Annotated in this window: 101 protein-coding genes (2 of these 101 cut by a window edge); 50 read left to right on the forward strand and 51 right to left on the reverse strand. The window is 69.0% G+C overall.

Going from position 1 to position 114,056, the window contains the following annotated elements; all coding sequences use genetic code 11:
- Positions 1-824, forward strand: the 3' portion of a protein-coding gene (locus N5K27_RS04070; protein WP_087840101.1) for a lytic murein transglycosylase. The gene continues 514 nt to the left of window position 1, outside the view; only the last 824 of its 1,338 coding nucleotides appear in the window; its start codon lies off the left edge, out of view; the stop codon is at positions 822-824.
- Entirely contained in the window at positions 821-1,546 is a 726-nt protein-coding gene (locus tag N5K27_RS04075; RefSeq protein ID WP_087840102.1) for an ROK family protein, read from the forward strand. The genes N5K27_RS04070 and N5K27_RS04075 overlap by 4 nt, the downstream gene beginning before the upstream one ends.
- Positions 1,547-1,558: 12 nt before the next feature.
- Here N5K27_RS04075 and N5K27_RS04080 read toward each other — a convergent pair whose 3' ends face one another.
- Entirely contained in the window at positions 1,559-1,894 is a 336-nt protein-coding gene (locus N5K27_RS04080) for a thioredoxin family protein (RefSeq protein ID WP_087840277.1), read from the reverse strand.
- An 83-nt stretch (positions 1,895-1,977) separates the two neighbouring features.
- Here N5K27_RS04080 and N5K27_RS04085 point away from each other — a divergent pair, with 83 nt between their 5' ends.
- From N5K27_RS04085 to N5K27_RS04095, 3 genes are all read left to right on the forward strand, one after another.
- Entirely contained in the window at positions 1,978-2,601 is a 624-nt protein-coding gene (locus N5K27_RS04085) for a DNA-3-methyladenine glycosylase I (protein ID WP_087840103.1), read from the forward strand.
- 179 nt (positions 2,602-2,780) lie between these two features.
- On the forward strand, positions 2,781-4,472 hold the full coding sequence (aspT, locus tag N5K27_RS04090) for an aspartate-alanine antiporter (protein ID WP_087840104.1): 1,692 nt from the start codon (positions 2,781-2,783) through the stop codon (positions 4,470-4,472).
- Between the two features lie 32 nt (positions 4,473-4,504).
- Positions 4,505-6,157 carry a bifunctional aspartate transaminase/aspartate 4-decarboxylase gene (locus tag N5K27_RS04095; protein WP_087840105.1) on the forward strand — a complete coding sequence of 551 codons (1,653 nt, stop codon included), beginning with the start codon at positions 4,505-4,507 and terminating at the stop codon, positions 6,155-6,157.
- Positions 6,158-6,164: 7 nt separating this feature from the next.
- On the opposite strand, the gene N5K27_RS04100 is transcribed toward N5K27_RS04095, so the two are convergent.
- Genes N5K27_RS04100 through N5K27_RS04120 form a run of 5 tightly spaced genes read right to left on the reverse strand, consistent with a single transcriptional unit; the run spans position 6,165 to position 11,204 of the window.
- Positions 6,165-7,586, reverse strand: a complete 1,422-nt coding sequence (locus tag N5K27_RS04100; protein ID WP_087840106.1) for an efflux transporter outer membrane subunit — start codon at positions 7,584-7,586, stop codon at positions 6,165-6,167.
- Positions 7,583-8,485, reverse strand: coding sequence for an HlyD family secretion protein (locus tag N5K27_RS04105; RefSeq protein ID WP_243724364.1), 903 nt, complete (start codon positions 8,483-8,485; stop codon positions 7,583-7,585). Before N5K27_RS04105 ends, N5K27_RS04100 begins: the two co-directional genes overlap by 4 nt.
- Before the next feature lie 4 nt (positions 8,486-8,489).
- Positions 8,490-8,696, reverse strand: coding sequence for a DUF1656 domain-containing protein (locus tag N5K27_RS04110; RefSeq protein WP_087840107.1), 207 nt, complete (start codon positions 8,694-8,696; stop codon positions 8,490-8,492).
- Entirely contained in the window at positions 8,686-10,737 is a 2,052-nt protein-coding gene (locus N5K27_RS04115) for an FUSC family protein (RefSeq protein ID WP_279814840.1), read from the reverse strand. Before N5K27_RS04115 ends, N5K27_RS04110 begins: the two co-directional genes overlap by 11 nt.
- Positions 10,734-11,204, reverse strand: coding sequence for a MarR family winged helix-turn-helix transcriptional regulator (locus N5K27_RS04120; RefSeq protein WP_087840109.1), 471 nt, complete (start codon positions 11,202-11,204; stop codon positions 10,734-10,736). Before N5K27_RS04120 ends, N5K27_RS04115 begins: the two co-directional genes overlap by 4 nt.
- 130 nt (positions 11,205-11,334) lie before the next feature.
- Here N5K27_RS04120 and N5K27_RS04125 point away from each other — a divergent pair, with 130 nt between their 5' ends.
- On the forward strand, positions 11,335-13,065 hold the full coding sequence (locus tag N5K27_RS04125; RefSeq protein ID WP_279814843.1) for a phosphoethanolamine--lipid A transferase: 1,731 nt from the start codon (positions 11,335-11,337) through the stop codon (positions 13,063-13,065).
- Between the two features lie 42 nt (positions 13,066-13,107).
- Here the strand turns inward: N5K27_RS04125 and N5K27_RS04130 are convergent, their stop codons facing one another.
- Entirely contained in the window at positions 13,108-14,124 is a 1,017-nt protein-coding gene (locus tag N5K27_RS04130; protein ID WP_087840110.1) for a LysR family transcriptional regulator, read from the reverse strand.
- A 140-nt stretch (positions 14,125-14,264) separates the two neighbouring features.
- Here N5K27_RS04130 and N5K27_RS04135 point away from each other — a divergent pair, with 140 nt between their 5' ends.
- The 9 genes from N5K27_RS04135 (at position 14,265) to N5K27_RS04175 (ending at position 27,224) form a co-directional block, all read left to right on the forward strand.
- Positions 14,265-15,506, forward strand: coding sequence for an efflux RND transporter periplasmic adaptor subunit (locus tag N5K27_RS04135; protein WP_279814845.1), 1,242 nt, complete (start codon positions 14,265-14,267; stop codon positions 15,504-15,506).
- 18 nt (positions 15,507-15,524) lie between these two features.
- Entirely contained in the window at positions 15,525-18,716 is a 3,192-nt protein-coding gene (locus N5K27_RS04140; protein ID WP_279814847.1) for a multidrug efflux RND transporter permease subunit, read from the forward strand.
- Positions 18,717-18,732: 16 nt separating this feature from the next.
- Positions 18,733-20,208, forward strand: a complete 1,476-nt coding sequence (locus tag N5K27_RS04145; RefSeq protein WP_087840113.1) for an efflux transporter outer membrane subunit — start codon at positions 18,733-18,735, stop codon at positions 20,206-20,208.
- 165 nt (positions 20,209-20,373) lie between these two features.
- Positions 20,374-20,829 (forward strand): hypothetical protein, encoded by a 456-nt coding sequence (locus tag N5K27_RS04150; RefSeq protein WP_132978846.1) that lies wholly within the window; start codon positions 20,374-20,376, stop codon positions 20,827-20,829.
- Between the two features lie 123 nt (positions 20,830-20,952).
- Positions 20,953-21,675 (forward strand): response regulator transcription factor, encoded by a 723-nt coding sequence (locus N5K27_RS04155; protein ID WP_087840115.1) that lies wholly within the window; start codon positions 20,953-20,955, stop codon positions 21,673-21,675.
- Positions 21,672-23,348: a FecR domain-containing protein gene (locus N5K27_RS04160; RefSeq protein WP_132978847.1), complete on the forward strand. Its 1,677-nt coding sequence runs from the start codon at positions 21,672-21,674 to the stop codon at positions 23,346-23,348. Before N5K27_RS04155 ends, N5K27_RS04160 begins: the two co-directional genes overlap by 4 nt.
- A gap of 15 nt (positions 23,349-23,363) precedes the next feature.
- Positions 23,364-25,718, forward strand: a complete 2,355-nt coding sequence (locus N5K27_RS04165; protein ID WP_279814851.1) for a CHASE2 domain-containing protein — start codon at positions 23,364-23,366, stop codon at positions 25,716-25,718.
- 32 nt (positions 25,719-25,750) lie between these two features.
- Positions 25,751-25,930 carry a hypothetical protein gene (locus tag N5K27_RS04170; protein ID WP_140416884.1) on the forward strand — a complete coding sequence of 60 codons (180 nt, stop codon included), beginning with the start codon at positions 25,751-25,753 and terminating at the stop codon, positions 25,928-25,930.
- A gap of 85 nt (positions 25,931-26,015) precedes the next feature.
- A complete protein-coding gene (locus N5K27_RS04175) occupies positions 26,016-27,224 on the forward strand; it encodes an MFS transporter (protein WP_243724342.1) in 1,209 nt (402 codons plus the stop codon).
- Between the two features lie 22 nt (positions 27,225-27,246).
- Here N5K27_RS04175 and N5K27_RS04180 read toward each other — a convergent pair whose 3' ends face one another.
- Positions 27,247-29,127: a choice-of-anchor I family protein gene (locus N5K27_RS04180; RefSeq protein WP_087840281.1), complete on the reverse strand. Its 1,881-nt coding sequence runs from the start codon at positions 29,125-29,127 to the stop codon at positions 27,247-27,249.
- Between the two features lie 166 nt (positions 29,128-29,293).
- On the opposite strand from N5K27_RS04180, the gene tadA reads away from it, so the two are divergent.
- The gene (gene tadA, locus N5K27_RS04185; RefSeq protein WP_279814855.1) at positions 29,294-29,794 is read left to right on the forward strand and encodes a tRNA adenosine(34) deaminase TadA; all 501 of its coding nucleotides are present in this window, start codon (positions 29,294-29,296) and stop codon (positions 29,792-29,794) included.
- Positions 29,791-30,819, forward strand: coding sequence for an LD-carboxypeptidase (locus tag N5K27_RS04190; RefSeq protein WP_279814857.1), 1,029 nt, complete (start codon positions 29,791-29,793; stop codon positions 30,817-30,819). The genes tadA and N5K27_RS04190 overlap by 4 nt, the downstream gene beginning before the upstream one ends.
- A gap of 67 nt (positions 30,820-30,886) precedes the next feature.
- Here the strand turns inward: N5K27_RS04190 and mnhG are convergent, their stop codons facing one another.
- From mnhG to N5K27_RS04220, 6 genes are read right to left on the reverse strand one after another with little or no spacing between them, the layout of a single operon-like run.
- Positions 30,887-31,321 (reverse strand): monovalent cation/H(+) antiporter subunit G, encoded by a 435-nt coding sequence (gene mnhG / locus N5K27_RS04195; RefSeq protein WP_087840120.1) that lies wholly within the window; start codon positions 31,319-31,321, stop codon positions 30,887-30,889.
- On the reverse strand, positions 31,318-31,596 hold the full coding sequence (locus N5K27_RS04200) for a K+/H+ antiporter subunit F (protein WP_087840121.1): 279 nt from the start codon (positions 31,594-31,596) through the stop codon (positions 31,318-31,320). The genes mnhG and N5K27_RS04200 overlap by 4 nt, the downstream gene beginning before the upstream one ends.
- Positions 31,593-32,084, reverse strand: a complete 492-nt coding sequence (locus tag N5K27_RS04205) for a Na+/H+ antiporter subunit E (RefSeq protein ID WP_176400792.1) — start codon at positions 32,082-32,084, stop codon at positions 31,593-31,595. Before N5K27_RS04205 ends, N5K27_RS04200 begins: the two co-directional genes overlap by 4 nt.
- Positions 32,081-33,727, reverse strand: a complete 1,647-nt coding sequence (locus tag N5K27_RS04210) for a monovalent cation/H+ antiporter subunit D (protein ID WP_279814861.1) — start codon at positions 33,725-33,727, stop codon at positions 32,081-32,083. Before N5K27_RS04210 ends, N5K27_RS04205 begins: the two co-directional genes overlap by 4 nt.
- Complete coding sequence (locus N5K27_RS04215; RefSeq protein ID WP_124689566.1) at positions 33,724-34,065, reverse strand: Na+/H+ antiporter subunit C; 342 nt, start codon at positions 34,063-34,065, stop codon at positions 33,724-33,726. Before N5K27_RS04215 ends, N5K27_RS04210 begins: the two co-directional genes overlap by 4 nt.
- A complete protein-coding gene (locus N5K27_RS04220; RefSeq protein ID WP_087840123.1) occupies positions 34,056-36,971 on the reverse strand; it encodes a monovalent cation/H+ antiporter subunit A in 2,916 nt (971 codons plus the stop codon). The genes N5K27_RS04215 and N5K27_RS04220 overlap by 10 nt, the downstream gene beginning before the upstream one ends.
- A gap of 416 nt (positions 36,972-37,387) precedes the next feature.
- Between N5K27_RS04220 and N5K27_RS04225 the strand changes: the two genes are divergently transcribed.
- Together N5K27_RS04225 and N5K27_RS04230 are read left to right on the forward strand one after the other, a co-directional pair.
- Positions 37,388-38,989 carry an ABC-F family ATPase gene (locus tag N5K27_RS04225; protein WP_165962989.1) on the forward strand — a complete coding sequence of 534 codons (1,602 nt, stop codon included), beginning with the start codon at positions 37,388-37,390 and terminating at the stop codon, positions 38,987-38,989.
- 144 nt (positions 38,990-39,133) lie between these two features.
- On the forward strand, positions 39,134-40,063 hold the full coding sequence (locus N5K27_RS04230) for a BMP family ABC transporter substrate-binding protein (RefSeq protein WP_087840125.1): 930 nt from the start codon (positions 39,134-39,136) through the stop codon (positions 40,061-40,063).
- Here the strand turns inward: N5K27_RS04230 and purT are convergent.
- From purT to ilvD, 11 genes are all read right to left on the reverse strand, one after another.
- Positions 40,050-41,273, reverse strand: coding sequence for a formate-dependent phosphoribosylglycinamide formyltransferase (gene purT / locus N5K27_RS04235; protein ID WP_087840126.1), 1,224 nt, complete (start codon positions 41,271-41,273; stop codon positions 40,050-40,052). The genes N5K27_RS04230 and purT overlap by 14 nt on opposite strands.
- A gap of 78 nt (positions 41,274-41,351) precedes the next feature.
- The gene (locus N5K27_RS04240) at positions 41,352-41,852 is read right to left on the reverse strand and encodes a MarR family transcriptional regulator (protein WP_165962990.1); all 501 of its coding nucleotides are present in this window, start codon (positions 41,850-41,852) and stop codon (positions 41,352-41,354) included.
- Positions 41,839-43,581, reverse strand: coding sequence for an acyl-CoA dehydrogenase (locus N5K27_RS04245; protein WP_279814870.1), 1,743 nt, complete (start codon positions 43,579-43,581; stop codon positions 41,839-41,841). Before N5K27_RS04245 ends, N5K27_RS04240 begins: the two co-directional genes overlap by 14 nt.
- Before the next feature lie 11 nt (positions 43,582-43,592).
- Positions 43,593-44,330 carry an ABC transporter ATP-binding protein gene (locus tag N5K27_RS04250; RefSeq protein ID WP_279814872.1) on the reverse strand — a complete coding sequence of 246 codons (738 nt, stop codon included), beginning with the start codon at positions 44,328-44,330 and terminating at the stop codon, positions 43,593-43,595.
- A gap of 17 nt (positions 44,331-44,347) precedes the next feature.
- Positions 44,348-46,135, reverse strand: a complete 1,788-nt coding sequence (locus N5K27_RS04255) for a branched-chain amino acid ABC transporter ATP-binding protein/permease (RefSeq protein ID WP_279815085.1) — start codon at positions 46,133-46,135, stop codon at positions 44,348-44,350.
- A 41-nt stretch (positions 46,136-46,176) separates the two neighbouring features.
- Positions 46,177-47,223: a branched-chain amino acid ABC transporter permease gene (locus N5K27_RS04260; RefSeq protein WP_087840131.1), complete on the reverse strand. Its 1,047-nt coding sequence runs from the start codon at positions 47,221-47,223 to the stop codon at positions 46,177-46,179.
- A gap of 58 nt (positions 47,224-47,281) precedes the next feature.
- Positions 47,282-48,418 carry an ABC transporter substrate-binding protein gene (locus N5K27_RS04265; RefSeq protein ID WP_087840132.1) on the reverse strand — a complete coding sequence of 379 codons (1,137 nt, stop codon included), beginning with the start codon at positions 48,416-48,418 and terminating at the stop codon, positions 47,282-47,284.
- An 85-nt stretch (positions 48,419-48,503) separates the two neighbouring features.
- Positions 48,504-49,265, reverse strand: a complete 762-nt coding sequence (locus N5K27_RS04270; RefSeq protein ID WP_087840133.1) for an SDR family NAD(P)-dependent oxidoreductase — start codon at positions 49,263-49,265, stop codon at positions 48,504-48,506.
- A complete protein-coding gene (locus N5K27_RS04275; protein ID WP_087840134.1) occupies positions 49,262-51,133 on the reverse strand; it encodes a feruloyl-CoA synthase in 1,872 nt (623 codons plus the stop codon). Before N5K27_RS04275 ends, N5K27_RS04270 begins: the two co-directional genes overlap by 4 nt.
- Positions 51,130-51,891 (reverse strand): crotonase/enoyl-CoA hydratase family protein, encoded by a 762-nt coding sequence (locus N5K27_RS04280; protein WP_087840135.1) that lies wholly within the window; start codon positions 51,889-51,891, stop codon positions 51,130-51,132. The genes N5K27_RS04275 and N5K27_RS04280 overlap by 4 nt, the downstream gene beginning before the upstream one ends.
- A 221-nt stretch (positions 51,892-52,112) precedes the next feature.
- On the reverse strand, positions 52,113-53,837 hold the full coding sequence (ilvD, locus tag N5K27_RS04285; RefSeq protein ID WP_279814876.1) for a dihydroxy-acid dehydratase: 1,725 nt from the start codon (positions 53,835-53,837) through the stop codon (positions 52,113-52,115).
- A gap of 200 nt (positions 53,838-54,037) precedes the next feature.
- Between ilvD and N5K27_RS04290 the strand changes: the two genes are divergently transcribed.
- From N5K27_RS04290 to N5K27_RS04320, 7 genes are all read left to right on the forward strand, one after another.
- Positions 54,038-55,051 (forward strand): tripartite tricarboxylate transporter substrate binding protein, encoded by a 1,014-nt coding sequence (locus N5K27_RS04290; RefSeq protein ID WP_279814878.1) that lies wholly within the window; start codon positions 54,038-54,040, stop codon positions 55,049-55,051.
- 29 nt (positions 55,052-55,080) lie between these two features.
- Positions 55,081-56,349, forward strand: a complete 1,269-nt coding sequence (locus tag N5K27_RS04295) for an FAD-dependent oxidoreductase (RefSeq protein ID WP_279814880.1) — start codon at positions 55,081-55,083, stop codon at positions 56,347-56,349.
- Between the two features lie 49 nt (positions 56,350-56,398).
- Entirely contained in the window at positions 56,399-57,370 is a 972-nt protein-coding gene (locus N5K27_RS04300; protein ID WP_279814882.1) for a tripartite tricarboxylate transporter substrate binding protein, read from the forward strand.
- Positions 57,371-57,446: 76 nt separating this feature from the next.
- Complete coding sequence (locus N5K27_RS04305; RefSeq protein WP_087840140.1) at positions 57,447-58,310, forward strand: IclR family transcriptional regulator; 864 nt, start codon at positions 57,447-57,449, stop codon at positions 58,308-58,310.
- A 43-nt stretch (positions 58,311-58,353) separates the two neighbouring features.
- A complete protein-coding gene (locus N5K27_RS04310; RefSeq protein WP_279814885.1) occupies positions 58,354-59,637 on the forward strand; it encodes an aconitase X catalytic domain-containing protein in 1,284 nt (427 codons plus the stop codon).
- Positions 59,634-60,086, forward strand: coding sequence for a DUF126 domain-containing protein (locus N5K27_RS04315; RefSeq protein ID WP_279814887.1), 453 nt, complete (start codon positions 59,634-59,636; stop codon positions 60,084-60,086). Before N5K27_RS04310 ends, N5K27_RS04315 begins: the two co-directional genes overlap by 4 nt.
- A gap of 92 nt (positions 60,087-60,178) precedes the next feature.
- Complete coding sequence (locus N5K27_RS04320; RefSeq protein ID WP_087840143.1) at positions 60,179-60,451, forward strand: PsiF family protein; 273 nt, start codon at positions 60,179-60,181, stop codon at positions 60,449-60,451.
- A 200-nt stretch (positions 60,452-60,651) separates the two neighbouring features.
- On the opposite strand, the gene N5K27_RS04325 is transcribed toward N5K27_RS04320, so the two are convergent.
- From N5K27_RS04325 to N5K27_RS04335, 3 genes are all read right to left on the reverse strand, one after another.
- Positions 60,652-61,911, reverse strand: coding sequence for an alanine--glyoxylate aminotransferase family protein (locus tag N5K27_RS04325; RefSeq protein ID WP_132978849.1), 1,260 nt, complete (start codon positions 61,909-61,911; stop codon positions 60,652-60,654).
- A 152-nt stretch (positions 61,912-62,063) separates the two neighbouring features.
- On the reverse strand, positions 62,064-62,924 hold the full coding sequence (gene asd / locus N5K27_RS04330) for an archaetidylserine decarboxylase (protein ID WP_279814891.1): 861 nt from the start codon (positions 62,922-62,924) through the stop codon (positions 62,064-62,066).
- 47 nt (positions 62,925-62,971) lie between these two features.
- Entirely contained in the window at positions 62,972-64,018 is a 1,047-nt protein-coding gene (locus tag N5K27_RS04335) for a LacI family DNA-binding transcriptional regulator (protein WP_243724344.1), read from the reverse strand.
- 127 nt (positions 64,019-64,145) lie between these two features.
- Here N5K27_RS04335 and N5K27_RS04340 point away from each other — a divergent pair, with 127 nt between their 5' ends.
- The 6 genes from N5K27_RS04340 to N5K27_RS04365 are packed head-to-tail and all read left to right on the forward strand — an operon-like array spanning position 64,146 to position 69,073.
- The gene (locus tag N5K27_RS04340) at positions 64,146-64,967 is read left to right on the forward strand and encodes a dioxygenase (RefSeq protein ID WP_243724345.1); all 822 of its coding nucleotides are present in this window, start codon (positions 64,146-64,148) and stop codon (positions 64,965-64,967) included.
- A gap of 30 nt (positions 64,968-64,997) precedes the next feature.
- Positions 64,998-65,765 (forward strand): SDR family oxidoreductase, encoded by a 768-nt coding sequence (locus tag N5K27_RS04345; protein ID WP_087840147.1) that lies wholly within the window; start codon positions 64,998-65,000, stop codon positions 65,763-65,765.
- Positions 65,762-66,643, forward strand: a complete 882-nt coding sequence (locus N5K27_RS04350; protein WP_279814894.1) for a 3-keto-5-aminohexanoate cleavage protein — start codon at positions 65,762-65,764, stop codon at positions 66,641-66,643. Before N5K27_RS04345 ends, N5K27_RS04350 begins: the two co-directional genes overlap by 4 nt.
- Before the next feature lie 17 nt (positions 66,644-66,660).
- Positions 66,661-67,683 (forward strand): zinc-binding alcohol dehydrogenase family protein, encoded by a 1,023-nt coding sequence (locus N5K27_RS04355; protein ID WP_279814896.1) that lies wholly within the window; start codon positions 66,661-66,663, stop codon positions 67,681-67,683.
- Positions 67,680-68,042 carry a cupin domain-containing protein gene (locus tag N5K27_RS04360; protein ID WP_087840149.1) on the forward strand — a complete coding sequence of 121 codons (363 nt, stop codon included), beginning with the start codon at positions 67,680-67,682 and terminating at the stop codon, positions 68,040-68,042. Before N5K27_RS04355 ends, N5K27_RS04360 begins: the two co-directional genes overlap by 4 nt.
- A 38-nt stretch (positions 68,043-68,080) precedes the next feature.
- Positions 68,081-69,073 (forward strand): tripartite tricarboxylate transporter substrate binding protein, encoded by a 993-nt coding sequence (locus tag N5K27_RS04365; RefSeq protein WP_279814898.1) that lies wholly within the window; start codon positions 68,081-68,083, stop codon positions 69,071-69,073.
- Between the two features lie 88 nt (positions 69,074-69,161).
- On the opposite strand, the gene N5K27_RS04370 is transcribed toward N5K27_RS04365, so the two are convergent.
- A complete protein-coding gene (locus N5K27_RS04370) occupies positions 69,162-70,127 on the reverse strand; it encodes a tripartite tricarboxylate transporter substrate binding protein (RefSeq protein ID WP_087840151.1) in 966 nt (321 codons plus the stop codon).
- A gap of 159 nt (positions 70,128-70,286) precedes the next feature.
- Here N5K27_RS04370 and N5K27_RS04375 point away from each other — a divergent pair, with 159 nt between their 5' ends.
- From N5K27_RS04375 to N5K27_RS04405, 7 genes are all read left to right on the forward strand, one after another.
- Positions 70,287-70,901 (forward strand): ATP-binding cassette domain-containing protein, encoded by a 615-nt coding sequence (locus tag N5K27_RS04375; protein WP_279814901.1) that lies wholly within the window; start codon positions 70,287-70,289, stop codon positions 70,899-70,901.
- Positions 70,898-71,704, forward strand: coding sequence for an ABC transporter permease (locus tag N5K27_RS04380; protein ID WP_087840153.1), 807 nt, complete (start codon positions 70,898-70,900; stop codon positions 71,702-71,704). The genes N5K27_RS04375 and N5K27_RS04380 overlap by 4 nt, the downstream gene beginning before the upstream one ends.
- Positions 71,705-71,835: 131 nt before the next feature.
- Positions 71,836-72,324 (forward strand): anti-virulence regulator CigR family protein, encoded by a 489-nt coding sequence (locus N5K27_RS04385; protein WP_132978917.1) that lies wholly within the window; start codon positions 71,836-71,838, stop codon positions 72,322-72,324.
- A gap of 79 nt (positions 72,325-72,403) precedes the next feature.
- A complete protein-coding gene (locus N5K27_RS04390) occupies positions 72,404-72,985 on the forward strand; it encodes a LemA family protein (protein WP_087840287.1) in 582 nt (193 codons plus the stop codon).
- Positions 72,982-73,893 carry a TPM domain-containing protein gene (locus N5K27_RS04395; RefSeq protein ID WP_132978853.1) on the forward strand — a complete coding sequence of 304 codons (912 nt, stop codon included), beginning with the start codon at positions 72,982-72,984 and terminating at the stop codon, positions 73,891-73,893. Before N5K27_RS04390 ends, N5K27_RS04395 begins: the two co-directional genes overlap by 4 nt.
- A gap of 2 nt (positions 73,894-73,895) precedes the next feature.
- On the forward strand, positions 73,896-74,390 hold the full coding sequence (locus N5K27_RS04400; RefSeq protein ID WP_087840155.1) for a TPM domain-containing protein: 495 nt from the start codon (positions 73,896-73,898) through the stop codon (positions 74,388-74,390).
- A 158-nt stretch (positions 74,391-74,548) separates the two neighbouring features.
- Positions 74,549-76,519, forward strand: a complete 1,971-nt coding sequence (locus tag N5K27_RS04405; protein WP_132978855.1) for an alkaline phosphatase PhoX — start codon at positions 74,549-74,551, stop codon at positions 76,517-76,519.
- Here the strand turns inward: N5K27_RS04405 and N5K27_RS04410 are convergent.
- The 4 genes from N5K27_RS04410 to N5K27_RS04425 all read right to left on the reverse strand — a co-directional run bounded on the left by N5K27_RS04410 (position 76,509) and on the right by N5K27_RS04425 (position 79,765).
- Positions 76,509-76,997, reverse strand: coding sequence for a universal stress protein (locus N5K27_RS04410; protein WP_279814906.1), 489 nt, complete (start codon positions 76,995-76,997; stop codon positions 76,509-76,511). The genes N5K27_RS04405 and N5K27_RS04410 overlap by 11 nt on opposite strands.
- Positions 76,998-77,030: 33 nt before the next feature.
- The gene (locus tag N5K27_RS04415; RefSeq protein ID WP_279814908.1) at positions 77,031-77,435 is read right to left on the reverse strand and encodes a carboxypeptidase-like regulatory domain-containing protein; all 405 of its coding nucleotides are present in this window, start codon (positions 77,433-77,435) and stop codon (positions 77,031-77,033) included.
- 43 nt (positions 77,436-77,478) lie between these two features.
- Complete coding sequence (locus N5K27_RS04420) at positions 77,479-78,318, reverse strand: universal stress protein (protein ID WP_132978856.1); 840 nt, start codon at positions 78,316-78,318, stop codon at positions 77,479-77,481.
- A gap of 181 nt (positions 78,319-78,499) precedes the next feature.
- The gene (locus N5K27_RS04425) at positions 78,500-79,765 is read right to left on the reverse strand and encodes an MFS transporter (protein WP_279814910.1); all 1,266 of its coding nucleotides are present in this window, start codon (positions 79,763-79,765) and stop codon (positions 78,500-78,502) included.
- Between the two features lie 94 nt (positions 79,766-79,859).
- On the opposite strand from N5K27_RS04425, the gene N5K27_RS04430 reads away from it, so the two are divergent.
- Positions 79,860-80,768 (forward strand): LysR family transcriptional regulator, encoded by a 909-nt coding sequence (locus tag N5K27_RS04430; protein ID WP_279814911.1) that lies wholly within the window; start codon positions 79,860-79,862, stop codon positions 80,766-80,768.
- Positions 80,769-80,814: 46 nt separating this feature from the next.
- A complete protein-coding gene (locus N5K27_RS04435; protein WP_279814912.1) occupies positions 80,815-81,384 on the forward strand; it encodes a FecR domain-containing protein in 570 nt (189 codons plus the stop codon).
- On the opposite strand, the gene N5K27_RS04440 is transcribed toward N5K27_RS04435, so the two are convergent.
- Positions 81,381-82,808 carry an MFS transporter gene (locus tag N5K27_RS04440; RefSeq protein ID WP_279814914.1) on the reverse strand — a complete coding sequence of 476 codons (1,428 nt, stop codon included), beginning with the start codon at positions 82,806-82,808 and terminating at the stop codon, positions 81,381-81,383. The two genes, N5K27_RS04435 and N5K27_RS04440, sit on opposite strands and share 4 nt — an antisense overlap.
- Positions 82,805-84,334 carry a TerC family protein gene (locus N5K27_RS04445; protein WP_279814916.1) on the reverse strand — a complete coding sequence of 510 codons (1,530 nt, stop codon included), beginning with the start codon at positions 84,332-84,334 and terminating at the stop codon, positions 82,805-82,807. Before N5K27_RS04445 ends, N5K27_RS04440 begins: the two co-directional genes overlap by 4 nt.
- 219 nt (positions 84,335-84,553) lie before the next feature.
- Between N5K27_RS04445 and N5K27_RS04450 the strand changes: the two genes are divergently transcribed.
- Both N5K27_RS04450 and N5K27_RS04455 read left to right on the forward strand, forming a co-directional pair.
- The gene (locus N5K27_RS04450) at positions 84,554-85,867 is read left to right on the forward strand and encodes a serine hydrolase (RefSeq protein WP_254914640.1); all 1,314 of its coding nucleotides are present in this window, start codon (positions 84,554-84,556) and stop codon (positions 85,865-85,867) included.
- Positions 85,868-85,953: 86 nt separating this feature from the next.
- Entirely contained in the window at positions 85,954-86,394 is a 441-nt protein-coding gene (locus N5K27_RS04455) for a GNAT family N-acetyltransferase (protein WP_087840164.1), read from the forward strand.
- Positions 86,395-86,635: 241 nt separating this feature from the next.
- On the opposite strand, the gene N5K27_RS04460 is transcribed toward N5K27_RS04455, so the two are convergent.
- Positions 86,636-87,535 carry a LysR family transcriptional regulator gene (locus N5K27_RS04460; protein ID WP_165962992.1) on the reverse strand — a complete coding sequence of 300 codons (900 nt, stop codon included), beginning with the start codon at positions 87,533-87,535 and terminating at the stop codon, positions 86,636-86,638.
- A gap of 135 nt (positions 87,536-87,670) precedes the next feature.
- Between N5K27_RS04460 and N5K27_RS04465 the strand changes: the two genes are divergently transcribed.
- The 3 genes from N5K27_RS04465 (at position 87,671) to N5K27_RS04475 (ending at position 91,901) form a co-directional block, all read left to right on the forward strand.
- On the forward strand, positions 87,671-89,398 hold the full coding sequence (locus N5K27_RS04465) for a thiamine pyrophosphate-requiring protein (RefSeq protein ID WP_279814919.1): 1,728 nt from the start codon (positions 87,671-87,673) through the stop codon (positions 89,396-89,398).
- Positions 89,395-90,861, forward strand: coding sequence for a benzaldehyde dehydrogenase (locus N5K27_RS04470; protein WP_279814921.1), 1,467 nt, complete (start codon positions 89,395-89,397; stop codon positions 90,859-90,861). The genes N5K27_RS04465 and N5K27_RS04470 overlap by 4 nt, the downstream gene beginning before the upstream one ends.
- A 74-nt stretch (positions 90,862-90,935) precedes the next feature.
- Positions 90,936-91,901 (forward strand): tripartite tricarboxylate transporter substrate binding protein, encoded by a 966-nt coding sequence (locus N5K27_RS04475; RefSeq protein WP_132978862.1) that lies wholly within the window; start codon positions 90,936-90,938, stop codon positions 91,899-91,901.
- Positions 91,902-91,914: 13 nt separating this feature from the next.
- On the opposite strand, the gene recD is transcribed toward N5K27_RS04475, so the two are convergent.
- The 5 genes from recD to N5K27_RS04500 form a co-directional block, all read right to left on the reverse strand.
- The gene (recD, locus tag N5K27_RS04480) at positions 91,915-93,996 is read right to left on the reverse strand and encodes an exodeoxyribonuclease V subunit alpha (protein WP_279814924.1); all 2,082 of its coding nucleotides are present in this window, start codon (positions 93,994-93,996) and stop codon (positions 91,915-91,917) included.
- A complete protein-coding gene (gene recB / locus N5K27_RS04485; protein ID WP_279814925.1) occupies positions 93,993-97,685 on the reverse strand; it encodes an exodeoxyribonuclease V subunit beta in 3,693 nt (1,230 codons plus the stop codon). The genes recD and recB overlap by 4 nt, the downstream gene beginning before the upstream one ends.
- A complete protein-coding gene (recC, locus tag N5K27_RS04490; protein ID WP_279814927.1) occupies positions 97,682-101,164 on the reverse strand; it encodes an exodeoxyribonuclease V subunit gamma in 3,483 nt (1,160 codons plus the stop codon). The genes recB and recC overlap by 4 nt, the downstream gene beginning before the upstream one ends.
- Before the next feature lie 56 nt (positions 101,165-101,220).
- The gene (locus N5K27_RS04495) at positions 101,221-102,246 is read right to left on the reverse strand and encodes an extracellular solute-binding protein (protein WP_132978919.1); all 1,026 of its coding nucleotides are present in this window, start codon (positions 102,244-102,246) and stop codon (positions 101,221-101,223) included.
- A gap of 77 nt (positions 102,247-102,323) precedes the next feature.
- The gene (locus N5K27_RS04500; RefSeq protein ID WP_279814930.1) at positions 102,324-103,949 is read right to left on the reverse strand and encodes an iron ABC transporter permease; all 1,626 of its coding nucleotides are present in this window, start codon (positions 103,947-103,949) and stop codon (positions 102,324-102,326) included.
- An 83-nt stretch (positions 103,950-104,032) separates the two neighbouring features.
- Between N5K27_RS04500 and N5K27_RS04505 the strand changes: the two genes are divergently transcribed.
- A complete protein-coding gene (locus tag N5K27_RS04505; protein ID WP_279814931.1) occupies positions 104,033-105,112 on the forward strand; it encodes an ABC transporter ATP-binding protein in 1,080 nt (359 codons plus the stop codon).
- Here the strand turns inward: N5K27_RS04505 and N5K27_RS04510 are convergent.
- From N5K27_RS04510 to mltG, 5 genes are all read right to left on the reverse strand, one after another.
- Positions 105,109-105,795 (reverse strand): ankyrin repeat domain-containing protein, encoded by a 687-nt coding sequence (locus N5K27_RS04510; RefSeq protein ID WP_176400793.1) that lies wholly within the window; start codon positions 105,793-105,795, stop codon positions 105,109-105,111. The two genes, N5K27_RS04505 and N5K27_RS04510, sit on opposite strands and share 4 nt — an antisense overlap.
- Positions 105,796-105,890: 95 nt before the next feature.
- A complete protein-coding gene (locus N5K27_RS04515) occupies positions 105,891-106,661 on the reverse strand; it encodes a TatD family hydrolase (RefSeq protein WP_279814933.1) in 771 nt (256 codons plus the stop codon).
- A gap of 55 nt (positions 106,662-106,716) precedes the next feature.
- The gene (holB, locus tag N5K27_RS04520) at positions 106,717-107,799 is read right to left on the reverse strand and encodes a DNA polymerase III subunit delta' (RefSeq protein ID WP_279814935.1); all 1,083 of its coding nucleotides are present in this window, start codon (positions 107,797-107,799) and stop codon (positions 106,717-106,719) included.
- Positions 107,796-108,449, reverse strand: a complete 654-nt coding sequence (gene tmk / locus N5K27_RS04525; protein WP_087840177.1) for a dTMP kinase — start codon at positions 108,447-108,449, stop codon at positions 107,796-107,798. Before tmk ends, holB begins: the two co-directional genes overlap by 4 nt.
- Positions 108,446-109,510, reverse strand: a complete 1,065-nt coding sequence (mltG, locus tag N5K27_RS04530; protein ID WP_132978868.1) for an endolytic transglycosylase MltG — start codon at positions 109,508-109,510, stop codon at positions 108,446-108,448. Before mltG ends, tmk begins: the two co-directional genes overlap by 4 nt.
- Between mltG and N5K27_RS04535 the strand changes: the two genes are divergently transcribed.
- From N5K27_RS04535 to N5K27_RS04545, 3 genes are read left to right on the forward strand one after another with little or no spacing between them, the layout of a single operon-like run.
- On the forward strand, positions 109,509-110,579 hold the full coding sequence (locus N5K27_RS04535; protein ID WP_279814938.1) for a folate-binding protein: 1,071 nt from the start codon (positions 109,509-109,511) through the stop codon (positions 110,577-110,579). The genes mltG and N5K27_RS04535 overlap by 2 nt on opposite strands.
- A 20-nt stretch (positions 110,580-110,599) precedes the next feature.
- The gene (locus tag N5K27_RS04540) at positions 110,600-110,908 is read left to right on the forward strand and encodes a DUF4936 family protein (RefSeq protein WP_165962994.1); all 309 of its coding nucleotides are present in this window, start codon (positions 110,600-110,602) and stop codon (positions 110,906-110,908) included.
- 4 nt (positions 110,909-110,912) lie between these two features.
- Complete coding sequence (locus N5K27_RS04545; RefSeq protein ID WP_087840180.1) at positions 110,913-111,728, forward strand: NRDE family protein; 816 nt, start codon at positions 110,913-110,915, stop codon at positions 111,726-111,728.
- Here N5K27_RS04545 and N5K27_RS04550 read toward each other — a convergent pair.
- From N5K27_RS04550 to N5K27_RS04570, 5 genes are all read right to left on the reverse strand, one after another.
- The gene (locus tag N5K27_RS04550; protein ID WP_087840181.1) at positions 111,689-112,660 is read right to left on the reverse strand and encodes an alpha/beta hydrolase; all 972 of its coding nucleotides are present in this window, start codon (positions 112,658-112,660) and stop codon (positions 111,689-111,691) included. The two genes, N5K27_RS04545 and N5K27_RS04550, sit on opposite strands and share 40 nt — an antisense overlap.
- On the reverse strand, positions 112,653-113,081 hold the full coding sequence (locus N5K27_RS04555) for a PaaI family thioesterase (protein ID WP_087840182.1): 429 nt from the start codon (positions 113,079-113,081) through the stop codon (positions 112,653-112,655). The genes N5K27_RS04550 and N5K27_RS04555 overlap by 8 nt, the downstream gene beginning before the upstream one ends.
- A gap of 6 nt (positions 113,082-113,087) precedes the next feature.
- Complete coding sequence (locus tag N5K27_RS04560) at positions 113,088-113,402, reverse strand: Dabb family protein (protein ID WP_279814941.1); 315 nt, start codon at positions 113,400-113,402, stop codon at positions 113,088-113,090.
- A gap of 36 nt (positions 113,403-113,438) precedes the next feature.
- The gene (locus N5K27_RS04565; protein WP_243724351.1) at positions 113,439-113,825 is read right to left on the reverse strand and encodes a DoxX family protein; all 387 of its coding nucleotides are present in this window, start codon (positions 113,823-113,825) and stop codon (positions 113,439-113,441) included.
- Positions 113,826-113,988: 163 nt separating this feature from the next.
- A protein-coding gene (locus tag N5K27_RS04570) for an inorganic phosphate transporter (RefSeq protein ID WP_087840185.1) crosses the window boundary here: on the reverse strand, positions 113,989-114,056 show its 3' portion. The gene runs 940 nt beyond the window's last position; the window shows 68 of its 1,008 coding nt (coding positions 941-1,008); the start codon falls outside the window, past its right edge; it ends in the stop codon at positions 113,989-113,991.

Here is a 114,056-nt window from a genome sequence, read left to right on the forward strand (position 1 = left end):
ACGTCTATGCCTCGATACGGATGCTGCGCGACGGACTGGTGCAGCCGGATACCTTCGTCGGCTCGTGGAGCGGCGCCTTCGGCATGACCCAGTTCATTCCGACCTCCTACTACGAGCTCGCGGCCGACGGCGACGGCGACGGAAGGATAGACCTGTACGGATCGCTGCCCGACGCGCTGGCGTCCACGGCCAGCCATCTGCGCAAGCGGCGGGCGCGGTGGACGCGGGGGCTCTTGCCGGTCATCGAGGTCAAGCTGCCGGCCGGCGTGGCGGCAGGCGTGCCCGCGGGCCAGGAGTTCGCGGGCTCGGAGCGCCGCACGCTGGCCGAATGGACCGCCCGCGGCGTCACGCGGGTGGACGGCGGCAGGCCGGATCGGCTGCGCGGCGGCGAGCCGGCACCCGATTCGCCCGCCTATCTGTTCGCGCCAACCGGCGCGGAGGGCCCGGTATTCCTGGCCACGCGCAATTTCGACGCCATCCTGAGCTACAACGGCTCGCACAAGTACGCGCTGGCCGTCAGCCTGCTGATCGACCGGCTGCGCGGTGAGCCGCCCATCGCCACTCCCTGGCCGACCGACGATCCCGGCCTGTCGCGCGCCGAGATCCGTGAGTTGCAGGCGTTGCTGCTGGCGCGAGGCCATGACGTCGGCACGCCGGACGGCATTCCGGGCACCCGCACGCGCGATGCCGTGGCCGCCGAACAGCAGCGGGCCGGCCTGGCCGTCGATGGGCGGGTGGGCCAGCGCATCCTGCGGACGCTGCGGCAGGATCCACTGCCGCGTACCGCGCCGGCACCGGAGCCGCAGCCGGGGGGCGGCGCATGAAGGCAGCGCCCGGACCGGGCATCCTGGCGGTCGACATCGGCGGCACGGGCTTGAAGGCCGCCGTCATCGACGATGCGGGCCGGCTGCTGGGCCGGCACCTGCGGGTATCCACGCCCAGGCCATGCCCGCCGGACCGGCTGCTGGACGAGGTCGCCGGCATGGCCGCCATGCTGGAAGGCTACGATCGGATCTCCATCGGTTTTCCGGGCGTCATCCGCCGGCAGCGCGTGCTGACCGCGGTCAACCTCGGTTCCCCCGCGTGGGTGGGGTTTCCGCTGGCGCAGGCGCTGGGCGACCGGCTGGGCTGCCCCGCGCGGATGGTCAACGATGCCGACATGCAGGGCTATGGCCTTGCGCTGGGAGACGGCCTGGAGTTCGTCATGACGCTGGGCACGGGTGTGGGCACGGCGCTGTTCCGCGATGGCGAGCTGATGCCGCACCTGGAACTGGCGCACCATCCCATGGAGGATGGCAAGACCTACGAGGAATGCCTGGGGGACGCGGCGCTGCGGGCCGAGGGCAGGCCGTGCTGGAACCGGCGCCTGGGGCGCGCGCTGGCATTGGTCGACGTCCTGCTCAAGCCGGACCGCATCCACCTGGGTGGCGGCAACGCGCGCGAGGTGGAGGCGGGCTTGCCGCCTCATGTCAGCGTGGGCTCGAACGATGCCGGGCTGGCCGGCGGGGCGGCGCTGTGGCGACGCTGGAATCCCGCCCACGCCTGACGGGCGCGATCCCTACGGCAGCTCGGCCGGATAGCTGTCCAGCGCCAGCGAGACCTGGCGCCTGATGTCCCAATCGGCCAGGGTCGCCTGCACCGCGCCGTAGTAGACGCCGTTCTTGACCACGAACATCGAGGGCAGGTGGAACACCTCGTAGCGTTCGACCAGCCCGCGGTTGCGGCCCGCATCGATCCAGCAGATGCGCGCCACCGGCAGGCTCATGTCGGGAAGCTGGGCGCGCGCCAGCCGGCAGTTGGGGCAGGTGTCGCTGGTGAATACCAGCAGCGAGGTGCCGGGGGCATCCAGCAGGAAGCGGTCGGCGGTGCCGTCGTCGATGTCGATCTGTTCCATGGGAAAAAAAGCGGGCGCCGGTGGGTTCCGCGCGGAGTTCATGGGCGAGAATATATCGGATTTCCTTTTTTCGTCCCCCAGCCATGCACGCCAATGAACCGAACCAGCCGCCGCGCCGCTGCGCGTGGGCCGGCAACGATGCCCTGTACGTGTCCTACCATGACGAGGAGTGGGGCCGCCCCCTGGACGGCGAGGCGGCGCTGTTCGAGCGCATCAGCCTGGAGGGCTTCCAGGCCGGCCTGAGCTGGCTCACCATCCTGCGCAAGCGGCCGGCCTTCCGGCAGGCTTTCGCAGGATTCGACGTCGACGAGGTCGCTGCCTTCGGCATCCGGGACGTCGAACGCCTGCTGGCCGACACGGGCATCGTGCGGCACCGGGGCAAGATCGAGGCGGTGATCAACAACGCGCGCCGGGCGCGCGAACTGCGTGCCGAGGAAGGCTCGCTCGCGGCCTTCCTGTGGCGCTACGAACCCGCCGGTACCTACGACGGGCCGCCGCGCGCCGAGTCGCCGGAATCCCGGGCCCTGTCCAAGGAGCTCAAGCGGCGCGGCTGGCGCTTCGTGGGGCCGACCACGATGTATTCGTTGATGCAGGCCGTCGGCATGGTCAACGACCACGGACCGGACTGCGTCTGCAGGAAGGAGGTGGAGGCGCTGCGCGCCGCCTTCCCGCGGCCGGGCGCGTTGGGCCGGCGCAAGCGGCCCTGAAAGCGGACGCCCCTTATGAAGCGGCGTGCACAGGTAGCACGTTGCGATGACTTCGGATAGAGTATCCGGGCTGGATGCAGTGCCTTGTCGCGTTACCGGTTGGTTTCCCTGTCCGATCCCCGGTGTCACGAGTGGTGTGCCGCGGGCGAAGGACCGCAGCATTCACACGGGGGCAGATCATGACGTGGGTACTCGAGGCCATCAGGCAGTCGCCGGAAATCCTGCTGTTTCTCTCGCTGGCGATCGGCTTCTGGATAGGCAAGTTCCAGTTCGGCAGGTTCCAGCTCGGCGGCGTGGCGGGTTCGCTGCTCGTGGCGGTGCTGTTCAGCCAACTCGGCGTCTCCATCGACAACGGCGTCAAGGCGGTGCTCTTCGCGCTGTTCATCTATGCCGTCGGTTTCGAGAGCGGCCCCCAGTTCTTCAAGTCCCTCGGGCGCCAATCCCTGAAGGAAATCGCCATGGCCGCGGTGCTGGCCATCACCGGCCTGGTGACCGTGGTGGTGCTGGCGCGCATGTTCGGCCTGGACAAGGGCCTGGCCGCCGGGGTGGCGGCGGGGGGGCTGACGCAGTCGGCCATCATCGGCACCGCCGGCTCGGCACTGGCCAAGCTGGGCCTGCCGCCCGACGAGCTCCAGCGCCTGCAGGCCAACGTGGCCATCGGCTATGCCGTGACCTACATCTTCGGCTCGTTCGGGGCCATCATCATCTGCGTCAACGTACTGCCGAAGTTCATGGGCCGCGACATCCGCGAGGATGCGGTGAAGGCCGAGACTTCGATGAACGCGGGCATGATCGTGCCCGGCGCGGGTGAACAGCTCGCCGCGCCCGAGGTGGTGGGACGGCTTTACCGGGCCGGGCCGGCTGCGGGCACCACCGTGGGCGAAATCGAGGCGCTGGCGCCCGACGGCATGGCGGTGACGGTCGAACGCATCAAGCGCGACGGCCAGATCATTCCCGCGCAGGCCGACCTGAAGCTGCACGCCAGCGACATCGTGCTGCTGGCCGGCAGGCGGGCGGCGGTGATGGCCGCGCGCCAGGCGCTGGGAGACGAGGTGCTGTCGTCCAGCGGCATGGACATGGTCATGCTGACGCGCGACGTGCTGATCACCGGCCCCGCCTACCTGGGCAAGACCGTCGCGCAGATACGGGCGGGCATCGCCGCCGACATTCGCCACGGCATCGTGGTGCTGGGCCTCAAACGCGACGGCCGGCCGCTGCCGATGGAGCCGGACACGGTCATCCGGGCCGGCGACGTCGCGGTGCTGTTCGGCACGGGCAACGACATCCAGCGCGCGGCCCACAGCGTCGGCACGGTCATCGTGCCCAGCGACAAGACGGATTGGGTCTATCACGGCCTGGGGCTGGCCCTGGGCCTGGTCATCGGGCTGGCCGTGCTGCGCATCGGGTCCATTCCCCTGACGTTGGGCAGCGGAGGCGGGGCGCTGTTGTCCGGGCTGCTGTTCGGCTGGTACCGCACGCGCAGGATGAGCGTGGGCAACATGCCCACCGGCGCCTCGACGCTGCTGCGGGACCTGGGCCTGGCGGGGTTCGTCGCGGTGGTCGGGCTGCAATCCGGGCTGCAGGCCGTCGACACCATACGCACCAGCGGCCTGTCGCTGTTCCTGATCGGCGTGGCGGTCACCATCGTGCCGCTGCTCATCACCATGCTGTTCGGCCGCTACGTGCTGCGCTACGACAACGCGGCCGTGTTCGCCGGCGCGCTGTCCGGGTCCCGCAGCGCCAACCCGGCCTTCGGCGAGGTGCTGGACAAGGCGGGCAATTCGGTTCCCACGGTGCCTTTCGCCGTGACCTATGCCCTGGCCAATGTCTTCCTGACCCTGCTCGGACCGCTGGTCGTCGCCTTTGCCTAGGGTCCCATCGCAAGCCATCCACGGAGGCCGTCATGTCGACAGCGGATTACAGTCGGTACGCCAAACTGAGTCCTTTCGAACTGAAGGACGCGCTCATCGAACTGGCATCGAGCAAGCAGAACCGGCTCATGCTCAACGCCGGACGGGGCAATCCCAACTTCCTGGCCATCGTGCCGCGGCGCGCATTCTTCCGGCTGGGGCTGTTCGCCGCGCTGGAATCCGAGCTGTCCTTTTCCTACATGCCGCACGGCATAGGGGGGCTGCCCCGGATCGAGGGCATCGAGAATCGCTTCAACGCCTACATCGCCGAGAACCGGGACCAGGAAGGCGTGGTGTTCCTGGGGCGCGCCCTGAGCTACGTGCGCGACCAGATGGGGCTGTCCGCGTCCGAGTTCCTGCACGAGATGGTGGAGGGCGTACTGGGCGACAACTATCCGGTGCCGCCGCGCATGCTGCGGATCACCGAGGAAATCGTCCGAACCTACCTGGTCAAGGAGATGATAGGCGGGTTCCTGAGCAACCAGCACATCGACGTGTTCGCCACCGAGGGCGGTACCGCCGCGATGACCTACGTCTTCGACACGATGAAGGAAAACGGGTTGATCAAGGCCGGGGACAAGGTGGCGATAGGCATGCCGGCCTTCACCCCTTACATGGAGATCCCGCGCCTGAACGGCTATCAGCTGGAGTCGGTCTACGTCAATGCCGATCCGGACCAGGGCTGGCAATATCCGGACGCCGAGATCGACAAGCTGCTCGATCCGGCGGTGAAAGTCTTCTTCTGCATCAACCCCAGCAATCCGCCGTCCTACAAGATCAACGCCCATGGGCTGGAGCGCATCCGGAACATCATCGAGACCCGGCGGCGCGACCTGATCGTGCTGACCGACGATGTCTACGGGACCTTCGCCGACGATTTCCAGTCGCTGTTCGCCACGTGCCCGCGCAACACCATCCTGGTCTATTCGTACTCGAAGTACTTCGGCGCGACCGGCTGGCGGCTGGGGGCCATCGCCGTGCACCAGGACAACGTCATGGACGAGATCCTGCGCGGCCTGCCGTCGTCGATGAAGAAGGCCCTGAACGAGCGCTATGCCTCGCTCACGCCGGACGTGCCGGGACTGAAATTCATCGATCGGCTGGTGGCCGACAGCCGATCCGTGGCGTTGAACCACACGGCGGGACTGTCCACGCCGCAGCAGGTGCAGATGGCCCTGTTCTCGCTGTTCGCGCTGATGGACGAGCACGACGGCTACAAGGCCGAACTCAAGAAGTTGATCCGCCGGCGCCAGGCGGCGCTGTACCGCGAACTCGGCATCGCCAGGAGCCAGGACGAGAATGCGGTGGACTACTACACGCTGCTCGACCTGGGCGCCATCGCAAGGGACCTGCACGGCCCGGAATTCGCGGCCTGGGTGCAGAAGAACGTGGCGCCCACCGATCTCCTGTTCCGCATCGCGGACGAGACCGGCATCGTGATGCTGCCGGGCAGCGGCTTCGGCACGCTGCGGCCGGCCGGGCGCGTATCGCTGGCCAACCTGAACGAATACGAATATGCCGCGATCGGCCGGGCCTTGCGGCAGATGGCCGAACAGTTCTACGACGATTACCGCAAGGGCCGGCCCGGACCCGCCGGCAAGCGCGCCGCCGGCAAGGACAAGGCGAAGAAGGGCGGCAAGAAGTAGCCGGAAGTTATTCCCAGCCGCCGCCCAACGCCAGGAACAAGGCCGCCTGGTCGGTGGCCAGTTGTCCCTGGGCGGCGGCCAGCGCGCTTTCCGAACCGGCCAGGGTGCGGTCGGCGTCCAGCGCCGTCAGGAAGTCGGTACGCCCCAGGCGGTACAGCGTGCGCGCCTGTTCGGCGGCCTCGCGGTTACGGTCGCGGGCGGCGCGCAGCGCGTCGGCCCGGTCCAGGTCCCGGGCATATACGGTCAGCGCGCTGGAGGTCTCGCGCAGCGCGTTCAGCACCGCTGCGTCGAAGCGGGCCAGGGCGGCCGCGCTGCCGGCCTCGGCCTGTTCGATATGGCTGCGGGCCAGGCCGGTGTTGGGCAGGCTCCAGGAGATGAGCGGGCCCAGGCTCCAGCGGAAGCTGTTGTCGGCGCCGAAGCGCGACAGCGTGCCGGTGCTGCCGGCCGACAGGCCCAGCGAGATGCTGGGATACAGTTCGGACGTGGCCACGCCTATGCGGGCGGTGGCGGCCGCCAGCGAGCGCTCGGCCTGGCGGATGTCGGGCCGCCGGCGCAGCAGCGCCGCGCCGTCGCCCACCGGGACGGGATCGCGCAACGTGGGCGGGACATGGCAGGCGGCCAGGGACGCGGGCAGCGTACCCGGTGCCTTGCCCACCAGGACGGCCAGCCGGTAGAGCGCGGTGGTGCGTTGCGCCTCCAGCGGCGGCACGGCCGCCCGCAGCTGCTCGAGCTGCCCCTGGGCGCGGCTGATGTCCAGTGAGGTGCCGCGGCCCATGTCGGCACGCCTGCGAGTGAGCTGGGCGAACCGTTCCTGCAGCGCGATGGAGTGCCGGACCGTCTCCAGCTGCTGGCCGGCGGCGCAGACGTCGGCGTAGGCTCGCACCGTGCCCGCCGCGACGTTGACTCGAGCCAGGTCGTAGGCGGCCTGGGCCGCCTCCGCGTCGGCGTTCGCCGCCTCGAGCCCGCGCGATATCTTGCCGAACAGGTCGACCTGGTAGGACACGGCCGCGCCCGCGTCGTAGGTGCCGACGTCGGGCAGCGCGTAGGGCACGCCCTTGGCGGCGCCGGAGGCGCGCCCATAGGCGGGAGCGGCGCTGACCGAGACGTTCGGTCGCCGGCCGGCGCCAGCCTCGTCCACGATCGCGGCGGCGCGTCGCAGGTTGGCGGCGGCCACGCGCAGGTCGGTATTGGCGGCGAAGGCCTGGCCCACCAGGTCGTCCAGCACCGGATCGTCGTACAGGCGCCACCAATGGGCGGGCAGCGGCGCAGCCCGGGCGGACGAGGCCTCCAGTCCGGCCAATGGTCCGTTGGCGGCGTCGAGGTTGACGGCGGCCTGCTCCGGCACGTGGTAGTCGGGGCCCACGGTAGAACACGCAGCCATCGCGCCCAGCAGCGCGGCGGCCAGGCAGCGCAAGACGAGGGGTTTCATGAGGCCGCTCCTTGGGGATCGCGGGCCTTGGCCTGTTCGCGGACTTCGACCGTGGCCGTCTGGCCCGCCACCAGCCTGACCGAGTCCGGAACGCGGTCGATGGCCACGCGCACGGGAATGCGCTGGGCCAGCCGCACCCAGTTGAAGGTCGGGTTGACGTTGGGTAGCAGGTTGGCGGCGGTACTGCGGTCGCGGTCGGCGATGCCTTCGGAGAAGCTCTCGACGTGGCCTTCAAGCGGTTCGCCCGCGCCCATCAGCAGCACCGACGCCTGGTCGCCGACATGGATGCGCGGCAGCTTGTTTTCCTCGAAATAGCCTTCGACATAGAACGAGTCCCGGTCGACCAGCGCCATGACGGCATGCCCGGCGGTGACGTAGGCGCCGCCTTGCAGATCCAGGTTGGTGACGTAGCCGTTGACGGGGGACACCACCGTGCTGCGGGTCAGGTTCAACCGGGCCAGGTCGAGATTGGCCTGCGCCTGCGCCAGCGCGGCGCGCAGTTGCTCGGCGCGCGACTGGGCCTGTTCGCGGCTTTCCTGGGCGACCAGTTCGCCCAGTTCGCCGTTGCGGCGGATCTCGCGCGTGGCCTGGGCCAGGGCGGCGCGCTGCGATTGCACGGCGGCCTGGGCCTGGCGCACGGCCAGTTCGTAGCGGGCCTTGTCGATCTCGAACAGCACCTGCCCGGCGCGGACGGCCTGGTTGTCGCGCACCAGCACCCTGGTGACGGGGCCGGTGACATCGGGGGCGACCTGGACGACATAGGCCTTCACGCGGCCGTCGCGCGTCCAGGGACGGACCTCGTAGCGCTGCCAAAGGGTCCAGCCGGCGCCGATGGCGATGGCCAGGACCAGCAGGGTCAATGCGAACCGACCCAGCGCCGGCAATGAAATCTTGGGTATCACGTCAGAACTCGCGGGTAAAGAAAAACGACAGGCAGGCCAGGACTATGACGAACAGGCAGGCGTCGAACAGCGGGGGATGCCAGACCAGGCGGTAGAGGCCGAGGCGGGCCAGTCCGTGCCCAAGCAGCCTGGACACGACGATGGCCGCGAAGGCCAGCAACAACAGGGCTGGCACGTACAGGCCATAGACGTTGATTTCAGCGAACATGGTCGGACTCCGGCAGGGAAGGCGCCGGCTGGTAGTCGTCGGCATCGGGGTACAGGTCGCGGCGTATGCCGCACAGCGCGGCCACCGCGTCGGGCTGCGCGTTCGATGCCGGCAGCGCGCACACCGCGCGCAGCAGGTCGTCGATCCGCGCGAGCAAGTCGGGGGCGGGGCGCTGGGTGGGCACGCGCCGGCTGGCGAAGAACGAGGACAGCGCGGCCAGCAGCGGCCGCACGCGCACGTGGCTGCGGTCCAGCTCGGGCTGCAGGCGCAGCAATTGCGTCATGTTCAGGCCCACGCGCAGGTCCGCCAGTACGTCGGCGCCTTGCAGGTCGGCGTTGGCGCGGGCAGCCGCCATGCGGGGCGCAAGCAGCGCGAGGCGGTCCAGCATGCGGGCCGAGATCTCGGTTACGACGATGTTGCGGGCCGAGTCGGCGCGTCCCAGTTCGGCCAGTTCCCGCCAGTTCGCGCGCAACAGCCTGAGCGCGCTGTAGTCGGCGCTGATGGTGCGGAACAGCCGCGTGCAGACGGCGGCGGCCACGATGCCCGCCACCTGCGCCAGCATGCTGTTGGCGAAGGAGACGAGATCGGCGGTCTGGGTGTCGTGCATGGCCAGCGCCGAGGTCACGCCGAACAGGAAGGCCATCGCCCGGCCGGTGGTGGGCGGCCGGGCGATAAGTACACCCAGCAGGAGGAACAGCGGCGCGGTGGTCAGCACCAGCATCTCGAAACTGTGCACGGCCGGCAGCACGACCAGCAGGTAGAAGGCCGAGCACGGGATGGACAGCAGCGTGAACTTCAGGAACACCCGTATGGCCGGCACGGGGTTGTCCATGGTGGCGAACAGGCAGCAGAAGATGGCCGCCATCAGCGCCGCGCCCGAACCGGCCTGCCACGCGGTGGCGATCCAGAACAGGCAGCAGGCCAGGATGGCGACCGTGGCCGCGAAGGCCGACAGCAGGGCCAGCCCGCGGTCGGTGTGCAGCACGCGCGGTGAACTGGGCTGCTCGCGGACGGACTCGGAACGGGCGTCGTGCAGGCCCGCCTCGATGTGCGTGCGCAGCGCGCTGGAGTCGGCGTAGGCATGGATCAGTGCCTTCAGGCGCGAGCCCAGGCTGAGCTCGACCATCTCGCGCCACCCCATGTCCCGCGAGACCGCGGGATGGCTGGCGTCGATGGCCCGCACCAGCCCGGCCAGCCGGGCAGGGTCACGCGGTCCGGGATCGCCGGTCCATGCGGCCACATCGCGCATCACAGCTTCCCAGCGGCGGGCCAGGCCGGCGGGCATCGACCGCAGCACCGCCAGGCGGTCCTCGATGGCGGACAGCAACGGCATCATCAGCGAGATGCGGTCCTGCACGGCGTGGATGGCGTTGGTGGTCCAGCGCAGGTGCGAGGTATCGAAGGGCAGGTGGGTCGCCATCAGCCGCAGGTCGGTGACGTCGGCGGCGAGCTTGCGCCGATCCAGCTGGCCGACGTCGGACTTGCCGCCCAGCGTGTCGGCGATCCAGCGCTGGGCATCGTCGTAGGCCCGCTGCACGCGCGCGACGAGAACCGGGCCGATGCCCTGCGGCATCACCAGGCTGTGGATCAGCGTGGCGCAGGTGATGCCCAGCAGGATCTCTTCGACGCGCGCCAGCGAGGTGTCGAAGATCTGCTCGGGCTGTGTGACGGCGGGAAAGCCGATCAGCGCGGCGGTGTAGCCCGCCAGCATGAAGAGATAGGACCGGGGCGTGCGATCCAGCAGCGAGATGTACAGGCACAGCCCTACCCACAACGCGAAGGCGAGCGAAAGCAGCTCCGGCGCGTTGGCCAGGAGCGGCACGGCGGCCAGGGCCATGGCCGACCCCAGCGTGGTGCCGGTGACGCGGTAGACCGCCTTCGAGCGAACCGCGCCGGCCAGCGGGCTGCTGACCACGTAGGCGGTGGTCATGGCCCAGAACGGACGCGGCAGGCCCATGCGCATCGCAAGATAGAGGGCGAGCACCGCGGCTGCATAGCTCTTGAGCGAGAACAGCGCCTCGGAAAGGGTGGGGGGCTTCATGAGGACGACGCGGGCCCGGATTCCCGGGCGAGTTGTTCGATCGCGGCCTGCAGGCCTTCGAGCGTGCGCAGGCAGGCTTCGATGTCGTCCTGGCTGCTGCCTGCGAACAGGGCGCGGCGAAAGGGGATGAGGGCGGCTTCGACCCGGTCGGCGCATTGCCGGCCGGAGGCCGTGAGATACAGGGACTTGGCGCGGCGGTCGGAGGCGTCTTCGCGGCGTTCGACCAGGCCCAGCTCGATCACGCGGTCGATGACGCGCACCACCGACGAGGGCTCGATGCCCAGCGCGTCGGCGACAGCCCCGGGGCGGGCGCCGTCGCCCAGGCGGCCGATCATGACCACCGGCCAGGCGGTGGCCTGGGACAGGCCGAAATCGGCGGTCAACGTGTCGGCCGCCGATTTGTAGGCGCGAGCCGTGCGGCCCAGGGCCATGGTCAGGGTGGCGAGTTGCTTGTCAATTTTGTCCATGCAAAATATTAGCATGCAAACTATTTGTTTGTGAAGTATTTGCCGATTCGACAAAAATTCGACAAGGCTTCGACGTTTCTTCGATGGCGCGCCCGATAACGTGGCGGCATTGCTTCATGGGAGCGCCAGTTTGTCTTCCGCACTACACGGGCATCGCTCGGGGACGTTCATTTGGGGCCTGGTCGCGGCCGGGCAGAACCGCGGCTGGGGGCTCCGGGGCAGTACGCGGCTGGCGCTCGCCATCGCCGCCGGGTTGGTGCTTTTCTACAACATCGCGGTCTGGCGCGAGATCGTGCGCATCGTTCCCTGGAACGGGGCGGGCTCGGTCGTCTTCTATCTATCGTTCGCCATCCTGATGTGGTCGGCGTTCGGGCTGCTGCTGACGCTGTGTTCGTTCAAGACGGTGTTCAAGCCGCTGTTGACGCTGCTGCTGCCGGTGTCTGCCCTGGCGGCGTACTTCATGGGCACCTACGGTGTCGCAATCGACAACGTGATGGTGCAGAACCTGGCCGAGACCGACGTACGCGAGGCCGGCGCATTGCTGAGCCCGGGGCTGCTGGGCTACCTGCTGGTGCTGGGGGTGCTGCCCGTGGCGGGCCTGTGGCGCCTGCGGGTGGAGTACGCGGCTGGCGTGCGGGGCGTGATGGCTCGCCTGCTGGTGGCCTCGGCCTGCCTGGTGACCGGCCTGGCGATGCTGGGCGGTTTCTATTCCGTGTACGCGCCGTTGTTCCGCGAACACCGGCAGGTGACGCAGAAGATCAATCCGACGAGCTACCTGTACGCGCTGGGCAAGTATGCGCGGCAGCGCTGGGGGGCCAAGGAGGCCGCCCTGGTCGTGGCGCCCATCGGCCTGGATGCCGTCCGCTCGGCCGCGGCCGCGGCGCGGCCCCGCAAGTCCCTGGTGGTATTCGTGGTGGGCGAGACGGCGCGCGCGGACCACTTCGGGCTGAACGGCTATGCGCGCGATACGACGCCGGAACTGTCGCGCCTGGGGGTGCTCAATTTCTCCAACGTCGCCTCGTGCGGCACGTCCACGGCGGTATCGGTCCCGTGCATGTTCTCGGACCTGGGCCGGGCGGATTATTCGGACCGCGCCGCCAAGACGCGCGAGGGCTTGCTGGACGTGCTCCAGCGGGCGGGCGTGGCGGTCTACTGGCGCGAGAACAACAGCGATTGCAAGGGCACCTGCCTGCGCGTGCCCAACGACAGCATCATGGGCAACCCGCGCCTTCCCCACTGCGACGCCGAGGGGTGCCGCGACGAGGCGCTGCTGGAAGGCCTGTCCGCCTACATGGACGAGCATCCGGGCGACGCCTTCATCGTGCTGCACACCATGGGCAGCCACGGCCCCGCCTACTACCGGCGCTACCCGCCGGAATTCGAGCGATTCAAGCCCGTCTGCCGCACCAACCAACTGGGCGACTGCCCGCACGAGGCGCTGGTCAACGGCTACGACAATTCCATTCTCTACACCGACTACTTCCTGGCGCAGGTCGTCGGCCTGCTGCAGAAGCAGGCCGCCACGCGGGATACGGCCATGGTCTACGTATCCGACCATGGCGAGTCGCTGGGCGAGAACGGTCTCTACCTGCACGCCGCGCCGTATGCGATCGCGCCGCGGGCCCAGACCCACGTGCCCATGGTGATGTGGATGTCGCCCGGCGCGGCGCGCGACTGGGGCGTGGACACCGCCTGCCTGGCCGCCCGTCGCGACGCGCCCTACAGCCACGACAACCTGTTCCATTCCGTCCTGGGAATGTTCGAGGTAAGGACGAGCGTGTACAGGCAGCAGCTGGACATGCTCGCGCCGTGCCGTGCGGCGCTCGAGGCCCGGGCGGGAAAGGGCCGCGCCCGGGGCTAGCGCCTGTCCACGCTAAAAAGAGGCTCGCCAGGCCCTGGGGCCTCAGAAGACGCTTTCGGCCAGGTTGTGCTGTTCGATGACCGACCGGACCGTGTGGCCGCTGGGCTGGCAGGCGAACTCGCATTCCTGCGGCATGTCGTTCGCGTGGCATTCGCCGCCCAGCAGCGGACACCGGCCGAACAGTTCGCTTACCCAGTCCACGAATGCCCGCACCTTGGGCGACAGGTGCCGGTTGTGCAGGTAGACCACCGAGATCGGCATGGGCGAAGGCTTCCAGTCGGTCAGCACCTCGCGCAGCAGGCCGGACTCCAGATGGGGGCGCACCATGTACCGGGCCGGCTGGATCAGGCCGAAGCCTTGCAGGCCGCAGGCCACGTATGCGTCCGAGTCGTTGACCGAGACGATGCCCTTGACCTTGACCTCGGTAGCCACGCCGTCCACGACGAAGTCCCAGTCGATGGTGCGGCCGGTGCGGGCGGAGAAATAATGGACGGCGTGATGGCGCTCGAGGTCCTTGAGCGTGCGTGGCTCGCCATAGGCCTCCAGGTAGGAGGGCGCCGCGCAGGTCAGGCTTTCGAAGGTGCCGATGCGCCGGGCCACCATGGAAGAGTCCTGCAATTCGCCGACGCGGATGGCGCAGTCCACGGCTTCCTGGACCAGGTCGACCGGACGGTCGCTCATGCCTATCACCAGCTCGATGTCCGGATAGCGCTCATGGAATTCGCACAGCGACGGAATCAGGATGGAACGGCCGATCGAGGCCGGCGTGTCGATGCGCAGCCGGCCGCGCGGCCGGCGCGCGACGTCGCGGAAGGAAGTCTCGGCTTCCTCCAGGTCCGCCAGCAGCCGCACGCAGCGCTCGTAGTAAGAGGCGCCGTCGGGCGTGAGACTGATCTTGCGGGTGGTACGGTTCAGCAGCCGGACCTGCAACGCACGTTCGAGATTACGGATGGTGGTGCTGACGGTGGCGCGCGGCAGTCCGAGGTTGTCGGCCGCCAGGGTGAAGCTGTTGGCTTCCACCACGCGTGTGAACACCTGCATGGCCTGGAATTTGTCCACGAGAGGCTCCTGCCGCCTGATGGGCGGCAATTGTTCGTTCTGGATGAATAGTGTTTGTAAAAACGCAGGATTTATCGGAAACACGATAACACTCAGAATCGGGCATCGCTGTATTCACCCATACGAGCCCGAGGTTTTTCATGTTTCGTTTTCGCAAACGCGCGCTGGCGGTCACGCTGGGCGTTGCCGTGCTTGGCGTTGCCGGGGGCATCGCCGTGCAGAGGATGCCGGCCCTGGCCGGCCAGGAAGAAGCCCCCGCCGCGCCGGCCCCGGCGGCTGCCGTGGACGTGGCCGAGGTCGTCAGCCGCACCATCACGGACTGGCGCGGCTATTCAGGCCGGCTGGAGGCGGTCGACCGCGTCGAGATCCGGCCCCTGGTGTCCGGAACGCTGACCGCGGTGCACTTCCAGGACGGCGCCCTGGTCAGGAAAGGCGACGTGCTGTTCACCATCGATCCGCGTCCCTATGCGGCCGAGGTCGCCCGGGTCCAGGGCCAGCTTGCCGCGGCCGAGGCCCGCGACGCCTACGCGGCCTCCGAACTGGCGCGCGGCCAGCGGTTGTTGTCGGACAACGCGATCGCCAAACGCGATTTCGAGGAGAAGCAGAACGCCGCGCGCGAGGCGGCCGCGAACCTGCAGGCCGCCCGGGCCGCCCTGGAGGCGGCTCGCCTGAACCTGGAATACACGCGCATCACGGCGCCGGTCACCGGCCGCATCTCGCGCGCGCAGGTGACGGTGGGCAACGTGGTCGCCGCCGGCGCGGCGTCGGCTCCGCTGACCACGCTGGTTTCGACGGCGCGCATGTACGCGGCCTTCGACGTGGACGAGCCTACCTACCTGAAGATGGCGCAGGCCAGCCGCGCCGGCTCGGGCGCCATCCCGGTCTACCTGGGCCTGGCCAACGAGGAGGGCCATCCCCGCAAGGGCACGGTCAGCTTCATCGACAACCGCCTGGACGTGGCTTCGGGCACCATCCGCGTGCGCGCGGTGTTCGACAACCCGGACGGACAACTGATCCCGGGGCTGTATGCGCGCGTGCAACTGGGGGGCGGCAAGCCGCGCGACGCGCTGCTGATCGACGAGCGCGCAGTGGGCACCGACCAGGACAAGCGTTTCGTGCTGGTGCTGGACGAGGGCAATCGCGCCCGCTATCGCGAGGTGCGGCTGGGTAGCGCCAGCGGCGGCCTGCGAGTGGTCGACGCCGGACTGAAGGCGGGCGAGCGCATCGTGGTGAACGGTTTGCAGCGCGTGCGGCCGGGCGAGCCCGTGACGCCGCGCGAAGTGCCCATGGCGGGGCAGTCGGGCCGGTTCGCGGGCGATGGTCCGCCGGCCGACGGCGGACCATCCGGCACGCCTGCCGCGCGCCAGCCCAGGCAGGTTTGAGGCGGCCCGGACACGATCATGAATATTTCCAAGTTCTTCATCGACCGGCCCATCTTCGCGGGCGTGCTGTCGGTCCTGATCCTGCTGGCGGGTGCGCTGGCGATGTTCCAGTTGCCCATCTCGGAGTATCCGGAGGTCGTCCCGCCCTCGGTCGTGGTGCGCGCGCAGTATCCCGGCGCCAATCCGAAGGTGATCGCCGAGACGGTGGCTTCGCCGCTGGAGGAGTCCATCAACGGCGTCGAGGACATGCTGTACATGCAGTCCCAGGCCAACAGCGACGGCAACCTGGCCGTCACGGTCACCTTCCGCCTGGGCATGGACCCGGACAAGGCGCAGCAACTGGTGCAGAACCGGGTGTCGCAAGCCTTGCCGCGCCTGCCCGAGGACGTGCAGCGGCTGGGCGTCACGACCATCAAGAGTTCGCCCACGCTGACGATGGTGACCCACCTGATCTCGCCGGATGACCGCTACGACATCACCTACCTGCGCAACTACGCGCTGATCAACGTCAAGGACCGCCTGGCGCGCATACCGGGCGTGGGCGAGGTGCAGCTGTGGGGCGCCGGCAACTACTCGATGCGCGTCTGGCTGGATCCGCAGAAGGTCGCGCAGCGCGGGCTGACGGCCTCGGACGTGGTGGCGGCGATACGCGAGCAGAACGTGCAGGTCGCGGCCGGCGTGATCGGCGCCTCGCCCAGCGCGTCCGACGTGTCGCTGCAATTGTCGGTGAACACGCAAGGCCGCCTGCAGACCGAATCGGATTTCGCCAACATCGTGCTCAAGACCTCGCCCGACGGCGGCGTGACGCGCCTGTCGGACGTGGCGCGCATCGAACTGGCGGCGGCCGAGTACGGCCTGCGTTCGCTGCTGGACAACAAGCCGGCGGTGGCGCTGGCCATCATGCAGTCGCCGGGCGCCAACGCGCTGGCGGTGTCGGACCAGGTGAGGGCGGCCATGAAGGACATGGCCAAGGACTTCCCGCCCTCGGTGGACTATCGCATCGTCTACGACCCGACGCAGTTCGTGCGCGCCAGCATCAAGGCGGTGGTGGTCACGCTGCTGGAGGCGGTGGCGCTGGTCGTGCTGGTGGTGATCGTGTTCCTGCAGACCTGGCGGGCCTCCATCATTCCGCTGCTGGCGGTGCCGGTCTCCATCATCGGGACGTTCTCGCTGATGCTGGGCTTCGGCTATTCGATCAACGCGCTGTCGCTGTTCGGCATGGTGCTGGCGATAGGCATCGTGGTGGACGACGCCATCGTGGTGGTGGAGAACGTCGAGCGCAACATCGCGGCCGGGCTGACGCCGCGCGAGGCCACGTACCGCGCCATGCGAGAGGTCAGCGGTCCCATCATCGCCATCGCGCTGACGCTGGTCGCGGTATTCGTGCCGCTGGCTTTCATGACCGGGCTGAGCGGGCAGTTCTACAAGCAGTTCGCGATGACCATCGCCATCTCGACGGTGATCTCGGCCTTCAACTCGCTTACGCTGTCGCCGGCGCTGGCGGCCCTGCTGCTGAAGTCGCACGACGCCCGGCCCGATGGCCTGACGCGCGTGATGAACCGCCTGTTCGGCGGCTTCTTTCGCCGCTTCAACGACATGTTCGGCCGGGCGTCCGATCGCTACGGCGCCGGGGTCACGGGCGTCATCTCGCGCAAGGCCATGGTCATGGGCGTGTACGGCGTGCTGCTGGCGCTGACGCTGGGCGTCTCGTCCATCGTGCCGGGGGGCTTCGTGCCCGCGCAGGACAAGCAATATCTGGTGGCCTTTGCGCAGTTGCCCAACGGCGCCTCGCTAGACCGCACCGAGGAAGTGATCCGGCGCATGTCCGACATCGCGCTCAAGCAACCCGGCGTGGAAAGCGCCATTGCGTTTCCCGGGCTGTCGATCAATGGCTTCACCAACAGCTCGAGCGCCGGCATCGTCTTCGTGTCCCTGAAGGACTTCCATGAGCGCAAGGGCAAGGACGTCTCGGCCGAGGCGATCTCGAACGCACTGAACCAGCAGTTCTCGGCCATCAAGGAGTCGTTCATCGCGGTGTTCCCGCCGCCGCCCGTCATGGGACTGGGCACGCTGGGAGGATTCAAGCTGCAGATCGAGGACCGGGGCGCGCTGGGCTACGCCGAGCTGGACGCGGCGGCGCAGGCCTTCGTGGCGGCGGCGCAGAAGGCGCCGGAGCTCGGGCCGACGTTCAGCAGCTACCAGATCAACGTGCCGCAACTGGACGTGCAACTGGACCGGGTCAAGGCCAAGCAGCTGGGTGTCGCGGTCACGGATGTGTTCGACACCATGCAGATCTACCTGGGTTCGCTGTACGTGAACGACTTCAACCGTTTCGGGCGGGTGTACCAGGTTCGCGCGCAGGCCGATGCGCCGTTCCGTGCGCATCCGGACGACATCCTGGCGCTGAAGACCCGCAACGCCGCCGGCGAGATGGTGCCGCTGTCGTCGCTGGTGGACGTGCGTCCGACCTTCGGACCGGAAATGGTGGTGCGCTACAACGGCTATACCGCCGCCGACATCAACGGCGGGCCGGCCCCGGGCTATTCCTCGGACCAGGCCCAGGCCGCCGCCGAACGCATCGCCGAGCAGGTCCTGCCGCGCGGCATGAAGCTGGCGTGGACGGACCTGACCTACCAGCAGATCCTGGCGGGCAACGCCGGCATCTGGGTGTTCCCGATCAGCGTGCTGCTGGTGTTCCTGGTGCTGGCGGCCCTGTACGAGAGCCTGACGCTGCCGCTGGCGGTGATCCTGATCGTGCCGATGAGCATCCTGGCCGCGCTCACGGGCGTCTGGCTGACACGGGGCGACAACAACATCTTCACCCAGATCGGCCTGATGGTGCTGGTCGGCCTGGCCTCGAAGAACGCCATCCTGATCGTCGAGTTCGCGCGCGAACTGGAACTGCAGGGCAGGTCGGTGGTCGAGGCGGCCATCGAGGCCAGCCGCCTGCGGCTGCGCCCCATCCTGATGACGTCCATCGCGTTCATCATGGGCGTGGTGCCGCTGGTGACCTCCACCGGCGCCGGTTCCGAGATGCGGCATGCCATGGGCGTGGCGGTGTTCTTCGGCATGCTGGGCGTGACCCTGTTCGGTTTGTTCCTGACGCCGGTCTTCTATGTACTGCTGAGGCTGGCCAGCGGTGCGCGCAAGCTGCACTCGGCCGCGCAGCACGAGGCGCCCATCGTGGCGGCTCATCACGCGGGGCATTGATGTGAAAGAGAATCTGATGAAAAGCGGTTTGCGAAGCGCGGCATTGACGGCCTTGCTCGTGCTGGCGGGTTGCGCGGTGGCGCCGGCCTACGATCCCCCGCGGCCCGAGGTGCCGGCATCGTTCAAGGAAGCGGCCGGCGGGAACTGGAAGGCCGCCCAGCCGGCCGAGGCTGCCCATCGCGGACGCTGGTGGGCGGTGTTCGGCGACCCGGTACTGGACCGGTTGCAGGAGCGAGCGGCGGACGCGAACCAGGATCTCAAGGCCGCCGTGGCGCGCCTGGCGCAGGCCAGGGCGCGGCTGGGCGAGGCCCGGGCCGACCTGTACCCCCGCGTCGACGCGGGCGCGGGCCCCACGAGGCAGCGGCCGTCGCCGGCTTCAAGGGGCCTGCCCGCCGAGGCGAACACGTCGCCGTCGACGCTGTGGCGAGCCCAGGCTTCCGTGGCCTACGAAGTGGATCTGTTCGGCCGGGTGGCGGCCGGGGTCGAGGCGGCGTCGGCCCAGGCCGAACAGGGCGAGGCCCTGCTGCGTTCGGTGCAACTGGCCGTGCAGGCCGACGTCGCGCAGGCCTATTTCCTGGTGCGGGAACTGGATGCGGGCCAGGAACTGTACGGCGGCACCGTGGCGCTGCGCGAGCGTACGCTGGCGCTGATCCAGCGCCGCTACGACGAAGGGGACATCAGCGAACTGGACCTGGCGCGGGCCCGCACGGAACTCGCATCGGCGCGGTCCGAGGCCCTGGATATCGCCCGCCAGCGGGCGACGGCCGAACATGCGCTGGCGATCCTGCTGGGCGAGGCGCCGGCTTCCTTCAGCCTTCCCCCGAGTCCGCTGGCGAGGCTGGCCGTGTCCGTGCCGCCGGGCCTGCCATCCGATCTGCTGGAACGCCGGCCCGACATCGCCGCCGCCGAACGCGCCATGGCGGCCGCCAATGCCCGCGTCGGCGTCGCGCGCACGGCATTCTTCCCCAGGCTGGAGCTGACCGGCGCGCTAGGCTACGAGTCCGCGCAACTGGGCGACCTGTTCAACTGGTCCAGCCGCACGTTCCTGCTCGGCCCCCTGGTGGGCACGATGCTGACGCTGCCCATCTTCGACGGCGGGCGGCGCGAGGCGGGGCTGCAGGCGGCGCGGGCGGCCTACGAGGAAGAGGCCGCCCGTTACCGCCAGACGGTGCTGGCGGCCTTCAAAGAGGTGGAGGACAACCTGGCCAACCTGCGCATCCTGGCCGACCAGTACCGGGCGCAGGACGAAGCGGTGGCATCCGCCGCGCGCGCGGCCCGGCTGTCGCAGATCCAGTACCGCGAAGGATCGGTGAGCTACCTGGACGTGATCGATGCCGATCGCAGCGTGCTCCAGCAGCGCCGTGTGGCCACCCGGCTGGACGGGGAACTGGCTCGCTCCACGGTCAACCTGATCCGCGCGCTGGGCGGCGGCTGGGAAGGGCAGGCGCCGGCGCCCGCGGCGGCGCTGTTGCTTCCACGCCAGCCTTCGTAACAAGCTGTGGCCGTGGCCCCGCAGTCTTGGGGGCTGCGGTCTTTGCTGTACGGAACGCTTACATAGTCAGGCGCCGCGCCCGTTGCGGACAGACATGCCGAGCCTACACTGGATCGACGCGCAGGTCCCGCGCGCCGGGGCCTTTCCGCGCGAAAGGAGTCAGGCATGAATACGAAATCCAAGCGTGGCGCCCTGGGACTGGCTGCGGTCGCCCTGGGCACCGTTCTGTTCACCTCGGCGCACGCCGCTTCCGCCGCCGACACCACCTACCAGGAGGAACTGGCTCGTTGCAACAGCGGCCAGTCGGGCCAGGACCGCGCGACATGCAGGCGGGAGGCCGGCGCTGCCTTGCAGGAAGCGCGGCGCGGCAATCTGCGCGGCGCCAGCGATTCGGCCTACGAGCAGAACCGCACCCAGCGCTGCAACGCCTTGCCGGAAGCCGACCGCGCGGCCTGCATGGCGCGGGTGGACGGAAGAGGGACGGTCAGCGGGAGCGTGGAAGGCGGAGGCGTGCTGCGGGAGTACCGGGAAGTGGTGACACCCGCGCCCGGCTCCCCGGCCATGCCCTCGGGCTCGCCCGGCCCGGCGATGCCAAGGCCCGACGGCCCGGGCATGCGCTGACACCCTCCCGAAGCATTTCCCCTTGATCCGCCGCGGAATTCCCCGGAAAGTGGCGCTTTCCGGGCGTCGCGGCGCGCCCCGTTATAAAATGCGCTGGCTTTACATCGATCTTTCGGGGGCCAGGTGCGCATCGCCATACTGGAAGACGATCCGGCACATGCCCGGATCATAGAAAAGACGCTGCTGCAGGCGGGGCACGACTGCCATCTGTTCGAGGACGGCAGGGCGATGTTGCGCGACCTCCATCGCCAGAGCTACGACATGTTCGTGCTGGATTGGCACGTGCCGCACATCGAAGGCCCCGAGATCCTGGGGTGGATCCGTCGCAACCTGCCGCCGCAGCTGCCGGTGCTGTTCGTCACCAGCCGCGACGAAGAGCAGGACGTGGTCGACGGGCTTCAGGCGGGTGCCGACGACTACATGGCCAAGCCCATCCGGCCCATCGAACTGCAGGCCCGGGTGGCCGCGCTGCTGCGCCGGGCCTATCCCGAGGCTTCGCGCCCGAGCCAGCCGGGCTTCGGAGTCTATACCTTCGACCTGCACCGCCGGGAAGCGCGGATCAAGGGCGAGCCGGTCGAACTCAAGCCCAAGGAATACGAGCTGGCGCTGTACCTGTTCCGCAACCTGGGGCGGCTGCTGACGCACGAGCACCTGCTCGAGGAACTGTGGGGCACGAGCGCCATCGACACGCGCACCGTCACCACGCACATGTCGCAACTGCGACGCAAGCTCGACCTGCGGCCGCACAACGGCGTGCGGCTGGTGCCGGTCTACGGGCTGGGCTACCGCTTCGAGATACTGGCCGACCCGCCGGCAACGAACGAATCCAACGACGACCCTCTATGAAGAACCTACCCAGCATGGACGCCGGCATCCGGCTGTCCGCGTGGGCCATCGCCGCCGCTTGCGTGTTCGGCACGGCGCCGGCCCATGCCCAGCAGGCTGAGCCGGTGCGTCACCTGGTGCGCGACGGCGACACCTTGTATGACCTCGCCCAGGCCTACCTGGAAGACCCCGGCCAATGGCAGGCCCTGGCCCGCGAGAACGGCAATCCCAATCCGCTCAGGCTCAAGCCGGGTTCGGTCATCGTCGTGCCCGACGCGCTGCTGCGCAAGAAGCCCGGCGGCGCGCGCGTGGTCCACGTCTCGGGAGGCGTGCGCTATACGACGCGCAGCGGCTCGACCGGCGCGCTGGAACGCGACATGCGGCTGATCGACGGCGATCGCCTGAGCACCGATGCCGGCGGCTTTGCCACGCTGGAGATGGCGGACGGCTCGGTGGTGCGCGTGGCGGGCGACTCCGAACTGCGCCTGGAACGCCTGAAGTACAGCCTGACGAAGAAGCGCGCCGACACCTCGCTGGTGCTGGACAAGGGCCGTGTCGAATCGCGCGTCTCGCCGCAGCGGCCCACGGGCAGCCGTTTCCAGGTCGACACGCCGCTGATGGCCGCCGGCGTGCGAGGTACCGAGTTCGGCGTCTCGATGCGCGAGGGCAGCTCGGCCACCAGCGACGTGCTGGAGGGGGAAGTCGAACTGCGCGTGGCGCGTTCGGGCTCGACCGCGCGGGTCGCTGCGGGCCTGGGGGGCGCGGTCGCCACCGATGCGCCGACCGCCACGCTGTCGCCGTTGCTGGCGGCGCCGGACCTGTCCGGCGTCCAGGCATTGCAGCAGCGACCCATCATCGATCTGGCGTTTCCCGCGCTGGCCGGCGCGGCCTCGTACCGCGCCTTCATCTGGCCCGCCCATGCCGCCGAACAGGTGGTCAGCAACCTCGTGACCGCCACGCCGCGCGTGCGCTTCGCCGGCCTCGACGACGGCGACTACGTGGTGCGGATCAATGGCGTCGACGCGCAGGGCATCGAGGGCCGCCCGGTCACCTGGCCGATCAAGCTCAAGGCCCGGCCCGAGCCGCCGGTCACCATCGCGCCGCCCGACGGTGGCGTGGTCGAGCAGACCGAGGCCGTGCTCCGCTGGACGGGCGCGGACGGCACCATCGGCTACCGCCTGCAGGTGTCGCGCGACCAGGCCTTCGCCAACCCCTTCGTCGACGAAAGCATGCTGTCCACGGATTCCCACGCCGTGCGCGGGCTGGCCTCGGGCAACTACTTCTGGCGCGTGGGCAGTGTCGTCCAGGGCAAGGACGGCAGACCCGATGCCGGACCCTACAGCGATCCGCGCCGCTTCATGGTGCGCCTGCCCGTGGGCGGCAAGCTCGGCATGAGCCAGCAGGGCGACGAAGTCGTGCTGACCTGGGACGGCGAGGAAGGGCAGAACTACCTCGTCCAGGTCGCGCGCGACGCCGGCTTTGCCGGCATCGCCGCCGAGCGCCGCATCACGGAGCGCAAATGGGCGCTCGAGTCCTTGCCCGCCGGCGAGTATTTCGTCCGCATCCAGGCGACGGACAGCGACGGCTATGTGCGCGATTTCACGCGTCCGCAGCGCTTCCGCGTCAATCGCACGGTCCGCAGCGGGGACGGTGCGTTGCGATCGGGTGACGGCCAGGAAATCCAGCTTCCCTAGGGCCTGTTCACGCGCATGGACCGCCAGGCCGCATCCGCCACGCTGCGCCCGGGGCCCGGGCGGCCCCGGGCCGCGGTCCGCGGCATCTCGGTCGTCGCGGGCTTGCTGCTGGCTGCCTTGCTGGCCTGGCAGAACGGCCTGGGCCGTCTGGACGCGGCCCTGTACGACTTCCTCAGCCGGCTGGATCCCGCCGTGCCGAGCCAGGACATCGTGGTGGTGGCCATCGACGAGGCCAGCCTGGCGAAGGTGGGCCGCTGGCCGTGGAGCCGCGACCAGCAGATCGACCTGATCGAGCGCATCGCCCAACAGTCGCCGGCCGCGCTGGGCCTGGACCTGCTGCTGTCCGAGCCGTCGGCCGATCCGTCGGTGGACCTGCGCATGGCCGAAGCCATCCGCCGCAGCGGCAACGTCGTGCTTCCGGTCTTCACCGCCGACACGGGCGGCAGGGTGCAGGCCATGCTGCCGGTGCCGCCGCTTGCCGCCGCGGCCCGGTCACTGGGGCATGTCTCGGTCGAACCGGACGCCGACGGCGTGGTGCGCAGCGTCTTCCTGCGCGAAGGCACCCGGGACCGCCAGTGGAACCACTTCGCGCTGGCGCTGCTGCAGATCGCCGGCAGGGCCGTCGCCCGGCCGCTGCCGGGGAACCGGGCGCCGGCTGGCCCGGAGACGGCACCGGAGGCATGGTGGCGGGATTTCTGGATACATATCGACTATGCCGGGCCCGCCGGAACCTATCGCACTGTTTCCGCCGCCCAGGTGCTGGCGGGCGAGCTGCCCGACGGCGCGCTGGACGGACGCATCGTGCTGGTCGGATCCACCGCGGCGGGCCTGGGGGACGTCTATCCCACGCCCTTGTCGGCGCGCCACAGCTTCACCCCGGGGGTGGAGATTTCCGCCAACGTGATCGACAACCTGATGTCGGGAACGGCGCGCCGCGTCATCGCCCCGTGGGCGGGGGCGCTGCTGACGGTACTGCTGGTGGCGGCGATGCTGCCGGCGCTTTGGCTGTTCGCGCCGGGCTGGGCGCTGGCGGCATCGGTGGCGGGGATAGGCGTGGCGGCGGCAGCGAGCGGCGCCATGCTGCTGGCCGAGGGCGTCTGGTGGCCGCCCGGCGCGGCGGTGCTGGCCATCGCGGCTTTCTACCTGGGATGGAACTGGCGGCGCCTGGAACGCGCGGCCGGTTATCTGGTGGACGAACTGGGCCGGTTGAAGCGCCATGGCGCGGTGCTGCCGCAGGATGCGGCCGCGCCGGCCGGCGACCTCATCGACCGGCGGATCCACGACCTGGCCCGCGCCACGGGGCGCTTGCTGGACGTGCAGGCCTTCATGTCGTCCGTGATAGAAAGCCTGCCCGAGGCGGCGCTGGCGGTGGGCGAGGACGGCCGCGTCCTGCTTGCCAATCGCGAAGCCGTGCGGCAGTTCGGCGCGGCCGCCGCCAAGGGCGAGGAGATGGCCCGCCTGCTGGCGGATTTCACGCTGGTGGGCGGCGGCCCGCTCAGCTGGCCCGCGGCGGTGGCGCCGGGACATTTCGCCGAATGCCGCGATGCCGCCGGGCGGGCCTTCCTGTTCGAGTATGCGCGGTGCGCGGGAGAAGAGGGCGGCGAGACCGCCTGGATCGCCACGCTGGTCGACATCAATCCGCTGCGCGAGGCAGAGCGCAAGCGCGACCAGGCCCTGCGCTTCCTGTCGCACGACATCCGGTCGCCGCAGGGGGCCATCCTGGCCCTGCTGGACCTGCATCGCAGCGACCCCGGCGAACTTCCGCAGGACGAACTCCTGGACCGCATCCGGCGCTACGTGCTGCGCACGCAGGCCCTGGCGGAATCGTTCGTCGAGCTGGCACGGCTGGCGACGGCGCCGGTCCGCGACGACGTATTCGAGGGTACGGACGTGGTCCTGGACGCCGCCGACGAATGCTGGAGCCTGGCCCAGGCCAAGCACATCGAACTCGATGCCGACGTGCCGGACGACGGCGCGCCGCTGCGCGGCGACCGTGCGCAACTGACGCGCGCCCTGATCAACCTGATCGGCAACGCGATCAAGTACAGCCCGCCGCATACGCGGGTGGATTGCCGCATGGTGCGCCGGGAAGACCTGTGGTGCATCGCGGTGCGGGACCAGGGACGAGGCATCGCCGCCGAGGACCAGGCCCGCCTGTTCCAGGAGTTCTCGCGCGTGGGTGGCGCGGCGGACGGCGACGAACCGGGTTTCGGGCTGGGCCTGGCCTTCGTCAAGGCCGTAGTCGAGCGGCATGGCGGAAAGATAGAGTGCCAGAGCGCGCCGGGGCAGGGCAGCGAATTCCGGCTGTTCCTGCCTGCCACGGTAAACAACACTGAACCCCGGGCGAGTGGCCGCGGCGGACACGCGTAGACTGCAGGCTGTCTACGAAGTCAGTGGTACGAATGGCTGAACGATTATTGGTGATACTCATCCTGTGCGCGGCGATGGCTGCGCCGTTCGGCCTGATCTGGCTGAATGCGCGGCAGATCTGGACCGATCTGGTCGTCGTCTATCCGCCGCAGGCGGCGATATGCAAAGGGGCGCCCGGGTCGGAATGGTATGATGCCGTCCTGTCTTCCTGACCGCAGTCGTAAGCGTTAACGTCATCCAACGCGCTGAACGTCGCGCCAGCCCGCCGGGCCCGTGTGCGCCGCTTATCGACGTCCGATGATGAACAACGCCTCTCCTTCCGTCTCCTCTCCTTCCTCCCACGAATCCGCGCTGCGCCTGCTGCCGCTGGTCGCCATCGTCTTTTCCGGCTTCCTGGCCGTCGGCCTGCCGCTTCCAGCGCTGCCGCTCTACGTGAACGGCGTGCTCGACTTCAGCCCGCTGGTCGTGGGCTGGATCATCGGCCTGCAGCCGTTGACCACGATCCTGACCCGCAAGTTCGCCGGTACCTACGTCGACAGGCACGGGCCGCGCCAGTCGGTGATGATGGGATTGCCCATGGCCGCCATGGCGGGGCTGCTCTACGTGGCCTCGGCGCTGATTCCCCATCCGTCGCTTGCGCTTGCGGTGCTGGTCGTCGGCCGCGTGTTGATGGGGCCGGCCGAAAGCCTGTTCCTGACCGGCACCATGACCTGGGGCATCGGCCGGGTGGGGCCGCAGCGCACCGGCATCGTGATGTCCTGGCAGGGTATTGCGATGTTCGCGGCGCTCGGCCTGGGCGCGCCGCTGGGCGTCTGGGTCATGCAGCAGGTCGACTTCCTGGCCGTCGGGCTGGCCACCGTCGCCTTCCCGCTGCTGGGCCTGGCGATCGCCTGGCGCGTGCCGCCGGTGCCCGTGGTCGGCGGGGCCAGGAAGCAGGTGCCGTTCCTGCGCGTGATCGGCATGATCTGGCGGCAGGGCGGCGCGCTGTCGCTCGCCTCGGCGCCCTTCGCGGTGCTGACCGCCTTCGTGGTGCTGTACTTCGCAAGCCGTGGCTGGGATGGCGCCGGCCTGGCCCTGACGGGATTCGCCGCGGGCTACATCCTGGTCCGGCTGTTCTTCGGCAGGCTGCCCGACCAGCTGGGCGGACGCAAGGTCGCGGCCATCTCGCTGGTGATCGAGGCCCTGGGCCAGTTCCTGTTGTGGATGGCGCCCAGCCCCGGTTTCGCGCTGGCAGGCGCCACCTTGACGGGCGTGGGATTTTCGCTGGTGTTCCCGGCCATGGGCGTGGAGGCCATGCGCCGCGTGCCGCCCGAGAGCCGGGGCGTGGCCGTGGGCGGATTCCTGGCCTTCGTGGACATCACCTCGGGCGTGACCGGGCCGCTGGCGGGCCTGCTGATCGGTGCCTACGGCTATCGCGCGGCCTTCCTGGCCGGCCTGGCCGCCTGCGCCATCTCCTTCGCCGTCATCGTGTTCGGCATGGGCAGGGAACCGCAGCGGGGCGCCTGAGCCTGGCGCCCCGGCATGCCGGTCACTCCAGCACGCGCGATACTTCGTAGATGGCTGTCGTTCCGCTGACCTCGTTGCCGACGATCAGCAGCGGCTGGCCCGTGGGCGACTTCGCCGCGGGTACGAACTTCAGGCCTTCGGGACCGAGGTCGCCCATCTTGGCAAGGTTCTCGTTCGAAGGCTCGTCCGTCCAATTGGCGCGGGTGTTGAAGTAATCCATGAACACCGGCGCCTTGGGATCGGTGATGTCGTAGACCATCACGCCGCCCATGCGCTCCAGGCCGATGAAGGCGAAGGTCTTGTCGCCCATGACGCCGATTTCCACGCCTTCGGGTTCGGGGCCCTTGGCGTCGCTGCGGCTGTCGAAAGTGGCTTTCTCGTCATGGCCGGTGTTGAAGTAGGTGGCGCAGGGTACGTCGCGGTCGGGGCCGAGCTTGCACGAGTCGCTGGCCAGCATGCGCTCGAACTGCGCGCCCGAATCCCACACCAGCTTGCCGTCCTGGTCCCAGATGGAGAACGAACGGCCGCCGTAGGCGTACAGGTGGTCGTACATGATGCGATCGCCGGTCGGGTCCTCGATGCCCTGGGCGTTGAACTTGACCGGCTTGCCACTGGCGTCCTGGCGATAACCCATGGTCCACGAGATCTGCAGGCGGCCCAGGACGTCGTCGTCGCGGCAGGCCCCCGGCTTGCCGGCCGTGGCGCCGCAGTAGGCGAAGGTCTCGGGGTTCAGCAGGGCGCCGGCGGCCAGCGCGTCCAGCTGCGGGGGCAGGTCATCGCCACGGCGGCGGGCGAAGCCGCTGGCATGGACCAGATGCTTGACGCGGAATTCCTCGACGAAGCCCTTGCCGGCGTCGCCAGCCCAGTAAGCATCATCGTCCTCGCCCCAGGCCCGGGCGTCGCCTTCGTTGGCCGTCACGAGATAGGTCTTGCCGCCCGCGGTGTAGGAGGCGATGGCGTCGGGCAGGTACATGCCGCGCACGCCGGGAAAGGTGCGGATGTCCAGCTTGGCGGGCTCGTCGCTGGCGTCCAGCGCGTTGGCTTCCAGGCCATGGTCCTTGTAGCCCAGCGGCAGGATGTCGGTCACGGTGGCCGTGGCGATGTCGATGCGCGCCAGGGCGTTGTTCTCCTGCAGCGTGGCCCATGCCGTCTTGCCGTCGGCGGACACGGCGATGTATTCGGGTTCGAAATCCTGGGAGGCGCTGGCCTTGGGCCCGAAGATGCGCACGCCCTTGGCGCGCAGTTCGGCTTCCTTGCCGTTCCAGGCGGTGAAGCCGGCCACCCTGGCCGACGGCGCGGCGGGGTTGGAGACGTCGATGACGCTGATCGAACCCGCCGGGTCGACGTGGTAGTCGTCGCTGGGCTCGCCCTCGTTGGCGACCAGCAGGGTCTTGCCGTCGGGGGTGAAGGCCAGCATGTCGGGCAGGGCGCCCACGCCCACCTTGCCCAGCAGGGCCAGCGTGTCGGCCTTGTACAGCGCGGCGAAGCCCGGATCCGTCTTCTTCGCGGCCTGGATGGCGACGGCGACGATGCCGTCGTGGACGGCGACGCTGTTGATCTCGGCGCCGGTCGAGATGGTCGAGGCATCGATGGTGCCGATGTGCTTGGGGCTGGCGGGCGTGCTCAGATCCAGCACGTCGACCACGCCGTTGCGGGCGTTGACGACGAAGCCGCGCTTGCTGGCCGCGTCGAAGGCGGGGATTTCGGCGGCGCTGACGCCGAACTGGCCGGCGGAATAGCGACCCAGCATCTTCAGGCTGATGCTCTTGGGCGTCGGCTCGGCGGCGGGAGGCGGGGTCACGGGCGGCGTGGTGGGCGCCGCGTCGTCGCCGCCATCGCCCAGGCAGGCTGCCAAGGGGATGGCGACCGCCAGGGCGCACAAGCTGCGGGCAAGGATCGTCATGCGCGAGGGCTGGGTGGCGAATGTCATCGTTCGGTGGGGTGGGTTGGACAAGCGCCGCATCATGACGGAGTAACATGACAGTCATATGTAAGGATCCCCGGCCGAGCCCGGAACCGGTCGGAGCCGCCGCGCGCGGTAGAATGCGGCGGTTCATTCCTTCCCTCCCATGTCCGACTCTCCCGATGTCATCCTGATGCGGCGCGCGCTGGCGCTGGCCGAGCAAGCCTGGCGCGACGGCGAGGTGCCGGTCGGTGCCGTGGTCTGCGACGCCTCGGGCCGCATCCTGGGCGAGGGCGCCAACCGGCCGGTCGGCAGCCACGACCCCACCGCCCACGCCGAGATCCAGGCGCTGCGCGCGGCCTGCCTGGCGGCCGGCAACTACCGCCTGCCCGGCGCCACGCTATACGTCACCCTCGAACCCTGCGCCATGTGCATGGGCGCCATGCTGCACGCGCGGCTGGCGCGCGTGGTGTACGGCGCGCCCGACCCCAAGACCGGAGCCTGCGGCGGCGTGCTGGACCTGCCGTCCATCGCCGTGCTGAACCACCAGACCCGGGTCGAGGGCGGCGTGCTCGCCACCGAATGCGGCGAGCTGCTCCGCGCTTTCTTCCGCCAGAAACGCGAGGCCGCCCGCGGCGGCCCGCCACTTACTTCCGAGTCCGCATGAACCGACGCCGTTCTTCTCCCGCCGACGCCCACCACGACCACGACGCGCATCATGGCCACCCGCATGACGAGGCCGGCGGCCACCATCATGGCCATGACCACGCCCATGGGCCCGGTCGGGGCTTCCCGTCCCTGGGAAGCCGGCCCGGCATCTACCTCGTCTCGCCCTCGGGCGCGGTGCCCGATCCCGAGGTCATCGCGCGCGCGCGGGAGCACCTGAAGGCGCAGGGCTTCCATCCGGTGGCGGACCGGGGCGCCCTGGTCCGCCACGAGCGCTTCGCCGGCACGGACGACCAGCGGCTGGCCGCGCTGACCCGGGCAATCACCCAGAAGCATCCCATCGTGATGGCGACCCGGGGCGGCTACGGCCTGTCGCGCCTGCTGCCGCGCATCGACTGGAAGGCCATGGCCGACAGCGGCAAGCGCTTCGTCGGACATAGCGACTTCACCTTCTTCCAGCTTGCGCTGCTGGCCAGCACGAGCGCGGTCAGCTATGCCGGCCCGATGGCGGCCTTCGACTTCGGCGGCAAACGCGTGGACGACCTGACCGCGGCGATGTTCGGCGAGACCCTGCGCGGCGAACTGGAAATCCTGAGCTTCGAGTCGGAAGGCTCCGACCCGGTCGACTGCCGAGGCATCCTGTGGGGCGGCAACCTGGCGGTGCTGGTCTCGCTGCTGGGCACCCCGTATTTCCCGCGCACCCGGGGCATCCTGTTCCTGGAAGACGTCAACGAACACCCGTACCGGGTCGAACGCATGCTGGTGCAACTGGCCCAGGCCGGCGTGCTGGCCCGCCAGAAGGCCATCGTGCTGGGCAGCTTCACCGACTACAAGCTGACCCCGCACGACGCCGGCTACGACCTGGGCTCGGTCGTGCGGTGGCTGCGCCGCGAAGTGAGGATTCCGGTCGTGACGGGTCTGCCGTTCGGCCACGTGAAGACCAAGGCCACGCTCCCGGTGGGAGCGAAGATCGGCCTGGCGACCGAAGCCGGCATGGCCTACCTGGTCTTTCCGCACGGACATTGAAGTTTGCCAGGGCGCCGCGGATCCGGCTTGGCCGGTCCGCCAGTGCCGCCCTCTCGAGGGGCGTCCGTCAGGGCGTAGGGGGAGGGCCTTTTTTCTCGTCCACGGAGTAATAGCGCTCGTCATCCAGCGTATCGGTACGGAACCGCGCAGCGGTCGCGTCCCCGTCCGGCAACGGCACGTCCTTTCCCGCACGCCTATGCCGATACAGCGCCGCCCGCGCCAGCATCAGCGTCGTCGCCGGCACCGTCATCGTCAGGAACACCGCGATCAGCACCTCATGCAACGCCGGCCCTTCGTCCGTCATCGTGAAGTACAGCATCGAGGCCAGCACGATGAACACCATCCCCATCGTCGCTCCCAGCGTGGGCCCGTGCATGCGCTGATAGAAGCTGTGGAAGCGCCACAGCCCCAGGCAACCGACCAGCGTCAGCAGGCCGCCCGCCACCAGCAGCAGCGAAGTCAGGATCTCCGCCCACAGCGGCAAGGTCATCCCGTCCGTCATTCGATCACCTCGCCGCGCAGCAGGAACTTGGCCAGCGCCACCGAGCTGACGAAGCCCAGCAGCGCGATGGTGACGGCGGCCTCGAAATACTCGGTGCTGCCGGTCCGTATGCCCAGCACCAGCAGCATCAGCATCGCGCAGATGTACATGGTGTCCAGCGCCAGCACCCGGTCCTGCGCGGCCGGGCCCTTCAGCAGCCGCAGCGTGGCCAGCAGCATGGCGATGGCGATGCACAGCAGCGAGCACAGGCTGGCCCATTCGAGCATGCCATTCATTCGAAGATCTCCATCAGCGGTTGTTCGTAGCGGCTATGGATCGTATCGATCCAGTACTGCTCGTCGTTCAGGTCCAGCACGTGGATCAGCAGCCAGCTCTTGTCGTCGGCGAGCTCGATGCAGACGGTGCCCGGGATCGCGGTCAGGATCAGCGCCAGGGTGGTCAGGCCGTGCGGGTCCCGCAGGACCAGCGGCATCCGGATGAACCCGGAATTGTCGCGCCTGGACTTCGAGCCCAGGATGACCCGCGCGACGTCGAAATTGGACTTGATGCTGTCCAGGATGACGACGCCCAGCAGCTTCAGGGCCACGCCGGGCCGGCGCAAGGTGGCTCTGACGGGCCGCAGCGGCGCGGTCCACAGCGGCACGGCAATGGCCAGCAGGGTGCCCAGCAGGATGTGGCCGAGCGAGAGCGTCTGGTTGAGCAGCAGCCACATCGCCAGCAGGAACAGCGAGGTGAGCGGCCAGGGAACGATGCGTCTGATCATGGGTTGGCGCCTCCGGGGCCGGCCTGCCGGGCCGACATGATGCCGCGCACGTAGTCGCCGGGATGGTGCAGGGCACGGGCGGTGTCGGTGAAATAGCGCATCGCGGGCTGGGCCTGGACCATCAGCACGATGCCCAGCACCAGCATGGCGGCGATGGGAAAGACCTCGATCACGCGCAGCCGGGGCTGGGCGCGGCCGGAGGGGACCCAGAAGGCGCGTATGCCGATGCGGGTCAGCGACACCACGGTCGTCAGGCCCGAGACCACCAGCAGGCCCAGCAGCACCCAGGCCAGCACCGGTTCGGGATTGCCGACCTCGGGGGTGAGGCCGTCGGGGTTCAGGATGGTGGTCAGCAGCGCGAACTTGGCGACGAAGCCCGACAGCGGCGGCAGCCCGGACAGCACCAGGGCGCACGCGATGAAGCTGAGCCCCAGGAAGGCCATGGCGGCGGGAATGGCCACGCCGATGTCGGTCGTGCTCATGTCTTCTTCCGCGTCGACCGAGCGGTCCAGGCCGAAGGCTTCCAGCGTGACCGCCAGCAGGTCGGCGCCGAAGGTCCGGCTGCGCTCCATCAGTTCCTGCAGCAGGAAGAAGGCCCCCAGCGCCAGGGTCGAGCTGACCAGGTAGAACAGGGCCGCGGCCGTCACGCTGTCGCGGCCGAAGCCTATGGCCGACAGCAGCGTGCCCGAGGAAATGATGACCGCGAAGCCCGCCAGGCGTCCGGTGTTCTGCGAGGCCAGCATGCCCAGCGTGCCGAAGGTCAGCGTCGCCAGCCCGATGTACAGGATCCATTGCTGGACGAAGCCGCTGGACTCGCCGGCCTGCTCGCCGAACATCAGCAGCGAGAGCCGCAGGATCACGTACACGCCCACCTTGGTCATGATGGAGAACAGGGCGGCGGCGGGCGGCGAGGCGGCGGCGTACGAGGGCGGCAGCCAGAAGTTCAGCGGCCAGGCGCCCGCCTTGATCAGGAAGGCCACGCCCAGGATGGCGGCGCCGGCCTCCATCAGCATGCGGTCCGAGCCCGCGACCTGGCCGATGCGCACGGCCACGTCGGCCATGTTCAGCGTGCCGGTCACGCCGTAGATCAGCGCCACGCCGATCAGGAACAACGACGACCCGACCAGGTTGACGGCGATGTAGTGCAGGCCCGCCTTGACCCGCTGCGGCCCGGATCCGTGCAGCAGCAAGCCATAGGAGGCCGCCAGCAGGATTTCGAAGAACACGAACAGGTTGAACAGGTCCGCCGTCAGGAAGGCGCCGTTGAGGCCCATGAGCTGGAGCTGGAACAGCGGATGGAAATGAACCCCCGCGCGGTGCCACCTGGCCAGCGAGTACAGCAGGGAGCCCAGCGCCATGATGGCGGTCAGCAGCAGCATGATGGCCGACAGCCGGTCCAGCGCCAGCGCGATGCCGAAGGGCGCCGGCCAGTTGGCGGCCAGGTAGACCGCGACCCGCACCGGCCCGGCGTCCGCCTGCCGCAGCAGCGCGATCGCCACGGCCAGCAGCGCCACGGTGGCCACCACGTTGACCACGGCCTTGGCCGTGGCGCGGCCCTCGCCCAGCAGCAGCATCAGGCCGGCCACCAGCATGGGCAGGACGATGGGGACGATCATGAGATGGTCATGCCAGGACAGCATCATTCACCCTCCCTGCCGTCCACGTGGTCGGTGCCGCTCAGGCCGCGCGAGGCGAGCATGAGGACCAGGAAGAGCGCGGTCATCGCGAAGCCGATGACGATCGCGGTCAGGACCAGCGCCTGGGGCAGCGGATCGGCGTAGTCGGCGACCTCGCTGGCGCGGCTGGCGCGCAGGATGGGGATCTGGTCCAGCGACAGCTTGCCCATCGAGAAGATGAACAGGTTCACGGCATAGGACACCAGCGAGATGCCCATGATGACCTGGAAGGTCCGGGGCCGCAGCAGCAGCCAGATGCCCGAGCCGCCCAGCGCGCCGATGGCGATGGCGATGATCACTTCCACCGGGCACCTCCCCGGGGGAGCTCGGCCTCGGCCTGCTGCGCGGCGCGGTGGCTGCGTATGGACTGGTGGCCCAGGGCGGTAAGGATAAGCATCGTGGCTCCGACGACCAGGCTGAACACGCCCAGGTCGAAAAGAAAGGCGCTGGGCACGTGGATCTCGCCCACCAGGGGCAGGTGCAGGTGGGCACCGTGCGAGGTCAGGAAGGGATAGCCGAACAGCCAGGCCCCCATGCCGGTCAGCACGGCAAACAGCAGGCCCAGGCCTATCCAGCGCTGGGGATGCAGGCGCATCTTGGATTCGACCCAGGCGGTACCGCCCACCATGTACTGCAGGATGAAGGCCACCGACAGCGTCAACCCGGCGACGAAGCCGCCTCCGGGCAGGTTGTGCCCGCGCATGAACAGGAAGACGGCGAACAGCGCGATGATGGGCAGCGCGAGCCGGATCAGCACCGAGGGCATCAGCAGGTAGCCCACGGCCGGATCGTCGCCGGCGCGCGCGGCGGCGTCGGTCTTGCCCTGGTCGATCTGCTGGTGGGGCAGGGCGATGCTCTCGGGAGCCGGGCGGAAACGCCGCAGCAGCGCGTAGACGGTCAGCGCGACGATGCCCAGCACCGAGATCTCGCCCAGCGTGTCGAAGCCGCGGAAATCCACCAGCAGCACGTTGACGACGTTGGTGCCGCCGCCTTCGGTCAACGCCCGCTCCAGGAAATAGTTGGAGATGGTGTCGGGATAGGGGCGCGTCAGCACGGCGTAGGCCAGCAGCGCCATGCCGGCGCCGCCCGCCACGGCGATGGCCAGGTCGCGCACGCGGTGCACCCAGGCCATGGCCGGCACGCGTATGCCGAGTTCCCGGGGTTCCTTGCGGCGCGGCAGCCAGCGCAGGCCGAGCAGCAGCAGGATGGTGGTGACCACCTCGACCAGCAGCTGCGTCAGCGCCAGGTCGGGGGCGGAGAACCAGACGAAGGTGATGCAGGTGACCAGCCCGGCGCCGCCCATCATGATCAGCGAGGCCAGACGGTGATACTTGGCCTGGTAGGCGGTGCCGATGGCGCAGGCGATGCCGATCAGCCACAGGATGGCGAAGGTCGGGTCGATGGGCGAGGTCTGGACGGCGGGCAGCAGCAGCGGCTGGCCGTACAGCGTGACGGCGGCCACCAGGATGGCGAAGGCGACGATGCCCAGCAACTGGGATTGCAGTCCGCGTGCGCCCAGGCTGTTGGTCAGCCGGTCGGCCAGGCCGATGGCGAAGCTCATGACGCGCTCGAAGGCCCGCTTGCCGTTGAATTTGTAGAACAGCGGCAGGCGCTCGACCGTGCTCAGGCGCAAGGTCTTCTGCAGGATCAGGTACAGCGCCGATCCACCCACCAGCGCCACGAAGCTCATGACCAGCGGCAGGTTGAAGCCATGCCAGATGGCCAGGCTGTAGCTGGGCACCGCGTCGCCCAGGATGGCGCGTACCGCGGTGGCCAGGAAGGGGGCGATGGTGTAGCCGGGCGCCACGCCCACGGCCAGGCACAGGAAGGCCAGGACCTCGGCCGGAAAGCGCATCCAGCGGGGGGCCTCGTGCGGCGTGCGCGGCAGGTCGTGCGGCGGCGGCCCGAAGAACACGTCGTGCAGGAAGCGCCACGAATAGGCCACGCTGAAGGCGCCCGCCACGGTGGCGGCGATGGGCAGTGCATGGCTCATGCCCACGGCGTTGCCGACCACCACGGCCTCGGTGAAGAACATCTCCTTGGAAATGAAGCCGTTCAGCAGCGGCACGCCGGCCATCGCGGCCCCGGCCACCATGGCCAGCGTGGCGGTGATGGGCATGACCTGCGCCAGCCCGCTGAGCCGGCGGATGTCGCGGGTGCCGCATTCGTGGTCGATGATGCCGGCCGCCATGAACAGCGAGGCCTTGAAGGTCGCGTGGTTCATGATGTGGAAGACCGCCGCCACCAGCGCCAGCGGGCTGCCCAGGCCCAGCAGCAGCGTGATCAGCCCCAGGTGGCTGATGGTGGAGTAGGCCAGCAGCCCCTTCAGGTCCTGCTGGAATATCGCGGTATAGGCGCCCAGCAGCAGCGTGCACAGGCCCGCTCCCCCGATGATCCAGAACCATTCCTCGGTGCCGGCCAGCACCGGCCACAGCCGCGCGAGCAGGAAGACGCCGGCCTTGACCATGGTGGCCGAGTGCAGGTAGGCGGACACGGGCGTGGGCGCCGCCATGGCGTGGGGAAGCCAGAAGTGGAAGGGAAACTGGGCGCTCTTGGTGAGCGCGCCCAGCGCGATCAGGACCAGCGCCACTTCGTAGACGGGGTGGGAGCGGATCAGCTCGCCCGAGGACAGCACCGCTTCGAGGTCATAGCTGCCGACGATGTGCCCCAGCACCAGGATGCCGGCGAACAGGCACAGGCCGCCGGCGGCCGTGACCGTGAGCGCCATGCGCGCCCCGCGCCGTGCGTCGGGCCGGTGGTGCCAGTAGCCGATCAGCAGGAAGGACACCAGGCTGGTCAGTTCCCAGAACAGGGCGAGCTGGATCAGGTTGCCGGACAGGACCACGCCCAGCATGGCGCCCATGAAGGCGAGGAAGAAAGAGAAGAAGCGCGGCACCGGATCTTCCGGCGACATGTAGTAGCGCGCGTACAGCACGACCAGCAGGCCGATGCCGCTGATCATCAGGGTGAATATCCAGGCCAGCCCGTCCATGCGCAGGACGAAATCGAGCCCCAGCGAAGGCAGCCAGGCAAATTCGTAGCGGACCACGCCGCCGTACGACACCTCGGGGTAGAGCAGGGCGGCCTGTACCGTTCCCGCCAATGCGACCAAACCGGCAAGCCAGGCTTCTCGGTTTCGCGCATTGGCGGGCAGCAAGGCCGCCAAGACACTGCCGGCGAAGGGAAGCGCTAGGAGAATCAGCAAGGACATGGGTGGCGGTCACTCTCTTTGATATAGGTATGGGTGGGGCAACGCAGATGCGAGCAACAAAGAACGCACCTAGCCGGGACACGGGGCGGGTATGGTCCCGCGCTCGGTCTTGCGCCATGGGCGTTCGCCGGAAGGCGTCCCGCGCCGGCCGCGGGGCGCCCGCTCCGGGGACGCCATCGTGTCCAGGAGAGGCGTGCGCACGTTGCCGGCCGCAGTTCCGGCTTCGTGGCTATGCGCCCAATGGTAACAAACGGCGGAGCCGTGCTGGGCGGCACGGGCTGCCCCGTCGCCGTTGGCGGGCATTGTGTAAATGTTCGGGTCAACCCGAATCCGGGCTGTTACACTAATAGGTTGATCTTCGCGCTTTCGTCATGCTTGCGCGCGACGTTTCTCTTTTTTGCGAGCCCGTTTCCGCCGTGATTTCCACCGCCAACCTCACCATCCAGTTCGGTCCCAAACCCCTGTTCGAGAATGTCTCGGTCAAGTTCGGGGAAGGCAACCGCTATGGCCTCATCGGTGCGAACGGCAGCGGCAAATCGACGCTGATGAAGATCATCGGCGGCGACCTCGAACCGTCGGCCGGCAACGTCTCGCTCGAGCCGAACACGCGCCTGGGCAAGCTGCGCCAGGACCAGTTCGCCTACGAAGACGTGCGCGTGCTGGACGTCGTGCTGATGGGCCACGCGGAAATGTGGCAGGCCATGAGCGAGCGGGACGCGATCTACGCCAATCCCGACGCCACCGACGAAGACTACATGCGGGCGGCCGACCTCGAGGCCAAGTTCGCCGAGTACGACGGCTACACGGCGGAGGCCCGAGCCGGCGAATTGCTGCTGGGCCTGGAAATCCCGGTCGAGCAGCACCAGCAGCCGATGCGCGAGATCGCGCCGGGCTGGAAGCTGCGGGTGCTGCTGGCGCAGGCGCTGTTCTCCAATCCCGACGTGCTGCTGCTGGACGAGCCGACCAACAACCTCGACATCAATACGATCCGCTGGCTGGAAACGGTGCTGAACCAGTACCAGTCGACGATGATCATCATCAGCCACGATCGCCACTTCCTGAACCAGGTCTGCACCCACATGGCCGACCTGGACTATCGCGAAGTGCGCATCTATCCCGGCAACTACGACGACTACATGCTGGCCTCGGCCCAGGCGCGCGAGCGCCTGATGAGCTCGAACGCCAAGGCCAAGGAGCGCATCACCGAATTGCAGGATTTCGTGCGCCGCTTCTCGGCCAACAAGTCCAAGGCCCGCCAGGCCACGTCGCGCCTGAAGCAGATCGACAAGCTCAAGGCCGAGACGGTCGAGGTCAAGCCGTCGTCGCGCCAGAACCCCTACATCCGCTTCGAGCTGGCCAAGGTCATGCACCGCCAGGCGGTCGAGATCGAGGGCATCGTCAAGGCCTACGACAAGCCCGTCATCCCGAAGTACTCGGCCATGGTCGAGGCTGGCGAGAAGATCGCCATCATCGGCGCCAACGGCGTGGGCAAGACCACGCTGCTGCGCATGCTGGCCGGCGACCTGGCGCCCGACCAGGGCACGATCAAGTGGTCCGAGAACGCCAACCTCGGCTACATGGCGCAGGACGTCTCCGACAATTTCCAGACCGAGGACAACGTCTTCGACTGGATGGGCCAGTGGCGCCAGCCGGGCGACGACGACCAGGCCATCCGCTCGGTGCTGGGGCGCCTCCTGTTCTCGAGCGACGACATCGGCAAGGCCGTGGGCGTGCTGTCGGGCGGCGAGAAGAACCGGATGATGTTCGGCAAGCTCATGCTGCGCAAGCACAACGTGCTGCTGCTGGACGAACCGACCAACCACCTGGACATGGAGTCGATCGAGTCGCTGCAACTGGCGCTCGAGAAATTCCAGGGTACGCTGTTCTTCGTGTCGCACGACCGCGAGTTCGTGTCGGGCCTGGCCAGTCGTATCATCGAGATACTGCCCGACGGCCAGCTCATCGACTACAAGGGCACGTACGACGAGTACCTGGCCTCGCGCGGCATCGAGGACTGACCGGGGCAGAACGGCACGAAGATTGCTTTGGTCTGCTTCGAGTCCGGTGGCATCCCGTCCACCGCCAAGGAGAAGACGATGCGGAAATCTTTGTCTATCGCCATCCTCACGGCGCCGGGGGTACCCGGCGCGGCGGGCTGAGCCATGCGGGTCAAGGTCCTGCTCTTCGGGTCCCCCGGCTATGGCAGCTTCAACCAGTGCGGCGTGGCGGGCGTGGAAATTGCCCGGCGCGCGGGACGCCAGGTCGAACTGATCTGGATCGAGTCCACGGGCCCGGCCATACGCGCGGCGCGCGTGATCGACGTCTGCCACCACGGCGCCGACCTGGTCGTGGCCTACGGCAGCGCCGGCGACTATCCGGTGGCCATGGCCGCCGAACGCTTCCCCCACATCCATTTCGTCGTCATCCAGGGGTCGCACCTGGCCGAGAACTGCGCGGTCTATGGCGTCAAGCAGGAGCAGTCGGCCTTCCTGGCCGGCGTCGCGGCGGCCGCCGAGAGCCGCACCGGCGGGCTGGGCCACCTGTCGGCGGTCAAGACCGAGGCAGCGCTGTGGGCGCGGGCGGCCTATGTGGACGGGGCGATGCGGCAGTCGCCGGGCATGGGCATGATGACGTCCTTTTGCGGCAGCCAGGACGACGAGGGGTTGGCCTTCGAGACCTGCGAAGCCATGGCCAAGCGCGGCGTGGACGTGGTGTTCGCGGCCGTCGATGGTGGCCGGCCGGGTGCGGTGCTGGCCTGCCAGAAGTTCCGGCTGCGCCAGATTGGTGCAATCGTCGACTGGACCGAGACCGATCCGAAGCTGTTCGTGGGGTCGGCCATTTCCGATACCGGCCGCTGCATCGCGGCGGCCATCCAGGACCATGCCGAGGGCAGCCTGCCCTTCGGTACCCGTACCGACTACGGGGTGGAGCGCCCCGAATACGTCCGGCTGGCGCTCAGCCCGCTGGCCGGGGCGTCCACGCGGCAGGCCGTCGAGGAATGGAGCCAGGCCCTGGTGCGGGGCGAGGTCGTTCCCAGCCGCGAATATTCGGGACGGGAATTCGACCTGAGCGGGCTGCTCAGCCGGATATAGCGCGCGGCGTGACCGCCGACGAGACACGCTTGGCCTTGGCCCGGGCCTCGTCCACGGTGGCGGCCGAGGCCAGCCCGACGCCCATGCGGCGCTTGACGAAGGACTCCGGCTTGCCGAACAGCCGCAGGTCGGTGCCCGACTCGGCCAGCGCCTGGGCCACGCCGTCGAAGGCCACCGCGCCCGCCTCGATCCCGCCGTAGATCACGCTGCTCGCACCGGGCTGGCGCAGCGAGGTGTCCACCGGCAGCCCCAGGAAGGCCCGGGCATGCAGTTCGAACTCGTTCTGGACCTGCGAGATCATGGTGACCATGCCGGTGTCGTGCGGGCGCGGGCTGACTTCGGAGAACCAGACCTCGTCGCCCGCCACGAACAGCTCGACGCCGAAGATGCCGTAGCCGCCCAGCTCGCCCGTGACCTTGGCGGCGATCTCGCGGGAGCGGGCCAGGGCAGCGGGCGACATGGGGTGGGGTTGCCAGCTCTCGACGTAGTCGCCGTCCACCTGCACGTGGCCGATGGGCTCGCAGAAATCGGTGCGATCCTGGCCGTCGGCCCCGCGCGAGCGGACGGTCAGCAGGGTGATCTCGTAGTCGAAGCGCACGAAGCCCTCGACGATGACCCGGCCGGCGCCCACCCGGCCGCCTTCCTGCGCATAGCGCCAGGCGCGTTCCACGTCCTGAGGTCCGTCGAGCTTGGACTGGCCCTTGCCGGAAGAGGACATGACGGGCTTGACGATGCACGGGTAGCCGATGTGCTGGTCGATGGCGGCCTGCAATTCCTCGCGGGTCGCGGCGAAGCGGTAGGGCGAGGTGGGCAGGCCCAGGGTTTCGGCCGCCAGGCGCCGTATGCCCTCGCGGTTCATCGTCAACTGGGCGGCGCGGGCGGTGGGCGTGACGCGAGCCACGCCGGCGGCCTCCAGTTCGACCAGCAGGTCGGTGGCGATGGCCTCGATCTCGGGGACGATGATGTCCGGCCGCTCGGCCTCGATCAGCGCCTTCAGCGCATCCCGGTCGGTCATGGCGACGGTGCGGGCGTGATGCGCGACCTGGTGGCCAGGGGCGTCGGCATAGCGGTCGACGGCGATGACTTCCACACCCAGCCGCTGGAGGGCGATGATGACCTCCTTGCCGAGCTCGCCGGAGCCCAGGAGCATGACGCGCACGGCTGCGGGGGAGAGCGGGGTGCCCAGGGTGGGGAAACGGGTGGCGGTCATCGCGGGGGTCGTCCAGAAGCGAAAACCGAAATGTAGCGCGAACCGGCGGGTCTTGCTGCGCCGCCCGCGCGGCCGACCTCAGGTCCGGCGGCCTCCGGCGGCGATCTTGCGCAACAGCTCGGCCAGCAGCAGCCGTTCGCCCTCGGTCAGCACCGACAGGGCCTCGGCCTCCATGGCCAGGGATCGCGCATGGGCGCGATCGGCCAATTGCCTGCCTTCGTCGGTCAGTTGCACATGCTGTTCGCGCCTATCCTCGTCGCTGCGTATGCGGCGCAGCAGCCCGCGCTCCTGCAGCCGGGTCAGGACGACGACGAGGTTGGGCGCCGGCGTGTCCAGCGCCAGGCAGAGCTTTTTCTGCGTGACCCGCTGGTTGACGGCCAGGAGCGCCAGGATGGAGAACTCGACCGGACGCAGTTTCAGGTCGCCCAGGTGCGCGACGAAGGCCTTGCGCAGGGTGGCGTCCGCCAGCGAGGTCATGAAGCCGAGCAGATGGTCCAGCCTGCGCCGGTCCAGGCCGCCCCGCCGATTCCGGCCGTCGTCCGGCCGTTCGAGGCCGGGCGGGGTTTCAATCGCAGTCATCGAGTTCGGGCAGCGCGCGCCGGGCGCACCGTATGCGATGTTCGACATGGGCTATCCCTGGCAACACGGTATCGAAGAAATGGCGGGCCGTTGCGGCCTTGCCGCGCGGCGCCGCGCCGCCTTCGCGGGACAGCGCCAGCACCTTGAGCCACCAGCGGCCCAGGCAGAGCAGGGCGGTGGCGCGCAGGAAATCGTCCGCGGCACGGTACGGGTAGCCGGGATCCCGGGCCGAGTCCTGGACGATATCGGCCAGCAGGCGGCGATGCGCGGCCAGCGCATCCAGCTGGACGGCCTGCTGTTCCAGCCCCTGGCCGTCGTGGCGGGCCGCCGCCTCCAGTTCGTCCAGCAGGCGGCCGTAGGCCGCGCCGCCGTCGGCGATTACCTTGCGCACCAGCAGGTCCACCGCCTGGATTTCGTTCGTGCCTTCGTAGATGGGCGGGATGCGGCTGTCCCGCAACGCCTGCGCGGCGCCGGTTTCCTCGATGTAGCCGTGGCCGCCGAACACCTGCAGGGCCTGGTCGGCGACCTCGAACCCCGCCCGCGTGGCCCAGGCCTTGACCATGGGAGTCAATAGCGCCAGGCGTTCGTGCGCGTGGCGGCGCTGGTCCGGAGAGGCCGCGTATTCGGATTCGTCCAGCAGTTGCGCCGTCCAGTAGGCCAGCATGCGCGCGCCTTCGACCGCGCAGCGCTGCGCCGCCAAGCTGGCGTGCACGGCCGGATGAAGGGCGATGGGCACGGGATCCGTGCCCGCTGCGATGCCGGGCACGGGGCGTCCCTGGATGCGCTCGCGGGCATAGCGCAGCGCGTGTTTGTAGGCGGCTTCGCCGTGGGCCACCCCTTGCAGGCCAACGCCCAGCCGCGCGGCGTTCATCATCACGAACATGGCCGCGAGGCCCTTGCAGGGCTCCCCCAGCAGCCAGCCGCGTGCGTTCTCGAAGCGCATGGAGCAGGTGGCGCTGCCGCGTATGCCGAGCTTGCTTTCCACGCCGTCGCAGTACACGCCGTTGCGCTGGCCGGTCTCGGGCAGGATCTTCGGCACCAGGAACAGCGACAGGCCCCGCGGCCCCGGCGGGCCGCCGGGATGGCGGGCCAGGACCAGGTGCACGATGTTGTCGGTCAGGTCATGCTCGCCCCCGGAGATGAAGAGCTTGCCGCCGTCGATGACATAGGCGCCGTCGCGCTCGGTGGCGCAGGTGCGGATGCGCCCCAGGTCCGAGCCGGCCTGCGGTTCGGTCAGGCACATGGTGCACAGCCATTCCCCGCTGGCCAGCCGGGGCAGGTAGCGCGCCTTCAAGGCGGCGTCGCCGTGGGCCGCCAGGCAGGCATAGGCGCCGTGCAGCAGGCCCGGATACATGGACCATGCATGGTTGGCCGACACCAGCATCTCCTGGATGACGGCCTCGAGCAGATGAGGCAGGCCCTGGCCGCCCCATTCGGGAGCGCAGCCCAGGCTGGCCCAGCCGGCATCGACATAGGCGCGGTAGGCGGCGGCGAAACCGGTGGGGGTCGCGACCCGTCCGTCCGCGTAGGCGCAGCCTTCGCGATCGCCCACCGCGTTCAGCGGCGCCAGCACTTCGGCGGCGAAGCGTCCAGCCTCGGCCAGCACGTGCCGGGCCGTCTCGATGCCGGGGTCGGCCAGCCCGGGCAGGGTCGCCCATTGACCCGGGGCATGCAGCACGCGCTCGATCACGAACAACATGTCTTCCAGCGGCGGCACGTAGCGGCGCACGGTTCGTCCTCTTACAGAGCGGGAGCCGGCGCGGCTCCCAGGTAGCTGTCGACCACGCGGTCGTCGCCGGCCAGTTCGCGGGCCGGTCCATGCAGCGAGATCTCTCCCATTTCCAGCACGTAGCCGTAGTCGGCGACCTCGAGCGCGGCGCGCGCGTTCTGCTCGACCAGCAGGATGGTCACGCCGGTGCGGCGCAGGCGCTCGATCACTTCGAAAACCTCGGCGACGACGCGGGGCGCGAGCCCCAGGCTGGGTTCGTCCAGCATCAGCAGTTCGGGCCGGCTCATCAGCGCGCGGCCCACCGCCAGCATCTGGCGTTCGCCGCCCGACAGCGTGCCGGCCAGCTGGTGGCGCCGTTCATGCAGCCGGCCGAACATGGCGTAGATCTCGTCCAGCGTTTCCATGCATGCGCGGTTGCGCAGCCGCACCTGGCGAAAAGCACCCAGCACGAGGTTGTCCTCGACCGTCATGCTGGAGAAGAGTTCGCGCTTCTCGGGCACCAGCGAGATCCCCAGCATGGCCCGGTCCTCCAGGCGCATGTGGGCGATGTCCCGGCCTTCATAGTCGATCCGGCCGCGCGCGCCCACGGCGCCGATCAGGGTGTTGAGCAGGGTCGACTTGCCGGCGCCGTTGGGGCCGATCACCGTCACGACCGAGCCTCGCTCGGCCCGCAGGCCGATGCCGTGCAGGACCTCGGCCCGGCCGTAGCCCGCGTGCAGGTCCGAGACTTTCAGCAATGCCTGGTTCATGGGGCGCTCCATCAATATCAATGTTCCGTGCCGAGATAGGCCGCGCGCACCGCGGGGCTGGCGCGAACCTCGGCGGGCGTGCCTTCCATCAGGCGGGTGCCGAACTCCATCACGACGATGCGGTCGGCCACGTTCATCATCAGGTCCATGTCGTGCTCGACCAGCAGGATCCCCATGCCTTCTTCGCGCAACTGGCGCAGCACCTTGGCCAGGGCCTGTTTCTCGAAGTGGCGCAGGCCGGCCGCGGGTTCGTCCAGCAGCAGCACGGCGGGGTCGCTGCACAGCGCGCGGGCGATCTCCATCAGGCGTTGCAGGCCCATGGCCAGGTTGCCGGCCGGCTCGTGCAGGTGTTCGCCCAGCCCCACCCGCACCAGTTGCGCTTCGGCCTCCCGCAGCAGACTGCGCTCCTGCGGGCGGTCCAGCCGCAGCATGGAACGCAAGGGGCCCGTGCCGCCGCGCAGGTGCGCGCCCAGCGCGACGTTCTCCAGCACGCTCATGTCGGGAATCATCTTGACGTGCTGGAAGGTACGGGCCAGGCCCCGGCTGGCGATCACGCGCGAGGGCAGCCCGTCCACGCGCCGGCCGTGCAGCAGGATCTCGCCCGCGCTCAGCGCCAGCACGCCGCTCAGCAGGTGGAAGGTGGTGGACTTGCCGGCGCCGTTGGGGCCGATCAGCCCGACGATGTCGCCGGCGCGCACCGCCAGGTCCACGTCGTTGACCGCCACCAGGCCGCCGAACTGGCGCCGCAGGCCCTTGCCCTCGAGTACGACGGCGCCGCGTTCGGGCTTGGGGCGTACCGGCAGCGCGGCGGCCTCGGCCCAGTCGCGCCGGCGGCGCGCGCGTGGCGCCAGGCCGTCGAGGAAGGACCAGATGCCTTGGCGGGCGTACTTGAGCACCAGCACCAGGATGATGCCGAAGGCGATGACCTCGAAGCTGCCGGTGCGGCCCAGCAAGGCGGGAATCAGCACCTGGAGCTGGTCCTCGATCAGCTTGACCGCCGCCGCGCCCGTCAGCGCGCCCCATACCGAACCCAAGCCGCCCAGCACGGCCATGAAAAGGTACTGGATGCCCATGTGGAGCCCGAAGGGCGAGGGGTTCACGCTGCGCTGGAAATGGGCGAACAGCCAGCCCGAGACCGAGGCGAACAGCGCGGCCAGGACGAACACGCCGATCTTGTAGCGCAGCGTGTTCACGCCCATGGCCTCCGCCAGCACGGTGCCGTCGCGCAGCGCGCGGATGGCCCGTCCGCTGCGTGAATCCAGCAGCCAGCCGGCGACCAGCATGGCGGCCAGCGCAAAGGCCCAGATCAGATAGAACTGCGAGCGACCGGTGTCGAAGACCAGGCTGCCGATGGACACCGGCGCGATGCCCATCAGGCCATCGTACTTGCCCAGCCAGTCGATGCTGCTGAGCAGGTAGAACACCGCGAGCCCCCACGCGATGGTGGCGACGGGCAGGTAGTGGCCCGACATGCGCAGGGTAAGCGGGCCGATCAGCAGCGCCGCGCAGGCCGTGACCGCCAGCCCCGCCAGCAGCCCCAGCCAGGGCGAGACGCCGTAGGTGACCGACAGCACGCCGGTGGCATAGGCGCCCAGGCCGACGAAGGCCGCCTGCCCGAAGGACGTCAGGCCGGCCATGCCGGTCAGCAGGACGACGCCGACCACGACGATCGCATACAGGCCGATGTAGTTGAGCTGGGTGATCCAGAATTCGGGCACCGGCAGCAGCGGCAGCGCCAGCAGGGCCGCGACGAACAGCGCGAAGACCGCGGCGCGCACCGGGTAGCCGCCGGGCCGGCGGGCCATGTCGGGCGCGGCGGCCCGCAGGGTGTCGGAATGGTGCTTCATCAGTGTTCTTCGTGATGAGGGGTGTAGAGCGAGCGCCACAGCAGCACCGGCAGGATCAGCGTGAAGACGATGGCTTCCTTCAGCGAACTGGCCCAGAACGAGCCGAAGGATTCGGCCACGCCCAGCAGCAGCGCACCCACGGCGGTGGCAGGGTAGCTGGCGAGTCCGCCGCCGACGGCGGCGATGAAGCCCTTCAGTCCGATCAGGAAGCCGGAATCGTAGAAGACCGTCGTGGTCGAGCCGATCAGCAGGCCGGACAAGGCGCCGATGAAGGCTGCCATCGCGAACGCCAGCTTGCCGGCGGCGTCGGCCGAAATCGCCAGGAGGCGCGCGCCCAGGCGGTTGACGGCGGTGGCGCGCAAGGCCTTGCCGTACAGCGTGCGGCCGAAGAAGAGCTTGAGCAGCACCATCAGCAGGACGAAGGCGATGAAGATGGCGACGACCTGCCCGGACAGGCTGAGCGGCCCCAGCGCATAGCGGGCGTCGACGAAGGGCGGATTGCGGAACCCTTCGGCGCCGAAGAAGAACAGCGCCAGGCCCAGCAACACGAAATGGACGCCCACCGAGACGATGAGCAGCACCAGTACGCTGGCCTCGGCGATGGACTGGTAGGCGAGGCGATAGGTGAGGGGACCCAGCGGCGTGACGATCAGCAGCGTCAGCAGGCCCTGGAGCAGGATGGGCAGGTCCCGTGGCGCTGCCCAGACCGAGACGGCGGCGATCACGGCCGGCAGGGCCAGCTGGCCCAGAGCCAGGCGCAGGACGGTGCGCGATCGGCCCGGCGCGGCGGGGGTGCGCAGCAGGATGCGCAGGTCGAGCAGGAAGGCCGCGGCCGAAGCAACCAGCAGCAGCCAGACCGTGCCGGGCACCTGGCCGGTCTGGAACAGGGCGAGGGTCAGCGCGCCGAAGGCGACGAATTCCCCCTGGGGAATGAACAGGATGCGCGTAACGGTGAAGATCAGGACAGTGGCGATGCCCAGCAGCGCGTAGATCGCGCCGTTGGTCAGGCCGTCCAGCGTCAAGACGCCGGCTATCGTCAAGTCCATGTGCAAACTCTTGGTATGGAGTGGGAGGGGCCGGCGCCCGCACGCCGGCCGTGGCGGCTTATTGCTCGACCTTCCAGTCGCCGTTGACGACCTTCATGATCAGCCCGGTTTCCTTGGTGAAGCCCCAATGGTCCTGCGGGGTGTAGTCGATGATGCCCTGCGAGACGGGCGTCACGCCGCCGCTCTCGAGCGCCTCCTTGAGCGCGGCGCGGAATTCCGGCGTGCCCGGCCGGGCCTTCTTCAGCGCGACGGGCACCGCCTTCTCGAGCAGGATGGCGGCATCGTACATGTGCGCGGCGAACTGGTTGCGCGAGCCGGCGCCATAGATCTTTTCATAGCGGGCGATGTAGTCCACGCCGAATTTCTTGGACGGATTGCTGTCGGGCAACTGGTCGGCCACCGTGGCCGGACCCGACACGACGAACGCGCCTTCGACGTCCTTGCCGCCCACTCGCATCAGGTCGCGCGAGGCGGCCGAGTGGGTCTGGTAGATCTTGCCGCGATAGCCGCGATCGACCACCGCCTTGTGCGGCATGGCGGCACCGCTGCCCGAGGCCGCGATCAGGATGGCGTCGGGATTGGCGGCCGTCAGTTTCAGCGCCTGCGCCGTCACGCTGGTATCGGTGCGCGCGAAGCGCTCGGCGCCGATCACCGTGATGCCCGCCGCCTTGGCTTCCTTGGTGAAATCGTTCAGCCAGCTTTCGCCGTAGGTGTCGGAGTAGCCCAGGAAGCCGACCGTCTTGACGCCGTGTTTCTTCATGTGGGCGACGACCGGGATGGCCATGACCGCGTTGGACTGGGCGAGCCGGAACGACCATTCGTCCTTGCCCGGCGCGGTCACGATGGGCGAGGCCGCCAGTTGCACCGTTTTCGCCTGGGCCGCGACGTCAGACATCGCCAGCGCGACCGGGGTCGCCGCCGAGCCGACGATCAGGTCCACCTTGTCCTCGGACACGAAGCGGCGCGCGTTCTTGACGCCCACCGTGGGATCGGAGGCATCGTCGAGCACGATGACACGCAGGGTTTCGCCGCCTATGGACTTGGGCCACAACGCCAGGCCGTTGTTGCAGGGAATGCCCAGGCCCGAGGCGGGGCCGGTCAGCGGCAGGCTGACGCCTATGGTGATCTCGGCCTGCGCGGCGGATTGGAACAGCAATGCGACGAGGGTGGGGACGATCAGCTTGCGTAAGGTCATGGTGTGTCTCCTCTGGGGCTTTTTCATGGGGCGGTGGGCGTGTCTGGGACGCCCTTGCGCCGGTTCGACTACAGGTACCCGGACGTCAACGCGGCGGCATGCGCAGCGCGCCGTCCAGGCGGATCACCTCGCCGTTCAGGTAGGCGTTCTCGACGATGTGCGCCACCAGGGCGGCGAACTCCGCGGGCTGGCCCAGCCGCCTGGGGAAGGGGACCGAGCCGCCCAGGCTGGTCTGGACTTCCGGCGGAAGTTCGTCCAGCAGCGGCGTCCGGAACAGGCCCGGGGCGATCGCCATGACGCGCACGCCGAACTGGGCCAGGTCGCGCGCCGCCGGCAGGGTCAGCGCGGCGATGCCGCCCTTCGAGGCGGCGTAGGCGGTCTGGCCCATCTGGCCGTCGTAGGCGGCGATCGACGTCGTATTGACCATGACGCCGCGTTCGCCGTCGTCCAGGGGGTCGAGCGCGGTCATCTCGGCCGCGGCCAGGCGCATGACGTTGAAGGTGCCGACCAGGTTGATCTGTACGATGCGGCTGAAATCGGCCAGCGGCATCGGGCCCTGCCTGCCCGTGATCCGGTGCGCGCCGCCGACGCCGGCGCAGTTGACCAGGACGCGCGCGGGACCGTGCCGCTGGCGCGCCGCGTCCAGCGCCTGCTGCACGCTGTCGGCGTCGGTGACGTCGCAGGGCAGCGCGAGTCCTCCCATGTCGGCGGCGACGGCCTGGGCCTGCGCGGCGTTGCGGTCCAGTACCGCCACCCGCGCGCCGCGTGCCGCCAGCAGGCGCGCGGTCTGCGCGCCGAGCCCGGAGGCGCCGCCGGTCACCAGTGCGGCCAGTCCTTCGATCTTCATGATGCGCTCCCGGAAGGCGTGTGGGGAAGAATGACGCGCGGATCGGTGCCGGCATACATCAGCTCGACCGCATCGGCGCGATGCTTGAGCACGTTGCGCTGGTTGATGGAACCTTTGTCGGTGGCCTCGCCCAGGTCTATGGACGGCGGCGTGTCCAGGACCAGCGCGCGCGCCACGCGGGTCGCGCTGCCGGTGCCCGAGGCCCATAGCCGGTCCACCAGTTCCTGGAACATCTCGCGCACCGCGGGCACGGCCAGCACTTGCGCCGCCGGCGCGTCGGCCGCGAGGCCCGCGAGCTGGCGGCACTCGGCCATGCGCGGGAAGATCAGGATGCCGACGTCGTTGCGGTTGAGGCCGGCGATGACCACGTCCTGCACATAGGGCTCGCCGGCGGCGATGATGCGTGCCCGCAGCGGTCCGGTCGACACGAAGGTGCCGGTGGAGAGCTTGAAGTCTTCCGAGATGCGGCCATCGAAGGCCAGGCCCAGTTCCAGCCGCTCGGGATCGATGGGGCGGGCCGCGTCGCCCGAACGGAAGTAGCCTTCCTCGTCGAAGGATTCGGCCGTCTGCTGCGGGGCGCGCCAGTAGCCGGGCGTGACCGTCGGGCCGCGGTAGCGGACTTCGAGCTTGCCTTGCACGGGTACGAGCTTGACCTCCAGGCCCGGAGCGGGCAGGCCGATGACGCCCGAGAAGACCAGGTCGGAATTGGCGCACAATGCGAACGGCGCGGTCTCGGTCATGCCCAGGCCGGTCAGCATGCGGATGCGTTCGCCGCACAGGCGCTGCGCCGCCAGATCCAGGCGTTCCCAGACCTGGGGCGACAGGCCGGCTCCGGAGAAGAAGAAGGCCTTGACCCGGGCCAGGAAGGTGCGTCCCAGGGTTTCGTCGCGTTCGATGGCGGAGACGATTTCCTCGAACCCCTTGGGCACGTTGAAATAGATCGTGGGCGAGATCTCGCGCAGGTTGCGCAGGGTTTCGGCCATGCCCTGGGGCGTGGGCTTGCCTTCGTCGATGTACAGCGTGCCCCCGTTGTAGAGGGCGATGCCGATGTTGTGGTTGCCGCCGAAGGTGTGGTTCCACGGCAGCCAGTCGACCAGCACGGGCGGTTCCTCGGCCAGGAAGCGCAGGCATTGGACCAGCATCTGCTGGTTGGCGCACAGCATGCGCTGGGTGTTGATGACGGCCTTGGGCAGCTGGGTCGAGCCCGAGGTGAACAGGAACTTGACGATGGTGTCGGGCGTCACGCGCGCATGGGCGGCGTCGACCGCCTCCGTGGCCTGCGTGGCCAGCAGGTCGCCGAAGGGCGTGAGCCGGCGGCCCGGGATCTCGCCGCGCACCGCCACCACTTCGACATCGGCGGGTACCTTGGCGGCGATCGCCCGCGCATACGCGGTGGCATCCGAGACGAACACCAGGCCCGGCGTGAGCACCTGCAGCGTGTGTTCCAGCTTGGCGAAATCCTGCGACACCAGCGAATAGGCGGCCGAGATGGGCGCGTAGGGCACGCCCGCCAGCATGGCGCCCAGTGCGATCTGCAGGTGCTCCAGGTCGTTGTCCGACAGCACGACGATGGGCCGGTCGACCGACAGGCCGCGGTCGATCAGCGCCTGGGCGATGGCGCGCGCCTTGTGCAATGCGTCGCCGTAGCGCATCTCGACCCACGGGCCGCCATCCTGGCGCTTGGCGGCGAACAGGCGGTCCGGATACATGGCCGCCCAGTGCAGCAGGCAGTCCGTCAGGCGTCCGGGGTAGGGGCGCAGCGGCTCGGTCGAACGCAGGCGCAACGTGCCGTCTTCCCCGCGTTCTATGTGCGCCGACAGGGAGCCTCCCCGCGACGCCTGGCGGTACGGGATGTGCGAGGTCGTCATGGCTTGCCCACCTTGGCGGCCCGCCCTTGCAGGAAAGCCTCCAGCCTGGCCTTGGCATCGATGTCGCCCTGCGCGATGGCGGCCATGAGCGATTCGGTGAACAGGCCGTCGCTTTGCGACTGGTCGGCGATGCGGGGCAGGGCTTGCAGCACGGCGTAGTTGCTGAGCGGGGCATTGGCGGCGATGCGGGCGGCAAGCTCCTCGGCCTTGCGCAGCCCCTCGCCCTCGGGAACCAGGTATTGCGACAGGCCCGCCGCCAGGCCTTCCTGCGCGTCGTAGACGCGGCCCGTCAGCATCATGTCGCTCATGCGGGCGACACCGATCAGGCGGGAGATGCGGGCCGACCCGCCGCCACCCACGAACAGGCCGCGCTGGCCCTCGGGCAGCCCGTAGAACGCCGTCTGTTCGGCGATGCGGATGTGGCAGGCGCTGGCCAGCTCCAGGCCGCCGCCGACCACGGCGCCGTGCAGTACCGCCACGACGGGGACCTTGCCGAACTGGACCTGCTCGAACGCGGCATGCCAGCCCCGGGAATGGACGATGCCGTCGGCCACGCTGCGCTGGCGCAGCTCCGACAGGTCCAGTCCGGAACAGAAATGGTCGCCTTCGCCCGTGAGGATGACCACCCGCACGTGCTCGGGCATGTTGATGAAGGCAATGTGCAACTGGGCGATCAGGTCATCGTTCAGCGCATTGCGCTTGCCGGGGCGAGCGAGCGCAATGCGTCCGATCGGCCCGCTGGTATCGACGGACAACAAGCTGTCTTCTCCACTGGTATCCGCGGCGAGTGCCACGGATTTCTCTCTGTATTAGTTATTAGTATGAACTAATTTTGCGTACGAAACGCTGGGGCTTACCCTAGGTGGATTCAAGCCGTACAGAGGTTGGGAGAGAAGATGGAGGAACGGTGGAGTCCGGCCCGTACATGACAATATGATTAAGAAGAATAATTGTCTGTCGGGCCGGACGCCACGAGGGCTCAGCGCGGGCCGGCGGTTCCGGTATGGGCGATGACCGCGCCCTCGGGCAAGGGGCGCACGACCTGCTCGTACACCGACAGCCAGCCGCGCACCCGCCCCGGGGCGGGCGGGGCGAAGGCTTCGCGCCGGCGGGCCAGTACCTGTTCCGCCACCTTCAGGTCCACGGTGCGCGCATCGATATCGATGGCGATGGGGTCGCCATCCTGGACCAGGCCCAGCGGACCGCCGGCGGCCGCCTCGGGCGACACCTCGCCCACGACCAGCCCCTTGTTGACCAGGCCGGACAACTGGCCGTCCGTGACGACCGCGACGTGTTCGCCCAGGCCCGCACCGTCCAGGACGAACACGAAGCGCGAGGCCATGCCCATGCCCGGTCCGCCGCGCACGCCCAGGCCGCGCATCACGACCACGGTGCCGCGCTCGATCTCGCCCCGTTGCAGGGCCGCGATGGCATCTTCCTGGGACTCGAATACCCGGGCCGTTCCCTCGAAGCGCATGGCCTTGCCGGTGGCCAGGCCCAGCTTGACGATGCCGCCGTCGGGCGCGAGCGAACCGCGCAGGATGACGATGGAGGGGCGGGTGGACAGCGGCTGGTCGGCCGGGCGCAGGATGGCTTCGTCGCGCACCTGGGCCTGGTCCACGGCGTCGCCCAGCGGCCGCCCGGACACGGTCAGCGCCTCGGGGTGATAGAGGCCGGCCAGGCGCTTGAACACGGCCAGCGTCCCGCCCGCGCGCTCCAGGTCCTCGATGGAGTGGTCGCCGTTGGGGCGGATGGCGGCGATCAGGGGCGTGGTATCCGCCAGCCGCTCGAACAGCCCGTAGACATCCACGCCGGCCTGCGCTTCGTTGGCGATGGCCTGCAGATGCTTGATGGTATTGATGGAGCCGCCCAGCGCAAGCACCAGGCGGGCGGCGTTGGCAAAGGCCTCGGCGGTGAGGATGGCGCGCGGTCGCAGGTCCTCCCAGACCATCTGGACGATGCGGGCGCCGGCCTGCGCGACGGTGGCCATCATGCGCGGGCTGTTGGCGGCCACCGGCGCGCTGCCGGGCAGGGCCATGCCCAATGCCTCGCACACCATGTGCATGGAATTGGCGGTACCTATGCCGGCACAGACTCCCGGGCCACGCACCGCCTGTTCGCTCATCGCCGCCAGCTCGGCCGGATCCATGCGGCCGGCCGCGACGTGGCCCGCGGCCAGGAAAACTTCCTCGATGTCGACATGTTGCTGCTTGTGGTGGCCGCTGCGCTGGTAGCCGCACACCACGACCAGCGTCGGGAGGTCCAGCCGGGCGGCCGCCATGAGCTGGCCGGGCGTGGTCTTGTCGCACGAGGCCAGGCAGATCATGCCGTCCAGCAGCGCGCCTTCCACCGCCACTTCGATGTCGTTGGCGATGAGGTCGCGGCTGGGAAGGATATAGCCGCCGCGGGCGCCGGCGCTGGTGATGAAGTCGCTGGGAGCGGCGGTGCGCACCTCGAAGGGCAGGCCGCCGGCCTCGCGTATGGCTTGCTTGATGGCGGCGGCGACGCCGTCCAGGTGGCTGAAGCAGCTCGACAGTTCCGACGAGGTGTTGACCACGGCGATCTTGGGTTTCTCCATGTCGGCGTCGGTCAGGCCGAGCGCGCGCCATTGCGCCCGCCTGACCGCCCAGCGCGAGGTGCCGGGTTCGAAGTTGCTGCGCAGCGCACGGCGCGGCGCCGTCTTGCCTGGGTCGGACGATGACATGAGGTCTCCATGAAAATTTGAAACGTTATTTCAATTTATCATCCGGCATGTCTTTCGAGCAACGCCGATCCGTGGTTAAAATTAAAATGAAACGTCATTTCGAAAAATATTGACGCATGGCGGGCGACTGTCGGAGAATCTGCCGCGGATCCGCACTGGACCGAATTCGACACGGCATGGATGCCGGAACAGGAGACAAGATGAGCACGTACCCGCGAAGCCCGGCCGGTCCCCGCATGTCGTCCGGCCGCCGGCAATTGCTGCGCGGCCTTGCCGCCAGCATGCCCGCGGCGGCCCTGCCGCGCCTGGCCACGGCCGGCCAGGGCTTTCCCAGCCGGCCCATCACCATCATCGTGCCGGCCAGCGCGGGCGGGCTGCTGGATGTCTACCAGCGCTTCGTGGACAAGCTCGCGGCGCCGTTCCTGAACAACCAGCCGATCATCATCGAGAACCGCCCCGGCGCGAACCTGCTGCTGGGCGCCGACGCCATGGCGCGCCAGGACCGCGGCGACGGCTATCTGCTGACGCAGGCCCTGCAGATCCAGGTTCGCATGCCGCACCTGCAGAAGGTGCGCTACGACGCGCTGCGCGACCTGACCTGGATCATCTGCATGGTCACGAGTCCGTTCGGCATCGCGGTGCGCGCCGATTCCCCGCTGCGCAGCTTCGACGACCTGATCGCCGCCGCCCGCGCGCGGCCAGGAGAGATCAGCTACGGCACGGTGGGTTTCGCCAACGGCGGCCATCTGCTGATGGAGGAGGTCGCGCGGCTGAAGGGCGTGAAATTCAACGTCATTCCGATGAAGGGCAGCGCCGACGTCATCCAGGCGGCGCTGGGCGGACACGTGGACGCGATGTCCGATTCGGCCAGTTGGTCGCCCCAGGTACAGGCCGGCAAGATGCGGCTGCTGGTGACCTTCAGCGAATCGCGGCTGGAGAAGTTTCCCAACGTGCCGACGGCCACGGAGCTGGGCGTGCCCATCGTCTACACCTCGCCGATCGGCCTGGCCGGTCCGAAGAACATGGACCCGGCGGTCGTGCGCGTGCTGCACGACGCCTACAAGCGGGCCATCGACCAGCCCGCGCACAAGGACATCCTCGACAAGTTCGACCTCATTCCCGGTTACCGGGACACGGCCGGCTTCACCGAGGAGATGCGCGCTTCCTACGAGCGCGAGAAGGCCATGGTCGCACGCCTGGGCCTGAAGACCTGAACATCATTGCCGCATCAAGGAGAATCCGCATGGCAAATCAAGTACGAACCGTCCGGCGAACGGAGAACCGGCCCTGGCATGTCGATGCCGACCTGTGCGTGGTCGGCGCCGGCATCTCGGGGGTCTCGGCCGCGCTCGAGGCGGCCGCGCTGGGCCGCCGGGTCGTGCTTGTCGACAGCCTGCCCATGCTGGGCGGCCAGGCGGTGGGCTCCATCATCGGCACGTTCTGCGGGCTGTTCTCGAACGGCCCGAACCGCATCCAGCTCACCCACGGCATCGCCGACGGCATCCTGGAGGACCTGGGCAAGGCCGGCGCGCTGCACCATAACGTCGGTCCGCTGACGACGGTGGTGTACTACGACGAGGTGGCGCTGGGCCGCTGGATCGAACAGAAGATCCGCGACGCCGGCATCACGGTGGTGCTGGGCGCGGTGTTGCGCGAGGCTCGGCGCGAGGGCGGCCGGCTGCAGCGGCTGGAGCTGGCCACGCGCTACGGCGACGTGCACGTGGACGCGCGCGGCTATGTGGACGCCAGCGGCGACGCGGCGCTGGCGTGGCTGGCGGGCCTGGATTGCCGCGAGCCCGACGTGCCGATCTTCGGCACCCAGATGTTCGTGCTCGAGCACCTGGACGAAGCCCACCTGCCCACGCGCGAGGCCTTCACGGCGCGCATCAAGGAAAAGGCCGCGCAGTACGGCATCTCGCGCGACGACGGGCTCTTCTTCCGATTCCCCGGGCGAGGCGTGGCGGCGATGAACATGACCCACATGGAGACACCGCTCGATCCGCTGGCCGCCTCGGCCACGGCCCTGGCCGGCCGCGAGCAGGTGGACCGCGTCATCGAATTCCTGAAGGCGGAGTATCCGCAAGCCTTCGGCGCCGCCCGCATCCGCGCCTATGCCTTGCCGGGCATCCGGCAGACACGCTGGATCGCCGGCCTGCATCAGTTGACGACGGAGGAGGTGCGCGCGGCCACGCGTTTCCCGGATGCCGTCGCGCGGACTTCGTGGCCGGTGGAACTGCACGACCAGCCCGAGGGCTACGTGTGGGAGCCCTTCGGCGAGGACCACGTCCACACGGTGCCGCTGCGCAGCCTGATCCCGGCCGGCAGCGACAATCTCGTGGCCGCCGGGCGCTGCATCGACGCCGACGCGGCGGCGCTGTCCAGCGTGCGCGTCATGGGGCCGTGCATCGCCATGGGAGCGGCGGCTGCCCACGCCCTGGACCTGACCCTGGGCGGCAAGGTGCGGGACGTGGACGTGTCCGCCCTGCAGGAACGCATCCGCAACAACATCTGAACATAAGCGGGAACGCCGAGGTTCCCGCGCCATTCCTCAAGGAGACTCCATGAAAATCCTGTTCGCGTCCCTGCTGGGCGCGGCCTGCGCCGCGACCGCCACCCATGCCGTCGCGGCCGCCGGCCCCGCCTATCCGTCCAGGCCGGTCACGCTGATCGTGCCCAATGCCCCGGGCGGCGCCATCGACATCCTGAGCCGCCTCCTGTCCGAGCGCCTGCAGAAGACCTGGGGCCAGCCGGTGGTGGTGATGTACAAGCCGGGCGCCAACACGGTGGTCGGCACGGATCACGTCGCCAAGTCCGCGCCCGACGGCTACACGCTGGGCATCGTCGTGACCTCGCACGTCATCAACCCGACGTTGCGCAAGACCATGCCGTTCGACACGGTCAAGGACCTGGCGGGCGTCTCGATGCTGGTGACCTCGCAGATCGTCATCACCGCGACGCCGTCGCTGCCGGCCAACGACCTGGCCGGCGTGATCGCGATGGCCAGGAAGGATCCGGGCAAGATGAGCTACGCCTCGCCGGGCAGCGGCAGCTCCATGCACCTGACCGGCGAACTGCTCAAGAGCATGACCGGGGTGGACATGCTGCACATTCCGTACAAGGGCAGCGGCCCCGCCTACACGGAGGTGATGGCCGGCCGCGTGCCGCTGCTGATCGATCCGCTGTTCTCGTCCATGCCCTACATCAAGGCGGGCAAGCTCAAGCCCATCGCCGTCACCGGCAAGACGCGCGATCCCAGCGCGCCCGACATCCCCACGGTGGCCGAGACCATTCCGGGCTTCAACGTGCAGAGCATCTTCGGCCTGGTGGCGCCGGCGGCAACGCCGCGCGAGGTGATCAACAAGATCAGCGCCGACGTGGGCACCATCCTGCGCAGCGCGGATTTCAAGGCTCGCCTGGCCGAAGTGGGCCTGACCTCGGCGCCCAGCACGCCCGAGGAGTTCGACGCCCTGGTCAAGGCCGAGATCGAGAAGTGGGCCCCGGTGGTGAAGGCCTCGGGCGCCACCGCCGACTGAGGCGCTTCCATGGAAACCTGCCGGCTTCTCTATAAAATGGGCGATCCTTTTTTTCCGCCGCATCCGGAGTCCCGCCATGCCACGAAACGCCCCCCGAGCCCCATCCGCCGCCAAGACCCGGCGGGCGTCCGCCGCGGCCGAACCGAGTGGCACCGTGTCCGCCCTGGAGCGGGGGATCGCGGTGCTGCGCTGCTTTCGCGAGGACCTGCGCGTATTGAGCAATGCCGAACTGGCCGCGATGACCGGGATCCCCAAGCCCACGGTCACGCGGCTGGCCACCACGCTGGTTTCCCTGGGCCTGATGAAACAGGAACCCGAGACCGAGCGCTTCTCGCTGGCGGCGGGCGTGGTGTCGCTGGCCCAGGCGTTCCTGGGCGGGGTCGATACGCGCTCGATCGCGCGCCCGCACATGCTCGCGCTGGCCAACGAAACCGAAGGCTCGGTCTATCTGGCGATACGGGACGAGCTGCACATCGTGCTGATCGAGACGGCCTCACCGCAATCGGCGCTGCTCCTGGCGCGGCTGCGGGTGGGGTCGCGCTTCTCGGTGGCCAGTTCGGCACTGGGGCGCGCCTACCTGAGCGCAATGACCGACCAGTACGAGAAGGATCGCCTGCTGCAAAGCATACGCAAGGAATGCGGCGAGGCGGAGTGGGCGCGGCTGGAGAAGGGGCTCGAGCGCTCGCAGCGGGATGCGCGCATGCACGGCTATTGCCTGTCGCTGGGCGAGTTCCACCGCGACATCAATTCGGTATCGGTGCCGCTGGTCGTGCCGGGCGGCGAGATCATGGCGCTGAACTGCGGCGGGCCGGCTTTCTCGTTCACCGAGAAGCGCCTGCGCAACGAGGTGGCGCCGCGCCTGATCGAGACCGCGCAGGCGATCGCGCGCGATACGGGCGGCAAGGTGCCGCTGCCGGACAAATTGCTCAAGGTTTCCTGACCCGCGCGGCGTCGCGGGCCGGCTGCCAGGAAGGAGGGCGGCAATGCGACTGACGGATCACGAGAAAGCCATGCTCGACGGCGCGCATGGCCCGGCCAAACAGAAGGCCATGGACCTGCTGCTGCGCTACGGCAACGCGCTGGGGGCCGAGCGCCTGGTCGAGACGCGCAACGTGGCGGGTACCATCGGCGCCACCACGCCGTTCATGCGCAAGTTCGCCGACGAGCGGGGCGGCCTGGACGCGGTGTTCTCCGAGTTCAACCTGGACAGCGCCGAGGTCGTGGCCATTCCGCCCGTCGAGGTCTACAGCAGCCACCTGCAACAGGGCATCGATCCCGAGCACGCCGCCCAGCAGGGGGTGGGCGAAGAGGTCGTGCGCATCTTCCGCAAGGGCGATGCCTACAGCGCGGGCCTGGGCGTGCAGCTCCTGAACACCTGCACGCCCTACCAGGTCGGCAACCTGCCGGCCCGGGGCGAGCACTGCGCATGGATGGAGTCTTCGGCCGTCATCTACATCAACGCCGTGCTGGGCGCGCGGTCGAACGCCGAAGGGCGCGAGAGCACGGGCGCGGCCATGCTGACGGGCCGCATTCCCTATTGGGGCTACCACATCGAGTCAGAACGGCGCGGCACCCACCTGGTGGAGCTGGACATGCCCATCGAGTCGATGTCGGACTGGGGCATGCTGGGCTACTACGTGGGAGACAAGGTGCAGGACAAGGTCCCGGTCATCACCGGCGCGGGACTGGCGCCCAGCACCCTCAAGCTCAAGCACTTCGGCGCGGCCGCGGCGTCGTCGGGCGGCGTGGAGATGTACCACATTCCCGGCTTCACCCCCGAGGCGCCGACGGTCGAGGCCGCCTTCGGTGGCAACCGCCCGCGCGAAGTGTTCCGCTTCGGGCCCAGGGAGCTGCGCGAGACCTACGAGAACCTCAACGCCACGGCGCGCGACCCCGACGTCGATTTCGTCATGCTGGGCTGCCCGCACTACAGCATCGAGCAGATCTGGGAAGTGTGCCGGCTGCTGCAGGGCAAGCGCGTGCATGAGAATACGCAGCTCTGGATCTTCACGCCCCGTGCCACCAAGCAGATCGCCGACCAGAACGGCTACACCCGCATCATCGAGGAGGCGGGCGGCTACCTGATGTCGGACACCTGTTCGGCGCTGGGGCGCGTCATTCCCCAGGGAACCAAGGTGGCGGCCGTTGATTCGGCCAAGCAGGTCCACTACCTGCCGGCCATCATGGGCATACAGGCATGGTTCGGCAGCACCGCCGACTGCATCGAGGCCGCGGTGACCGGCCGCTGGAAAGGAGGTTTGCGATGAGCGCGCAGGACAGTTCCACGGCCGTTTCCCGGGTCATCGTGCTGCAAGGCCGGGGCATCGTGGGCGGACGGGCCGAGGGCGAGGCGCTGGTCACGCGCGACCGGATCTCGGGGTGGGGCGGCATCGATCCCCGTACCGGCACCGTCATCGAGACCCGCCACGAGCTGCGCGGGGTGAGCTTCGCCGGCAAGGTGCTGGTGTTTCCCGGCGCGAAGGGGTCCTCGGGCTGGTCCGGCCAGTTCCACATCGCCCGCATCTCCGGCATGGCGCCCGCGGCCATGCTGTTCAACGAGATGACGACCAAGATCGCGCTCGGGGCCGTGGTCACGCACGCGCCGTCGGTCACCGGCTTCGACATCGACCCCTTGTCGGTGATCGAGACGGGAGACTGGGTCCGGGTGGACGGGGACCTGGGCCGGGTCGAAGTGGCCAAGCGGGCCAGGGGCTAGGCATTTCCCCGGTCGAGCACGATAATGGGCTGCCGCCCGGCAGTCAGCCGTGGGCGACCGGAGTCCCCGCAAACCAAGGTTCGGAGTTCACGATGAAAAAAACGCTAGCAGTGTCCCTGACCGCCCTGTTCATGGCCCTGACCGGCCCCGCCCTGGCCGCCGAAAACACCCAGCAGAACAAGATGACCACCTGTAACAAGGACGCCGGCGACCGCAAGGGCGACGACCGCAAGGCTTTCATGAAAGAGTGCCTGTCCGCCAAGAAGATGACCCAGCAGGAAAAAATGACCGCCTGCAACAAGGAAGCCACCGGCAAGAAAGGCGACGACCGCAAGGCCTTCATGAAGCAGTGCTTGAGTAGTTAATCCCCCCTACGCCCTTCGGGCGCCCCCCAGGGGGCGGCACTGGCGGACCGGCAAAGCCGGATCCGCGGCGCCCTGGATCAAAGCAAGAACGCGGTGCTTCGCACCGAGACAACCCCACTAGACCCAGGATGCGGTGGATCCGGCTCCGCCGGTCCACCCGCATCGCCCCCTGGGGGGCGCGCGAAGCGCGTAGGGGGGGGCTACACCTGCAGGCTGTATTCCAGCGTGGCCATGCTGGCGGGCATGTCGACCTTGGCGCCCAGGTCGCGCATGGTCGAGCCCAGCGCGTGCAGCGTGCGGAACAGGTTGTGGGCCCGGCACTGTTCGCCCATCTGGCCGATGCGCACGATGGGCAGGCCGAACGAGCCCGAGATTTCCACCCGGTAGCGTTCGGAGATGTGCGCGCAGATCCCGGTGTTGGTCAGGCCGTCGGGCACCGTGATGCCGACCACCGAGTTCAGGCGCGAGGCCGGTGGCGCGAACAGGCGCAGGCCCATGGCCTCGATGCCGTTCTGCAAGGCGAAGGACGAACGCGAATGGCGCGCGAAACGCACCGGCAGGGTCTCGGCGCAGACCAGGCGCAGCGCCTCGTGCAGCGCCAGCACCCCGGACACCGGGGCGGTGTAGTGGTACGACCCCTTGTGCCAGAAGTTCTCGGCCAGCCTGGCGTCCAGCACCCAGTGGGTATTGGGCGTCTTGCGCCGGCTGATGTGTTCCCACGCATCGTTGGAGAACGCGATCAGCGAGACGCCGGGAATCGACGACAGGCCCTTCTGGCCACCGGTGATGACGGCGTCGATCTGCCAGTCGTCCATCTGCAGCGGCATGGTGCTGAGCGTGCAGACGGCATCGACCACGACCAGGCAGCCGCGCTTCTTGGCGGCCTTGGCGATGGCGGGCAGTTCGCGGTTGAAGACCGTGTTGGAGGTCTCGCCCTGGACGATGGTCAGGACGTCGGGGCGGTGCTGCTCGATCGCCTGCTCCACCGACTGGGCCGACGCGGCCTGGTGGCCGTCGATTTCCAGCGTGACGACGTCGGCGTCCAGGCGCCGGCTCATCTCGGCCATGCGGGCGCTGAAGAAACCGTTGACCACGCACAGCACCTTGCTGCGGGGCGACACCAGGTTGCAGATCGCCATCTCCATCGCAGCCGAACCCGGGCCGGCCACGCCCAGCACCCATTCCGACTTCGTCTGGAACACATAGCCCGCCATCTGCTTGACCTGGGAGATGATGGTCGACATGGTCGCGCCCAGGTGGTTGATGACCACCGAGTTCGCATGGGCCACCACGTCGGGAATGGGAACGGGGCCAGCGCCCATCATCAGCAGGGGATCGTCGGGCAGGATCTCGCTCAGCAGGCGCACACGGGGCGGCTGCGAGTAGACAAGCGGGGGATGGTCGGTCGAGGAAGCGGTGTCAGCGGTTTCTTCGGCGGCGCGAAGCGGGCGGGTTGGCATGTTGGATACGCGGCTGTGAGTGGAAAGCCCGGAGCCGGGCGGTCTGTCGGCCGCATGCCCGTTAGGGGCGGCGCTGGCGGACCGGCGGGGCCGGATCCGCGGCGCCAGGGGGGACGGGCGCCGTGGGGGTCGAGCATGCTCGACGATCTCGATTATAGATTCACTGCGCGTCCGAGCGCCTGGCCCATGCGCACGCCGACCAGCGGCCCCAGCGCATCGTTCCAATTCACCCGGCCGGCACCGAACAGCAGGACCACGGTCGAGCCGAGCTTGAAGCGGCCCATTTCGGCGCCTTTGTCCAGCCGCACGGCGCCGTCGTCGTAGCGCGTGGTCACGATGCGCGAGCCGTGCGGGTCGACCTGGCCGCCCCAGACGGTTTCCATGGCGCCCACGATCATGGCGCCCACCAGCACCACCGCCATGGGGCCGAGTTCGGTATCGAACAGGCATGCCAGGCGTTCGTTGCGCGCGAACAGGCGCGGCACGGTCCGGGCGGTGAGCGGATTGACCGAGAACAGGCGTCCGGGGATGTAGACCGTTTCGCGTAAGGTGCCGGCCACCGGCATGTGCACCCGGTGATAGTCGCGGGGGGACAGATAGATGGTGGCGAAGCCGCCGTCCCGGTAGGGATCGGCGCGCCGCGCATCGCCGCCCAGCAGTTCGTCGGCGCTGAAGTCGTGCCCCTTGGCCTGGAAGATGCGGCCGGCGCGGATGGGGCCCAGCTGGCTGATGGCGCCGTCGGCGGGACACAGCACGGCGTCCGGGGCGGGATCCAGCGGACGCGCGCCGGGCTTGAGCGCGCGGGTGAAGAAGGCGTTGAAGTGTTCGTAGGCGGTGGGGTCGGGCTCCAGGGCCTCGCTCATGTCCACGCCGTACTGGCGGATGAAACGGGCGATGGCGGGATTCTTCAGGCCGGCGACGCGGCAGTGCGCAAGGCGTCCGAACAGGCTGGAGACGAGCGCCTGGGGCGCGAGATATTGGCCGTAGATGAAAAGCTGGTCTTTGATGGACATGTCGGGGCCTCGCGCGGGCGAGGCAGTTTCGGGTTTGCGCCTGGATATTACAGCGGTGCGGAGGAGCCGCGCACGACCAGCTCGGGCCGCAGGACGACCGTGGACGTCGTGCCCGGCACGCCGCGCAGGCTGTCGAGCAACAAGCGGGCCGCCCGGAACCCCATCTCGTAGTGCAGGATGCGTACCGTGGTCAGGGGAGGCGACACCCTGTCCATCAAGGGCATGTCGTTATGTCCCACGACCGAGACGTCCTGCGGCACCGTGCGTCCGCGCTGCTGCAATGCCTGGATCGCCCCCAGCGCGATCAGGTCGTTGGCCGCGACGATGGCCGTGAACTCGGCCCCGGTGCCCAGCAGCGCGCGCGTGCCTTCCTCGCCGGCATCGCAGGAATAGGCGTCGCACTGGGCGAAGCCGGCCGGCTCCAGCCCGTGCGCGGCCATGGCCTGGATGAAGCCGGCCTGCCGCAGCGAACCGGTGGACAGCGCCAGCGGCCCGGACAGGTGGGCGATGCGGCGATGGCCGATGGACACCAGGTGATCGACGGCCAGTTTCATGCCCAGCATGTCGTCGCTGACGACGGCGGGCAGGCTGCCGTCTTCGTCGCGGCGGTTGACCAGCACGACCTTGACCTGGTCGCGCACCAGGCGCTCGACCAGCGGGTCGTGCAGGCTGGAGGTCGCGATGATGAGCCCTTCGACGCGCTGGGCCAGCATGCGGTCGGCGGCCTCGTCCGGCGCCTGTTCGTTGCCGGTATCGGCCACCAGCACGAAGAAGCCCTCGGCCGCCAGCGCCTGTTCGATGCCGCGCAGGATGGGCGGGAACACGGGATTGGTGATGTCGGGCAACAGCACGCCCACCGTGCCCGACCGCCCGGTGCGCAGCGCCGACGCCGCGCGGTTGACGCGGTAGTTCAGGGCGCGGGCGGCGGCCTCGACGCGGCCGACCACTTCGGGGCTGACCATGTGGCGTCGTTCGGGGTCCAGCGCGCGCGAAGCGGTGGTCTTGTGCACCTGGGCGTGCAGGGCGATGTCGGCAAGGGTGGCGGCGGAGGAACGCTTGGGCATGGGCGAGATGATAGCGAAGTGCCGGCGCATGGGGGCGGGAAATCTCCTTGTTGACAAGTGGAACGATCCGGCTAAACTGAATGCTATCGATAGCATGAGGTTATGCCAAATGTTGCCCAGCACGCCAGAGTCTCTTACCCCCATTGTTTTGCAATCGATGGCAAATACCGCCGATCCGCGCGTCAAGGAACTGCTATGCAGCCTGGTCCGGCATCTGCACGCCTTCGTACTGGAAACGCGGCTGACCGAGGCCGAGTTCGAATATGCGCTGGGCTATCTCAATGCCATCGGGCAGGCCACCTGCGACACCAAGAACGAGGCGGTGCTGGTGGCCGACCTGCTGGGCGTGTCGTCGCTGGTGGCGCTGCTGAACAACGCCGACCATCATGGCGAGTCGGACGCCGCGCTGCTCGGTCCGTTCTGGCGCGCCAACTCGCCCAGCCTGGAACCGGGGGCCTCGCTGGCGGCGCCGGGCACGCCCGGCATCCCGCTCGAGGGCAGCGGGCTGGTCCAGGACCGCGAGGGCCGGCCACTGGCCGGCGTCACGGTGGACATCTGGCATGCATCGCCCAGCGGGCTGTACGAGAACCAGGACGAGACCCAGCCCGACATGAACCTGCGCGGCCGCTTCACGACCGACGAGAACGGACGCTTCCGCTTCCGTTCGGTGCGGCCGGCGGGCTATCCCGTGCCGGTGGACGGGCCGGGCGGCGTACTGCTGCGCGCCCAGGCGCGCCACGAGTTCCGGCCGGCACACCTGCATTTCATGTTCTCCAAGCCCGGCTACAAGGTCCTGATCACCCAGGTCTACGCCGACGACTCGGAGTTCCTGCACAGCGATCCCACTTTCGGCGTGACGCGCCGGCTGGTCGGCCAGTACCGGGTGGAATCGCGCCCGGGCGGCGACGTCGCGGTCTTCGATCATTGCTTCACGCTGCTGGAAGGCGAGATGGTCTTCCCGCATCCCCCGATTCCCTGAACTTCCCACGCATCACCAAAGGAACTCCCAATGACACAAGCATCCACATTCGCGCCGCAGGACCGCCTGGACGGCAAGGTGGCCGTGATAGCCGGCGGCACCGGCGCAATCGGCCATGCCAGCGCGCGGCGCCTGGCGGCCCGCGGGGCGCGTTGCGTGCTGCTGCATAACGGCGATCCCGCCGCCGCTTCCCGGGTGGGCGAACTGCCCGGGGAAGGACACGCCGAGGTCCGGGCCTCCATTACCGACAGCCCGGCCCTGAAGGCGGCGGCCGAGCGCGTCCGCGCCGACTTCGGCACCTGCCACATCCTGGTCAATAGCGCCGGCTACACCAAGCCCGTGCCCGCGGCCGACCTGGAGGGCCTGACCGACGAACTGATCGACGACATCCTGAAGGTCAACTTCCGGGGCGTCTTCTCGACCATCCGCGCCTTCGCGCCGCTGCTCAAGGAAAGCGGCGATGGCCTGATCGTGACGCTGTCCTCGATCGCGGCCTTCACGGGCGTCGGCAGCAACCTGGCCTACGTTGCGGCCAAGGCCAGCGTGGACGTGGTGGGCGAGGCCCTGGCCCGCGTGCTCGCGCCGCAGGTGCGCGTGCTGTCGGTCAGCCCGGGCGTGGTCGACTCCACCTTCGTGCCGGGCCGGGGCGCCGACTTCAACGCCAAGACTGCCGCCACCACGCCGCTGGGCCGCATCGGCACCACCGACGACATCGCCGCCGCCGTGGAAGCCTGCGCCACCTCGCTGCGTTTTGCCACCGGCACCCGCATCGTGGTCGATGGAGGACGCCACCTGTGAACCCGACCGTCATCACCTGCGCGATCACCGGCAACCTGACCAAGCCGGAGCAGACGCCGCACCTGCCCATCACGCCCGAGCAGATCGCCAATTCGGCGCTCGAGGCGGCCCGCGCCGGCGCGGCGCAGGTCCACATCCACGTGCGCGATCCCCAAACCGGCCGCCCGTCGATGGACGTCGCGCTGTACGACGAGGTCATCCGCCGCATCCGGGCCGAGAACCGCGAAGTCATCATCAACCTGACCACCGGCCCGGGCGGCCGCTACGTGCCGAGCGAGGCCGAGCCCCGCGTGGCCGGCCCCGGCACCACGCTGCTGCCCCCGGAGAAAAGGGTCGAGCACATCGCGCGGCTGCGGCCCGACGTCTGCTCGCTGGACCTGAACACCATGAACTCGGGCGCGGAGGTGGTCATCAACACCCCGCGCAACGTGCGCATCATGGCCGGCGTCATCCGCGAGGCGGGCGTCAAGCCGGAACTGGAGATCTTCGACAGCGGCGACATCCACCTCGCGCGCGACCTGATCGCCGACGGCACGCTGGACGGGCCGGGCATGTGGACCTTCGTCACCGGCGTCAAGTACGGATTCGAGGCCACGCCCGAGACGCTGCTGTATGCGCGCGGCCTGCTGCCGGCGGGCGCCTTCTGGTCCGCCTTCGGGGTGGGCCGCCACGAGTTCCCCATGCTGGCGGCCGCTTTCGTGTCGGGCGGCCACGTCCGCGTAGGCCTGGAAGACAACATCTACCTGTCCCGGGGCGTCCTGGCGCCCAGCAACGCGGCGCTGGTGGAGCGTGCCGCGCGCATCGTGCAGGACCTGGGAGGAAGCGTGGCGAGCGCCGGCGAGGCGCGCGACATGCTGGGCCTGCCCATCAGGAATTGAAGGAACCGCTACCGATCATGTCCACCGTCATGCAAGAAACCCAACACGGGCCGGCCGTGCGCGTACAGGCCAAGGCCGAGTCCGCCGCCCACCTGGCCCCGGCCATCGAAACCCTGGCCATGCCCCGGCCGGATCCGGGCCACGCCGTCGTCAAGGTGGCCAGTGCGGCCGTCAATCCCAGCGACGTGAAGGCGGCGCTGGGCCTGATGCCGCAGGCCGTCTGGCCGCGCACGCCCGGGCGCGACTTCGCCGGCACGGTGGTGGCCGGCCCCACCGAATGGATAGGCCGCCGCGTCTGGGGCTCGGGCGGCGACCTGGGCATCACGCGGGACGGCTCCCATGCCGCCTGGCTCACGCTGCCGCTGGCCGCGCTGGAGGAAATGCCCGCGGGCCTGGACTTCGATGCCGCCGGCTCGATAGGCGTGCCGTTCGTGACGGCCTACGAAGGTTTCCAACGCAGCGGCATGCCGCTGCCGGGCCAGGTGGTCGCCGTCATGGGGGCCAACGGCAAGGTGGGGCAGGCCGCCGTCCAGCTCGCGGCGCAGGCGGGAGCCCGCGTCATCGCGGTCCAGCGCCGGCCGGGACCCTACGCCGGCTTCGCCTGCGCGCCGGTCGAGGTCGTGGACGCCAGCCGGGAAGACGTGGCCGCGCGGCTGCGCGAGCTCACCGACGGCCGCGGCGTGGACCTGGTCTACAACACCGTGGGCAGCCCGTACTTCCAGGCCGCCAACCAGGCCATGGCCAAGCGCGCCACGCAGATCTTCATCTCCACGGTCGAGCGCCCGGTGCCGTTCGACATCTTCACGTTCTACCGCGCCATGCACACCTACGTGGGCGTGGATTCGCTGGCCATGGACTGCACCGAGGCGGCCGCGCACCTGCGGGCGCTGCGGCCGGGGTTCGAGGCCGGCACGCTGCGGCCGTTCCCCGTCGGCGCCGATGCCGTCTATGCACTGACCGACGCGCTCGATGCCTACCGCACGGTAATCGGCGGATCGGACCAGCGCATCGTGCTGCGGCCGTGGGAAGGCCAGGCATGAACGTCACACGCTATCCCGAGGCTCCCGTCTACGAGGCTCCCAACCACTTCGACATGCGCTGCGTGCGCCTGCAGGGCAGGGAAGCCGGCCCGGCCGAACAACTGTGGCTGGGCGTCTCGACGCTGGAACCCGGCGGCCACACCTCGCTGGATGGCTCTCCCATGGAGAAGCACTACGTGGTCCTGGAAGGCGAGCTGACCGTCGTGAGCGAGCTGGACGGGGTGCGGCAGGAAGCCACGCTGGCGCGCCTGGACTCATGCCGCCTGGCGCCCGGCGAGAAACGCCAGTTGATCAACCGCAGCGGCCGGACGGCATCGGTGCTGCTGGCCATGCCATTCAGCCCACCCGTCCCGGGCTAGGGCCGCCGTTCCATTCGATAAACCAGAGGAGACACACCATGCAACGACATTCCCACGCTCGCCGGACCTCGCTGCGCGTCCTCGCGGCCGCGACTATGCTGGCCGCGGGCGCGAGCGTTCAGGCCCAGGGCAACTGGCCGCAAGGCGGCCCCATCCGCTTCATCGTCCCGTTCACCGCCGGCAGCGGCACCGACGTGGTGGCGCGTTCGATCGCCGACAAGCTGGGCCCCATCCTGGGCGCACAGATCGTGGTCGAGAACAAGCCGGGCGCGGGCGGCACGCTGGGCGCCGCGCAGGTGGCCAAGGCGCCCGCCGATGGCTACACGCTGCTGATCCACAGTTCGGGCCACCTCGTCAATCCGTCCATTTACCCGAACCTGCCGTACGACACGCTCAAGGACTTCGAGGGCATCACGCCGCTGGCCAGCCTGCCCAACGTGCTGGTGGTCTCGCCCTCGGCAGGGTACAAGAACCTGGGCGACCTGGTCGCCAAGGCCAAGGCCGATCCCGGCAAGCTGTTCTATGCCTCCGCCGGCAACGGCTCGGCCACGCACATGAACGCGGAACAGTTCCGGGTGGCCGCCGGCATCGATGCCGTGCACGTGCCGTTCCGCGGGACGCCCGAGGCCATCACCGAGACCATCGCCGGCCGTACGACCTGGTTCTTCGCGCCCCTGGTATCGGCCCTGCCCATGATCAAGGACGGCAAGCTGCAGGCGCTGGCCGTCGGTACCGCCGCGCGTTCGGCCGCGCTGCCCGACGTGCCCTCCATGACCGACTCGGGCCTGCCGGCCGCGGCCTACACGTTCTGGGTGGGCCTGTTCGCGCCGGCCAAGACGCCCCAGCCCGTGGTCGACAAGATCCACGCCGGCGTGCTGAAGGTGCTGGAGATGCCCGACATCAAGACCCGCTTCGCCAACCTGGGCGCCGCCCCCATGCCCATGGACCAGAAGGCCTTCGAGAAGTACCTGGCCGACGAGACGAAGTCCGCGTCGCAGCTGGTGAAAGCCGCAGGCATCAAGATCGAGTAGGCGAGCGTCGCTCCCGCCGGTCGTCCCCAAGGAAAAACGGCCTCGCTTCTTTCGAAAGCGAGGCCGTTCCCGTTTCGGGGGGACGCGATCAGTCCAGCATCGGCAGCTTGGCCTCTTCGGCCAATTTCTTCAGCGAAGCCTGGCCGTCCAGCATGAACTTGGCGAAGTCCTTGCCGACGATCATGTTCAACTGCGAGCCCATCTGGTCGAACTGTTCGCTCATGCCGGGCTTGGACAGTTCGGTGGTCAGGATGTTGGTGATCTTGGCGATCACGTCGGGCGGGGTGTTCGCCGGCGCGTACAGGCCCAGCCAGGTGGAGAACTGCAGCTGGGGATAGCCCAGCTCCACCGTGGTGGGGACGTCCGGCAGGGTCGGCCAGCGCTTGGGTCCCATGACGGCCAGCGCGTGGACGCGGCCGCTCTTGGCGTTGGGCGCGACGCTGCCCGGGGAGTCGAACATGGACTGGACCTGTCCGCCCATCAGGTCGTTCATGGCCGGAGCCGCGCCGCGATAGGGGATGTGCAGCATGTTGGCGCCGACGCCGTGGGCGAACAGTTCACCCGCCAGGTGGTAGCCGGTGCCGTTGCCCGAGGACGCGAAGGTGGTGCCCGGGTGCGACTTCACGTAGGCCACGAAGTCCTTGAAGTCCTTGACCGGCAGCGAACGGGTGGCGACCACCACGTGCGGCGACACGGTCACCGTCATGATGGGCGTGAAGTCCTTGTTCGCGTCGTAGGGCACGTCCTTGCGCAGCACGGGGGCGACCAGGTGCGTGGACGAGGACGTCAGCAGCAGGGTGTAGCCGTCGGCCGGCGATTTGGCGACGAAGTTCGCGCCGATCGCGCCGCCCGCGCCGGTCTTGTTCTCGACGATGGTGGCCTGGCCCCAGTTCTGTTGCAGCTTCTGGGCGAGCAGGCGCGCGACCGTGTCGGTGTTCGTGCCGGGAGGGAACGGATTGATGATGCGGACGGGGCGGTCGGGGTAGGGTCCGGCATGAGCGGGAGCGACGGCCAGGGTGCCCAGCACGAGGGCGGCGGCGAGTGCGCGATACATAGATGAAACAACCTTGAAATGGTAAATGGGCTTTGTGGTCTTATCGTTGCCGCGAGCAACTATCCATTATACGTGCATGAGCCGGAAAGCCCCGTGCCACGCGGGCTTCGCGCTAGACTGTCGCTCCGTCCGAGCATCCGCCCCCTGGCGAATACGACCTTGACCGACACCTGTTCCTCCCTGATCGTGGATGGCCTGCACGGCCGTCTCGCCGGCCCTTTCGACCTGGGTATCGAAGGCGGGGAGTGCGTGGCCTTGTCCGGCCCGTCCGGCGTGGGCAAGAGCCTGCTGTTGCGCATGATCGCCGACCTTGAACCGGCCCGGGGCCGCGTCGAGCTGGACGGCGTGGACCGCGACCGCATGCCGGCCCCGGCCTTCAGGCGCCAGGTTACTTATGTCGCCGCCGACGCCGGATGGTGGGCGGACATCGTGGCCGATCACATGGCGTATCCGGAGCGGGCGCGGGCGCTGCTGCCCGGGCTGGGGCTGGCCGATGCACTGTTCGAGGCGCCCGTGGCCACGCTGTCGACCGGACAGCGCCAGCGGCTCGCGCTGGTGCGAGCCATCTCGCAGCACCCGCGTTTCCTGTTGCTGGACGAACCGACCTCGGCCCTGGATCCCGAAGCCACCGCCCAGGTCGAGGCCCTGTTGGCGCGGCTGCGCGAGCAGGGCACCGGGCTGCTGGTGGTCACGCATGACGCGTCCCAGGCCGTGCGCATCGCCACCCGGCGGTTGCGCATGACCCCCGGCGGATTGGAGGACGAAACGCCATGAGCCCCATTTCACTGACGCCGATGGAACTGGCCATGGCGGCCGTGCTGGTGCTGGCCAGCGCCGCGCTGTCGCTGCGGCTGGCGCTGGGGATCCAGCGTCCGCTGCTGGTGGCGGCGGCACGCATGGTCGTGCAACTGGTCCTGGTGGGCCTGTTCCTGCGGCAGGTGTTCGCGTTGACCTCGCCCTGGGTGACCGGCGCGGTCGTTGCGCTGATGATCGCCGCGGCCTGCCACGAAGTCGGCTCCAGGCAGGAACGGCGCTTCCAGGGAGCATGGCGCTATGGGGTGGGCGGCGTGCCGGTGGGCGTCGCCACGCTGGGCATCGCGCTGCTGGCGCTGGCGACGGCGCTGCGTCCCGACCCCTGGTACGACCCGCGCCACGCAATCCCGCTGGCCGGCATCGTCCTGGGCACGGCCATGAACAGCGCCAGCCTGGCCTTGAACGGCGTGTTCACCTCGGTCTCGCGCGAACGCGCGGCCATCGAGGCCCGGCTGGCCCTGGGCGCCGACCGCTACACCGCGTTCCGGAACATCATCCGGGGCGCGGTGCGGGCGGGGGTGCTGCCGGTGATGAACCAGATGGCGGCGGCGGGCGTCATCACCATGCCCGGCATCATGACCGGCCAGATCCTGGCCGGCATGGACCCCATCGAATCGGCCAAGTACCAGATCCTGCTGATGTTCCTGCTGGCCGGCGGCGGCTTCGCGGCGTCGGCCGGTTCGGTCTACCTGGCGGTGTGGCGGCTGACCGACGCACGCGACCGCCTGAGGCTGGAGCGGCTGGTCTCGCGGCACGGCGGCTGACGCTGCGGCCGCGCGGCCGATGCCGTTGCAACCGGCCGCTGCAACTGGATACCTTGTCGGGGCCGCCTGCCGCGGCCTTGCGCTATGCTTGGCTCGTTGCACACCTGTGCTCGAGGAGCCGATTGAAAATGATGCTCAAACCGCGACGCGAAATTTTCCTTGTCCTGCTGCTGGCAGGTTCGCTGGGCATGACGCCCGCATGGGCCGATCCGCCCGGCGGCAAAGGCAATGGCAATGCCCACGCCGGAGGCGGACACGGGGGCGGCAAGGGGCAGGGAAGCAAGGGCCACGGGCAAGGGCAGGGCGACAAGGTGTCGGGCAAGCGCGCCGATGGCGGCGACGACCTGGTCCGCGCGGGCATCACGGTATCGCTGGCCAGGAACTATGCCTCCGACTACCAGGCGGTGGGCTATGGCCCCTTGCCCCCGGGCATACGCAAGAACCTGGCCCGGGGCAAGCCGCTGCCACCGGGCATCGCCAAGAAGGCCGTGCCGTCCGGCATGCTGTCGAGGTTGCCGGTCTATCCCGGCTACGAGTGGCGTGTGGCGGGCACGGACCTGATCCTGGTGTCGCTGGCCACCCTGGTCGTAGCCGACGTGCTCGCCGACGTATTCCGTTGACCGGACTGCGAAGCATCCATTCCAAGCACGCATTTCCAAGGAGAACAAGGTGCGAAGCCTGATCACTGCCTTTTTCGTCATGCTGGCGGCCACGCTGTCCGGCTGCGGCTACAACGACCTGCAACGCGCGGACGAACAGGTCAAGGCCAGCTGGTCCGAGGTCCTGAACCAGTACCAGCGGCGCGCTGACCTCATCCCCAACCTGGTCAACACGGTCAAGGGCTATGCCAGCCACGAGCAGGATACGCTGACCGCCGTGGTCAACGCCCGCGCCCAGGCCACCGGCATCAACGCGACGCCCGAGCTGGTCAACGATCCCGAGGCCTTCGCCAAGTTCGATGCCGCCCAGCAGCAGCTGACTAGCGCGCTGTCGCGCCTGATGGTGGTGGTGGAGCGCTACCCGGACCTGAAGGCGAATGAGAACTTCCGCGACCTGCAGGCACAGCTCGAAGGCACCGAAAACCGGATCACCGTGGCCCGCAATCGCTACATCAAGTCGGTCCAGGACTACAACGTGATCGTGCGCTCGTTCCCGAGCAACCTGACCGCGAAGGCTTTCGGCTATCCGGTGAAGGCCAATTTCTCGGTGGCCAACGAAAGCGCCATTTCCACGCCGCCCACCGTCGACTTCGGCGGCAACAAGCCCGCGGGCGCCCGATGAGCGCATGGCGGGCCTGGGGGCGCCGGGCGTCGGCATGGCTGGCCGCCGGGCTTGCCGTGCTGTGGCTGGCTGCCGCGCCGGCCCAGGCCGCCAGCGATGGCCTGGTGGCGATTCCGCCGTTCGGCGGGCTGGTCACCGACCTGACCTCGACGCTGACCGCCGAGCAGCGCTCCGGACTGGAACAGCAATTGCGGGCGTTCCAGGAGCGCAAGGGCAGCCAGGTCGCGATCCTGATCGTCCCCAGCACCGTGCCAGAGAGCATCGAGCAGTATTCGCTGCGGGTGGCCGAGGCCTGGAAGCCCGGCCGCAAGAACGTGGACGACGGCGTACTGTTCCTGGTGGCCAAGGACGATCGGCGCATGCGGATCGAAGTGGGCTACGGACTGGAGGGGGTGCTGAACGATGCCACGGCGAACCGCATCCTGAACGAGATCGTCACGCCGCGATTCCGCGAGGGCGATTACTACGGTGGCATCTCCCAGGGAGCCGACCGCATCATGCGGCTCATCGACGGCGAACCGCTGCCGCCGCCGCCCCAGCGCGCCGCCCGGGAAGGCGGTGACCTGGAAGGCATCGCCCCCGTATTGCTGATCGTCGCGCTGGTGGCGGGCGGCATGCTGCGGCGTGCCCTGGGCAGGCTGCCGGGCGCGCTCGTGACCGGCGGTGTCGTGGGCGGCGCGGCCTGGCTGCTGTCCGGCGCGGTGGCCATCGCGATCCTGGGCGCCGTGCTGGCGTTCTTCTTCACCCTGGTGGGTGGCGGCTTCGCCGGCCTGCCGGGCGGCTACGGCGGCAGCCATCGCGGGGGCCGCGGAGGAGGGGGCTTTGGCGGCGGAGGATTCGGCGGCGGCGGCTTCGGTGGTGGTGGGGGCGGCGGCTTCGGTGGCGGCGGCGCTTCGGGACGGTGGTAGGCATGGCGATCAAACGATTCCTCAAGCATCTGGTGACGACCCGCCGCGCGGCGCACCGGGCTTTCCCGGCCCGGTCGCTGGACCGCATCGAGCGAACCATCCGCGAGGTCGAGTCGCGCCATGACGGCCAGATCCGTTTCGTGGTCGAGGCCGCGCTGGACATGGGCCCGCTGTGGCAGCAGCAGTCGCCGCGGGAACGGGCGCTGGAAGTCTTCGCGCTGCAAGGCGTATGGGACACGCCCGACAACAACGGCATCCTTCTGTACGTGCTGATGGCCGACCATGCGGTCGAGATCGTCTGCGACCGGGGCATCCACGCCTGCGAAACCGCCGGGACCTGGGAAGCCGTCTGCCGCGGCATCCAGGAGGCGTTTGCCCAGGGCCGCTACGAGCAGGGCGTGATCGAGGGTATCACCGCGCTGGGCGCCTCACTGGCCCGGCACTACCCCGGCGCGTCCCGCGCCAACACGCTGCCCGATCGTCCGCGGATCATGTAGCGCTCAGGGGACGGCCGCGTCCCTTTCATGAAAGTGTCACCCATGCCTCCTAGCATTCGCCCAGACGCGAATCGGGAGGCATGATTCCCTGGTTTCCGGAACCGGGATGCCGCCGTCGATTCGACGTTGCAACGCACCCCTCCTTGGAAACCAGAACAATGTCCGATACGTTACTCAACAACTCGCGCCGCCAGGCGCTCAAGTTCCTGGCCGGCGCGCCCGCCATGCTGCCTCTCGGGACGGTCACCGCGTCCCTGCTGGCCGCCTGTGGCGGGGACGACGATCCCATCACGCCCACGCCCCAGCCGTCCGCGGATTTCGTGTCGGCCTCGTTCACCTCCACCCCCGCGCCGTCGCTGTCCAATCCGGCGGCGATGGCCACGACCACCGTGAACTCCACCCTGACGGTGAAGCTGAGCGACGGCAGTTCCCACGCCTACAAGCTGGCGTACCAGCCGTTCTTCATCACCGGCGACATGGTATCGGACGGCAAGGGCGGCAAGATCCTGGCCGGCGGCTACGTCGACATCAACAACAAGCCGATCATCGACAAGTCGGTGGCAGGCAAGGAACGCCAGATCTTCTCGGACTCGCCGGACGGCACCTCGCTGCTCGCGCTGTCCAACGCCAACGTCCCGGGCATCAAGGGCAAGGCCGTGTTCGCCGTGGTGCAGTTCGAGTACACGACGCGCGACCAGAGCGGCGCCGATACCTACGGCACGCTGCCGTCGCCCATCGCCGTCCTGACCCTGGACCAGGACCAGGCCACCGGCAAGCTGAGCCTGGTCAAGTACCACAACGTCGACACCTCGGCGGCGCATGGCCTGTGGATCACTTGTGGCGCGAGCCTGTCGCCCTGGAACACCCACCTGTCCAGCGAGGAGTACGAACCGGATGCTCCTTTCGTTTCGACCAACGCCCAGTTCAAGGCCTTCAGCAAGAACCTGTACGGCGACGAGACCAAGGCCCGCCCCTACCACTACGGCCACATTCCCGAAGTCACGGTGAATCCGGACGGCACGGGTTCGATCAAGAAGCACTATTGCATGGGGCGGATCTCGCACGAGCTGATCCAGGTGATGCCCGACAACCGCACGGTGCTGATGGGCGACGACGCCACCAACAGCGGCCTGTTCGTGTTCGTGGCGGACAAGGAGAAGGACCTGTCGGCGGGCACGCTGTATGTCGCCAAGCTGGGGCCCGGTTTCTCGGTCGACCCGGCCGCGCCCGGCGCCAACCTGACCTGGATCAAGCTGGGCCACGCCACCAGCGCGGAGATCGAGCAGATGGCCAACACGCTCGATCCCGAGGACATCATGACGGTGCTCAAGTCCGATCCCTCGGACGCGACCTATACGAAGATCTTCTCGAACGGCGCGGCAAACTGGGTCAAGGTCAAGCCTGGCATGGAGAAGGCCGCCGCCTTCCTGGAGACGCACCGCTACGCCTATCTGATGGGCGGCAGCATGGGCTTCACCAAGATGGAGGGCACCACGGTCAACATCAAGGACAAGGTGGCCTACTCGGCCCTGCAGAACATCCAGGACTCCATGGTCAAGGGCAATGCCAAGGGCTGGAACGAGCAAAGCGGCATCGCGCTGGACAAGGCGCTGATCGCCGGCGGCGTGCTGGCCCATACCCTGGCCGGCGGCCAGAAAGACCAGACCGGCGCGGCCATCAACAGCGAATGGATGCCGGTGCACACCAGGATGCTGCTGGTGGGCGAGGATATCGCGGCCGACGCCTTGGGCAACAAGGCCAACCCGGAACTGGTGGCCAACCCGGACAACCTCAAGTTCTCGGAAAAACTGCGCACGCTGTTCATCGGCGAGGACAGCGGCTCGCACGTGAACAACTTCCTGTGGGCCTACAACGTCGACACCAAGTCGCTGTCGCGGCTGCTGTCGGTACCCGCGGGCGGCGAGTCGACCGGCCTGCACGCCGTGGATGAGATCAACGGCTGGACCTACATCATGAGCAACTTCCAGCACGCCGGTGACTGGAGCTCGCTGCACGACAAGGTCAAGGACACGCTGGATCCGCTGATCCGTTCCAACTACAAGGACCGCTTCGGCGCCGCGGTGGGGTACCTGACCGCCGATCCCACGAGCATCAAGCTCAAGGGTTGACGGCCGGGGAGCCCGGGCCGGCTTCGTCGCCGGCCTCTGGCTGCCGCACCAGCAGCACCGGCACCGGCGCCTCGCGCAGGATCTTCTCGGCGCTGCTGCCCAGCACCATGCGGGGCAGGCCGCGCCGGCCGTGGGTGCCGATCACGATCAGGTCCGCCGGCCATGTGCGCGCTTCCTGGATGACCAGGTCGTGCACGGGGCCGGCGAAATTGTCGTGCAGCACCGTATCCGCCGCGATGCCGGCGGCCTTCGCCTTGGCATCGGCCTGCTGGATCAGTTCGGCGCCGTTGGCGCGCAGGACGTTGATCCAGTCGGAATAGGCGGCGTAGGCGCCCATGGAACCGGCCAGCGACAACTCGTCGATCACGTGCATCAGGCGCAACTGCCCCTTGGTCAGCGCGGCGATGCGCAGGGCCTCGTCCAGCCCGCGGTTGGAGGTGGGGCTGCCGTCGACGGGAACGAGTATGCGCTGGTACATGGGGATGCTCCTGGTTCGTGGTGACCGCTCGGGTCAGAAATAGAAGGAAACCTCGGCACGCCCCGAGGCCGGGACGCGGACCTGGCGGCTTTGCCGGGCCGATCCGTACTCCGCATCGATGCGGTAGTCGCCCGGCGCGAGCCGGGCCAACAGGTAGGGGCCCTGGGTGGTCACGGACAGGACGTCCTTGCCGCCGCTGTCGCGGATGGCCACGCGCACGTCGGCTACGTATTCACCGCTCTTGGCGGCCGCCAGCACGCGCAGGCTGTAGTCCTTCATGCCCCGGATGGCGGCCGACTCGTCCTGGCCCACGCCGCCCGTCACGTAGGCGATGCCGTTCTGTTCGCCCTTGTCCATCGCCTGGCCGGCCAACGGCCACGCGGCCGCCAGCGCCAGCGCCAGCGCCAGCGGCGCCGCCCATCGTAGGTTCTGCTTCATGATGCTGCTCCTTGCCGATCTCCGGGCCATGCGGGCCCATGTATCAATGGGAAAACAGGACCGGCACGGTCATCGACTCCAACAAGGTCCGAGTCGTGCCGCCCAGGACCGCCTCCCGCACGCGGCTGTGGCCGTAGGCGCCCATCACGATCAGGTCGCAGGCGTTGTCGGCGGCCGCGTTCAGGATGCAATTGCCGATTCCTATCCCCGCGCTTTCGCGCACCGTTTCCTGCGGGATGGGATATTGCCGCCCGGCGCAGTAGGCCAGGAAGTCGGCTCGCTTGGTCTGGGCCGCCTGCTCCGGTTCGGACGGCGGGTCGACCCGCAGCGCGAACAGTTCGGTGGCTTCTTCCAGGACGGGGCCGGCATCGGCCAGTGCGCGGGCCGACTCGCGGCGTTCGTCCCAGCAGAAAAGCACGCGGCGGCCGATGGCGTTGAATTCGCCCACCGATGGCCACATCAGGAGCGGACGGCCCGCGCCCAGCATCACGGTGGCCAGCAGGACCGGCATTTGTTGCGGCCCCGGGTCGGCATCGTCGGGCTGGCTCATGACCAGCAGGTCGCAATAACGCGCCTGCTCGCACAGGACGTTCTCGGCCAGGCCATTGCCGGTGCGCCAGTGCGCCGTCACGCCGGTCTCGCCAGCGACTTCCTGCAACAGGGCCTCGGTGGCGGCGCGGTCGTCGTCCACGCGCTGGCGCAGCATGCGATTGACGTCGTCGGAAACGAAGAAACCTTCGTAGAGGTAGGGAAGGGGGCGGCCGAAGCTGGCGTGGATGCCGACCAGCGTGGCATCGTGCTCGGCGGCCAGTTGCGCCGCGGCGCGTACGCGCCGCCTGCAGCCCCGGTCCAGATCCAGATGAACTGCGATACGTCCCAGCATATGCGCCTCCAGCCGTGAGTGGATGACTCCATCCTAGCCGCGACGCGATGCGTGAACCTTGATCTGGCTCAAGTCCGCCGCACGCGTGGGCGACGGTGGCAACTCATAAATAGTCTGGTACGAAAAAAGCCAAAAGGAAAGGGCGCTGGCGGGAGAGTTGGTAACCAGAACTGAACGGGTGCTAGACCGCCGCCGCGCGCCGCGCCAGCAGGATGGCATTGGCCGCCGCCAGCGCCAGCGGGACGGTCACCAGGCCGATGAAGCCGTTCCAGCCGGCCAGGTCCAGCGCGTAGCCGCCGCCCAGCCCGATCAGGCTGGATCCGCAGTAGTACCCGAACAGATACAGGGAAGACGCCTGGGCACGGCCTTGCCGGGCTGCGCGCGCGACCCAGGAACTGCAGATCGAGTGCGCGCCGAAGAAGCCGAAGGTCAGCACGGCCATCCCGAGAACCAGCAGCCACAGGTTGTCCGACAGGGTCAGCAGTGCGCCGGCCAATTGCAGCAGGACGCCCGCCGCCATGACGCGGCCATGTCCCAGGCGCGCGGCCAGGTCGCCCATCCAGGCGGAACTGACGATGCCCGCCAGGTAGACCACCGACACCATGCCGACCACGGCGTGGCTGAGCGAGAACGGCGGGGCGAGCAGCCGGAAGCCGATGTAGTTGTACACGGCGACGAAACCGCCCATCAGCAGGAAGCCCTGGGCGAACAGCCGCAGCATGGCGGGATTGCGCAGATGGGACCGGAAGCTGCCCAGGGCGCCGGCCAGGTCCAGCGCGCGCGGCTTGAAATGCCGCGACGCGGGCAATGTCCTCCAGAACAGCACCGCCCCGGCGAAGCCGATCAGGCCGATGACCAGGGCCGCGACGCGCCAGCCGTGGCCGTCGGCGATCACGCCGGCCAGCAGGCGGCCGGACATCCCGCCGATGGCGGAGCCGCCGATGTACAGGCCCATGGCCAGGCCGGCGGCGCGGGGCTCCATTTCCTCGCCCACGTAGGCCATGGCGACGGCCGGCAGGCCGCTCAGGGTGATGCCCATCAAGGCGCGCAGCGTCAGCAGCGCCGGCCATTGCGGAAAGAGGGCCATCGCGGTGGTCAGGGTCGCCGAGCCCAGCAGCGAGGCGAACATCAGCGTGCGCCGGCCCAGCCGCTCGGACACCGCGCTGGCTGCCAGCATGGAGATGGCCAGCAGGGCGGTCGACAGCGACAGCGCCAGGCTGCTGGCGGCGGCCGACAGGCCGAAATCATGGGCGAACAGCGGCATCAGCGGCTGGACGAAATACAGCAGCGAAAAAGTCGAGAAGCCGGAAGCGAACAGCGCGACCACCGCGCGCCAGAAGGCCGGCGTGCCGCGTTCGATGTGGCCGGGCGGCTGGGCCGGCACGGCCGGTGAAACGGTGGTATCCGCGCGAGACAGGGGGGCGCCGGCGGGCGGAGCGGAAGACATGGCAGTCGAGCAAGTGACGTTCTAGGGGTTAACTCTAGGCCTTTTGTCTGATATCGTCCAATACTGAAATCATGCCCAGTAATATCCAATCCCTATGATAGATCTGCGCCGGGTAAGGTATTTCGTGGCGGTGGCCGAGGAACTGCATTTCGGCCGGGCAGCGGCCCGGCTGGGCATTTCCCAGCCGCCGCTGAGCCAGCAATTGCAGGCCCTGGAGCAGGACCTGGGAGCGCGGCTGCTCCACCGCAACAAGCGACAGGTTTCCCTGACCGAGGCAGGCCAGCTGTTCCTGCCCGAGGCCCGCGCGCTGCTGGCCCAGGCCGAACGCGCGGCATCCATCGCGGCGCGTGCCGCGCGGGGCGAACTGGGCACGCTGCGCGTGGGTTTCACCGAAAGCGCGGTCCTGACGGGGGCGCTGCCCAACCTGTTGTCGCGTTTCCGCGAACGCCATCCGGCCGTGGCTGTGCAATTGATCGAAGAGACCAGCCAGGAACAGATCCAGGCCCTGCTGGACGGACGCAGCGACGTGGGATTCATGCGTCTGCCCGCCAGCGGCGCCTTTCCCGCGGAACTCGACGCGCATCCGCTGTTGTCCGATCCGCTGGTCGCGGTCTTGCCGCGCCGGCACCGGCTGGCCGGCGCCAGTGAGGCGCTGGGCGTTGCCGAACTGGCCCAGGAACCCTTTGTCTTCTTCGCTCCCGGCGCGGGCACCGGCGTCTACAGCCAGGCACTGAACCTGTGCCGGGCGGCGGGCTACGCGCCCCGCATCGCCCAGGAGGCCCGGGAAGTGGTGACCATCGCGGGGCTGGTGGCGGCGCGGCTGGGCGTCTCCATCCTGCCGGCCTCGGTGCGCCGGCTGGACGTGGCCGGCGTGGTCATCCGGACGCTGCGCGAACCCGAGGCCGCTTCGAAGCTGTGGCTGGCCAGCCGGCGCGACGGCGCCTCGGCCACCGGGGCCGCTTTCCGGCGCCTGGCGGTGGAGCCGCAGCCCGCCTCCTTATAATCGTCCCACCGTACCGAATTCCGCTCCCGCCTCCCGCCGCATCGCCATGTCCCTGCCTTCCCCCCGTACTCCGTCCACGCAACCCCGGCCCTGGAAACGATGGCTGGGCTGGGCCTGCCTGGCCCTGGCACTGGGGCTGACGGGGGCCTTGACCGTGAGCTGGGTCATGCACGAGAGCTCGCCGCAGTTCGGCGAACAACTGCGTACAGAAGGCCAGGCGCGGTCGCTGGAGCTGCCCGACGGTTCCCGCATCGACGCCGGTCCCGGCACCTCGCTGTCGGTGGCCTATTACTCGCGCCGGCGCCAGGTGATCCTGGCCCGCGGCGAGGCATCCTTCCACGTGCGCTGGCAGTACCGCGCCGCCTTCTCGGTGCAGTGGGGCGTGAACGAGGTGGTCATCGACGGCACCCGCATCGAAACGCCCGACATCCTGTTCCGGGTCGCGGCCGAGCCCGAGCGCCTGCGGGTCGAACTCGTGGAAGGCGCGCTCAAGGTGCGTACCGTGACGGCCGGCCCCCGCGAGTTCGTGGAGCTGCAGCCGGGCGACGCCCTGACCGTGGACATGGGCACGCGCACCCACCAGCTCACCCACGCGAGTCCGGCCCCCGCGCGCTAGGATGGTTCGTCCGGCCGCCGCGCCGGCAGGGGCGGGGCGATGTCCTCCAGCGACTTGCGTTCGGCGTCCACGCCGTGGCGCAGCGCGCCCAGGCCCGCGGCCGCCATCATGGCCGCCGCCACCGCATAGCCGAGGGCCACCGCCGCATGGCTGCCCGTGCCTATCAGTTCGCCGAACAGGGCCGGGCCGGCGAATCCTCCCAGTCCGGTTCCCACCGCGTAGAACACCGCGATCGCCACCGCCCGCATTTCCAGCGGAAAGATCTCGCTCACGGTCAGGTAGGCGGAGCTGGCCGCCGCCGAGGCGAGGAAGAATACGGCCGACCAGCACCAGGCCTGGCCGCGCGCGTCCAGCCAGCCTTGCGCGAAGGCCCAGCCGGTCAAGGCCAGGCCCAGGCCGGCCGAGACATAGGTGGCCGCGATCATGCGCCGCCGGCCGACGACGTCGAACAGCGGCCCCAGCAGCAGGGGGCCCAGCACGTTGGCCAGCGCGAACGGAAAGACGTAGAGGCCGACGCGGCCCTCCGCCACCCCATGGAAGCGCGTCAGCACCAGCGAATACGTGAAGAAGATGGCGTTGTAGAAGAATGCCTGGGCCACCATGAGTCCGAGGGCCACGGCGCTGCGGCGGCGATAGTCGCGCACCAGGATGCGGGCGACCTGGAGCAGGGTGGGGGAGCGGCCCGCCACCGGCGAGGTGCCCGTGACCGGCGGCAGCGCGCCATGGCGGCGAATCGCCTCGTCCTCGATCGCGAGCACGATGCGCCGGGCCTCGTCCAGCCTGCCGTGCGCGGCCAGCCAGCGCGGGCTTTCCGGAACATGGCGCCGCACCAGCAGGATGGCGGCCGCCATGACGCCGCCGGCGAGGAAGGCCGCGCGCCATCCCCATACCGGCCCCAGCACGCGGACATCGAGCAGCAGCAGGCTCAGTCCCGCGCCCAGGGCCGCGCCCAGCCAGAAACTGCCGTTGATGGCCAGGTTCACCCGTCCGCGCACGCGGGCCGGGATCAGTTCGTCGATGGCGGAATTGATGGCGGCATATTCGCCCCCTATGCCCAGGCCCGTCACGAAGCGGCAGGCGGCGAAGAAGGCGAAGCCGGGCGCGAAGGCCGTCGCCAGGCTGCCGGCCATGTAGATCGCCAGGGTGATCAGGAACAGCCGCCGGCGGCCCAGGCGGTCGGTCATCCGGCCGAAGGCCAGCGCTCCCAGCACCGCGCCCGCGATGTACAGCGAGCCCGACCAGCCGACCTGCGCCGCGCTCAGGGCCAGCGTGTCGCCGCGTTCCAGGACGCCGCCCACGCTGCCGACCAGCGTGACCTCCAGGCCGTCCAGCACCCAGGCCACGCCCAGCGCGACGGCCACGCGGGTATGCCAGGGCGACCACGGTAGCCGGTCGAGGCGATTGGGCAGATCGGTCCGCGTCATGGCTCGTCCTGCCTGGCCACCTCCACCACGGAGATGCGGTTGTCGTCCAATTCCCTGACGGTATAGCGGTAGCCGGCATGGTCCAGCCAGGCTCCCACCGGAGGCAGTTCGGCGAACTGGTCCAGCAGGAAACCGGCCAGGCTGGTGTAGCCGGGGCCCGCCAGGCCGGACGGCAGGTCCAGCGCCTGTTCCACATGCCGCAGGTCGGCGGAGCCGTCCATGCGCCATCGCCCCGGCCCCAGCGGCTGGATGGACGGTGTCTCGTCTTCGTCGGGGAAGTCGCCGGCGATGGCCTCCAGCAGGTCCACGGGAGTGACCAGGCCCAGTACGGTGCCGTATTCATCGGTCACCAGCACCAGTTGCCCGCGCGAATCGCGCAGCACGTCCATCAGGTCCAGGATGGGGATGGATTCGTGCACGTAAATGGGCGCGCGCAGGCGCGAAGCGTCGATGGCTCCGGTCTCGAGCAGGCTGGCCAGGAGATCCTTGGCGCGCGCGACGCCGGCCACGTCGTCGAAGTTGCGCCGGCAGACCGGCATGTAGCTGTGGGGGGTATCGAGGATGCGTGCGCGCTGTTCGTCCGCGCCGGCCGTCAGGTCCACCCACGAGATCTCCGAGCGCGGCGTCATGATGGACCGCACCGAGCGGTCGGCCAGCGTCAGCACGCCGCTGACCATGTGGCGCTCCTCCTCGGCGAAGGCGCCCTGCGCGGGGGAGGGGGCGCTTTCGTCGGTTCCCTGGGAGGCCCGCCGCCCGCCCAGCATGGTCAGGATCGCGTCGGCGGTCCGTGCCCGCAGCGGGCGGCGGGCCGCGTGCCGGAGCGCGTTGCGGCGCGCGGTCTGGTTGAAGGCCTCGATCAGGATGGAGAAGCCGATGGCCGCGTACAGGTAGCCCTTGGGGATATGGAAGCCCAGCCCGTCGGCCACCAGGCTCAGGCCGATCATCAGCAGGAAGCTCAGGCAAAGCACCACGACCGTCGGATGGGCATTGACGAAGCGCGTGAGCGGCTTGGACGCCAGCAGCATGATGGCCATCGCCACGACGACCGCGATCATCATGATGGACAACTCGTTGACCATGCCCACGGCCGTGATGACCGAGTCCAGCGAGAAGACGGCATCGAGCAGCACGATTTGCGCCACGACCAGCCAGAATCCGGCTTCGACCTTGCGGTTGCCCGCGTGGTCGCCGCTGCCTTCCAGCCTTTCGTGCAGTTCCAGCGTGGCCTTGAACAGCAGGAACAGGCCGCCCGCCAGCAGGATCAGATCGCGTCCCGCGAACGAGAAGCCGGCCACGCTGAACAGCGGCCGGGTCAGCGTGGCCAGCCACGATATGGCGGACAGCAGCGCCAGCCGCATCACCAGGGCCAGCGCCAGGCCGATGACCCGGGCCCGGTCGCGCTGGGCGGCCGGCAGCTTGTCGGCCAGGATGGCGATGAAGACCAGGTTGTCGATACCCAGCACGATCTCGAGCACGATCAGGGTCAGCAGGCCGGCCCAGGCAGTGGGGTCCATCAACCAATCCATGGCTTGCTCCGCGGGAAGGGAAGATTCGCGCAGTGTCGCATGGCGTCCGGGAATCCGGACACCGCACGGGTGGCGATTCCGTGTTTCCGCCAGTATCCGAAGGCCGGACGGGGCGTGGCCTGGAGCGGCCATGCATGAGCTGCAATGGTCCGCATATTGCTTGGTTGGCGCCTGCGGCGGACCGCGTCCGGGCCGCTTGCCATGACAAGGAGAACAAAGGTGACAACCCACTCAGCGTCCTTACCGCAGTCCTCATCCCGTCCTTGCTGGATGCCGCCGCTGGGCCGCGGCCTCGTCTACAGCCTGGCGCTGGCCGGCATGATCGGCCTGGCCGCCTGCGGCAGCGACGACGATCCTCCGCCCGCGCCGCCGGAACCGCCCGCCAATACCTATCCGCATGCGAAGGAACCGATAGGGACGGTGCGGGAAATGTACGACGGCACGCTGACGCCCGATCTCGCGGTCAACACCTTCCGCAACATCGATCGTCTGTTTCCCACCCGCAGCATCGCTCCCGCCGCGACGCCGCGCCCGCTGCCCAAGGCGGCCAGGCAACTGCCCGCGATCAAGTTCACGGCCGGTGGCAAGAACTACGACATCTACGACTACCTGGCGCTGAATCGCGTCTCGGGCCTGCTGGTGCTCAAGAACGGCGAGATCGCCTACGAGACCTACCAGTACGGCAACACCGAGAAGACCCGCTGGATGTCCATGTCGGTCGCCAAGTCCATCACGTCGACGCTGATCGGCGTCGCCATCCAGGACGGCCTGATCGGCAGCGTGCACGACCAGGTGGTCAAGTACGTGCCCAAGCTGGCGGGTAGCGCCTACGACGGGGCCACGGTGCGCGACGTGCTGATGATGTCTTCGGGCGTGAAGTGGGACGAGACCTATACCAATCCCGCCTCGGACCGCCGCGCGTTGCTGGAGGCCCAGATCAGCCAGAAGCCGGGCTCGGCGCTGGAGCTGATGAGCAAGCTGCCGCGCGCGGCCGAACCCGGCTCCACCTTCAACTACAGCACCGGGGAAACGCAGATCGCCGGCGAATTGCTGCACGGTGCCATCAAGAAGCCGCTGGCCCACTACCTGTCGGAGAAGATCTGGTCGAAGTTCGGCATGGAGGCCGAGGCCAACTGGTGGCTGGACTCGCCGGACGGCATCGAGATCGGCGGCAGCGGCCTGAGCGCCACGCTTCGCGACTGGGGCCGCTTCGGGCTATTCTTCATGAACGATGGCGTGATCGACGGCAAATCCATCCTGCCCAACGGCTGGGTGGCCGATGCCGGCAGCGGCAAGACGCTCAGCGGCGGTGATCCCCTGCCGTACTACGGCTACATGTGGTGGGTGAACACCGACGGCCAGTCGGCGATCGACAAGGCGTTCTACGCCACCGGCATCTTCGGCCAGAACATCTACATCAACAAGAAGGAAAAGGTGGTGATCGTGACCTGGGGCGCGCAGTCCAAGCCCACGGGCGCCGGCGTCATCAACAACACGGCGTTCTTCGACGCCGTGGTGAAGGCGCTGCAATAAGGGCAGGGCGGCCGCCGGGGACGAGGAGGGCGGGGCGCCCCCGCTTTCCTTCGTCCCTCGGTTCATTCACAAGGAACATTCCCGCCATGCTCATCCGCCCTGCCGCCGAGACCGACTTCGATCAATGGCTGCCGCTGTGGCGCGGCTACCAGGCGTTCTACCGGGTCGACATCCCGCTGGAAACCACGCAATTGACCTGGACCCGCATGATGGACGAAAGCGAACCCATGCATTGCGCGGTCGCCGCATCCGACGGCCGCCTGGTCGGATTGGTGCACTACATCTTCCACCGCAGTTGCTGGACACGGGGCGACTACGTCTACCTGCAGGATCTGTACGCGCAGCCCGAATGCCGCGGGCAAGGCGTGGGCCGGGCGCTGATCGAACACGTCTACCGGGCCGCAGCCGACGCCAACGCGGCGCGCGTGTATTGGCTGACCCACGAGAGCAATGCGCAGGCGATGCGGCTGTATGACCAGGTGGCGGAGAAAAGCGGGTTCGTGCAGTACAGGAAGGCGCTGGGATAGGCGTGGGTCGAGACGATTGCGGCAGGGTCATGGATGCGCTTGGCGTGTCGCTGACCGCCGTTGCCAAGGAAAAGGGACATGTGCATGCGTAGGGAGCAACTGGACCCGGTCGGGTTGTCTTTCATATTACGTGACTTTACATAATATACATTATGCGCATAATCGGGATGTCGGAGCCACCGTTTCCCCCGGCGCCACATCAGGCTCGTCGATACGCCGGCCCCCGTGCCTGCTTCTCGCGTCATGTCATGAAGAGATCGATCATCTGTTCCCGCATCCAGATACACGCCGGGCTGGTGTGCGAGCGTTCGTGCCAGAAGATCGCCACGTCGAAGGCCGGCATGGCTATGGGCAACTGCGCGACTTGCAACCTGCCTTCCTTGGCCAGTTCCGTGGCGACCCGGCGCGGCACGATAGCGACCAGGTCGGTGCGCGTCAGCGTCATGGCCAGCGCCATGATGTTGGGAAAGTACGTGACGATGCGGGCGTGCTTCTTCAGGAGCACCTCCTCGATGATCTGGTGACCGCCTCCCAGGGATGTCACCACCGCGTGCGGTGCCTGCAACAGCAATTTCTGGGTCAGCGTGCCGCGGGACAACGGATGTCCGGCGCGCATCAGGACCACGTAGCGTTCCTCGAACAGATGCTGGGTTCTCAGGCGGCTGCCGCGCAGCCTGGGCAGGTGGCCGGCGGCGAAATGGATGCGTCCGTTCTCGAGTCCGACGCGTATGTCCTCCTGCGACAGGGTCTCGGTTTGCACCCGCACTCTAGGGGCCACCTGCTGCAAGCGCTCCAGCAGCATGGGCAGGATGTTGACCTGCCCCATGTCGGGAATGTGGAAACGGAAGGTTTGCTCGCTGACGCCAGGGTCGAAATTCTTGCGGTGATCCAGCGCCTGTTGCAGGCCGCTCAGGGCGTTGATCACGGTCTCGGCGATCTCCAGCGCGTACGGCGTAGGCTGCATGCCGCTCGTGCTGTTGACGAACAATGGATCGCCCAAGAGTTGGCGCAGCCTGGTCAGGGCATTGCTCATCGCGGGCTGCGTGATGCCGAAGCGGTCTGCGGCCAGCGTCACGCTGCGGGTCTCCAGCATGGCTTGGAAGACAGAGAACAGATTGAGGTCGGAACGGTATAGGTTCATGGCCTTATGCATTCATTTTGTGAATTCTTGGAATACAGCAAATAAACTTAAAAAATGACTACGGCAAGCCTACTATGAATTCCGACGCGGGCGCACGCCAGATGCGGCCGCCGCGAACATGGAGATACCGCAGTCATGACTTCCCGGGCAGTTGCCACCACTGCCGCGCGCCGCCTGCTGGAGCTTGCTGCCAGGCTGGGCGTGGATTACTTCTTCACCAACCTGGGCAGCGACCACCCGGCGTTCATCGAGGCCTTCGCGGCCATCGACGGCGAAGGCACCGCCATGCCCCGGATCGTCGTTTGTCCGCACGAGATGACCGCCCTCACCGCCGCCCACGGCTATGCCATGGTGACGCGCCGCCCGCAGATCGTGCTGGTGCACGTGGACGTCGGTACGCAGAACCTGGGTTGCAGCCTGCACAACGCCTCGCGGGGCCGTGTGCCCGCCATCATCGTGGCCGGTTTGTCGCCCGTGACCGTAAGCGGCGACCGCGCCGGCGCGCGCACCGAGTTCATCCACTACACGCAGGATGCTCCGCGCCAGCATGAAATCGCGGCGCAGTACATGAAGTGGACCTACGAATTGCGCGCACCCGAGATGCTGGACAACGTGCTGATGCGCGCGATGCAGGTGGCGACCACCGCACCCGAAGGCCCGATCTATCTGACCGGCGCGCGGGAAGTCTGGGAAGGCCCGGCCGAGCCCCTGCCCGACGAGGCGCTTGAGCACTGGTCCCCTGCCCGTCTCGGCGGCTTGCGCGAGGAAGCCGTGGCGGAATTGCACGGGGCGCTGTCGCAAGCCCGGCGGCCCCTGGTGTTGACGACCTACCTGGGACGCAATCAGGCCGCCGTCGGCCGCCTGGTGGAATTATCGGAGCGGCTGGGCCTGCCGGTGGCCGAGATCGCGCCGCAGTACGTCAACTTTCCTGGCGAGCATCCGCACCATGCCGGTTACCGGCGCAATGCGCTGGTGGCCGACGCCGATCTCATCCTGATGCTGGACGTGGACGTGCCGTGGATCGTCTCGCGCACGCGCCCGGCCGCGGGCGCGCGTCTGTTTCACATCGATGCCGACCCGGTGAAGGAAGGCATGGGGTTCTGGCATTTCCCCGCGCACCGCAGCTATCTTGCCGACAGCGACTATGTCCTGCGGCAGTTGCTGGACTACGGCCGCGATCGCGCGGAACCGGTGCCGGCCGAGCGGCTGCGATGGATAGCCGAGGCGCGCCAGCGGGTGGCGGCCGCTCCCCTGCCCTCCCTATCCGTCAGGCAGGGCGGCATCACTGTCAGGCAGTTGACGGAAGCGGTGGGCGAACTGGTCAACGACCGCACGGTGATCGTGTGCGAAGAGCCTTCCGGAACCGAGACCATTCTATCGACGCTGCGGCTGAACCGGCCCGGTAGCTACTACGTCAACGGCGGCAGCGGCCTGGGCTGGGGCATCAACGCCGCCGTGGGTGTCAAGCTGGCGGATCCCGGGGCCGAGGTGATCGCGCTCAGCGGCGACGGAAGCTTCCTGTTCGGCGTGCCCAGCAGCACTTATTGGGTGGCGCAGACCTACGGCGCCCCCATTCTTACCGTCGTCTACAACAACCGGGGCTGGAATTCCCCCAAGGTCTCCACGAACCTGGTACATGCCCATTCCACGGCGAAAAGCAGGGATCGCTACTGGATAACGGTGGCGGACGGCGCCCGGCTGGCGGACATAGCCGCCGCGGCGGGCGGCGCGGCGGCCTTTCGCGTCAGCGAAGGCCAGGCGCTGCGCGGCACGTTGCAGGAAGCGTTGGAAACCGTGCGGGCAGGCCGCAGTGCCGTCGTCGAAGTCATGCTTGATCCCATTTCCGAGCAGGTGCTGGCATGAGGACTCCGGACTTCCTGGATGCCGGGGCCTGGGCCGGCAAGCTGTTCCAGGGGGCATGGATCCCGGCCGATGGCCTGGCCTATGACGCGGTCGACAAGGCGAACGGTGCCCGCCTGGCGAGCCTGACGCTGGCGACGCCCGCCGCGCTGTCGGCATCGGCCCGCCAGGCCGCGCATGCCCAGCCGGCGTGGGCCGCCACACCGCACGAGGAACGGGCGGCGATCCTGCGCCGGGCAGCCGACTTGGTCGACGGCCATCGCGACGAAGCCGCGCAATGGATCATGCGCGAGACAGGCGCCATTCGGGCCAAGGCGGACATGGAGCTGCGCTCGGCCATGCTGACCCTCCACCAGGCTGCCTCGATGCTGGGCGAACCCCAGGGGTTGGTATTTCCTTCCGCCGCCGACAAACTGAGCTATGGCCGGCGCATTCCGCATGGCGTGGTGGGCGTGATCGCACCGTTCAATTTCCCGCTGACCCTGTCCATGCGCGCCGTGGCGCCTGCCCTGGCTACGGGTAATGCCGTCGTGCTCAAGCCGGACCCGCAGACAGCGGTCAGCGGCGGTCTTTATATCGCTCGCTTGTTCGAGGACGCCGGGCTGCCGGCCGGCCTGTTCCACGTACTGCCGGGTGGCGCCGAGGTGGGCGAGGCGATGTGCGTGGATCCGCTGGTCGGCATGGTGGCCTTCACCGGATCGACCGCCGCAGGCAGGCGCGTAGGGGCGCTGTGCGGCGAGCATTTGAAGAAAGTATCGCTCGAACTGGGCGGCAAGAATTCGCTGATCGTCCTCGACGATGCCGATCTGGAGCTCGCCGCCGGTTGCGCCGCGTTCGGCGCATGGATGCACCAGGGCCAGATCTGCATGGCCACGGGCCGCATCCTGGCCCACGAAAGCGTCGCCCGTCGCCTGGCCGATCTGCTGGCCGCCAAGGCCGGCAGGATGAAAACGGGCGATCCGCGGCAAGCGGGCGTGCGGCTCGGCCCCATGATCAATGCCCGCCAGCTCGAGCGCGTCGACCAACTGGTCAAGCGCACGATCGCTGCCGGCGCGCGGCTGTGCGCGGGCGGCATGGCCAATCGCCCGTTCTATGCCGCCACGGTGCTGGATGGCGTGCGGCCGGGCATGCCGGCCTTCGACGAAGAAGTATTCGGACCGGTCGCCGTGGTGACGCCTTTCTCCTCGGACGAGGAAGCCGTTGCCCTGGCCAACCGTACCGAGTACGGGCTGTCTGCCGCGGTCGTCTCGCGCTCGGTGGCGCGGGCAATGGCCTTGGGTCGCCGCCTGCGTACAGGGCTGTTGCACATCAACGATCAGACGGTGGCTGGCGATCCTCGCGTGCCCTTCGGCGGCGTCGGGGCCTCGGGGAATGGCGGCCGTATCGGCGGCCCCGCCAACTGGGACGAATTCACGCAGTGGCAGTGGGTCACCGTTCAGGACCGGCCCCCCGCCTACCCCTTCTGATCCATTACCCCGGCACCCGCCGGTTCATCCAGCCGTCCAGCCGTCGCAGAACGGCAAGGAGAGGAGACATTTCCATGAAATTCCAGGCTTACCCGTTGCTGGCAGCTTGCGCGCTGGCTTGTTCCACCTCCGCTGGCGCCGCCGATTATCCTTCGCGCCCGATCCGTATCGTGGTCGACTTCCCGGCCGGCGGTACCATCGATTCTCTTGCACGCATCGTCGGCCAGCGACTGGGCGATCGATGGGGGCAACCGGTGGTGGTCGAGAACCGCCCGGGCGCGGGTGGCAACATCGGTGCCCACGAGGTCTACGGGTCCGCACCCGACGGCTATACCCTGCTGGCCACGCCCCCTGGGCCGTTGTCGATCAACGAGTACCTGTACAAGGACCTGACCTTCAAACCCTCGTCCTTCGCGGCAATAGGCTTGTTGGCAGGCAGCCCCAACGCCATCACGGTCAAATCCTCGTTGCCGGTCAGATCGGTGCAGGAACTGATCGCCTACGCCAAGGCCCATCCCGGCAAGCTGACCTACGGCTCCCAGGGCAACGGTTCGACGTCGCACCTGACCGGACAGTTGTTCGCGACGATGTCGGGCACCTCGCTGGTCCACGTTCCCTACAAGGGCGAAGGTCCCGCGCTGACCGACCTGATGGCGGGCCGCGTCGATCTTTTCTTCGGGAACATTTCGGCCGTGCTCAAGCTGCGCGACACCGGCAAGGTGCGCATCATGGCGGTAGCCGACCACGCACGTACCGAGATCGCCTCCGATGTCCCGAGCGCCGCCGAATCCGGGTTTCCAGGCTTCGAGAGCAGTGCCTGGTTCGCGCTGATGGCGCCGCCGGGCACGCCGGCCCCCATCGTCGACAGGCTGAACGAGGCACTGGCGGCCATTCTGGCCGACGACGGCGTGAAGAAACGCTTCCTCGCACTGGGGGCCGAAGCCAGGTCCTCGACCCCGGAACAAGCCCAGGCGTTCATCGAGGCTGAGCGCGTACGGTGGAAAAAGGTCATCGTCGAAGCCGGCGTGACCATGGATTGATACGGCTTCAACCTCAGACCGACAATCCGCTGATGCGCCGCACCCGCCGGGCCACCGCTTCCTCCAGCACCCCCGGCGCCGTCTCCACCATCGTGAACCACGTCCGCGCGCGCGTCACGCCGGTATAGACCAGTTCCCGCGTAAGGATGGGACTGGTCCGATCCGGCAGCAGCAAGGCGGTGTGCGCGAATTCCGAGCCTTGCGATTTGTGGACGGTCATGGCGTAGACGGTTTCCACGGCGTTGAGCCGGCTCGGCAACGCGAAGCGCACGCCGTCGGTGCCGTCGCTGCGCGGGAAGGCCACGCGCAGCGCGGTGCCTTCCCCGTCGCCTTGCGGCACGCGCAGCGCGATGCCGATGTCGCCGTTCATCAGGCCCAGGGCGTAGTCGTTGCGGGTGACGAGGACGGGACGACCTTCGTACCAGCCCAGCTCCTGTTCGATCAGTCCGCGCGCGCATAACGCCCTCGCGATGCGCGCGTTGAGGCCTTCGACCCCCTGCTCTCCCTTGCGGACGGCGCACAACAGGCGGAAGGCGTCGAAGGCCGCCAGCACCCGGGCCGCCCAGCTTTCCCAGGCGGGATCGTCGCCCGGGATATCCGCGGCCGGACGGGTGCGCTGCATGACGTCCAGGTAGTGCGCATAGCCACAGGGTTTGCCGCGCGCGGAGGCCGGATGGCCATCCAGCAGCAGCCGGTCGAGCGCGTCCGGCCGGATGCCGCGCGTGTCATAGACGTCGGGATCGGGCGCGGCGGATTCTCGTTCCAGCACGGTTCGTACTTCCTGCGGCAGCCCGGCGTTGACCGCGCGGGCCAGTTGCCCGATGCCGCTGCCGGCGCCGAAGCGGCGCGAGCGGCGCAGCATGACGATCTGCTGCGCCATCGCATGGCGTTCGGCATCGCCGGGCGACAGCCCCGTGCCGGCCAGGCTTTCGCCGCTGACTTGTTCGAGCCAGGCCAGGGTCTCGGGCGTGTAGTGGCCGGCATCGGCGTCGCGGCAGAGATCGCCCAGCACGGCGCCCGCCTCCACCGACGCGAGCTGGTCCTTGTCGCCCAGCAGGACCAGCCTGGCGTGAGGCGGCAAGGCGGCCATCAAGTGCGCCATCATTTCGACGTCTATCATCGACGCCTCGTCCACGACCAGCATGTCGATGAGCAAGGGATTACCGGCATGGTGGCGGAAATGGCGCGTGTCCGGCCGGCTGCCCAGCAGCCGGTGCAGCGTCGAGACTTCGGTCGGGATGGCCGCCCGGACAGCGTCGGAAACGGGAAGTCGTCCGACCTGTTCGGCGATGGATGCCGACAGGCGGGCCGCCGCCTTGCCGGTGGGCGCGGACAGCAGGATGCGCAGCGGCCGCCCCGCTTCTACCGCCGCCATCTGCAGCAGCGCGAGCAGGCGCACGACCGTGGTGGTCTTGCCGGTTCCCGGTCCACCGGTGACGATGCCGATGCGGCCCCGGGCGGCCAGCGCGCAGGCCAGCTTCTGCCAGTCGGGACCGCTGTCCGCGGCTTGGGTTTCGTCGAACAGCAACGCCAGCGATTGCGCGAGGTTCGGCGGTGTCTCGACCGGGTGCGCTAGGCGCTCCCGCAGGGCCTGGGCGATGCGTCGCTCGAAGTCCCAGTAGCGCCGCAGGTACAGGCGGCCGGCATCGAGCACCAGCGGCCGCCCCTCGTCGGTCGAGTCCGCCCTAGCGGCATCCGCCACCAGCGGGCTGCCGGCCAGCGCGGCCAGCCACGTCGCGGCATCCACGCCGGCAAGCAGGTCGGACGGCAGGCGCATCGAGGGCCCCATGTCGCCCTCAGGCGGCAGGGACAGCGCCTCGTCGGGCCGCTCCAGCGTCAGGGCCAGGTCCAGGCAGACGTGACCGTGCCCCAATTGATGACTGGCCAGCGCGGCGGCCACCGCCACCAGGGGCTGGGTATCGGGACGGCACTCGAGCAGGAAGCCGACGAAGGCGCGGTCCAGCCGCCGCAACCAGCCGCGCTCGACCCAGGCATCGAGCAGCCCGAGCAGCGATTCGCGGTCGCGCAGGTCCGGCGAAGCCTGCGGCGCAGGCGCATCGAACGGCAATTCGTAGTTCGAGGAAGCCCGGGTCATGTCTGTGCCTCCGCAACGCCGGCGAACAGGCGGTCGAGTTGCTCGATCAGTTCGCGCGGGGGGCGATCGAAGTACGCGCCGCGTGTCGGCGCCCGGGTGCCGCGCAGGAACAGGTACAGCGCGCCGCCCATGTGGCGGTCGTAGTCGTAGTCCGGCAGCCGCGCCGTCAACTGCCGGTGCAGCGCCAGCAGGTACAGCACGTACTGCAGGTCGTAGCGCTTGGCCAGGATCTCGCTTTCCATCGCGGCGGTGGTGTAGGCCGCGTCGGTCGCGCCCAGCCAGTTCGACTTGTAGTCGGCCACGTAATAGCGCCCCTGGTGTTCGAAGGTCAGGTCCATGAAGCCCTTGAACATGCCGTTGAGCATGGCCGGCTCCAGCGCGGGCCGCGCCGCGCCCGGCACGACGTGGCGCCGGACCAGCGCATCGATGCGCGCGACGTCGACGTGGCGGCTTTCGAACCAGAATTCCATTTCGACCCGGTAGGACTCGAGCTCCGCGAACCGGAAGCTCCGCCCCGCGCCCAGCGGCAGCCGTTCGGTCAGCACGCCCGACAGCCAGCGGCTCAGCGGCGTGATCCAGCTTTCCCAGCCGCGGCGGTTGCAGCGGCGCGCGACGGCGTCGGCCAGGCGGTCCGGATCGGCCGCGGCGGCGCCGAAGCCCTCCTCCCCTGCCCACTCGAACAGGCCGTGCAGGAAGGTGCCCGGCCCCGGCCCGCGCGGAAAGCGATGCATGCCGGTGCCTGCCGGCGCGGCCAGCGTCTCGTCCGTATCGGGAACGTCGTCGTCGAACAGCTTTTGCGCCTCGGGCGTCTCGGGGCTGGTGTCGCCGTGCAGGCGGGCCTCGCGCGCATCTTCGTCGCCGTCGGCCAGGCTGGCGACGCGCAAGGCGCTGTAGGAAGCGATCCACCACGGTTCGCCGGGCTGGCGTCCGGGCGTGCGGTACACGGGTTCGGCGGGACCGTCGGCCTGCATGTCCAGGACGACGGTGTCCGGCCGTGGGGCCGGCACGGTGCGCAGCAAGGCCCCGGAAGGATCCAGGGCGCGCAGCACGGACTCCAGCCGGGCCGATCCCGCCAGCGGTTCGCCGCCACCGGCCAGATAGCCCAGCGCGCACAGCGGCCAACCCGATTCGGCGGCGCGGCCGCGCTTGAGGTCGGCCACGCCCAGCCAGCAGGCATGGCGCGCCCGCGTCAGCGCCACGTACAACAGGCGCAGGTCTTCGGCCAGCCGCTCGCGGTCGGCCAGCGCCTCCTCGGCCTCGCCGGGCGCGATGCTGACGACCAGTCGGCCGGATTCGTCGTGATAGCGCAGCGGCGGGCGGGTACGGTCGGCGGGCCGGAACGAGCAGGCGAACGGCAGGAAGACCAGCGGATATTCCAGCCCCTTGGACTTGTGGACCGTCACGACCTTGAGCAACTGGGCATCGCTTTCCAGCCTCAGGATCTGGGCTTCGTTGGCCTGGCCGTCCTGCGCCAGGTGCTCCGCCAGGTGGCGGATCAGGGCCTGCTCGCCGTCCAGTTCGCCGGCCGCCTGTTGCAGCAGTTCGGCCAGGTGCAGCAGGTTGGTCAGGGCGCGTTCGCCGTCCGCGCGCCGGGCCAGCGCCGCCGGCAGCCCGAAGTCGTCCATGAAGCGCCGCAGCATGGGCAGCACGCCCTGGCGCCGCCACAGGTCGCGGTAGCCACGGAAACGCAGCACCCAGGACTCCCAGAAGCGCTCGTCGCGGTTCAGCCGGTCGAGCTCGGCCAGCGGCCGGTCCAGCGTCGCGCTGGCCAGCGCCGCGCGCAGCTTGCGGTCGTCGTCGGGTTCGGCGCAGGCATGCAGCCAGCGCAGCAGGTCGGCGGCTTCCTGGCCGTCGAACACCGAGTCCTTGTCCGACAGGTAGACGCTGCGCACGCCGCGTTCGGCCAGCGCGGAACGGATGGCATGGGCCTCGCCCATGTCGCGCACCAGCACCGCGATGTCGGCGGGCGCGAGGCCGCGGATCGCGCCGTCTTGCAGGAAGCCCGTGTTCCCCGCCCGGCCGCCGGCCAGCAGGCGGACGATCTCGGTGGCGCAGGTGGCGGCCATAGCCGCGCGGTAGGCGCCGCCGGCGATGGGCGCGTCCTGGTCGGCCAGCCAGAAGGTCAACGGCGCGGCGGGCGCGCCGTCCGTGACCAGGGACTCCGCCCTGCCCTGCGCCGCTACCGGCACGAAGGGCAGCGGGTCGTCGCCGCCGCGCCGGAACAGGAAGGCGCCCTGCCCGTCCGGCCGGTTCTCGGCAGTCTCGAATACGGCGTTGACCGCGGCGACCATGCCGGCGCTGGAGCGGAAGTTGGTGCCCAGCGTGTAGTGGCGGCCCGCGGTCGCCCGGCGGGCGCGCAGATAGGTATGGATGTCGGCGCCGCGGAAGGCGTAGATGGCCTGCTTGGGATCGCCGATCATCAGCAGCGCGCAATCGTCGGAGTCGTCGGCGACGCGGTAGACGCGGTCGAAGATCCGGTACTGGATGGGATCGGTATCCTGGAATTCGTCGATCAGCGCCACCGGGAACTGGGCGCGGATGACCTGGGCCAGCCGATCGCCGTTCTCGCCGCGCAGCGCCGCATCCAGGCGGGTCAGCATATCGTCGAAGCCCATTTCGGCGCGGCGCCGCTTTTCCTCGTCGAAGCGGATCCGCACCCAATACGCGGCGTGCGCCAGCATGTCGGCATCGGCGGATGGCAGTCGGGCAAGCAGGCGCGGCAGGTCGACCATGGCATCCAGCGCGGGATGGTCGATGCGATGGCCGGCCTCGCAGATCTCGGCCATGCCGGCCGGGGTCAGGCGCTGGAATCCCGTTCCCAGGTCCAGGATTTCCAGCGCAGGATCGGAGGCCCAGGCGGACAAGCGGTCGAACCAGGGGCCGTACCAGCGTGCCTGGAACTTGCGGGCGTTGACGCGCTTGGCGGCGCAGGCCGCATCGCACAGTGCGCGCAGTTCCTCGCTCCAGGCGGTCCACGGAGCCTTCAGATGGGCAAGCGCCGCGGCGCGGCGGGCACGGGCACTGGCGTAGATGTCCGCCAAGGTGCCGGGGATGTCGCGTGGCGATGCATGGGCCAGCAAAGGCGAAATCCGCCGCCGCAAGGCATCGGGGGTGATCCAGTTCGTCGACACCCAGTCCAGCGTCTCGTCCCGCAATGCATAGCAATGTTCGCGCCAATAGTCGCGCACGACCTCGGCCAGGAGGTCGGTATGGTCGGTTTCCAGTGTCTGCGTGAACAGGCTGCCGCTGTCGAAGGCGTGTTCGCGCAGCATGCGCTGGCACCAGCCGTGGATGGTGGACACCGCGGCCTCGTCCATCCATTGCGCCGCCACGTCCAGCTTGCTGGCGCAGGCGGGCCAGTCGGCCTCGGGGTAGTCGCCACGCAAAGCAGCGATCAAGGTATCCGGCGCCTCGGTTTCCTCGCGGAAATAGCGTGCGGACTCCGCCAGCCGGGCGCGAATGCGGTCACGCAGTTCCTGGGTGGCGGCATCGGTGAAGGTCACGACCAGGATCTCGGGCGGCAGCAGCTCGCGGCCGAAGGCGCTCTCGCCACCATGCCCCAGCACGAGTCGGACGAACAGCGCGGAAATGGTGAAAGTCTTGCCCGTGCCGGCGCTGGCCTCGATCAGGCGGCTGCCACGCAGCGGCAGGGTCAGTGCCAGGTCGCGTGTCGGGGACCAAGCGCTCATGCCCGCTCTCCCCCGGTTTTCCTCTCGGTACGCGCCGGCCGGGCCGTTTCGAACAGCGGCAGATACAGCGTCCGGGCCCAGGAACCGAACTCCTCGTCCGACCACAAGGCCTGGAAGTCCGGGAACTGGCGCATCAGATAGGGATTGCGGTCGACCTCGCCGGGCATGGTGGGCCCGCCCTCGTAGGTCTTGCGCGCCTGCTCGTATGCCGCCGCCTCGTCCGGCAGCGCGGCCAGCCACGCGAACGCCGTGCGCACGGCCACCGGCGGCGGAAGGCGCATGCCGGCGTCCCAGGCGTCGATCAGGTCGCCCAGCCAGGCCCGCGCCTCGCTTTCGGCCACGGGCGGCAGGCTGAATTCGCCGTCGGTGGCGACCAGCACGGTGTGCAGGGACAGCCCCGTCGCATTGCCGGCCAGATGCGCCACCCAAGGCCGGATCAACCGATGCCATCGTGGCAGGCGCGCGGCCACGCCCAGCTCGCCGGGAATGGCCTCGAGCCAGAGGTGCCCGCCGTCGTCGTTGCGCCGCAGTCCGCCCAGCCAGCCCTGCAACGAGATCTCGCCATGCCGGAACTCCACCGCGGCCGGCACCTCGCATGCCAGCGGCCAGCGCGCGCGCCAATCCCGATGCCGCGCCAGCACGTCGGGCAGCGGCGCGATCAGCGCCTGCGCCACACGTTCGCCGAATCCGGCCAGCGGCAGCTCGCCGCCGCGCGCCAACATCCTGGCCGTCGCGTGCAGCCTGTCCAGGGCCTCGTCGGCGTCGTCCGCGGACAAGCCGGCCAGCAACAGGCGCTCGCTCAACTGGTAATGGGTCAGGCCGTCGAGCGCGAAGGGTTCTTCGTCCTCCGCCGCCTCTTCGGCATCGTCGAAATGGATCTTCAGCCGCTGGTTGAAGAAGGCCCGCAGCGGGTCGCGGGCATAGGCCTGCAACTGCGCCAGTTCCAGGACGGCGCCGGCCGGGGGCGGCGGCAGGGCCTGCGGCATGGGCGTCCCGGACGCCCGGGCCTCGTGCATCACCGCCCATTCCCGCGCATAGGTGAACAGCCGCCCCGAGCGCGAGGCGAAATAGCGCGGGCTGAAAGGCTGCAGCGGATGGACCGTGGTCAGGCCGTCCAGCAGGTCCGCGCCCTCCTGGCTGTCCCAGCCCGCTGCAAGATGGTCGCGCAGTTGCGCCACCAGCACGGAAGGCGGCCGCTCGGCGTTGTCGCGTACGCTGCGGCCGACCCAGCTTACGTACAGCGCGTCGCGCGCCGACAGCAGCGCCTCGAGCAGCAGATAGCGGTCGTCCTCGCGGCGCGAACGGTCGCCCGGCCGGTAGTCGGCGCGCATCAGGTCGAAATCGGGCGGCGTCTGGACCCGGGGATAGTCGCCGTCGTTCATGCCCAGCAGGCAGACGACGCGGAACGGGATCGCCCGCATCGGCATCAGGGTGCAGAAGTTGACCGACCCTGCCAGGAAGCGCTGGTTCAGGCGGCTGCGATCCAGGTCGCCCAGCCAGGCCTCGCGCACCACCACCAGCGGCAGCGTTTCCTCCAGGCCGACGCGCTCGCACACCTCCAGCCAGTCGTCCAGCAACTGCGACAGGCTGGCCAGCGCGGCTTCCTCGCGCTCGGTCGTCGGCGTGAAAAGATCGGCCATCAGGGTCCGCAGCCGGAATCCCCAGGCCTGGGGCGCGGCCGGCGTCGCCAGGGCGGCGCGGATGCGTTCCAGGCTCTCCAGCAAGGCGTCCAGCGATCCGACCAGCGCCGCGTCCAGGCCGCCCACTTCGTCATAGGGTTCGATGCCCTCGAACGCCGGCGCGGCGCCCACCGCGTAGCCCAGCAGCATGCGGCGCAGGCCGAAGCGCCAGGTGTTCTGCTCCATGCCCCCGGGCAGGCCCAGGCTGGCGCGCTGGCCGGCGTCCACGCCCCAGCGCACGCCCGCCCCGGCGATCCAGCGATGCAGCTGCGGCAGGTCGCTTTCGCGCAGGCCGAAGCGCTGGCGCACGGCCGGCACGTCCAGCAGGTCCAGGATCTCGCTGACCGCGAAACGGCTCTCGGGCAGCCGCAGCAGGTGCTCGACCGCGATCAGCAGCGGCTCCCGGCCGCGCTGCCCCTGGTCGGCCAGCGTATAGGGAATGTGGCGGCGGTCGCGCGGATCGATCTGGCCGAACACCGCCCGGATGTGCGGCGCGTAGGCATCGATGTCCGGCACCATGACGATGACGTCGCGCGGCCGCAGGCTGGGGTCGGCATCGAAGCGGGCCAGGAGCTGGTCGTGCAGGATCTCGACCTCGCGCTGCGGGCTGTGGGCGATGTGGAAACGGATGGAGGCGTCGGTCTCGACGTCCACCGGCGGCCATTGTTCCCGCGTTTCCTCGAGCGAGCGCAGATTGAGGATGTCGTCCTGGACCTGGGCCAGCAGGTGCTCGGCGGGCGGTTCGCTGAACAGGTCGATGCGGCGGTCGCTGATGGAAGCGAAATGCTCCTGGTAGCGCTCGGGAATGTCGTAGGTATCGAGCAGGTGGATGTAGTCGCGGCCCTGTTTGCCCCAGGCCGCCAGCAGCGGATTGCCGAAGCGGTGCATGGCCTGCGCGTCCGGCGCCGCGGGCATGCCGGGCTTGCGCTGGTGCCGCCGGTACTGGTGGCGCAGCAGGTCCTGGTCGGCGACGATGTCGGTCCAGTGATGCTGGCAGGGATTGTGGACGCACAAGAGGACCTGGCAGAACTTGGACAGTGCCGCCAGCGCCTCCAGCGACTGCGCCGGCATGGACGAGATCCCGAATACGATCACCCGGCGCGGCAGGTCCCGCGGCGGCGCATCGGCCTCGGCCAGCCGCGCCAGGAAGCGCCGGTGCACGCGCGCCCGGCTCTGGATCACGCCATCGTCGCCCACGTCGGCCAGCACCGCGCGCCACAAGGCGGCCTGCCAGCGGTCCTCCGCGCCGAGCGGCACGGTGCCGCGCCGCGATGTCCGCAGCACGTCGCGCCCATGCTCCCAGTCGTCCAGCCAATCGGCGCGGTACACCTGGTACTGGTCGAACAGGTCCGCCAGCCGCTCGGCCAGTTGATGGCGCTTGCGCATGCTGTCGTCGTCGGCCAGGAAGCGGCGCAGCGGCAGGAACACCTCGTCGCCCAGCACCTGCGGCAACAGGCGCAGCAGACGCCAGGTCAAGCCGTTGCGGTCGAGCGAGGATGTTTCGGGAAGCAGGTCCTTGCCCAGCACCGCGCGGTAGGCCTGCCAGAGAAAGCGCGCCGGCAGTTGCACCTCCACCGCCGCCGCGATCCCGCAGCCTTGCGCCCCCGCCTCGTCCGGATCGGCCGCCAGGGCGAACTTCAGCCACTGCGCGATGCCGTTGCTCTGCACCAGGATGATTTCGTTCTCGAGCGGCGCCAGCGGATACCGCTTCATCCATGACACCGCCAGCCCGCGCAGTTCCTCCAGCCGATTGCCGTGGACGACCATGAAACCGGGAGCGAGCGGCGAAGAAGCGGGCATGCGCGAACAATGAGAATGGGGGGCGATCCCCCCATTCTACAGAGCGGCAGGAACGATCAACGGTATCCGGTACGGTCCAGGATCTTTTGGGCCGTGACCTGGTTGCGGCCGATCGCGCCGATCGACACCGTCTCGGCCTTGAACGGACCCAGCGCTTCCAGCGCGGCGTTGTCGGTCTTGACCGACCGCACGGCCGGCCATTCGTTGTTGCCCGCGGCGAAATAGTTCTGCGCCTTGTCGCTGGCCAGGTACTCCAGGAACTTGATCGCGGCTTCCTTGTGCGGCGCATGGCGGGCCACCGCGCCGCCGGCGACGTTCATGTGCACGCCCTGCCCCGCCTGGTCGGGCCACAGGAAGCCGATCTTGGCGATCGCGGCCTTGTCCTCGGGCTTGTCGGACCGGGCCATGCGCACGTAGTAGTAGTTGTTGGTCAGCGCGACGCCGCATTCGCCCGAGGCCACGCCCTTGATCTGGTCGGTGTCGCCGCCCTGCGGGCTGCGCGCCATGTTGGCCACCATGCCCTGGGCCCACTTCTCGGCCGCGGCCTCGCCGTTGCGCTCGATCAGCGAGCCCAGCAGGGACAGCATGTAGGGGTGAGAGCCGGACCGCGTGCAGACCTTGCCCTTGTTCTTGGGGTCGGCCAGCTTTTCGTAGGTATCGACGTCCGCCGGGTTGACGGTCGCCTTGTTGTAGACGATGACGCGGGCGCGCGTGGAGAAACCGAACCATTGCGGGTCCTTGCCCGGTTCGCCGCCTTGCAGGTTGGCGGGAATGCGCTCGGCCAGCACCTTGGAGCTGACCGGCTGGAACAGGCCGTCGGCCTCGGCGCGCCACAAGCGCGCGGCGTCGACCATCAGGATCACGTCGGCCGGGCTCTTGGCGCCCTCGCTCTTCAGGCGCTCGACCAGCGCGGCATCGCCGGCCTCGATGCGGTTGATCTTGATGCCGGTCTGGTCGGTGAATCCCTTGTAGAGCAGCTCGTCCGTCTGATAATGGCGGGCGGAATAGATGTTCAGTTCCTGCGCGTGGGCGCCGGCGGAGACGGCCAGCAACGCGGCGGTCAGCAGGGAAAGCTTGAGCATGGACGAGGCCTCGGGATAAGGTCGAGTTGGCAACGAGATGGGAATTATTGTCATTCCCATCTCTCTCGTCAAATCTTTCAGCTTTTCGTAAGCTTGTCCCGCCGGGAAATGGCCCGGGCCAGCACGATCACCGGCAGCAGGCCGGCCAGCACGATGGTCAGGGCCGGGACGGCGGCCTCCCCCAGCCGCTCGTCCGCCGCCAGGTGGTCGGTGATGACGGCCAGGGTGTCGAAGTTGAACGGTCGCAGCACCAGGGTCGCGGGCAGCTCCTTCATCACGTCCACGAACACCAGCAAGGCGGCGGTCAGCAGGCTGCGCCGCAACAGCGGCTGGTGCACACGCGCCAGCAGCTCCCAGGTCCCCGCCCCCAGGCTGCGCGCGCTGGCATCCAGGGACGGCGTGATCTTGGCCAGCCCCGCCTCCGTCGTTTGCAGCGCCACCGCCAGGAAGCGGACCAGGTAGGCATAGACCAGCAGCGTCAGCGTGCCGGTCAGCGTGCCCTGGAACGACCATCCCCACGCCTCCAGCCGGCCGTCCAGCGCGCCCACCAGGATCAACAGGCCCACCGCCAGCACCGCGCCGGGCACCGCGTAGCCCATGCCCGCCACGCTGTTGGCGGCGCGCACCAGCCGCCCGGGAGCCAGGCGGGCGGCGTAGGCCAGCCCGAGCGCCAGCGCCACGGCCAGCACCGAGGTCGTGGCCGCCAGCCGCAGGGTATTGCCCAGCCACATGGCGTAGCGGTTCCAGTCGATGACGTGGAAATCCTGGGCGGCGAACCGCAGCATGATGGCCACGGGCAGCAGGAATCCCAAGGTCAGCGGTACGAGGCATACCAGGTTGGCCCAGACCGCCCGGCGGCCCGACAGCCGGCGCGGCGCCTGCTCGTGGCGCTGGGCGCCCGCGTGAAAGCGCAGGCGGGTCCGGCTGCGGCGCTCCAGCCAGACCAGCACGAACACGAAGGCCAGCAGGGCCGACGCCAGCTGGGCCGCGGCGATGCGGTCCCCCATGGACAGCCAGGCCCGGTAGATGCCGGTGGTGAAGGTCTGCACGCCGAAGTACGACACCGCGCCGTAGTCGGCCAGCGTCTCCATCAGCACCAGCGTGATGCCGGCCACGGCCGCGGGCCGCGCCAACGGCAGCACCACCGCGAAGAAAGCCCGCGCCGGGCCGCAGCCCAGCGTGCGCGCGGCCTCGGACAGGCGCGGGCTGCGCTCGAGGAAGGCCGTGCGCGTCAGCAGGTAGACGTAGGGATAGAACGCGAAGATGAAGACCAGCGCCGCCCCGTACCACGACCGGATGGCCGGGAACCATGGCAGCCGGGGCTGACCGGTCAGGTCCCGCAGCAGGGTCTGCACCGGCCCCGAGAACTGGAAGAAGTCGGTGAAGGCATAGGCCATGACATAGGTCGGCATGGCCAGCGGCAGGATCAGCGCCCATTCGTAGACGCGCCGCCCGGGGAAATCGTGGGCCGCCACGACCCAGGCGGTGGCGACGCCCACGACGGCGGCGCCCGCGCCCACGGCCGCCATCAGCAGCAGCGAGGTGGCGACATAGCCCGGCAGCACCGTGCCGGCCAGGTGGGCAAGGATGTCCCGGGCGCCGGCGTCGGCGTTCGACACCGACCACAGCAGGCTGACGATGGGCAAGGCGATGAAGGCGGCCACGGCGGCGGCCGGCCAGGAAAGCGCGGTGCGTCGGTGCATCGGATACCAGGACAAATCGACGGACGACGCGGGCGCGAAGGTCCGCCTGGCGTTGGCGGCAAGCAGGAATACGAATTATATTCATGCGCTTGCGCAATCCGTCCGCCCCCATGCCCCACCCTCACCTGCAGCTCGATCACGTCCGCCTGGGCTATCGCATGCCGACCGGCATGCACGTCGTCGTCGACGACCTGTCGCTGGCCCTGCACGAAGGCCGCATCGGCTGCCTGCTGGGGCCATCGGGCTGCGGCAAGAGCACGGTGCTGCGCGCGATCAGCGGTTTCGAACCCCTGCTGGCCGGAAGCATCGCGCTGCACGGCGAAGTCGTCGCCACGCCGCGCCGCAGCCTGGCCCCCGAGAAACGCCGGGTGGGTGTCATGTTCCAGGACTACGCGCTGTTCCCTCACCTGTCGGTGGAAGACAACGTCGGTTTCGGCCTGCGGCGCGAACCGGCCGCGGCCCGCGCCGCGCGGGTAAAAGGGCTCCTGTCCCTGGTCGGCATGGCCTCGCTGGGCGGCAAGTATCCGCACGAGCTGTCCGGCGGCCAGCAGCAGCGCGTGGCGCTGGCCCGCGCGCTGGCGCCACGCCCCGAACTGCTGCTGCTGGACGAGCCCTTTTCCAGCCTGGACGTGGACCTGCGCGAGCGACTGGCCGGCGAAATACGGGACATCCTGAAGGAGGCCGAGGCGACTGCGATTCTGGTGACGCACGACCAGGCCGAGGCTTTCGCGATGGCCGACGAGATCGGCGTGATGGAGCAAGGCCGGATCGTGCAGTGGGGCAAGGCCTACGATCTTTATCACCACCCCGCCACGGCGTTCGTGGCCGGCTTCATCGGCGCCGGCGTGCTGGTGCCGGGCCGGCCGACAGGCAACGGCAGCATCCGGCTTGAATTCGGCGATATCGATGCGCCCGGCCCTGTTTCCACGAACGGCGATGTCCGGGTCCTGCTGCGGCCCGACGACCTGCTGGCCGACGCCGACAGCCCCATCCGGGCGCGGCTGGTCCACAAGGTCTTTCGCGGCCCGGGCTACCTGTACACCTTGCGCCTGCCCTCGGGCAGCGAAGTGCTGGCGCAGATGCCCCGCGAGGACGGGCATCGCGTGGGCGACGAGATCGGCATCCGCCTGCGGACGGGCAGCCTGCCCGCCTTTCCCGCTTAGCGGCGCTGCTGCTGTTGCCGGCGCTGGCGGTCCTGGTTCAGGCGTTCGACCAGGTTGTTGGCCAGTATCGTGTTGCCCGCGTCCCGGCCGACATCCACGGCGTTCTTGCCCTCGGCATTGCGGACGTAGCCATCCGCCCCTTCGTCCAGCAGCAGCTTCACCGTCGAAGTATGGTCGTAGCGCATGGCCATCATCAGGGGCGTCATCTTCCCGGGCGATTCGGCGTCGATGTAGGCATAGTGCTCCAGCAGCACGCGCACCGCGTCGTCGTTGCCCTTGGATGCGGCGTAGTGCAGCGCCGTCCAGCCCTCCTGGTTGACCTCGGCGCCGCGCTCGATCAGTTTTTCCATCCGCGCGGCCTCGCCCCGGATGGCCAGGTACATCAGCGGCGTCTCGCGCAGCCGGTTCTGGCGATTCACGTCGATGCGCTTGTCGGCCAGCAGGACGTCATAGACGCCCCAGGCCTCTTCCTTGATGGCTTCGAGCAGCGGCGTATTGCTGGCGGCATTCGGCATGTTGGGATCCATGCCCCGCGCGAGCAGCGTTTTGACCGTGGACGCGCGGTCGTTGCGGATGGCGATCCAGAAATCCTCTTCCGCGCCTGCCTGCGCCGCCGAGAACGCGGTCAGCCAGCACCACAGCAACAGGAACCCCCATCCGCGCCGCGCCCACGAGCCAAACATAATGCGTTTCCTTATATTTGCTTTCCAAGCCATTGATTGAAAAGCTTTTTTCTTCAACATCGAACAGCCAGATTAAAGTTATTTCTAACTTTAATTTAACGCTGTATATCTTTGAATAGATTGAAAAAATTCTTGGTCGACGCTTCCGCCACCGCCTCGACCGTGATGCCCCGCAGGTCGGCGATCTTCTCGGCGACGTGGATCACCTTGGACGGGTCGTTCAGCTTGCCCCGGTGGGGTACGGGCGCCAGGTATGGCGAATCGGTTTCGATCAGGATCTGGTCCAGCGGGATGTTGCGGGCCACTTCCTGCAGTTCCCGCGCATTCTTGAAGGTGACGATGCCCGAAAAGGAGATGTGGAAATTCATCGCGATGGCCGCGTCCGCCACTGCCTGGGATTCGGTGAAGCAATGCATCACGCCGCCGACTTCCGCCGCCCCCTCTTCTTCCATGATGCGCAGCGTATCTTCCGCCGCCGAGCGGGTGTGGATGATCAGGGGTTTGCCGGTCCGCCGGGCGGCACGGATATGGTTGCGGAAGCGGTCGCGCTGCCAGGTCAGGTCACCCGTCAGCCGGTAGTAGTCCAGCCCGGTTTCTCCTATCGCGACGACCTTCGGAGTCGCCGCCAGCTCGACCAATTGCTCGACCGTGGGGTCGGGGGTGTCCTCGTAGTCGGGGTGCACGCCCACCGAGGCCCAAAGATTGTCATGGCCCCGCACCAGCTCCATCAGCCGAGGCCAGTCGGGCAGGTTCACGCTGACGCACAGCGCCTGGGCGACGTGGTTGCCGCGCATGCGCTCAAGGATCTCGGGCAGTTGCGCGGCCAGTTCGGGAAAATCCAGATGGCAATGCGAATCGACGAACATGGGGAAAGGAAGACGGTAAGGCTGCGGAATCCATAGTACCAGCGGGAGCGGGCACCTAGGCCCGCTTGGGGCGGCGGCCCAGGCAGGCCGCGCTGGCCTGGGCCAGCACATCCTGGGCGAACAGCCGGGCATTGAGCGGATGGTCGGCGATCCTGCGCTGGCGGGTGAGCCAGCGCGACAGCTCGGCCACCCGGCCGCGCTCGGCGCGCTCGCCTATCTTCGCACTCTGGGAGGCCAGGTCGGGGAAATAGCGCGCGCCCATGCCGGCCTGGGCCAGGGCCACGTCGATGGCCAGGCGTTGCAGGGCGTCGATCCACTCGGCGGCGGGAATCTTGTCCAGCGCGTCGACGATCTGCCCCAGGTCGGGCGGCTTGCCTTGCGCGAGCGCGGTCACGAAGGTGTCCAGCCATGGCGCCCTGGGCGGAACGCCGGCTTCGGCACGGCGCCAGGCCGCGACCGGCGCCCCCCCGGCAGCGGCCAGTTGCGCAGCCGCGTCCTGGACGCCCTGCTCTTGCAGCCAGGCCAGGGCGGGCTCGGGCGCCGGCGTTCCCAGGGGCAGCCGGCGACAGCGCGACACCAGGGTGGGCAGCAGCCGGTCGGGCGCGTCGGACACGAGCAGGAACACGGTCTGGGGGGGCGGTTCCTCCAGGATCTTCAGGAGGCCGTTGGCTGAAATGGTGTTGAGCGTTTCAGCCGGATACAGCACCACCACCCGCAGGCCGCCCCGGTGCGTGCCGGTATTGGCCCAGGATTCCAGGGCGCGTATCTGCTCGATGCGGATCTCGCGCGAGGGGGCGCGCTTGCCGGCCTTCTTGCCGTCGGCATCGACGGCTTCTTCCTCGGCATCGCCCTCTTCGGCCTGGCCTTCGGCCAGCGCCACGGCTTCGGGACGGACGCGGCGGAAGTCGGGATGGTTGCCCGACGCATACCAGGTGCAGGCGGGGCACTGCCCGCAGGCCATGCCGTCCTGCGGCGACTCGCACAACAGGCCGGCGGCGGCGGCGCGCGCGAACTCGACCTTGCCTATGCCCGCCAGTCCGTGGATGAGCCAGGCGTGGGCAAAGCGTCGCCGCTGTTCTTCGCCCAGCCAGGCGCGGGCCGTTTCTTCATGCCAGGGATAGAACCGGGGCAGGCTCATGGGCCATCCGCCGCGGCGATGCAGGCCTGCAGCTGGGCGGCCAGTTCCGCCCGGACCGCCTCGATCGGCCGGGTCGAATCGATGATGCGAAAACGCGCCGGATCCGCCTTGGCCCGGGCATGATAGGCCGCGCGCGTGCGTTCGAAAAAGGCGTCGTCCTCGCGCTCGAAACGGTCCAGGGTGCGGCCCCGCCCCAGCCGTTCGCGGGACACTTCCAGCGGGACGTCGAACAACCAGGTCACGTCCGGCTGCAAGTCCCCGTGCACCCATTGCTCCAGCAACGCGATGCGCTCGGCGGCCAGGCCGCGGCCGCCCCCCTGGTAGGCGTAGGTGGCGTCGGTAAAGCGGTCGCAGACCACCCACTGGCCCCGCGCCAGCGCCGGCTCGATCACGGTGCGCACGTGCTCGCAGCGCCCCGCGAACATCAGCAGGGTCTCGGTATCGAGCCGCATGGGTTCGTTCAGCAGCAGCTCGCGCAGTTTCTCGGCCAGCGGCGTGCCGCCGGGCTCGCGGGTCTGCACCACATCCAGGCCGGCCTCGCGCAGCCGGGCCACGAGCCATTCCAGGTGCGTGCTCTTGCCCGCGCCGTCCACGCCCTCGAGCGTGATGAAACGGCCGCGGCGCACGGCCGCGTTCGCGCCGGCGCTCATGGCTGCACCGCCTCGGTCTGCATGGACGGCGGCGGCTGCAACCCCTGCCCCCTGAGCTGGTAGCGCGCGACGTAGCGGTTGTGGCTGTCCAGGGTCTCGGAGAAGGCGCTGGTGCCGTCGCCGCGGGAGACGAAATACAGGTACTTGTGCTTCTCGGGCTGGACCGCGGCCAGCAGCGAGGCCCGGCCCGGGTTCGAGATGGGCGTGGGCGGCAGCCCGCGGCGCGTGTAGGTGTTCCACGGGGTGTCGGCGCGCAGGTCGCGGCGGCGCAGGTTGCCGTCGAAGACCTCGCCCAGGCCGTAGATGACAGTCGGGTCGGTCTGCAGCGGCATGCCGACCCTGAGCCGGTTGACGAACACGCCGGCGATGCGCCGGCGATCGGCCTCCATGCCGGTTTCCTTTTCGATGATGGAGGCCAGGATCAGGACTTCGTACGGCGAGCCCAGCGGCAGGTCCGGATCGCGTTGCGCCCAGATCTCGGCAAGTTCCCGCTGTTGCGCGCGATAGGCGCGGCGCAGGATGTCGATGTCGCTCGAGCCCACGGCGAACAGATAGGTGTCCGGAAAGAACAGCCCTTCGGGATGGCTGGTCGAGGCGCCGATCTTGGCCGTGACCGTGGCGTCGTCGAGGCCGTCCAGGGTCTGGCGCACGTCGGGATGGCGGCGCAGGGCCGCGCGTATCTGGCGGAAGTTCCAGCCCTCGATGAAACGGATCTCGCGCTGCGTGACGTCGCCGCGCGCGAGCCGGTTCAGCAGCGTCCACAGCGAATCGCCGCGCGCCACTTCGTAGCCGCCGGCCTTGATGCGGCGTTCGGTGCCCGTCACGCGCGCATAGGCGATCAGGACCTCGGGCGGCACGGCGATGCCGGCCTCGCGCACCTGCCGGGCGATGCCCCGCATGGTCGTGCCTTCGTCGATGACGAAGTCCACCTTGTCCGCGGGCAGGGAAAGCGGCATGCGCAGCCACGCGACGCCTGCGCCGACGATGGCCAGCGATGCCAGCAACAGCGCGGCGAACGATATGGCCAGCGCGCGTTTCAGGGAAAAATGTCGTTTGGGCATGGGCGCCTATAATACTTCGATCGACCTCATCGACCGTTTCAAGATGTCCGTCCAAGAGATTTTATCCGCGAGCGCGCGGCCGGATGCCGCCCTCGCGCACATCGCGCCGCTGGACCATTTGACCGTGCTCGAAGCCCGGGGTGCAGACACGATCGAATTCCTGCAGGGACAACTGACCCAAGACGTCAAGAAACTTGGCGACGCCGACGCGCGGCTTGCCGGCTATTGCACGGCCAAGGGCCGGCTGCTTGCCAGCGCCATCGTCTGGCGCGCCCAGCCCGATCCCGCCGATCCGGTCCCGCGCGTGCTGGCGCTGGTCGATGCCAGCATCGCCCAGGCGCTGCAGAAGCGCCTGTCCATGTTCGTGCTGCGCGCCAAGGTCAAGCTTGCCGCCACGCCGCTGCGCGTGGCCGGCGTCTGGCGCGGGACCGATGCGGCGGCCCTGCAGGCGGCCGCGGGCGGGTTGCTGCCCGCCGCGCCCTGGTCGCGCGCCGACCTGCCCGACGCCACCTGGATCGCGGCTCCCGCCGCCGACGCGTCGCCGCGCTGGTGGTGGATAGGAACGGACGACGCGCTGCAACGGCTGGGCACCGCGCTGGGGGCCCCGGCGCAGGCCGGCCTGGCCCAGGCCTGGCGCGCCGCCGACATCGCTTCGGGCCTGCCCTGGATCACGGCGCCGACGCAGGACCTGTTCGTGCCGCAGATGGTCAACCTGGAGCTGATCGGCGGGGTCAGCTTCACCAAGGGCTGCTATCCCGGCCAGGAAGTGGTCGCGCGCAGCCACTACCTCGGCAAGCTCAAGCGCCGCATGTTCGCCGGCCATGTCGTCGGCGGGCAGCCGGATCCGCAGGCGCTGGCCGGTGCCGACGTCTTCCAGGAAGGCGACGAGCAACCCTGCGGCCGCATCGTCAACGCGGCGCGCGAAGGCGGCGGGGTCGCGATCTTGTACGAAAGCTCGCTGGCCGCCGCGCAAGGCCAGGCCCCCCTGCACGCCGGCTCGCCCGCCGGTCCGATCATCCAGCCGCGGGCGCTGCCCTACGCCCTGTCCGACGATACCCGCTCGGCATGAGCCCAGCGCCGGGACCCGCCATGCACAATCTCTACGTCTACTACAAACTGCCGCAAGCCCGGCGCGCCGAGGCCCTGGCGCCCGCCCGCCGGGTGCTCGAGGCCGGCCGCGCCCGGAGCGCCCGGGCGGCCCTCCTGGCGCGCCCCGCCGCCGACGACGGCGTGGTCACCTGGATGGAGGTCTACGAAGACGTGGCCGACGTGCCCGGACTCGAGGCCGCGCTGGCCGAAGCGGTGCAGGCCAGCGGCCTGGCGGCCCTCCTGCTGGCCCCTCGCCGCAGCGAGGTCTTCGTCGACCTGCCCGCCGATCCGGCGGGATGGGAAGACTGACGCCATGTGCCTGATGGCCTTCGCCTGGGATCCGCGCGGTCCGACCACTTTGCTGATGGTGGCCAACCGAGACGAGTTCTATGCCCGGCCCACGGCGCCCGCCGACTGGTGGCAGGATCATCCCGACATCTGGGCCGGACGCGACCTGGCGGCCGGCGGGACCTGGATGGGTATCACGCGGCATGGGCGCTTCGCCGCCATCACGAATTACCGCGAGGGAGGCCGGAACGATCCAGCCGCGCCCTCGCGCGGCGGACTGGTGTCCGGTTTCCTGGCTGGCACCTCGACCCCCGCGGGTTATCTGCGCGACCTGGCCCGGCGTGCCGGGCCCTTCAACGGATTCAACCTGGTGGTGGGGGAATTGTTCGGGCGGAGCCCGTCGCTGTGGTACCTGTCGCATCGCCGCGGCCATTCCGCCACCTCGCCCGAGGCGCTGGCGGCCGGCGTGTACGGCTTGTCGAACGCGGTACTGGACACGCCCTGGCCCAAGGTCGTGCGCACCACCGCCGCGCTGGCCACGCTCAAGGCCACCGAGGCCCGCACGCCGGCCTACCTCCAGATGCTGAGCGACACGACCATCGCGGAAGACACGCAATTGCCCAGCACCGGCATCAGCCTGGAACGCGAGCGGGCCCTGTCGGCCGCCTTCATCATCACGCCCGACTACGGCACGCGGGCCCAGACGGTGATCCAGGCCACCCGCGACGGCCATGTCGAAGTGGCAGAACGCAGCTTCGACAACGCCGAGCAGGCGCGGCTGCTGGTTCCCGCTTCGCTGCGTCAGGCCTCGTTCGAGGTCTCGAACACCGCGCGCAGGTAGTCCACCGAATCGCGGTGCGCCTGCCGCGCCACGCGCAAGGCCCCGCCCATGTTGTAGAAACTGTGGATGGCCCCCTCGTACACCTGGATCCGGACCGGCACCCTGGCCGCTTCCAGTTTGCGTCCGTAGGCCAGCCCTTCGTCCACCAGCGGGTCGCATTCGGCCAGTTGCAGGAAGGCCGGCGCCAGCCCGACGAACTCCGGGGCGTCCAGTACCGCGAAGCGCCAGTCCAGCCGGTCGGCGTCGTCTCGCAGGTACAGGTTGAAGAACCACTGTATCGTGCGCTCGTCCAGCAGGTAGCCGGTGGCGTACGCCCGGTGCGAAGCCGTGTCCTGCCACGCGCTGGTACCCGGGTACAGCAGCACCTGCGCCGCCAGCGGCAGGCCGTCGTCCCGCGCTCGCAGCGCGGCCTGGGCCGTGAGCGTGCCGCCGGCGCTGTCTCCCATGCCGGCCACCCGCGCCGGGTCGATGCCCAGCATGTCATGCCGCTCGAACGCCCACCGCCAGGCGGCGTAGACGTCGTCGGCGGCGGTGGGAAAGCGGTGCTCGGGCGCCAGCCGGTAGTCCAGCGACAACACCTTGCAGCGGGCGCCGTTGGCCAGCATGCGGCAGATGGCGTCGTAGTCGTTCACGCTGCCGACGGTGAAGCCGCCGCCATGCGAGAAAATCACGAGCGGCGCGGGATCCGCGGACAGCATGCCCGTGTACAGGCGGGCGCCTATCGTGGCCCCGTCTCCCACCGGAATGTCCAGGTCGCGCACCGCGGCTACCTCGGCCGCGGCGATTTCCAGCACCTTGCTGGCTTTTTCGTGGACGGCGCGCGCCTGCTGCGGCGTGTACTGCCAATAAGGCGGACGATTGGCCCGCCGCACCCGCGATACGAGATCGGCCACCTGGGGATCCAGGGGCCGCGGGTGCCGCAGCTCAGCCATCGACGCCCTGGTCGCTGCGCTTCCTGATGTACTTGAACGTGCCGCTGGACCGGGCCACCAGCCCGCCCCCCTCGTCCCTGACCTCGGCCTCGCAGAAGGCCATGGTGCTGGAGCGGTGGTAGCACTTGCCGTAGGCCACCAGGTTGCCGGCCTCGCCCGGACGCACGAAGCTGGTGGTCATGTCCACCGTCGCGCTGCCACGCAGCTCCGGATGCAGGGACCGCGCCGCCGTGGCCATGGCCGCATCGAGCATGGTCATCAGCACCCCGCCGTGGCAGACGTGCCAGCTGTTGCAATGCTGCGGCAGGACATCGAGCCGGACCTCGGACTGTCCACCCTCGGCCTTGACCAGCCTGGCGCCCAGCCAGGCCAGGAACGGGATGGGCACATCCGTGACGGTGGCGGGATTCGTGATGGACATCCCCTCTTACCTCGCCACGGGCAGGTCGTAGTCCAGGCAGGCCCGCTCGGCCCGCACCGCCCCCATGAACGGCTTGATCGCCACGTGGCGCGGATGCGCCTGGTAGGCGTCCAGCGCCTCGCGGCTGGCAAACAGCGAGTTCAGGACGACGTCGTGCGTGACCTCGTGGCCGTCGGCGGCCAGCCCTACCTCGAATTCGAGGATGCCGGGGACGCAATCGCGGCAGCTCTCGAGCAGCCGCCGGACCTTCTGCATGTTGGTCTGGCGGTCGGCGCCTTCGGCTTCGTCCTTGAGTTTCCACATGACGATATGGCGGATCATGGCGGGGTCGGTCCTCTTGCTGGGGCGTGAACGGAATTACCTGCGCGCGACGCGCTGGCCCAGGATGGCCACGACGATCAGGCCGCCGATCACGGTGATGTGCTCGAGCACGACCATCATTTCATGGAACGCGGCCTCGCCCTCGAACTTCCAGAACGGGTGCGCCACCGGAATGGTCAGCACCGTGAACACCGCCAGGGCCCCGGCGCCCAGCCACGCGGCGCGGTTGAAAATGATCAACAGCGATCCACCCAGCTGGACGATGATGGTCAGCACGTTGAACAGCCAGGCCGGTTCGAGCCCGAAATGGCTCATCTCGGCGACCCCGCCCTGGAAATCGAACAGCTTGACCAGGCCGCTGGTCCAGAACATGAACGTCAGGACGATGCGGCCGAACAGCAGCAGCGCGCGCGATTCAAGCAAGGATTGTATCGGTGCAGGTGTCATGGTGGCGGTTCCGGGAAAGAGGGATCATGCCGACGCCCGGGTGCTCCCTTCTTCTCCGCGCGGCGGCGCCAGGCGGCCTTTACCGGCCGCCATGGCGCGCCATCATACTGGAAACAAGTCGTAACGCGGCGTCCCGGCCTCAGAACAGGGTCTTGCCCACCCACCAGGCGCCCGCGGCCACGAGGGCGGAAGCCGGGATGGTCAGGA

This window comes from Pigmentiphaga sp. GD03639 (genome assembly GCF_029845405.1).
GTDB lineage: Bacteria > Pseudomonadota > Gammaproteobacteria > Burkholderiales > Burkholderiaceae_B > Pigmentiphaga > Pigmentiphaga daeguensis.

Coding starts and splice junctions, on each gene's coding strand:
- N5K27_RS04075 (WP_087840102.1), top strand. CDS start 821: ATGAAGGCAGCGCCCGGACCGGGCATCCTGGCGGTCGACATCGGCGGC.
- N5K27_RS04080 (WP_087840277.1), bottom strand. CDS start 1,894: ATGGAACAGATCGACATCGACGACGGCACCGCCGACCGCTTCCTGCTG.
- N5K27_RS04085 (WP_087840103.1), top strand. CDS start 1,978: ATGCACGCCAATGAACCGAACCAGCCGCCGCGCCGCTGCGCGTGGGCC.
- aspT (WP_087840104.1), top strand. CDS start 2,781: ATGACGTGGGTACTCGAGGCCATCAGGCAGTCGCCGGAAATCCTGCTG.
- N5K27_RS04095 (WP_087840105.1), top strand. CDS start 4,505: ATGTCGACAGCGGATTACAGTCGGTACGCCAAACTGAGTCCTTTCGAA.
- N5K27_RS04100 (WP_087840106.1), bottom strand. CDS start 7,586: ATGAAACCCCTCGTCTTGCGCTGCCTGGCCGCCGCGCTGCTGGGCGCG.
- N5K27_RS04110 (WP_087840107.1), bottom strand. CDS start 8,696: ATGTTCGCTGAAATCAACGTCTATGGCCTGTACGTGCCAGCCCTGTTG.
- N5K27_RS04115 (WP_279814840.1), bottom strand. CDS start 10,737: ATGAAGCCCCCCACCCTTTCCGAGGCGCTGTTCTCGCTCAAGAGCTAT.
- N5K27_RS04120 (WP_087840109.1), bottom strand. CDS start 11,204: ATGGACAAAATTGACAAGCAACTCGCCACCCTGACCATGGCCCTGGGC.
- N5K27_RS04135 (WP_279814845.1), top strand. CDS start 14,265: ATGTTTCGTTTTCGCAAACGCGCGCTGGCGGTCACGCTGGGCGTTGCC.
- N5K27_RS04140 (WP_279814847.1), top strand. CDS start 15,525: ATGAATATTTCCAAGTTCTTCATCGACCGGCCCATCTTCGCGGGCGTG.
- N5K27_RS04145 (WP_087840113.1), top strand. CDS start 18,733: ATGAAAAGCGGTTTGCGAAGCGCGGCATTGACGGCCTTGCTCGTGCTG.
- N5K27_RS04150 (WP_132978846.1), top strand. CDS start 20,374: ATGAATACGAAATCCAAGCGTGGCGCCCTGGGACTGGCTGCGGTCGCC.
- N5K27_RS04160 (WP_132978847.1), top strand. CDS start 21,672: ATGAAGAACCTACCCAGCATGGACGCCGGCATCCGGCTGTCCGCGTGG.
- N5K27_RS04165 (WP_279814851.1), top strand. CDS start 23,364: ATGGACCGCCAGGCCGCATCCGCCACGCTGCGCCCGGGGCCCGGGCGG.
- N5K27_RS04170 (WP_140416884.1), top strand. CDS start 25,751: ATGGCTGAACGATTATTGGTGATACTCATCCTGTGCGCGGCGATGGCT.
- N5K27_RS04175 (WP_243724342.1), top strand. CDS start 26,016: ATGATGAACAACGCCTCTCCTTCCGTCTCCTCTCCTTCCTCCCACGAA.
- N5K27_RS04180 (WP_087840281.1), bottom strand. CDS start 29,127: ATGACGATCCTTGCCCGCAGCTTGTGCGCCCTGGCGGTCGCCATCCCC.
- tadA (WP_279814855.1), top strand. CDS start 29,294: ATGTCCGACTCTCCCGATGTCATCCTGATGCGGCGCGCGCTGGCGCTG.
- N5K27_RS04190 (WP_279814857.1), top strand. CDS start 29,791: ATGAACCGACGCCGTTCTTCTCCCGCCGACGCCCACCACGACCACGAC.
- mnhG (WP_087840120.1), bottom strand. CDS start 31,321: ATGACGGACGGGATGACCTTGCCGCTGTGGGCGGAGATCCTGACTTCG.
- N5K27_RS04200 (WP_087840121.1), bottom strand. CDS start 31,596: ATGAATGGCATGCTCGAATGGGCCAGCCTGTGCTCGCTGCTGTGCATC.
- N5K27_RS04205 (WP_176400792.1), bottom strand. CDS start 32,084: ATGATCAGACGCATCGTTCCCTGGCCGCTCACCTCGCTGTTCCTGCTG.
- N5K27_RS04210 (WP_279814861.1), bottom strand. CDS start 33,727: ATGATGCTGTCCTGGCATGACCATCTCATGATCGTCCCCATCGTCCTG.
- N5K27_RS04220 (WP_087840123.1), bottom strand. CDS start 36,971: ATGTCCTTGCTGATTCTCCTAGCGCTTCCCTTCGCCGGCAGTGTCTTG.
- N5K27_RS04230 (WP_087840125.1), top strand. CDS start 39,134: ATGCGGGTCAAGGTCCTGCTCTTCGGGTCCCCCGGCTATGGCAGCTTC.
- purT (WP_087840126.1), bottom strand. CDS start 41,273: ATGACCGCCACCCGTTTCCCCACCCTGGGCACCCCGCTCTCCCCCGCA.
- N5K27_RS04240 (WP_165962990.1), bottom strand. CDS start 41,852: ATGACTGCGATTGAAACCCCGCCCGGCCTCGAACGGCCGGACGACGGC.
- N5K27_RS04250 (WP_279814872.1), bottom strand. CDS start 44,330: ATGAACCAGGCATTGCTGAAAGTCTCGGACCTGCACGCGGGCTACGGC.
- N5K27_RS04255 (WP_279815085.1), bottom strand. CDS start 46,135: ATGGCCCGCCGGCCCGGCGGCTACCCGGTGCGCGCCGCGGTCTTCGCG.
- N5K27_RS04260 (WP_087840131.1), bottom strand. CDS start 47,223: ATGGACTTGACGATAGCCGGCGTCTTGACGCTGGACGGCCTGACCAAC.
- N5K27_RS04265 (WP_087840132.1), bottom strand. CDS start 48,418: ATGACCTTACGCAAGCTGATCGTCCCCACCCTCGTCGCATTGCTGTTC.
- N5K27_RS04270 (WP_087840133.1), bottom strand. CDS start 49,265: ATGAAGATCGAAGGACTGGCCGCACTGGTGACCGGCGGCGCCTCCGGG.
- N5K27_RS04275 (WP_087840134.1), bottom strand. CDS start 51,133: ATGACGACCTCGCACATCCCGTACCGCCAGGCGTCGCGGGGAGGCTCC.
- ilvD (WP_279814876.1), bottom strand. CDS start 53,837: ATGTCATCGTCCGACCCAGGCAAGACGGCGCCGCGCCGTGCGCTGCGC.
- N5K27_RS04290 (WP_279814878.1), top strand. CDS start 54,038: ATGAGCACGTACCCGCGAAGCCCGGCCGGTCCCCGCATGTCGTCCGGC.
- N5K27_RS04295 (WP_279814880.1), top strand. CDS start 55,081: ATGGCAAATCAAGTACGAACCGTCCGGCGAACGGAGAACCGGCCCTGG.
- N5K27_RS04300 (WP_279814882.1), top strand. CDS start 56,399: ATGAAAATCCTGTTCGCGTCCCTGCTGGGCGCGGCCTGCGCCGCGACC.
- N5K27_RS04305 (WP_087840140.1), top strand. CDS start 57,447: ATGCCACGAAACGCCCCCCGAGCCCCATCCGCCGCCAAGACCCGGCGG.
- N5K27_RS04310 (WP_279814885.1), top strand. CDS start 58,354: ATGCGACTGACGGATCACGAGAAAGCCATGCTCGACGGCGCGCATGGC.
- N5K27_RS04315 (WP_279814887.1), top strand. CDS start 59,634: ATGAGCGCGCAGGACAGTTCCACGGCCGTTTCCCGGGTCATCGTGCTG.
- N5K27_RS04320 (WP_087840143.1), top strand. CDS start 60,179: ATGAAAAAAACGCTAGCAGTGTCCCTGACCGCCCTGTTCATGGCCCTG.
- N5K27_RS04325 (WP_132978849.1), bottom strand. CDS start 61,911: ATGCCAACCCGCCCGCTTCGCGCCGCCGAAGAAACCGCTGACACCGCT.
- asd (WP_279814891.1), bottom strand. CDS start 62,924: ATGTCCATCAAAGACCAGCTTTTCATCTACGGCCAATATCTCGCGCCC.
- N5K27_RS04335 (WP_243724344.1), bottom strand. CDS start 64,018: ATGCGCCGGCACTTCGCTATCATCTCGCCCATGCCCAAGCGTTCCTCC.
- N5K27_RS04340 (WP_243724345.1), top strand. CDS start 64,146: ATGGCAAATACCGCCGATCCGCGCGTCAAGGAACTGCTATGCAGCCTG.
- N5K27_RS04345 (WP_087840147.1), top strand. CDS start 64,998: ATGACACAAGCATCCACATTCGCGCCGCAGGACCGCCTGGACGGCAAG.
- N5K27_RS04355 (WP_279814896.1), top strand. CDS start 66,661: ATGTCCACCGTCATGCAAGAAACCCAACACGGGCCGGCCGTGCGCGTA.
- N5K27_RS04360 (WP_087840149.1), top strand. CDS start 67,680: ATGAACGTCACACGCTATCCCGAGGCTCCCGTCTACGAGGCTCCCAAC.
- N5K27_RS04365 (WP_279814898.1), top strand. CDS start 68,081: ATGCAACGACATTCCCACGCTCGCCGGACCTCGCTGCGCGTCCTCGCG.
- N5K27_RS04370 (WP_087840151.1), bottom strand. CDS start 70,127: ATGTATCGCGCACTCGCCGCCGCCCTCGTGCTGGGCACCCTGGCCGTC.
- N5K27_RS04380 (WP_087840153.1), top strand. CDS start 70,898: ATGAGCCCCATTTCACTGACGCCGATGGAACTGGCCATGGCGGCCGTG.
- N5K27_RS04385 (WP_132978917.1), top strand. CDS start 71,836: ATGCTCAAACCGCGACGCGAAATTTTCCTTGTCCTGCTGCTGGCAGGT.
- N5K27_RS04390 (WP_087840287.1), top strand. CDS start 72,404: ATGCTGGCGGCCACGCTGTCCGGCTGCGGCTACAACGACCTGCAACGC.
- N5K27_RS04395 (WP_132978853.1), top strand. CDS start 72,982: ATGAGCGCATGGCGGGCCTGGGGGCGCCGGGCGTCGGCATGGCTGGCC.
- N5K27_RS04400 (WP_087840155.1), top strand. CDS start 73,896: ATGGCGATCAAACGATTCCTCAAGCATCTGGTGACGACCCGCCGCGCG.
- N5K27_RS04405 (WP_132978855.1), top strand. CDS start 74,549: ATGTCCGATACGTTACTCAACAACTCGCGCCGCCAGGCGCTCAAGTTC.
- N5K27_RS04410 (WP_279814906.1), bottom strand. CDS start 76,997: ATGTACCAGCGCATACTCGTTCCCGTCGACGGCAGCCCCACCTCCAAC.
- N5K27_RS04415 (WP_279814908.1), bottom strand. CDS start 77,435: ATGAAGCAGAACCTACGATGGGCGGCGCCGCTGGCGCTGGCGCTGGCG.
- N5K27_RS04420 (WP_132978856.1), bottom strand. CDS start 78,318: ATGCTGGGACGTATCGCAGTTCATCTGGATCTGGACCGGGGCTGCAGG.
- N5K27_RS04425 (WP_279814910.1), bottom strand. CDS start 79,765: ATGTCTTCCGCTCCGCCCGCCGGCGCCCCCCTGTCTCGCGCGGATACC.
- N5K27_RS04430 (WP_279814911.1), top strand. CDS start 79,860: ATGATAGATCTGCGCCGGGTAAGGTATTTCGTGGCGGTGGCCGAGGAA.
- N5K27_RS04435 (WP_279814912.1), top strand. CDS start 80,815: ATGTCCCTGCCTTCCCCCCGTACTCCGTCCACGCAACCCCGGCCCTGG.
- N5K27_RS04440 (WP_279814914.1), bottom strand. CDS start 82,808: ATGACGCGGACCGATCTGCCCAATCGCCTCGACCGGCTACCGTGGTCG.
- N5K27_RS04445 (WP_279814916.1), bottom strand. CDS start 84,334: ATGGATTGGTTGATGGACCCCACTGCCTGGGCCGGCCTGCTGACCCTG.
- N5K27_RS04455 (WP_087840164.1), top strand. CDS start 85,954: ATGCTCATCCGCCCTGCCGCCGAGACCGACTTCGATCAATGGCTGCCG.
- N5K27_RS04460 (WP_165962992.1), bottom strand. CDS start 87,535: ATGAACCTATACCGTTCCGACCTCAATCTGTTCTCTGTCTTCCAAGCC.
- N5K27_RS04465 (WP_279814919.1), top strand. CDS start 87,671: ATGACTTCCCGGGCAGTTGCCACCACTGCCGCGCGCCGCCTGCTGGAG.
- N5K27_RS04470 (WP_279814921.1), top strand. CDS start 89,395: ATGAGGACTCCGGACTTCCTGGATGCCGGGGCCTGGGCCGGCAAGCTG.
- N5K27_RS04475 (WP_132978862.1), top strand. CDS start 90,936: ATGAAATTCCAGGCTTACCCGTTGCTGGCAGCTTGCGCGCTGGCTTGT.
- recD (WP_279814924.1), bottom strand. CDS start 93,996: ATGACCCGGGCTTCCTCGAACTACGAATTGCCGTTCGATGCGCCTGCG.
- recB (WP_279814925.1), bottom strand. CDS start 97,685: ATGAGCGCTTGGTCCCCGACACGCGACCTGGCACTGACCCTGCCGCTG.
- recC (WP_279814927.1), bottom strand. CDS start 101,164: ATGCCCGCTTCTTCGCCGCTCGCTCCCGGTTTCATGGTCGTCCACGGC.
- N5K27_RS04495 (WP_132978919.1), bottom strand. CDS start 102,246: ATGCTCAAGCTTTCCCTGCTGACCGCCGCGTTGCTGGCCGTCTCCGCC.
- N5K27_RS04500 (WP_279814930.1), bottom strand. CDS start 103,949: ATGCACCGACGCACCGCGCTTTCCTGGCCGGCCGCCGCCGTGGCCGCC.
- N5K27_RS04505 (WP_279814931.1), top strand. CDS start 104,033: ATGCGCTTGCGCAATCCGTCCGCCCCCATGCCCCACCCTCACCTGCAG.
- N5K27_RS04510 (WP_176400793.1), bottom strand. CDS start 105,795: ATGTTTGGCTCGTGGGCGCGGCGCGGATGGGGGTTCCTGTTGCTGTGG.
- N5K27_RS04515 (WP_279814933.1), bottom strand. CDS start 106,661: ATGTTCGTCGATTCGCATTGCCATCTGGATTTTCCCGAACTGGCCGCG.
- holB (WP_279814935.1), bottom strand. CDS start 107,799: ATGAGCCTGCCCCGGTTCTATCCCTGGCATGAAGAAACGGCCCGCGCC.
- tmk (WP_087840177.1), bottom strand. CDS start 108,449: ATGAGCGCCGGCGCGAACGCGGCCGTGCGCCGCGGCCGTTTCATCACG.
- N5K27_RS04535 (WP_279814938.1), top strand. CDS start 109,509: ATGGGCGCCTATAATACTTCGATCGACCTCATCGACCGTTTCAAGATG.
- mltG (WP_132978868.1), bottom strand. CDS start 109,510: ATGCCCAAACGACATTTTTCCCTGAAACGCGCGCTGGCCATATCGTTC.
- N5K27_RS04540 (WP_165962994.1), top strand. CDS start 110,600: ATGCACAATCTCTACGTCTACTACAAACTGCCGCAAGCCCGGCGCGCC.
- N5K27_RS04545 (WP_087840180.1), top strand. CDS start 110,913: ATGTGCCTGATGGCCTTCGCCTGGGATCCGCGCGGTCCGACCACTTTG.
- N5K27_RS04550 (WP_087840181.1), bottom strand. CDS start 112,660: ATGGCTGAGCTGCGGCACCCGCGGCCCCTGGATCCCCAGGTGGCCGAT.
- N5K27_RS04555 (WP_087840182.1), bottom strand. CDS start 113,081: ATGTCCATCACGAATCCCGCCACCGTCACGGATGTGCCCATCCCGTTC.
- N5K27_RS04560 (WP_279814941.1), bottom strand. CDS start 113,402: ATGATCCGCCATATCGTCATGTGGAAACTCAAGGACGAAGCCGAAGGC.